General features: G+C 62.8%; 95 protein-coding genes, 2 tRNA genes and 1 pseudogene (2 of these 98 only partly in view). 48 read left to right on the forward strand and 50 right to left on the reverse strand.

Annotation, left to right across the window (positions count from 1 at the left end):
• From C163_RS01320 to C163_RS01335, 4 genes are all read right to left on the reverse strand, one after another.
• Positions 1 to 258, reverse strand: partial view of an integrase domain-containing protein gene (locus C163_RS01320; RefSeq protein ID WP_025337358.1) — the start only. 723 nt of this gene lie to the left of the window's left edge; only the first 258 of its 981 coding nucleotides appear in the window; its start codon is at positions 256 to 258; its stop codon lies beyond the left edge, outside the window.
• A gap of 928 nt (positions 259 to 1,186) precedes the next feature.
• Complete coding sequence (locus C163_RS01325) at positions 1,187 to 2,506, reverse strand: integrase arm-type DNA-binding domain-containing protein (RefSeq protein ID WP_025337359.1); 1,320 nt, start codon at positions 2,504 to 2,506, stop codon at positions 1,187 to 1,189.
• A gap of 162 nt (positions 2,507 to 2,668) precedes the next feature.
• Positions 2,669 to 2,744, reverse strand: a tRNA-Thr gene (locus C163_RS01330).
• Between the two features lie 98 nt (positions 2,745 to 2,842).
• A complete protein-coding gene (locus C163_RS01335) occupies positions 2,843 to 3,091 on the reverse strand; it encodes a hypothetical protein (protein WP_025337360.1) in 249 nt (82 codons plus the stop codon).
• A 567-nt stretch (positions 3,092 to 3,658) separates the two neighbouring features.
• On the opposite strand from C163_RS01335, the gene C163_RS01340 reads away from it, so the two are divergent.
• The gene (locus tag C163_RS01340) at positions 3,659 to 3,949 is read left to right on the forward strand and encodes a DUF3077 domain-containing protein (protein WP_025337361.1); all 291 of its coding nucleotides are present in this window, start codon (positions 3,659 to 3,661) and stop codon (positions 3,947 to 3,949) included.
• A gap of 388 nt (positions 3,950 to 4,337) precedes the next feature.
• Here the strand turns inward: C163_RS01340 and C163_RS01345 are convergent, their stop codons facing one another.
• The 5 genes from C163_RS01345 to C163_RS01365 form a co-directional block, all read right to left on the reverse strand.
• Entirely contained in the window at positions 4,338 to 5,543 is a 1,206-nt protein-coding gene (locus tag C163_RS01345; RefSeq protein WP_025337362.1) for a methyltransferase, read from the reverse strand.
• A gap of 123 nt (positions 5,544 to 5,666) precedes the next feature.
• Entirely contained in the window at positions 5,667 to 6,356 is a 690-nt protein-coding gene (locus C163_RS01350; RefSeq protein ID WP_015268628.1) for an ABC transporter permease, read from the reverse strand.
• On the reverse strand, positions 6,356 to 7,048 hold the full coding sequence (locus C163_RS01355) for an ABC transporter permease (RefSeq protein ID WP_025337363.1): 693 nt from the start codon (positions 7,046 to 7,048) through the stop codon (positions 6,356 to 6,358). The genes C163_RS01350 and C163_RS01355 overlap by 1 nt, the downstream gene beginning before the upstream one ends.
• Positions 7,049 to 7,102: 54 nt before the next feature.
• Complete coding sequence (locus C163_RS01360) at positions 7,103 to 7,855, reverse strand: ABC transporter substrate-binding protein (protein ID WP_013970486.1); 753 nt, start codon at positions 7,853 to 7,855, stop codon at positions 7,103 to 7,105.
• A gap of 11 nt (positions 7,856 to 7,866) precedes the next feature.
• Positions 7,867 to 8,640: an ABC transporter ATP-binding protein gene (locus C163_RS01365; RefSeq protein WP_003257472.1), complete on the reverse strand. Its 774-nt coding sequence runs from the start codon at positions 8,638 to 8,640 to the stop codon at positions 7,867 to 7,869.
• A gap of 664 nt (positions 8,641 to 9,304) precedes the next feature.
• Here C163_RS01365 and gabP point away from each other — a divergent pair.
• Positions 9,305 to 10,690, forward strand: coding sequence for a GABA permease (gene gabP, locus C163_RS01370; RefSeq protein ID WP_025337364.1), 1,386 nt, complete (start codon positions 9,305 to 9,307; stop codon positions 10,688 to 10,690).
• Between the two features lie 163 nt (positions 10,691 to 10,853).
• On the opposite strand, the gene C163_RS01375 is transcribed toward gabP, so the two are convergent.
• Positions 10,854 to 11,297, reverse strand: a complete 444-nt coding sequence (locus C163_RS01375) for a hypothetical protein (RefSeq protein WP_025337365.1) — start codon at positions 11,295 to 11,297, stop codon at positions 10,854 to 10,856.
• A 238-nt stretch (positions 11,298 to 11,535) separates the two neighbouring features.
• Here C163_RS01375 and C163_RS01380 point away from each other — a divergent pair, with 238 nt between their 5' ends.
• A complete protein-coding gene (locus C163_RS01380) occupies positions 11,536 to 11,805 on the forward strand; it encodes a hypothetical protein (RefSeq protein WP_025337366.1) in 270 nt (89 codons plus the stop codon).
• Between the two features lie 59 nt (positions 11,806 to 11,864).
• Here C163_RS01380 and ppk2 read toward each other — a convergent pair whose 3' ends face one another.
• From ppk2 to C163_RS01405, 5 genes are all read right to left on the reverse strand, one after another.
• Complete coding sequence (gene ppk2, locus C163_RS01385) at positions 11,865 to 12,839, reverse strand: polyphosphate kinase 2 (protein ID WP_025337367.1); 975 nt, start codon at positions 12,837 to 12,839, stop codon at positions 11,865 to 11,867.
• Between the two features lie 207 nt (positions 12,840 to 13,046).
• Positions 13,047 to 13,122: transfer RNA gene (locus C163_RS01390), tRNA-Phe, on the reverse strand.
• 90 nt (positions 13,123 to 13,212) lie between these two features.
• Complete coding sequence (locus tag C163_RS01395; RefSeq protein WP_025337368.1) at positions 13,213 to 13,485, reverse strand: oxidative damage protection protein; 273 nt, start codon at positions 13,483 to 13,485, stop codon at positions 13,213 to 13,215.
• A complete protein-coding gene (gene mutY / locus C163_RS01400) occupies positions 13,482 to 14,549 on the reverse strand; it encodes an A/G-specific adenine glycosylase (RefSeq protein ID WP_013970490.1) in 1,068 nt (355 codons plus the stop codon). Before mutY ends, C163_RS01395 begins: the two co-directional genes overlap by 4 nt.
• Entirely contained in the window at positions 14,546 to 16,792 is a 2,247-nt protein-coding gene (locus C163_RS01405; RefSeq protein WP_025337369.1) for an AsmA family protein, read from the reverse strand. Before C163_RS01405 ends, mutY begins: the two co-directional genes overlap by 4 nt.
• Positions 16,793 to 17,209: 417 nt before the next feature.
• Here C163_RS01405 and C163_RS01410 point away from each other — a divergent pair, with 417 nt between their 5' ends.
• The 6 genes from C163_RS01410 (at position 17,210) to hisF (ending at position 22,147) form a co-directional block, all read left to right on the forward strand.
• Positions 17,210 to 18,871: an OFA family MFS transporter gene (locus C163_RS01410; protein WP_025337370.1), complete on the forward strand. Its 1,662-nt coding sequence runs from the start codon at positions 17,210 to 17,212 to the stop codon at positions 18,869 to 18,871.
• Between the two features lie 236 nt (positions 18,872 to 19,107).
• Positions 19,108 to 19,701, forward strand: a complete 594-nt coding sequence (hisB, locus tag C163_RS01415) for an imidazoleglycerol-phosphate dehydratase HisB (protein ID WP_003255736.1) — start codon at positions 19,108 to 19,110, stop codon at positions 19,699 to 19,701.
• Entirely contained in the window at positions 19,702 to 20,340 is a 639-nt protein-coding gene (gene hisH, locus C163_RS01420; RefSeq protein ID WP_025337371.1) for an imidazole glycerol phosphate synthase subunit HisH, read from the forward strand.
• Positions 20,341 to 20,601: a DUF2164 domain-containing protein gene (locus C163_RS01425; protein ID WP_003257483.1), complete on the forward strand. Its 261-nt coding sequence runs from the start codon at positions 20,341 to 20,343 to the stop codon at positions 20,599 to 20,601.
• A gap of 27 nt (positions 20,602 to 20,628) precedes the next feature.
• The gene (hisA, locus tag C163_RS01430) at positions 20,629 to 21,366 is read left to right on the forward strand and encodes a 1-(5-phosphoribosyl)-5-[(5-phosphoribosylamino)methylideneamino]imidazole-4-carboxamide isomerase (protein ID WP_003257484.1); all 738 of its coding nucleotides are present in this window, start codon (positions 20,629 to 20,631) and stop codon (positions 21,364 to 21,366) included.
• A gap of 10 nt (positions 21,367 to 21,376) precedes the next feature.
• A complete protein-coding gene (hisF, locus tag C163_RS01435) occupies positions 21,377 to 22,147 on the forward strand; it encodes an imidazole glycerol phosphate synthase subunit HisF (RefSeq protein WP_025337372.1) in 771 nt (256 codons plus the stop codon).
• A 120-nt stretch (positions 22,148 to 22,267) separates the two neighbouring features.
• Here hisF and choV read toward each other — a convergent pair whose 3' ends face one another.
• The 3 genes from choV to choX (C163_RS01450) all read right to left on the reverse strand — a co-directional run bounded on the left by choV (position 22,268) and on the right by choX (C163_RS01450) (position 25,320).
• Positions 22,268 to 23,446 (reverse strand): choline ABC transporter ATP-binding protein, encoded by a 1,179-nt coding sequence (gene choV, locus C163_RS01440; RefSeq protein ID WP_025337373.1) that lies wholly within the window; start codon positions 23,444 to 23,446, stop codon positions 22,268 to 22,270.
• Positions 23,443 to 24,291 carry a choline ABC transporter permease subunit gene (gene choW, locus C163_RS01445; protein ID WP_169774667.1) on the reverse strand — a complete coding sequence of 283 codons (849 nt, stop codon included), beginning with the start codon at positions 24,289 to 24,291 and terminating at the stop codon, positions 23,443 to 23,445. The genes choV and choW overlap by 4 nt, the downstream gene beginning before the upstream one ends.
• 81 nt (positions 24,292 to 24,372) lie before the next feature.
• Positions 24,373 to 25,320 (reverse strand): choline ABC transporter substrate-binding protein, encoded by a 948-nt coding sequence (gene choX, locus C163_RS01450; protein ID WP_025337374.1) that lies wholly within the window; start codon positions 25,318 to 25,320, stop codon positions 24,373 to 24,375.
• A gap of 453 nt (positions 25,321 to 25,773) precedes the next feature.
• On the opposite strand from choX (C163_RS01450), the gene C163_RS01455 reads away from it, so the two are divergent.
• Together C163_RS01455 and C163_RS01460 are read left to right on the forward strand one after the other, a co-directional pair.
• The gene (locus C163_RS01455; RefSeq protein ID WP_025337375.1) at positions 25,774 to 27,150 is read left to right on the forward strand and encodes an L-serine ammonia-lyase; all 1,377 of its coding nucleotides are present in this window, start codon (positions 25,774 to 25,776) and stop codon (positions 27,148 to 27,150) included.
• A gap of 517 nt (positions 27,151 to 27,667) precedes the next feature.
• Positions 27,668 to 28,774 carry a GlxA family transcriptional regulator gene (locus C163_RS01460; protein WP_025337376.1) on the forward strand — a complete coding sequence of 369 codons (1,107 nt, stop codon included), beginning with the start codon at positions 27,668 to 27,670 and terminating at the stop codon, positions 28,772 to 28,774.
• A 120-nt stretch (positions 28,775 to 28,894) separates the two neighbouring features.
• Here the strand turns inward: C163_RS01460 and C163_RS01465 are convergent, their stop codons facing one another.
• The 5 genes from C163_RS01465 to choX (C163_RS01485) all read right to left on the reverse strand — a co-directional run bounded on the left by C163_RS01465 (position 28,895) and on the right by choX (C163_RS01485) (position 32,941).
• Positions 28,895 to 29,152: a hypothetical protein gene (locus C163_RS01465; protein ID WP_003257487.1), complete on the reverse strand. Its 258-nt coding sequence runs from the start codon at positions 29,150 to 29,152 to the stop codon at positions 28,895 to 28,897.
• A 367-nt stretch (positions 29,153 to 29,519) separates the two neighbouring features.
• Positions 29,520 to 29,996 carry a thioesterase family protein gene (locus tag C163_RS01470; RefSeq protein WP_025337377.1) on the reverse strand — a complete coding sequence of 159 codons (477 nt, stop codon included), beginning with the start codon at positions 29,994 to 29,996 and terminating at the stop codon, positions 29,520 to 29,522.
• 10 nt (positions 29,997 to 30,006) lie between these two features.
• Complete coding sequence (locus C163_RS01475; RefSeq protein ID WP_025337378.1) at positions 30,007 to 30,972, reverse strand: L-carnitine dehydrogenase; 966 nt, start codon at positions 30,970 to 30,972, stop codon at positions 30,007 to 30,009.
• An 18-nt stretch (positions 30,973 to 30,990) separates the two neighbouring features.
• Positions 30,991 to 31,875: a 3-keto-5-aminohexanoate cleavage protein gene (locus tag C163_RS01480; protein WP_025337379.1), complete on the reverse strand. Its 885-nt coding sequence runs from the start codon at positions 31,873 to 31,875 to the stop codon at positions 30,991 to 30,993.
• A 121-nt stretch (positions 31,876 to 31,996) separates the two neighbouring features.
• Positions 31,997 to 32,941 (reverse strand): choline ABC transporter substrate-binding protein, encoded by a 945-nt coding sequence (gene choX / locus C163_RS01485; RefSeq protein ID WP_025337380.1) that lies wholly within the window; start codon positions 32,939 to 32,941, stop codon positions 31,997 to 31,999.
• Between the two features lie 147 nt (positions 32,942 to 33,088).
• Between choX (C163_RS01485) and C163_RS01490 the strand changes: the two genes are divergently transcribed.
• Complete coding sequence (locus tag C163_RS01490; protein ID WP_025337381.1) at positions 33,089 to 34,033, forward strand: GlxA family transcriptional regulator; 945 nt, start codon at positions 33,089 to 33,091, stop codon at positions 34,031 to 34,033.
• A 117-nt stretch (positions 34,034 to 34,150) separates the two neighbouring features.
• Here C163_RS01490 and C163_RS01495 read toward each other — a convergent pair whose 3' ends face one another.
• Positions 34,151 to 34,552 carry a lysozyme inhibitor LprI family protein gene (locus tag C163_RS01495; RefSeq protein WP_025337382.1) on the reverse strand — a complete coding sequence of 134 codons (402 nt, stop codon included), beginning with the start codon at positions 34,550 to 34,552 and terminating at the stop codon, positions 34,151 to 34,153.
• Positions 34,553 to 34,838: 286 nt separating this feature from the next.
• Between C163_RS01495 and C163_RS01500 the strand changes: the two genes are divergently transcribed.
• The 7 genes from C163_RS01500 to C163_RS27605 all read left to right on the forward strand — a co-directional run bounded on the left by C163_RS01500 (position 34,839) and on the right by C163_RS27605 (position 44,128).
• On the forward strand, positions 34,839 to 35,816 hold the full coding sequence (locus C163_RS01500) for a dipeptidase (protein WP_003257506.1): 978 nt from the start codon (positions 34,839 to 34,841) through the stop codon (positions 35,814 to 35,816).
• 77 nt (positions 35,817 to 35,893) lie between these two features.
• A complete protein-coding gene (locus C163_RS01505) occupies positions 35,894 to 36,424 on the forward strand; it encodes a DUF5943 domain-containing protein (RefSeq protein ID WP_013970507.1) in 531 nt (176 codons plus the stop codon).
• A 15-nt stretch (positions 36,425 to 36,439) separates the two neighbouring features.
• Entirely contained in the window at positions 36,440 to 38,500 is a 2,061-nt protein-coding gene (dgcA, locus tag C163_RS01510) for a dimethylglycine demethylation protein DgcA (protein WP_025337383.1), read from the forward strand.
• Positions 38,501 to 38,706: 206 nt separating this feature from the next.
• Positions 38,707 to 40,659: a dimethylglycine demethylation protein DgcB gene (gene dgcB, locus C163_RS01515; RefSeq protein WP_025337384.1), complete on the forward strand. Its 1,953-nt coding sequence runs from the start codon at positions 38,707 to 38,709 to the stop codon at positions 40,657 to 40,659.
• The gene (locus C163_RS01520; protein WP_025337385.1) at positions 40,659 to 41,891 is read left to right on the forward strand and encodes an electron transfer flavoprotein subunit alpha/FixB family protein; all 1,233 of its coding nucleotides are present in this window, start codon (positions 40,659 to 40,661) and stop codon (positions 41,889 to 41,891) included. Before dgcB ends, C163_RS01520 begins: the two co-directional genes overlap by 1 nt.
• 10 nt (positions 41,892 to 41,901) lie before the next feature.
• Positions 41,902 to 42,672 (forward strand): electron transfer flavoprotein subunit beta, encoded by a 771-nt coding sequence (locus C163_RS01525; protein ID WP_025337386.1) that lies wholly within the window; start codon positions 41,902 to 41,904, stop codon positions 42,670 to 42,672.
• A gap of 676 nt (positions 42,673 to 43,348) precedes the next feature.
• Positions 43,349 to 44,128: an RHS repeat-associated core domain-containing protein gene (locus C163_RS27605; protein ID WP_081742216.1), complete on the forward strand. Its 780-nt coding sequence runs from the start codon at positions 43,349 to 43,351 to the stop codon at positions 44,126 to 44,128.
• Between the two features lie 46 nt (positions 44,129 to 44,174).
• Here C163_RS27605 and gbcA read toward each other — a convergent pair whose 3' ends face one another.
• On the reverse strand, positions 44,175 to 45,467 hold the full coding sequence (gene gbcA / locus C163_RS01530) for a glycine-betaine demethylase subunit GbcA (RefSeq protein WP_025337387.1): 1,293 nt from the start codon (positions 45,465 to 45,467) through the stop codon (positions 44,175 to 44,177).
• Between the two features lie 295 nt (positions 45,468 to 45,762).
• On the opposite strand from gbcA, the gene gbcB reads away from it, so the two are divergent.
• Positions 45,763 to 46,863 carry a glycine-betaine demethylase subunit GbcB gene (gbcB, locus tag C163_RS01535; RefSeq protein ID WP_025337388.1) on the forward strand — a complete coding sequence of 367 codons (1,101 nt, stop codon included), beginning with the start codon at positions 45,763 to 45,765 and terminating at the stop codon, positions 46,861 to 46,863.
• A 123-nt stretch (positions 46,864 to 46,986) separates the two neighbouring features.
• On the opposite strand, the gene C163_RS01540 is transcribed toward gbcB, so the two are convergent.
• Complete coding sequence (locus C163_RS01540; RefSeq protein WP_025337389.1) at positions 46,987 to 48,612, reverse strand: methyl-accepting chemotaxis protein; 1,626 nt, start codon at positions 48,610 to 48,612, stop codon at positions 46,987 to 46,989.
• 276 nt (positions 48,613 to 48,888) lie between these two features.
• Between C163_RS01540 and C163_RS01545 the strand changes: the two genes are divergently transcribed.
• From C163_RS01545 to C163_RS27615, 4 genes and pseudogenes are all read left to right on the forward strand, one after another.
• Positions 48,889 to 49,119, forward strand: coding sequence for a hypothetical protein (locus C163_RS01545; RefSeq protein WP_025337390.1), 231 nt, complete (start codon positions 48,889 to 48,891; stop codon positions 49,117 to 49,119).
• A complete protein-coding gene (locus C163_RS01550; RefSeq protein ID WP_025337391.1) occupies positions 49,116 to 49,418 on the forward strand; it encodes a cell division protein ZapA in 303 nt (100 codons plus the stop codon). The genes C163_RS01545 and C163_RS01550 overlap by 4 nt, the downstream gene beginning before the upstream one ends.
• Positions 49,419 to 49,641: 223 nt before the next feature.
• Positions 49,642 to 50,670: pseudogene (locus C163_RS27610) on the forward strand (cache domain-containing protein); the annotation flags it as partial.
• A gap of 135 nt (positions 50,671 to 50,805) precedes the next feature.
• Entirely contained in the window at positions 50,806 to 51,534 is a 729-nt protein-coding gene (locus C163_RS27615; protein ID WP_371257959.1) for a methyl-accepting chemotaxis protein, read from the forward strand.
• Positions 51,535 to 51,640: 106 nt separating this feature from the next.
• Here the strand turns inward: C163_RS27615 and C163_RS01560 are convergent, their stop codons facing one another.
• Complete coding sequence (locus C163_RS01560; protein WP_025337393.1) at positions 51,641 to 52,681, reverse strand: low specificity L-threonine aldolase; 1,041 nt, start codon at positions 52,679 to 52,681, stop codon at positions 51,641 to 51,643.
• A gap of 337 nt (positions 52,682 to 53,018) precedes the next feature.
• Between C163_RS01560 and C163_RS01565 the strand changes: the two genes are divergently transcribed.
• The 6 genes from C163_RS01565 (at position 53,019) to purU (ending at position 60,587) form a co-directional block, all read left to right on the forward strand.
• Positions 53,019 to 54,272, forward strand: coding sequence for a serine hydroxymethyltransferase (locus C163_RS01565; protein ID WP_025337394.1), 1,254 nt, complete (start codon positions 53,019 to 53,021; stop codon positions 54,270 to 54,272).
• 15 nt (positions 54,273 to 54,287) lie between these two features.
• Positions 54,288 to 55,538 carry a sarcosine oxidase subunit beta family protein gene (locus C163_RS01570; protein WP_003255680.1) on the forward strand — a complete coding sequence of 417 codons (1,251 nt, stop codon included), beginning with the start codon at positions 54,288 to 54,290 and terminating at the stop codon, positions 55,536 to 55,538.
• A gap of 14 nt (positions 55,539 to 55,552) precedes the next feature.
• Positions 55,553 to 55,888: a sarcosine oxidase subunit delta gene (locus C163_RS01575; protein ID WP_013970519.1), complete on the forward strand. Its 336-nt coding sequence runs from the start codon at positions 55,553 to 55,555 to the stop codon at positions 55,886 to 55,888.
• Positions 55,885 to 58,902 (forward strand): sarcosine oxidase subunit alpha, encoded by a 3,018-nt coding sequence (locus C163_RS01580; protein ID WP_025337395.1) that lies wholly within the window; start codon positions 55,885 to 55,887, stop codon positions 58,900 to 58,902. The genes C163_RS01575 and C163_RS01580 overlap by 4 nt, the downstream gene beginning before the upstream one ends.
• A 182-nt stretch (positions 58,903 to 59,084) precedes the next feature.
• Positions 59,085 to 59,717: a sarcosine oxidase subunit gamma gene (locus tag C163_RS01585; protein ID WP_025337396.1), complete on the forward strand. Its 633-nt coding sequence runs from the start codon at positions 59,085 to 59,087 to the stop codon at positions 59,715 to 59,717.
• Between the two features lie 12 nt (positions 59,718 to 59,729).
• Entirely contained in the window at positions 59,730 to 60,587 is an 858-nt protein-coding gene (gene purU, locus C163_RS01590) for a formyltetrahydrofolate deformylase (RefSeq protein WP_025337397.1), read from the forward strand.
• A gap of 6 nt (positions 60,588 to 60,593) precedes the next feature.
• On the opposite strand, the gene C163_RS01595 is transcribed toward purU, so the two are convergent.
• The gene (locus C163_RS01595) at positions 60,594 to 60,926 is read right to left on the reverse strand and encodes a hypothetical protein (protein ID WP_025337398.1); all 333 of its coding nucleotides are present in this window, start codon (positions 60,924 to 60,926) and stop codon (positions 60,594 to 60,596) included.
• A gap of 272 nt (positions 60,927 to 61,198) precedes the next feature.
• On the opposite strand from C163_RS01595, the gene fdhA reads away from it, so the two are divergent.
• Positions 61,199 to 62,398: a formaldehyde dehydrogenase, glutathione-independent gene (gene fdhA, locus C163_RS01600; protein ID WP_003255673.1), complete on the forward strand. Its 1,200-nt coding sequence runs from the start codon at positions 61,199 to 61,201 to the stop codon at positions 62,396 to 62,398.
• 432 nt (positions 62,399 to 62,830) lie between these two features.
• Here fdhA and C163_RS26095 read toward each other — a convergent pair whose 3' ends face one another.
• Entirely contained in the window at positions 62,831 to 63,772 is a 942-nt protein-coding gene (locus C163_RS26095) for an RHS repeat-associated core domain-containing protein (RefSeq protein WP_081742218.1), read from the reverse strand.
• 164 nt (positions 63,773 to 63,936) lie between these two features.
• Here C163_RS26095 and C163_RS01605 point away from each other — a divergent pair, with 164 nt between their 5' ends.
• The gene (locus C163_RS01605) at positions 63,937 to 64,512 is read left to right on the forward strand and encodes a DUF2780 domain-containing protein (RefSeq protein WP_025337399.1); all 576 of its coding nucleotides are present in this window, start codon (positions 63,937 to 63,939) and stop codon (positions 64,510 to 64,512) included.
• Between the two features lie 204 nt (positions 64,513 to 64,716).
• Here the strand turns inward: C163_RS01605 and C163_RS01610 are convergent, their stop codons facing one another.
• Positions 64,717 to 66,066 (reverse strand): APC family permease, encoded by a 1,350-nt coding sequence (locus C163_RS01610; RefSeq protein WP_025337400.1) that lies wholly within the window; start codon positions 66,064 to 66,066, stop codon positions 64,717 to 64,719.
• A 245-nt stretch (positions 66,067 to 66,311) separates the two neighbouring features.
• Positions 66,312 to 67,199 (reverse strand): acyltransferase, encoded by an 888-nt coding sequence (locus C163_RS01615; protein WP_025337401.1) that lies wholly within the window; start codon positions 67,197 to 67,199, stop codon positions 66,312 to 66,314.
• Between the two features lie 182 nt (positions 67,200 to 67,381).
• On the opposite strand from C163_RS01615, the gene C163_RS01620 reads away from it, so the two are divergent.
• From C163_RS01620 to creD, 4 genes are all read left to right on the forward strand, one after another.
• A complete protein-coding gene (locus C163_RS01620; protein WP_015268670.1) occupies positions 67,382 to 67,882 on the forward strand; it encodes an ATP-dependent zinc protease in 501 nt (166 codons plus the stop codon).
• 184 nt (positions 67,883 to 68,066) lie between these two features.
• On the forward strand, positions 68,067 to 68,747 hold the full coding sequence (gene creB / locus C163_RS01625) for a two-component system response regulator CreB (protein ID WP_025337402.1): 681 nt from the start codon (positions 68,067 to 68,069) through the stop codon (positions 68,745 to 68,747).
• On the forward strand, positions 68,747 to 70,183 hold the full coding sequence (gene creC / locus C163_RS01630; RefSeq protein ID WP_013970529.1) for a two-component system sensor histidine kinase CreC: 1,437 nt from the start codon (positions 68,747 to 68,749) through the stop codon (positions 70,181 to 70,183). Before creB ends, creC begins: the two co-directional genes overlap by 1 nt.
• Positions 70,184 to 70,373: 190 nt before the next feature.
• The gene (creD, locus tag C163_RS01635) at positions 70,374 to 71,702 is read left to right on the forward strand and encodes a cell envelope integrity protein CreD (RefSeq protein ID WP_025337403.1); all 1,329 of its coding nucleotides are present in this window, start codon (positions 70,374 to 70,376) and stop codon (positions 71,700 to 71,702) included.
• 149 nt (positions 71,703 to 71,851) lie between these two features.
• On the opposite strand, the gene C163_RS01640 is transcribed toward creD, so the two are convergent.
• From C163_RS01640 to aceE, 5 genes are all read right to left on the reverse strand, one after another.
• Entirely contained in the window at positions 71,852 to 72,475 is a 624-nt protein-coding gene (locus tag C163_RS01640) for a glutathione S-transferase (RefSeq protein ID WP_025337404.1), read from the reverse strand.
• A gap of 3 nt (positions 72,476 to 72,478) precedes the next feature.
• Positions 72,479 to 73,147 (reverse strand): peptide-methionine (S)-S-oxide reductase MsrA, encoded by a 669-nt coding sequence (gene msrA / locus C163_RS01645; RefSeq protein ID WP_025337405.1) that lies wholly within the window; start codon positions 73,145 to 73,147, stop codon positions 72,479 to 72,481.
• A 214-nt stretch (positions 73,148 to 73,361) separates the two neighbouring features.
• Positions 73,362 to 76,052, reverse strand: coding sequence for a bifunctional diguanylate cyclase/phosphodiesterase (locus C163_RS01650; protein WP_025337406.1), 2,691 nt, complete (start codon positions 76,050 to 76,052; stop codon positions 73,362 to 73,364).
• A 375-nt stretch (positions 76,053 to 76,427) separates the two neighbouring features.
• The gene (aceF, locus tag C163_RS01655) at positions 76,428 to 78,071 is read right to left on the reverse strand and encodes a dihydrolipoyllysine-residue acetyltransferase (protein ID WP_025337407.1); all 1,644 of its coding nucleotides are present in this window, start codon (positions 78,069 to 78,071) and stop codon (positions 76,428 to 76,430) included.
• Between the two features lie 13 nt (positions 78,072 to 78,084).
• A complete protein-coding gene (gene aceE / locus C163_RS01660; protein WP_025337408.1) occupies positions 78,085 to 80,730 on the reverse strand; it encodes a pyruvate dehydrogenase (acetyl-transferring), homodimeric type in 2,646 nt (881 codons plus the stop codon).
• A 383-nt stretch (positions 80,731 to 81,113) separates the two neighbouring features.
• Here aceE and glnE point away from each other — a divergent pair, with 383 nt between their 5' ends.
• The 8 genes from glnE (at position 81,114) to C163_RS01700 (ending at position 91,232) form a co-directional block, all read left to right on the forward strand.
• Positions 81,114 to 84,047, forward strand: a complete 2,934-nt coding sequence (gene glnE, locus C163_RS01665) for a bifunctional [glutamate--ammonia ligase]-adenylyl-L-tyrosine phosphorylase/[glutamate--ammonia-ligase] adenylyltransferase (protein WP_025337409.1) — start codon at positions 81,114 to 81,116, stop codon at positions 84,045 to 84,047.
• Positions 84,048 to 84,271: 224 nt separating this feature from the next.
• Positions 84,272 to 85,321, forward strand: a complete 1,050-nt coding sequence (waaF, locus tag C163_RS01670; protein WP_013970536.1) for a lipopolysaccharide heptosyltransferase II — start codon at positions 84,272 to 84,274, stop codon at positions 85,319 to 85,321.
• Positions 85,322 to 86,380 carry a lipopolysaccharide heptosyltransferase I gene (gene waaC, locus C163_RS01675; protein WP_015268679.1) on the forward strand — a complete coding sequence of 353 codons (1,059 nt, stop codon included), beginning with the start codon at positions 85,322 to 85,324 and terminating at the stop codon, positions 86,378 to 86,380. It abuts the gene before it with no gap.
• Positions 86,380 to 87,504, forward strand: coding sequence for a glycosyltransferase family 4 protein (locus C163_RS01680; protein WP_025337410.1), 1,125 nt, complete (start codon positions 86,380 to 86,382; stop codon positions 87,502 to 87,504). The genes waaC and C163_RS01680 overlap by 1 nt, the downstream gene beginning before the upstream one ends.
• Positions 87,501 to 88,307 carry a lipopolysaccharide core heptose(I) kinase RfaP gene (gene rfaP, locus C163_RS01685; protein ID WP_025337411.1) on the forward strand — a complete coding sequence of 269 codons (807 nt, stop codon included), beginning with the start codon at positions 87,501 to 87,503 and terminating at the stop codon, positions 88,305 to 88,307. Before C163_RS01680 ends, rfaP begins: the two co-directional genes overlap by 4 nt.
• Positions 88,307 to 89,041 carry a lipopolysaccharide kinase InaA family protein gene (locus tag C163_RS01690; protein WP_025337412.1) on the forward strand — a complete coding sequence of 245 codons (735 nt, stop codon included), beginning with the start codon at positions 88,307 to 88,309 and terminating at the stop codon, positions 89,039 to 89,041. The genes rfaP and C163_RS01690 overlap by 1 nt, the downstream gene beginning before the upstream one ends.
• Positions 89,038 to 89,790, forward strand: a complete 753-nt coding sequence (locus C163_RS01695; protein WP_025337413.1) for a lipopolysaccharide kinase InaA family protein — start codon at positions 89,038 to 89,040, stop codon at positions 89,788 to 89,790. The genes C163_RS01690 and C163_RS01695 overlap by 4 nt, the downstream gene beginning before the upstream one ends.
• Positions 89,790 to 91,232, forward strand: coding sequence for a lipopolysaccharide kinase InaA family protein (locus C163_RS01700; protein WP_025337414.1), 1,443 nt, complete (start codon positions 89,790 to 89,792; stop codon positions 91,230 to 91,232). The genes C163_RS01695 and C163_RS01700 overlap by 1 nt, the downstream gene beginning before the upstream one ends.
• On the opposite strand, the gene C163_RS01705 is transcribed toward C163_RS01700, so the two are convergent.
• From C163_RS01705 to C163_RS01740, 8 genes are all read right to left on the reverse strand, one after another.
• Positions 91,193 to 94,012, reverse strand: a complete 2,820-nt coding sequence (locus C163_RS01705; RefSeq protein ID WP_025337415.1) for a dermonecrotic toxin domain-containing protein — start codon at positions 94,010 to 94,012, stop codon at positions 91,193 to 91,195. The two genes, C163_RS01700 and C163_RS01705, sit on opposite strands and share 40 nt — an antisense overlap.
• A 66-nt stretch (positions 94,013 to 94,078) precedes the next feature.
• Positions 94,079 to 94,264 (reverse strand): hypothetical protein, encoded by a 186-nt coding sequence (locus C163_RS01710; RefSeq protein WP_025337416.1) that lies wholly within the window; start codon positions 94,262 to 94,264, stop codon positions 94,079 to 94,081.
• Entirely contained in the window at positions 94,261 to 95,373 is a 1,113-nt protein-coding gene (locus C163_RS01715) for a PepSY domain-containing protein (protein ID WP_025337417.1), read from the reverse strand. The genes C163_RS01710 and C163_RS01715 overlap by 4 nt, the downstream gene beginning before the upstream one ends.
• A 129-nt stretch (positions 95,374 to 95,502) precedes the next feature.
• The gene (locus tag C163_RS01720) at positions 95,503 to 97,938 is read right to left on the reverse strand and encodes a TonB-dependent siderophore receptor (protein ID WP_025337418.1); all 2,436 of its coding nucleotides are present in this window, start codon (positions 97,936 to 97,938) and stop codon (positions 95,503 to 95,505) included.
• A gap of 219 nt (positions 97,939 to 98,157) precedes the next feature.
• The gene (locus tag C163_RS01725) at positions 98,158 to 99,114 is read right to left on the reverse strand and encodes a FecR domain-containing protein (RefSeq protein ID WP_025337419.1); all 957 of its coding nucleotides are present in this window, start codon (positions 99,112 to 99,114) and stop codon (positions 98,158 to 98,160) included.
• The gene (locus tag C163_RS01730; protein ID WP_025337420.1) at positions 99,111 to 99,629 is read right to left on the reverse strand and encodes an RNA polymerase sigma factor; all 519 of its coding nucleotides are present in this window, start codon (positions 99,627 to 99,629) and stop codon (positions 99,111 to 99,113) included. The genes C163_RS01725 and C163_RS01730 overlap by 4 nt, the downstream gene beginning before the upstream one ends.
• A gap of 261 nt (positions 99,630 to 99,890) precedes the next feature.
• Entirely contained in the window at positions 99,891 to 100,601 is a 711-nt protein-coding gene (locus tag C163_RS01735) for a PolC-type DNA polymerase III (protein ID WP_025337421.1), read from the reverse strand.
• Positions 100,598 to 102,535: a DUF294 nucleotidyltransferase-like domain-containing protein gene (locus C163_RS01740; RefSeq protein WP_025337422.1), complete on the reverse strand. Its 1,938-nt coding sequence runs from the start codon at positions 102,533 to 102,535 to the stop codon at positions 100,598 to 100,600. Before C163_RS01740 ends, C163_RS01735 begins: the two co-directional genes overlap by 4 nt.
• A gap of 116 nt (positions 102,536 to 102,651) precedes the next feature.
• Here C163_RS01740 and C163_RS01745 point away from each other — a divergent pair, with 116 nt between their 5' ends.
• The gene (locus C163_RS01745; RefSeq protein ID WP_025337423.1) at positions 102,652 to 103,191 is read left to right on the forward strand and encodes a response regulator; all 540 of its coding nucleotides are present in this window, start codon (positions 102,652 to 102,654) and stop codon (positions 103,189 to 103,191) included.
• 147 nt (positions 103,192 to 103,338) lie between these two features.
• On the opposite strand, the gene C163_RS01750 is transcribed toward C163_RS01745, so the two are convergent.
• Positions 103,339 to 105,516, reverse strand: a complete 2,178-nt coding sequence (locus C163_RS01750; RefSeq protein ID WP_025337424.1) for a malate synthase G — start codon at positions 105,514 to 105,516, stop codon at positions 103,339 to 103,341.
• A 451-nt stretch (positions 105,517 to 105,967) separates the two neighbouring features.
• Here C163_RS01750 and C163_RS01755 point away from each other — a divergent pair, with 451 nt between their 5' ends.
• Entirely contained in the window at positions 105,968 to 106,486 is a 519-nt protein-coding gene (locus C163_RS01755; protein ID WP_025337425.1) for a glycine cleavage system protein R, read from the forward strand.
• Between the two features lie 331 nt (positions 106,487 to 106,817).
• Here C163_RS01755 and rarD read toward each other — a convergent pair whose 3' ends face one another.
• The 5 genes from rarD to C163_RS01780 all read right to left on the reverse strand — a co-directional run bounded on the left by rarD (position 106,818) and on the right by C163_RS01780 (position 113,358).
• Positions 106,818 to 107,705, reverse strand: coding sequence for an EamA family transporter RarD (gene rarD, locus C163_RS01760; protein ID WP_013970552.1), 888 nt, complete (start codon positions 107,703 to 107,705; stop codon positions 106,818 to 106,820).
• Between the two features lie 159 nt (positions 107,706 to 107,864).
• Positions 107,865 to 110,297 carry a hypothetical protein gene (locus tag C163_RS01765; RefSeq protein ID WP_025337426.1) on the reverse strand — a complete coding sequence of 811 codons (2,433 nt, stop codon included), beginning with the start codon at positions 110,295 to 110,297 and terminating at the stop codon, positions 107,865 to 107,867.
• A 306-nt stretch (positions 110,298 to 110,603) separates the two neighbouring features.
• A complete protein-coding gene (locus tag C163_RS01770) occupies positions 110,604 to 111,578 on the reverse strand; it encodes a serine/threonine protein kinase (protein WP_025337427.1) in 975 nt (324 codons plus the stop codon).
• A 111-nt stretch (positions 111,579 to 111,689) separates the two neighbouring features.
• Positions 111,690 to 112,454: a TOBE domain-containing protein gene (locus C163_RS01775; protein WP_025337428.1), complete on the reverse strand. Its 765-nt coding sequence runs from the start codon at positions 112,452 to 112,454 to the stop codon at positions 111,690 to 111,692.
• Between the two features lie 172 nt (positions 112,455 to 112,626).
• The gene (locus tag C163_RS01780) at positions 112,627 to 113,358 is read right to left on the reverse strand and encodes a ComF family protein (protein ID WP_025337429.1); all 732 of its coding nucleotides are present in this window, start codon (positions 113,356 to 113,358) and stop codon (positions 112,627 to 112,629) included.
• 89 nt (positions 113,359 to 113,447) lie between these two features.
• Here C163_RS01780 and bioB point away from each other — a divergent pair, with 89 nt between their 5' ends.
• Positions 113,448 to 114,506 (forward strand): biotin synthase BioB, encoded by a 1,059-nt coding sequence (gene bioB, locus C163_RS01785; protein WP_013970556.1) that lies wholly within the window; start codon positions 113,448 to 113,450, stop codon positions 114,504 to 114,506.
• A gap of 1 nt (position 114,507) precedes the next feature.
• Positions 114,508 to 115,343 carry the 5' portion of an 8-amino-7-oxononanoate synthase gene (bioF, locus tag C163_RS01790; protein WP_025337430.1) on the forward strand. Its footprint extends 337 nt past the window's final position, so 836 of the gene's 1,173 nt are visible here — the first part of the coding sequence; the start codon lies at positions 114,508 to 114,510; its stop codon lies off the right edge, out of view.

Consider the following 115,343-nt stretch of genomic DNA (forward strand, 5'->3'; position numbering starts at 1 on the left):
GTCGCCGCGCCTAACCACTTCGCGCAGATATGCTGCATAGTCCGCCAATACCTTCCGATCAATTTGCCGCGCATCATTGATACCAGGCCCCTGTTCAGATCGGCACCAATTCACGAATGCCAGCCACCGATCACAGTGCGCCTTGACCGTGCCGTAGTGACCGCCTCCGAACATGTCCTTCAGCGCCTGAGGTCCTGCGTAGCTCAACTGCCTGCCGTAGCCGAAATTGCGGCCATCCCGCCTACCTACCAATGCCATGTCGATCACCTCATTACCTGTTCTCCGATCCTCGCCCCACGTCATCCCGCCAAGAATGTTGAGTGTTATCAGGGATCAAGGCCCCTGCGACCTGTGGGGATGTCCTCTAACGCGGGACTGGCGGCTCTTTACGACCAAGAGCAAGGGCATCTCATGATCTGGCCTCCTGAACACCGTTACCGGTGGGCGGGTGGAGGCAGCACTGGCTGACGAGACCAGCGCCTGAAGATCCTGAGCCATGTGCAAGCAGCAATGCGATGACTGGGGCATACCTGACTGTCAGTCAGGTGCAGTCCATTCCTTGGTCTGCGGCACCATCATCTACAGCGCTGTTGCTGGTGACATCGGCGTTTGTCACGCCGATTGTCACGAGGGGGATTGCCGCAAAGCCATGTGCGATCAGGGCTGCAGCAGTGGTAGAAGTGCCCGTCTCTTTTCAGGAAAAGAGACGGGCACAGGTTGGCGCAGTATTCGGCCAAGCGGATAGGTTGCTGCAGGGCAGCGAGGTACGGAGCATCTGGCGCACGAGCGCTTTATGTGTAAGAGCATCCATCACATGGGTAGTGACCGGGCGAGCTGCCGGATGCGAATCGCCCTTGGGAAGAACCACCGCGGGAGCGGCGTGACCTTTAAGGTTCGGGTCACCTAGGGTGCTGTCATCGACAGCGCTTGCAACTCCCGGTCTACGCCTGTGGACAATGTTAGTCAAGCAAAGCGATTTCAAGGATTTAGCGCCTGTGGATAAAACTATCCCCCGGTGGACATCTGTGGTTTTCCACAGACGTACGCTGTGCCAGCGGTTTTTTTTCTTAGGTATGGTCCTTTCAAACGGGGCGGCTTTGCAGCCCCGTTTGAAAGGACCCGCGCGGAGGAGCTTCATGCGGTGCTGTGGGTAACTTCACAGCGAGTTGAGGTGGTGTGCGGCGGGTTACTCGGTCCTCTTGGCACCGCGAAGGCGCGTGACGTTCTCGCCCGTCTGCTTGGCAAACTCGTGCGGCGTCACATGGTCCTCGCGGTTCGCCTCCAGAAACCGGCTCCACCAGGTCATGATCATCCGGCGCTCTTCGAGGAACTCGGCCTTGTGGGTATAAGCGGCCCGTACGTTGTTGCGCTCTTTGTGACTCATCTGCCGCTCGATAGCCGTCTCCGACCACAGCCCGGACTCGACCAGCGCACTGCACGCCATGGCTCGGAACCCGTGGCCGCAGATATCCACCTTGGTGTCATAGCCCATCGTCCTTAGCGCGGCGTTCACCGTGTTCTCGGACATCGGCTTCCACGGTTTGGCATCCCCCGCGAACACCAGCTCGAACTTGCCGGTGATCGCGTGGATCTGCTCAAGCAAGGCCACTGCCTGCGGCGATAAGGGTACAACGTGGATATCCCCGGCCATTTTTGTACCCCTTGTGGAAAAGGGTACTCCGTCCAGCGCCGGGCGGGTGTCGGGGATCTCCCAGATGCCACGCTTGAGGTCAAACTCGTTCCAACGGGCGAAGCGCAGTTCACTGGAGCGCACGAACACGTGCAGCGATAGCATCACCGTGAGGCGCGTGAGCGGGCGACCTTTGTAGCCGTCGATACGCGCCTGTAGCTCAGGCAACCGCGATAAGGGTAGTGCGGGTCGATGTGTAACCCGTGGCGTTTTGATCGAGCCATCGAGGTCGTGAGCCGGGTTCGCCGTGATCAGTCGCAGCCGTTTGGCTTCGCGCATGATGCTTTGCAGGTAGTTCTTGATCCTGAGCGCCACGTCGATGGTGCCGCGCTTCGTCACGGCTTCCAGTGGCTGCATGAGGTCGTGGGTGTCGAGTTCAACGATTGCCCTGGCACCGAGCAAAGGGAATACGTGAGTCTTCAACCGGCTGAGCACAGTCTTGGCATGGCCTGGCGCCCACTTCGGCACCATCCCGGCATACCAATCGAGCGCAACGCTTTCGAAGGTGCGGCCATTGATCACGGCTTGCACCTTGGCCTGCTGCTTGGATTGTATAGGGTCAATGCCGTTGGCGAGCTGCTGTTTGAGCTCGAAGCGCTTGTGGCGAGCGTCAGCCAGCCCGACCACCGGGTAATTGCCGAGTGAGGTCAGGCCCTCGCGACCATCGGGCTTCACGTACCTGAGCCGCCAGCCTTTGCGACCGTTGGGCTTCACGAGCAGGTAAAGGCCATCGCCGTCAAAAAGCTTGTACTCACGTTCGCGAGCCTTTGCAGTGCGGCAGGCGTTGTCGGTAAGGGGAGCCGTTGTGCGAGCCATAAGGGTACTTTCCAATGTCGAATTGGTAGGTATCCTTAAAAGTACCCTTATTAGCGCTGGCTACCCTCGGAATCCGACGGAACGCCAAAACGAAAAAACCCGCCAGAAGGCGGGTTTTTCGGGGGTTCCAGAGATTTTGAAAGCTTTCTATGGAACCTTGAATGGTGCCGGCACCAGGAATCGAACCCGGGACCTACTGATTACAAGTCAGTTGCTCTACCATCTGAGCTATACCGGCAATGGGGCGTCATTATAACGATCGGTTGGCGCCTGTAAACCACTTCGTTGCGAATGTTCGCAAATGACCTAAGTCACCGACCTGAAAGAAGAATTTTCCTACCAGCCGCGATGGATAGTGGTGACGCTCGGCTCGGTTTTGCCCGGGTTGAAGAACAGCTTGTCGTTGTCGCAGCCGCGCTTGCGGCAGGGGCTTTCGGTGCGCAGGGGCAGGCCGTTGTCGCCGCCCAGCTGCATGCCGGGGTGGTTCCAGCCCAGGCTGCTGGTGGGGTGGGGAGCGGTGCCGCTGGCGCAGCCGGTCAGGGCCAGGGTGAGGGTCAGCAGGGCGAGGGGCTTGGCTTGGGTCACGATGGTCGGGTCCGTTAGTCCATTGTCGGTTCTGGCGCAACGCCAGAAGGTCGCGGGGCTGGCGGGCAGCGCGCGACGTCACTTTTTAATGATTTGGGGAGCGGATGATACACCGTTGCGGTGGTCGGGCATTAGCTTTGTGTTGCTTGTGATGGCCTATTCGCGGGCTTGCCCGCTCCCACAGGATCTCCACAAGCCTTGAAACTGTGTAGTACCTGTGGGAGCGGGCGCGCCCGCGAAAGGGCCATCAGCTGTACGAAGATTCTGAACTTTAGGGCTAACAACTTCAGGGTTTGGTGGCTTCGGAACTATCCTACGCGCGCCGCCGAAGTATCGCTGTTGTCGGGGAAATGGCTCACGGATACCGTTTTCGGGTCGCTCTGGCGACCGGGTGTGAGAACCCGATTTTGAACGTATCGGCTGCGTAATGGCGACCGTGCGCGGGCAGACCTTGGTCTGGCCGAGCTTCCTATGTTCACTCGGTTTCTCACCTCGTGCACGGTTGCCGCCTTTGTTCCGTGAGAAAGAATGAACACGGCAACTCCTTTGAACTAGGGAGTTTGAAAATTGAAAACGATTGATACTGAGCCCCGCAGCCCCAAGCCAATCACCACCGCAGGCGTGGAAACCTTCCTCGCAGCCGGTAACCCATCCCTCAATCTGCTACGCGTCGAGCCTGGCGTCCCCGTCGATGCTGCCTACGAACATGTCTCGATTCTGATGGGCTACATCAAGCATCTGGTGCGCGAGGGGGATATGGAGGATGACCATAAATTCCTGGGCGCCGCCGATTATCTGTGCGACATGGCCAAGGCGCTGATGAACGATATCGAGATTGCCAAGAATAAGGCGCATTGAAGGCTCACGCGGTCATTGTAGGAGCGGCCTTGTGTCGCGATGGGCCGCAAAGCGGCCCCCGTTTTTGGCGTATTTGCAGAGATCGCTGGGGCTGCGTTGCAGCCCTTTCGCGACACAAGGCCGCTCCTACAAGGGACCGCGTAAATCAGGCCATTCTGGGTAAGGCTTTAGACGCAGTCGCCAACCACAAGAAATGTTTATGCACAAGTGGCATCGGCGCCTTGCGCGAAAGGCATGCCGGATCGATACACCGCCGGTCTTTGCGCAAACGCCTGTTTTTACTGGCCTTGACGCGCAAGCTGGAATAAGCGAAACGCTTGAAATAGCGCTTGGATCCAACAGGTAATCACAAGCTTGTTCACAGAGTTATCCACAGGTTGTGCTGCGGCTAACGGTCGCGTTCGGCAAGAATTAGCAGGTTGCGCGGGGTGAGTGGGTAGTCGCAGAACAGGCCAAGGCGCACGTTGTAGCCTTGTTCTTCGAGGAACAGGGCGCGATCGAGTACCAGCCACAGCTCCAGCGGCCGGCGGAACAGGTTGCGCACGCGCTCCAGGTTGCGGACCTCGGCCAGGCGTTGCCAGCCTGCGGCTTCCAGGGCTGCCCAGTCCGGGTTGCCAGTCAGCTGCAATTGCTTGAGTTCGGCCAGGTCGCGGCAGTACTGCTCGAAGGGCTTCTCCAGCCAGGCCACGGGTAGCGACGGTGTTGGCAGGTACTCGTCGGTCTGGCGCTGCTGGCGTTGCAGCAGGTCGAAGCCCAGGCGCCGGGCCATCGAGGTGTCGCGCTGGCGTCGCACGCGGGCGCCGGCGGTAACGGTTTCGCTCAAGGGCAAGCCCAGGTCGTCCAGTGAAAGCCGCAGGCTGGAGGCTTGGGCGGCTGTGGATAACGCTTGGTACTGCTGCGCCGCGATGCGGTTGTAGCAGCAGGGGGCCACGGCCAGTTGCCGGCAACCTTGCTGGCTGGCCAGTTGCATCAGGCGCACATGCAGGTCGCCACAGGCGTGCAGGGCGACCACGCTTTTGTCGCCAGCCAGGTGGCGGGCGCTGTCGTTGGCCATCACATCCTGGTGCACATGCTGCGCCGGCAAGTGGTGGTGCGTGCTCAGGGCTTGGCCGGCAGCGACCAGTTCGGCGTCGTATTCCAGGCAGGTCAGGTGTTGGCCGGGTTGCAGCAGGCGGCGGCCCAGGTGGCCTTTGCCGGAGCACCAGTCCAGCCAGTGACGAGGCTGTTCGCGGAAGGCCAGGTGGCTGGCGAAGGCTTCGATCTGCTGCCATTTGCGGCCGGGGACGGCTACGTCGAGGCGGTGCGCGGCGGGGGGCAGGTCGGTTTCCGGGAGGTTGCCGAGTGCCGAAAGCTGTCGGGCTTGCTGGGCCAGTTGCGGGAACGGGGCGGGCAACGGGGCTGCGGTGGTGTCGGTTTCGGCGTCTGCCAGGGAGCATTGGCGCAGGTGGGCGGCAAGCTCGGGGTGGGCGGTTTCCCAGGCCAGCTGCAGGCTGGTGAAGGGGCGGGGTTTCCACAGCTGCTGGTGCTCGATCAGGAACTGGTCGAGGGCCTGGAAGCGGGTGCTTAGGTGGGGGCTGTGGAGGTGGTTGGGCATGGGATGTGTGTTGGTTTTCAGGGCCTCTTCGCGGGTGAACCCGCTCCCACAGGTATAGTGCACAGCTTGAGGGCTGCGGGACCCTGTGGGAGCGGGTTTACCCGCGAAGAAAGCTAAGTGATCTCAGCGGCCCTGGCACGCATCCACGCGCAACCAGCGCTCCAGCAGCTTGAAGCCCTGCACCAGCACGAACGAGATCACCAGGTAGAACACCCCGGCGGCAAAGAAGATCTCTACCGGCAGGTAGGTGCGGGCGATGATGGTACGGGCCATGCCGGTCAGTTCCAGCAGGGTCACGGTACTGGCCAGGGCGCTGGCCTTGAGCATCAGGATCACTTCGTTGCTGTACGCCGGCAGGCCGATGCGCGCGGCGCGTGGCAGCATGATGTAGAACAGTGTCTTGCCCCGCGACATGCCCAGCGCCCGCGCCGCCTCGATCTCCCCCTTGGGGATCGACTGCAGCGCGCCGCGCAGGATCTCGGCGATGTAGGCAGCAGTGTGCAGGGTCATGGTCAGCACGGTGCACCAGAACGGATCGCGCAGGTACGGCCACAGCGAACTCGAACGCACCGCGTCGAACTGCGCCAGGCCGTAGTAGACCAGGAACAGCTGCACCAGCAGCGGCGTGCCACGGAAGAAGAAGATGTAGCTGAACGGCACCGCGCGCACATACCAGTGGCGCGAGGAGCGGGCGATGCCCAGCGGGATGGCCAGGATCAATCCGGCAACCACTGCAATGGCTACCAGCTCCAGGGTCAGGGTCGCACCCTGGGCCAGGCGTGGCAGCCATTTGATGATGACTTCCCAATTCATTATTCGGCCCTCGCAAAGCCGCGAGCGGCGCGTTTTTCCATGAAGTGCATGCCGGTCATGGCAATGATGGTCAGGCTCAGGTAGATGCAGGCCGCAACCATGTAGAAGGTGAACGGCTCTTTGGTCACGGTCACGCCGATTTGTGCGTGGCGCATGATTTCTTCCAGGCCGATCACCGACACCAGGGCGGTGTCCTTCATCAGGATCATGAACAGGTTGCCAAGGCCGGGCAGGGCGATGCGCCACATCTGCGGCAGGATGATCCGCGACAGGATGCGGCCTTTGGACAGGCCAAGCGCCAGGCCGGCTTCACGGTGGCCCTTGGGGATCGCCAGGATGGCGCCACGGAACACTTCGGTGGCATAGGCGCCGAAGCACAGGCCCAGGGCGATCACGCCCGCCGCGAAGGCGCTGAGCTCCAGGCCCGGCATGTTCAGGGCTTCACCGAGGGCGTTCATCAAGCCGACGGTGCCGAAATAGATAAGCAGTACCCACAGCAGTTCGGGCACGCCGCGAACCAGGGTCGAATAGAAGCCACCAAGCCATTGCAGCGGCTTGATCGAGGAAGTCTTGGCCAGGGCGCCGAGCAGGCCCAGGACCAGGCCCAGCAGCAAGGCGCAAAGCGCCAGTTTTACGGTCATCAGGGTGCCGGCCATCATGGCCGGACCGAATCCGTGCAGGTCGATATTCATGGGCAGGTCATTCTAGGGACTGGCGCGCCGCAAGGGCGCGCCGGTCGGGGCGGATCATTCGATGCTGAACGGGAAGTACTTGTCGTTGATCTTCTTGTACGTGCCGTCGGCCTTGATTTCTGCCAGGGCCTTGTTCAGGTCGTCGCGCAGCTTGGTGTCACCCTTGCGCACGGCAATGCCGATCTTGTCGCTGTCCATCACCGGCTCGCCCTTGAACTCGAAGTTCGAGCCGTCTTTGCTCTTCAGCCACTCGTACTGCACGTACTTGTCGGCCAGGATGCCGTCGATGCGGCCGGAAACCAGGTCGAGGTAGGCGTTTTCCTGGGTGTCGTAGAGTTTGATCTCGACATCCGGGTAGTTGTCTTCAAGGTAGGTGCCAGCCAAGGTTGCGCGCTGGGTGCCAATGACCTTGCCCTTCAGCGAAGGTTTGTCAGTCTTGAAGTCGACGTTTTTCGGCGCGATGAACTGCAGCTTGTTGGAGTAGTACGGCTCGGTGAAGTCCACGGCCTGTTTGCGCTCGTCGGTGATCGACAGCGACGACACCAGGAAGTCGAACTTCTTGGCGTTCAGGGCCGGGATGATGCCGTCCCAGTCGGAGGTGACGACCGAACACTCGACTTTCATCTTGGCGCACAGGGCGTCGCCGATGTCTTTGTCGAAGCCGACCACGTTACCGCTGGCATCCTTGTTGTTGAACGGTGGGTAGGCGGCTTCGATACCCATGCGCAGTTTTTCTGCGGCCAGGGCGTTGGCCGACATCACCAGCGTGGCAGCAGCTGCCAGGAGGAACTTCTTGTAAGTGTGCATGTATTGCTCCGTTAGCGGTGGCTGGACATGAATTGCTTGCAACGCGCCGAGGTCGGGTTCTCGAAGACCTGCTGCGGCGATCCCTGCTCTTCGACCAGGCCCTGGTGCAGGAAGACGACTTCACTGGACACATGGCGGGCAAAGCTCATCTCGTGCGTCACCAGCAGCATGGTACGGCCTTCTTCGGCCAATGCGCGGATAACGTTTAGCACTTCCTGGACCATTTCCGGATCGAGCGCCGAAGTTGGCTCGTCGAACAGGATGACCTTGGGCTTCATGGCCAGGGTACGGGCAATGGCGGCGCGCTGTTGCTGGCCACCGGAAAGCTGGGCGGGATAGCTGTGACGCTTGTCGTAGATGCCCACCTTGTTCAGCAGGGCTTCGGCGGCTTCGATGGCCTCGGCCTTGCTCTGGCCGAGCACGCGGCGTGGCGCCTCGATGATGTTGTCGAGGATCGACATGTGCGGCCACAGGTTGAAGTTCTGGAAGACGAAACCGATCTCGCTGCGCAGGCGGTTGATCTGGCGGTTGTCGGCGGCGACCAGGTCGCCGTTCTTGGCGGCCTTGAGCTTGAGGGCTTCACCGGCAACCAGGATTTCGCCCTGGTGCGGGTTTTCGAGCAGGTTGATGCAGCGCAGCAGGGTGGACTTGCCGGAGCCGGACGACCCCAGGATGGAGATCACGTCACCGTCGCGTGCGGTCAGCGAAATGCCCTTGAGAATTTCCTGCTCGCCGTAGCGTTTGTGCAGATTGCGGATTTCCAGCGCGGGCGTGGCCTGAGCCATGTGCGGTCCTCATGTGTACGGGTGCGTTCCCAGCTGTTGGCGGCCTTCCTGGCGTGCGCCAAGCTAGCATAGCGGCATTATCACGGCCAACAGGGTCGCTGGGGACTCGGGGCGCTGGTGGGGCAGTTTGTCGCATCGTTGCAGCGCAACGTCGCGCGGATGTCCGCGAAGGTGTCGCCCAGCACCAGAGCCTTGATGAAAAAAGGCGCGATGGTGCCAGCTTTGGCCCGCTCATGGAAGCGGTTTTAGACCTTTCGCGGGCACACCCGCTCCCACAGGTTCTTTAAAAAGCTCAAATGGTTGCACCTGACCTGTGGGAGCGGGCATGCCCGCGAACGGGGGCGGTCAGGTCTTCAGGTTGTACCTCTAGGTTGCACTTTTTTGCATTGCAGCGGTGCACAGGTGTTACCGGGGAGCACCTTTGGTGCGTTTGTAAGTGGGTATTTCAGTAATCCGATGATTTGGCGGCCTTTCGGTCAGTCGTTGGCCGAAAGCCCTCCAAACCGCATGCTAAAAGGCCTGCCGACTTTTCTGACGAATGCATTCAGCACATGGCGCGCTTATTGCCAGTAGGAAACCGCCGATTGCAGCGACGCCCAGGTCAACCCCAGGCGCGCTCCGTAACCGCAGTCGGAGTGGTCCACTCCTTACAAAGGTAGTTTTAATGAGCGGTAACAATTCCAATGACCTCGCTCAGGGGCTCAAACAACGGCATGTGACCATGCTGTCCATCGCTGGCGTCATCGGTGCCGGCCTGTTCGTTGGCTCCGGCCACGCCATCGCTGCTGCCGGCCCAGCCGTGCTGCTGGCTTACGCTGCCGCCGGTACGCTGGTCGTGCTGGTGATGCGCATGTTGGGTGAAATGGCTGTCGCCTCGCCTGACACCGGTTCGTTCTCTACATATGCCGACCGCGCCATTGGGCGCTGGGCCGGTTTCACCATTGGCTGGCTGTACTGGTGGTTCTGGGTACTGGTAATTCCGCTGGAGGCCAACGCCGCCGCGGCCATCCTGCATGCCTGGTTCCCTGCGGTCGACCTGTGGGCGTTCTCCCTGGTCATCACCCTGGCGCTGACCCTGACCAACCTGTGCAGCGTGAAGAACTACGGCGAGTTCGAGTTCTGGTTCGCCCTGCTCAAGGTGCTGGCGATCATCGGCTTCATCGCTGTGGGTTGTGCTGCCATGTTCGGCTTTGTGCCGAGCAGCCAGGTAAGCGGTGCCAGCCACCTGTTCGACACCCAGGGCTTCATGCCTAACGGCCTGGGCGCGGTGCTGGCAGCCATGCTGACCACCATGTTCTCGTTCATGGGTACCGAAATCGTTACCATCGCCGCTGCCGAGTCGAAGGACCCGGGCAAGCAGATCAGCCGCGCCACCAACTCGGTGATCTGGCGTATCTGCCTGTTCTACCTGGTGTCGATCTTCCTGGTCGTGGCCCTGGTACCGTGGAACGACCCGGCCCTGGCCGAGACCGGTTCCTACCAGACCGTGCTGAGCCGCATCGGCGTGCCGAATGCCAAGCTGATCGTCGACATCGTCGTGCTGATCGCCGTGACCAGCTGCCTGAACTCGGCGCTGTACACCTCGTCGCGCATGCTGTTCTCGCTGAGCAAGCGTGGTGACGCCCCGGCCATTGCCCAGCGCACCACCAAGTCGGCTACCCCGCATGTGGCGGTTCTGCTGTCCACTGCAGCGGCGTTCCTCTGTGTGTTCGCCAACTTCGTGGCCCCGGCCCAGGTATTTGAGTTCCTGCTGGCCAGCTCTGGTGCCATTGCGCTGCTGGTTTACCTGGTGATTGCCGTGTCGCAGCTGCGCATGCGCGCCCAGCGTGAGGCCCGCGGCGAGAAGATCACTTTCAAGATGTGGCTGTTCCCGGGCCTGACCTGGGCGACCATTGCCTTCATCATTGCCATCCTGGTGGTAATGGCGCTGCGTGAGGACCACCGCGCCGAAATCATCGCGACCGCATTGCTGAGCATTGGTGTGGTGGCGGCTGGCTTGCTGGTGCACCGCAAGCGTGAAGCTGCCGGGCGGGTGGCGCTGGATAACTGATCCGCGCTGGCTGAAATGAAAAGGCCGCGTCCTGTGAAGGGCGCGGCCTTTTTTGTTGCCTGTTCCGGCCCTTTCGCGGGCTTGCCCGCTCCCACAGGGATATCACTGCAATTTGTGGGAGCGGGCTTACCCGCGAAGGGCCGGGGCAGGTCACATGGCCCTGTCAGCCAAACTGCTTCTGCTGCTGTTGCTGCTTGGCAACCAGCTCCGAAGCCGCCACATAGGCTGCCTGGAACTCATCGCTCTCCAGCCAGGCCATGGTGGCCTCTTCGTCGGCCCCGTCCAGCCATTTACGGTAGGCATTGAACACCAGCACGATGTAGTCGGTGGCGTGTTCTTCCTTGTGCCCCTTGAGCACCAGGGCCAGCAGCGGGTCTACCAGGAACACCGAAATCATCGGCACCAGGCCGCCTTCCTGGGCTTCCTTCATTTTCTTGAACAGCGGGTCGTAGCTGCCCGATTCCATGGCCTTGTTGTACACCTGCTCGATGCTGGCGCTGTCGCCTGCGTTGGCCTTGACTGCCTGGCCGCTGCGTACCATGCGGTTCTGCTTGGCCTTGCTGGCGGCGCGCTTGGCGCGTTTCTGTTGCTTGGTGGGGGTGGCCATGGGGAATCCTTGGGCGTGTCTGAAAAGTGCGCGTATTGAAGCGCAATTACCAGAGAAACCCAAGCTGTGCCCCTTTTCGGCATAGGCTGTCAGATGTACCAGGGATTCGTATCCCGATTATGGCGATTGCGCAACGTCAGTAGCTTCTCTCCTGCTGTCACTCACGCCAGGCGACAGCCAATTTCGATAATGGATCGGCGCTTTGAGCACGCGTAGGTCTGCGCAAAAGGAGAGAACAATGAAGCATTTCTATCTTGTCACCCTATACGGTTATACCAAAAAAGGTCGCCTTGTCTTTCCGAGCGGATTCGCCCCCTGCGATGGGCCGCGGATCACGAAGGAGGATCTCGGCGCAATTATGGCCGATCTTTATGAGAACGATAAACGTTTCAAGAGCGGCCTCGGTTTGCATAGTGTCTCCTACCTGGGCTACATGACCGAAGACGCCTTCGAACATCTTCGCTCCATGCCTGATGTGGGGGCAGACGAAGAAGCTGACGAGGACTAAGGTTCGATCCGCAGTCCTTCTTGGGTTGCGGATGGCTGGCGTTGGCGTGAACCTTCAGTCTATGGTTGCGCCAACCCATCTTCTTCGAACCCCCGCGAAGCCCGACCGACCAGCAACTCATCCGGCGCATGCGCCACACTGTGGTTCTTCCCCGGATAATCCAGCGAATGCAGAAAGTGCCGGATGCAATTGATCCGCGCACGCTTCTTGTCATCGGACTTGATCACGGTCCATGGCGCATCGGCAGTATCGGTATGGAAGAACATCGCCTCCTTGGCTGCCGTGTAGTCTTCCCACTTGTCCAGCGACTTGATGTCGATGGGTGACAGCTTCCAATGCTTTAGCGGGTCGTCCCGGCGCGAGATGAAGCGGCGCAGTTGCTCTTCGCGGTTCACCGAAAACCAGTACTTGAACAGCAGGATGCCGCTGTTGCACAACATCCGCTCCAGCTCCGGGGCCTGGCGCATGAATTCCAGGTATTGCAGCGGCGTGCAGAAGTCCATCACCTTTTCGACGCCGGCGCGGTTGTACCAGGATCGGTCGAAGAACACCATTTCCCCCGCAGTGGGCAGATGCTGGATGTAGCGCTGGAAGTACCACTGGCCTTTTTCCTGCTCGGAAGGCTTTTCCAGGGCAACGATGCGTGCACCACGAGGGTTGAGGTGCTCCATGAACCGCTTGATGGTGCCGCCCTTGCCTGCGGCATCGCGCCCTTCGAACAGGATCACCACGCGCTGGCCGGTTTCCTTCACCCAGCTTTGTACCTTCAGCAACTCGATCTGCAGTGCGTGCTTGGCCTTTTCGTAGTCCTGGCGGCGCAGGCGGGTGCGGTAGGGGTAGCTGGCCGGCAGGCGGGCCGAGGTGCTGTCTTCGTTGCTGCCCTTGGGGGCGGTGGCGACTTCCAGTGCAGCAGGTTGCTGGCTGATGCTGGTGATCGTCGGCTCCGGCTTGCGCTGGCGTGGGCGGCGCGTGCGGGCTGGGGTGATGGCGGGCTCGCTGGGGGCGGGGAGTAGGAGGGGGGATTCTTCGCTCATGGAGGTCCTTGCGGGTCGAGTCGGATGTCCGTCTTCGATTGTGAAGGTGAGCGAGTGATAGCTATTTGATGTCTATCAATGAGACGTGAGGGGATTTGAGGATTGAAGCTGTTGGATTATGAAAACTCACAGACAACAAAAAACCCGCACTAGGCGGGTTTCTTGTTGTCGCTTCGGGTAACTTTGCAACCACCAGAAGCTTGAAGGTGGTGCCCAGAGACGGAGTCGAACCGCCGACACGAGGATTTTCAATCCTCTGCTCTACCGACTGAGCTATCTGGGCGACGAGGTGAATTAAATAGACTTTCAGACCGCTCGTCAACGACTTTTTGAAAAAATTTTAAATTAATTCCGTCGCTTACGTTCCGTGGGGTCATTCCGAGGGTGGAACGTAGCCTTCCGCCTGGGCGTATTCTTCGCCGGCGAAAAACTTGTCCATCTCGCCCTGGAGGAATTTGCGGTCCTCGCCGTTCATCATGTTCAGGCGCTTTTCGTTGATCAGCATGGTCTGGTGCTTCTGCCAGTCGGCCCAGGCTTTCTGCGAGATGTGTTCGAAGATGTCCTGGCCCTTGGCGCCGGGGTAGGGCGGGCGCTCCAGGCCTGGCAGTTCTTCTTTGTACTTGCGGCACATCACGGTGCGGGTCATCGGGCGTCTCCTGCAATCAGTTCGTCGGCCGCGCGTTTGAGCAGCTTTTTCACCGGGGCGGCGAGGCCCAGGCGCGGTGGGGTGGCGAGGTTATACCAGAGCCAGTCGGCCTCGGCCACGTGCTGGCCGACCGGGTCGACGCGCACCAGCCAGGGCTCGATCGCCAGCTGGAAGTGGCTGAAGGTATGGGTCAGGCCGTCCATGGCGCGGCTGTCAGCCAGGCGCAGGCCGTGCTGGTAGGCCAGATCGTCGAGCTGGGCGATGTCGTCCAGCTCCGGCAGGCTCCACAAACCACCCCACAGGCCGCTGGACGGGCGGCGGTAAAGCAGGATGGCGCCTTCGTGGTTGGCCAGCAGTGGCATCAGTGTGCGGCGTTGCGGCAGTGCCTTGCGCGGCTTGGGTTCGGGGTAGCGGGTTTCTTCACCGTGCAGGTGCGCTTCGCAGCCGCGCTGCAGCGGGCAGATCAGGCAGCTGGGCTTGCTGCGGGTGCACAGCGTGGCGCCCATGTCCATCATCGCCTGGGTGTAGTGGTTGGCTCGCTGCTGCGGGGTAAAGCGTTCGGCCGTGGCCCACAGCTGGTTGGCTACCTTGGGTTCGCCGGGGTAGCCGGCCTGGGCGGTGTAGCGGGCCAGCACGCGCTTGACGTTGCCGTCGAGGATCGGTGCGCGGATGCCCATGCTTATGCTGGCGATGGCACCGGCGGTGGAGCGGCCGATGCCGGGCAGCTCGGTGAGCTGCTCGACACTGCGCGGGAATTCGCCGCCATGCTGTTCGACCACGATCTTCGCGGCCTTTTGCAGGTTGCGTGCCCGGGTGTAGTAGCCCAGGCCCGTCCACAGGTGCAGCACCTCGTCCTCCGGCGCCTCGGCCAGGGCCTGCACGGTCGGCAGGGCCTGCATGAAGCGGTCGAAGTAGTTGAGCACGGTGCTGACCTGGGTCTGCTGCAACATGATTTCCGACACCCACACCCGGTACGGGTTGATGCCCTGTTGCCAGGGCAGGTCGTGCCGGCCGTGTTCGTCATACCAATCCAGCACTGCGCTGGAGAACTGCTCGGGGCTCATCGCTTGAACAGCCCCTTGAGCGCGTCTTTCAGTTCCGGGCTCACTTTGTCTCCGAGTTTTTCATCGATCTTGTCCTGCAGGCGGTTGCCGGCCACCTTGGCGGCAACCTTGCCCAGGCCGTCCTGGTCCAGGCGGCAGGCTTTGGCGCCCAGCTCCAGCGGGCCGCGGCAGCGCAGCGGTATTTCGACACCCACATAGCGTTCGTTGACCTGGCAGGCCGGGTCCGGCATGGCGCGCCGGTCGCCTTCGACGACCACGCCAACGTTGTAGTCCATGCCCAGTACACGCAGGTCGAGGTCACCATGGCCATTGACGGTCAGGCCCGGAATGCGTGCCTTGAGGTCCGGGTTGTTGGCGACGCCATTGCGTACTACCAGGCTGCCACGCAGTTCCTGGAACGGGGTGTCCTTGCCGCGAGGCTCGCCGGTGAGCGATTTGCGGTTCAGCGTGGCGATGGCCTTGCACAGCTGCTGTTCCAGGTTGGCATTGACCAGCACGCCGTCGTTGATGACGAAGTTGGCGTTGCCGTTGAGGGTGTCGACCAGGGCCTTCTGGCTGTTGCCGGTGGCGGTCAGGTCGCTGGTCAGGGTCAGCAGGCCTTTGACCGGTGGCGTCTGTTCCTTGCCCTCGGTCTTGATGAAGTGTTCCACCGGCACCCGCTGGATGCTGGTGTTGACGCCCAGTTGCGGCACGGCAGGGCGCACGTCGACGGTGCCCTTGGCCTCGAAGGTGCCGTTGTACAGTTCACCGCGCAGGGTTTGCAGGGTCAGCAGGCCGTCCTGGCCGATAGCCTTGAGCTGGGCGTCTTCGATCGGCAGTTTGTCCAGGGTCAGCGAGCCGAAGGCCAGGTCGGCCTGCAAGTCGAGGGCGCGCAGGCGGTCGACCGGCAGCAGCTTGTCGTCGCTCCAGGCGACCTGGGTCGGGGCGTTGGGAAGTGGCGTGGTGCCAGGGCCGGCGACCGCGCTGGCTTCCTGTTGCTTGACCTCGGCCTGGCGCGCGGCGGTGGCGCCCTTGGCCTCTTCACTCTTGGCCGGCAGGTAGCGGTCGGCGTTGAAGGTGTCGCCCTTGAGCTGCAGGCGCAGGGCCTGTTTGGCGAAGTCTTCGACGGCCACGCGGCCACTGAAGGTGCTGTCGTCCAGCTTCACCGCCAGGTCTTCCAGGGCCAGGCTGTTCGGCGTGCCCTGCAGGCGGGTGACCAGTTCCAGCTTGGCGAAGGCCGCCGGGTCGTTGGTGGCCGGCAGCGGGCGGCCGATGCTGTCGAGGAAGGTGCGCAGGTCGAACTGGGCGATGGACAGGCCGCCGCTCAGCTGTGGCACCTTGTCCAGGTCTCGCAGGTTCAGCTCGCCCAGGGCGCGCAGCTGGTTGGCCGAGACTTTCAGGCCGTTCCACGAGGCGACATTGGCGGCCAGGTCGACCAGCAACTGGCCTTGGGCGGCGAAGGTCACGGTCTTGCCGCTGGTGGGCTCACCCGAGGTTTCGCCAGACAGGCGCATGTCTTCGAAGTTGTAGCGCTTGAGCTTGCGGTCGAAGCGCAGCTCGCCGGCCAGTTCGGTGCGGGCCTTGATGTTCGGCTGGCTGGCACTGAGGAAGGCGCTGGCCTTGAGCGGAATGTTCGCCCCTTCGTGGACCGGGCCGGTGCTCAGCTGGATGCTTTCGGCGCTGTAGCTCTGGCCGGTCTTGGCATCGGTGTACTGCACGCGGGCGTTGTTCACGGTCAGGCTGTCGATGTCCAGCTTGACGGCGCGTTCGTTGCTGGCGACCGGTGCCGACGCCTGTTCGGCCGTTGCCTGGGCCGGAGCACTGGCCTGCGCATCGGCGCTGGCGCCGTTCTGCGCGGGCAGCGGCTTGCCGATGTCTTCCCAGTTGCCATGGCCCTGTTCGTCACGGGCCAGGGTCAGGTTCAGGCCCTCGACGCGCACGTCGCTCATCTGCACTTCGCGGCGCAGCAGTGGCAGCACACGTACAGAAAGCCCGAGCATCTGCAGGTCGGCGAACGGCTCCTTGGGTTTGTTCAAGGTGGCAATGCTCGCTTCGTGCAACTCCAGGCCCAGCCACGGGAACAGGCTCCAGCCAATGTCACCGTTGAGGGTCAGCTCGACGTGAGCCTTGTCACGTGCCAGCTGGCGAATCTCGTCTTTGTAGTCGTTGGGATCGAAGAGGTGGGTCAGGGCGAAGCCCAGCGCCACGATGATCAGCAGCAACCCGAGAAGCCCTAGTCCCAGGATTTTGCCGAACGCTTTCATGGGCGAGTCCTTGTAGTCCGTTTTTGAAATTCAAGCGCCAGAGTATAGCGCCGCAGTGGTTGCCCCTGCGTATTCGACTAGAGATACAGGGCATTTCCTACGTGTATGGCAGATGGTACGGCTTTCGACCTTGATTTTTCAGCCCGCGATGAAATGCGGTCCGCTGTAGGAGCGGCCTTGTGTCGCGATGGGGCGCAAAGCGGCCCCGCACTTTCAGCTTCGCAGCAGGTAATGTCGGGGCTGCTGCGCAGCCCTTTCGCGACACAAGGCCGCTCCTACAGGGGGAGAGCAGGTTTTCAGAAAGAGGACCGTTTCAGCCGAGCAAAAATTAACGATATCAGATTGCTTTCACGCTACTTGATGCTGCTACCCTTGCGCCGCTTTGCCTGCACCCTACCTATAAGAAGGATCTGATCCATGAGCAGTACCGTCGCGGCGGGGACCTTGGCCAGTGCGCCAGGCTTCCTGTCGAAGGAGCGCATCATCGCCCGTCCGGGCTTCAACCGCTGGCTAGTCCCGCCGGCCGCCCTGGCCATCCACCTGTGCATCGGCATGGCCTATGGCTTCTCGGTGTTCTGGCTGCCGCTGTCGCAAGCCCTCGGCATCACCGCCCCGGTTGCCTGCGCAGCGGACATGGGCTTCATGGCCCGTATGTTCAGCGCCGAGTGCGATTGGCCGATTTCCATGCTGAGCTGGATCTACACCCTGTTCTTCGTCTTCCTCGGTTGCTCGGCGGCCGTGCTGGGTGGTTGGCTGGAACACGCCGGCCCGCGCAAGGCCGGCCTGGTGTCGGCGCTGTGCTGGTGCGGCGGCATGCTGATTTCGGCGATTGGCGTGAAAACCCATCAGCTGTGGCTGATGTGGCTGGGTTCCGGCGTAATCGGTGGTATTGGCCTGGGCCTGGGCTACATCTCGCCGGTGTCGACCCTGATCAAGTGGTTCCCGGACAAGCGCGGCATGGCCACCGGCATGGCGATCATGGGCTTTGGTGGCGGGGCCATGGTCGGTGCACCGCTGGCCACCGCGCTGATGGGCCATTTCGGCAATGCGCAGGAAGTGGGCGTGTGGCAGAGCTTCGTCGTCATGGCGGCGATCTACTTCGTGTTCATGACCGCCGGTGCCCTGGCGTATCGCATACCGCCGACCGGCTGGAAGCCAGAAGGCTGGAGCGCCCCGGTGAAGAAAGCTGGCAACGCCATGGTCACCGACCGCCACGTGCACGTCAGCATGGCCTGGAGGACCCCGCAGTTCGCGCTGATCTGGCTGGTGCTGTGCCTGAACGTGTCGGCGGGTATCGGCATCCTCGGCATGGCTTCGCCGTTGCTGCAGGAAGTGTTCGCCGGCAAGCTGCTGGGCAACGGGCTGAGCTTCAGCGAGCTGAACAGCGCCCAGCTGGCGCAGATTGCCGCGATTGCCGCCGGCTTCACCGGCCTGCTGAGCCTGTTCAACATCGGCGGGCGGTTCTTCTGGGCGTCGTTCTCGGACTACATTGGCCGCAAGAACACCTATTTCGCCTTCTTTGCCCTGGGCGTGGGCTTGTACAGCCTGGTGCCGAACATGGGGCACCTGGGTAACGTGGCGCTGTTCGTCGCGGCGTTCTGCATCATTCTGTCGATGTACGGTGGTGGTTTTGCCACGGTACCGGCCTACCTGGCCGACCTGTTCGGCACGCAGATGGTCGGCGCCATTCATGGCCGCCTGCTGACCGCCTGGGCGGCGGCGGGGGTGCTGGGACCGGTGCTTATCACCTACCTGCGCGAGTACCAGTTGGCGGCCGGGGTGGAGCGTGCGGCTGCTTATGACATGACCCTGTACATCCTCGCCGGCCTGCTGGTGCTGGGCTTTGTCTGCAACATGCTGGTGCGACCGGTGGCCGACAAGCATTTCATGAGCGATGCCGAACTGGCTGCCGAGCGGGCGTTGAGCCATGACAAGGGCGCCGACGGGGCGCGCTCGCTGGAGTGGAAGGCGGCACCGGGTAGCCTGCCGCTGGTGCTGTTGGCCTGGGCAGTGGTGGTCGTGCCGTTGGCCTGGGGCGTTTGGATTACCCTGCAGAAGACGGCTGTGCTGTTCCATTGATTGGGGCGCTTTGCGCCCCATCGCGACACAAGGCCGCTCCTACAGGGTTCACCTGTAGGAGCGGCCTTGTGTCGCGATGGGCTGCAAAGCAGCCCCAGGCCACCCGGTTGTATAGACCTGTACGGTATCCAGCCTGCGTAATTCCTCGTTCTGCCATATGTCATCCGCGTTTCAAGCCGGCGCGTTCTAGGCCTATAATGAAGCCCTTTTCGCCTAATGATTTTGCGGAGCTGGTGATGGTCGAACGTAAGGCTTCCGTCGAGCGCAATACCCTGGAAACCCAGGTCAAGTGCTCGATCAACCTCGATGGCAGTGGCAAGGCCCGATTCGATATCGGTGTGCCTTTCCTTGAACACATGCTGGACCAGATTGCCCGCCATGGGCTGATCGATCTGGATATCGAGTGCAAGGGTGACACGCATATCGACGATCACCATACCGTCGAAGACGTCGGCATCACCTTGGGCATGGCATTCGCCCAGGCCATCGGTGACAAGAAGGGCATCTTCCGCTACGGCCACGCCTATGTGCCGCTGGACGAAGCGCTGTCGCGCGTGGTCATCGACTTCTCCGGTCGCCCGGGCCTGCAGATGCACGTGCCGTACACCCGCGCCAGCGTCGGTGGCTTCGATGTCGACCTGTTCCAGGAGTTCTTCCAGGGCTTCGTCAACCACGCCCTGGTGACCCTGCACATCGACAACCTGCGTGGCCACAACACCCACCACCAGATCGAGACCGTGTTCAAGGCTTTCGGCCGCGCCCTGCGCATGGCCATTACCCTCGACGAGCGCATGGCCGGGCAGATGCCATCCACCAAAGGGTGCCTGTAAATGCAGACGGTAGCCGTAATCGACTATGGCATGGGCAACCTGCACTCGGTGGCCAAGGCGCTCGAGCATGTAGGGGCCGGTAAGGTGCTGGTCACCAGCGATGCCACGGTCATCCGCGAAGCCGACCGCGTGGTATTCCCGGGCGTGGGCGCGATTCGCGACTGCATGGCCGAAATCCGCCGCCTGGGCTTCGACAGCCTGGTGCGCGAAGTCAGCCAGGACCGCCCGTTCCTCGGCATTTGCGTGGGTATGCAGGCACTGCTCGACCACAGCGAAGAAAACGACGGTGTCGACTGCATCGGCATGTTCCCCGGCCAGGTGCGCTTCTTCGGCAAAGATCTGCAGGAAGACGGCGAGCATCTGAAGGTGCCGCACATGGGCTGGAACGAAGTCGGCCAGACCAACGACCACCCGCTGTGGCACGACATCCCCGATCGTGCGCGGTTCTACTTCGTGCACAGCTACTACATCAATGCCGGCAAGCCGGCCCAGGTGGTCGGCCGCGGCCATTACGGTGTCGATTTCGCCGCTGCGCTGGCGGATGGCTCGCGCTTTGCCGTGCAGTTCCACCCGGAGAAGAGCCATACCCATGGCCTGCAGCTGCTGCAGAACTTCGTCGCCTGGGACGGGCGCTGGTAAATGAGCAGGTCGAAGACCAAGGCCCCGGTCATCACCCTGGCCCCCGAGCAGGAGCGCGAAGCGCTGCATACGCTCAAGCGCTTCCTCGAAGACCGTTTCGAGCTGGAGCTGGGGTCGTTCGAAGTGGCCGAAGTCCTCGAGCTGTTCAGCAAAGAAATTGCACCCCTTTACTACAACAGGGCGATTGCCGATGTTCAGCTGCACCTCAAGGAGCGGTTCGAGAGCATCGAAAGCGATCTGTGGGCGCTCGAGAAGCCCTGAAAACCCAAGAACAGACAGGTTCCCAAGATGCTGATTATCCCCGCTATCGATCTGAAGGACGGTGCCTGCGTGCGCCTGCGCCAGGGCCGCATGGAAGACTCCACGGTATTTTCCGACGACCCGGTGAGCATGGCCGCCAAGTGGGTCGAGGGTGGCTGCCGCCGCCTGCACCTGGTCGACCTCAACGGCGCCTTCGAAGGCCAGCCGGTCAACGGTGAAGTGGTCACCGCCATTGCCAAGCGCTACCCGACCCTGCCGATCCAGATCGGCGGTGGCATCCGCTCGCTGGAAACCATCGAGCACTACGTCAAGGCTGGCGTCAGCTACGTGATCATCGGCACCAAGGCGGTCAAGCAGCCGGAGTTCGTCGCCGAAGCGTGCAAGGCCTTCCCGGGCAAGGTCATCGTTGGCCTGGACGCCAAGGATGGCTTCGTCGCCACCGACGGCTGGGCTGAGGTGAGCTCGGTGCAGGTCATCGACCTGGCCAAGCGTTTCGAGGCCGATGGCGTCTCGGCGATCGTCTACACCGACATCGCCAAGGACGGCATGATGCAAGGCTGCAACGTGCCGTTCACCAAGGCGCTGGCAGAAGCTACCTCGATCCCGGTGATCGCCTCGGGCGGCATCCACAACCTGGGCGACATCAAGGCCCTGCTGGACGCCAAGGCCCCGGGCATCATCGGCGCCATCACCGGCCGTGCCATCTACGAAGGCACCCTCGATGTCGCCGAGGCCCAGGCCTTCTGCGACAACTACCAAGGCTGAGGACTGAACCATGGCACTGGCCAAGCGCATCATCCCTTGCCTGGACGTGGACAACGGCCGGGTGGTCAAGGGCGTCAAGTTCGAGAACATCCGTGATGCCGGCGACCCGGTGGAAATCGCCCGTCGCTACGACGAGCAAGGTGCCGACGAAATCACCTTCCTCGACATCACCGCCAGCGTCGATGGCCGCGACACCACCCTGCATACCGTCGAGCGCATGGCCAGCCAGGTGTTCATCCCGCTGACCGTGGGCGGTGGCGTGCGCACCGTGCAGGACATCCGCAACCTGCTCAATGCTGGTGCCGACAAGGTCTCGATCAACACGGCCGCGGTGTTCAACCCGGAGTTTGTCGGCGAGGCAGCGGACCGTTTCGGTTCGCAGTGCATCGTAGTCGCCATCGACGCCAAGAAGGTGTCCGGGCCGGGTGAGCAGCCGCGCTGGGAGATTTTCACCCACGGCGGGCGCAAGCCGACCGGGCTGGATGCCGTTGAATGGGCGAAGAAGATGGAAGGCCTGGGGGCTGGCGAGATCCTGCTGACCAGCATGGACCAGGACGGCATGAAGAACGGCTTCGACCTGGGTGTTACCCGTGCGATCAGTGATGCGCTGGGTATTCCGGTGATTGCCTCGGGCGGGGTGGGTAACCTGCAGCACCTGGCTGACGGCATTCTGGAAGGGCATGCCAGTGCGGTGCTGGCGGCCAGTATCTTCCACTTTGGTGAGTACACGGTGCCGGAAGCCAAGGCCTACATGGCTTCGCGCGGGATCGTCGTTCGCTGACCCATTGTTGGGAGGGCTTTGCCCTCCTTTCGCGACACAAGGCCGCTCCTACAGGGATACGCGTTCCCCTGTAGGAGCGGCCTTGTGTCGCGAAAGGGCCGCAACGCGGCCCCAATGGCATCAACCGTGGTTCTTGCCGAGCAGCGCGTGATACAGCTCGCTGTCGCCCAGAATCCCCACCACCTTGTCATTTTCCTGCAGCACCAGCTTGTTCCCGGTCTGGTAACGAATCTGCAGCGCATCACGCATGCCGATATCCGCGTGCACCAGGGTCGGCCTGCGGCCCAGCCCTTCCACCGACTGCCCCGGCGCCCAGTTCTGCATCTCCAGCCCGTTCTGCCCCTGGCGTGCGCGCTTGATCGAGTTGCCTTCGCCCAGGTCCAGCCAAGAGTCGCCACCCGGGTCCAGGCACACCGAACCATTCACCCGCTTGCAGTTGTCCAGGCTGCGCATCAGGCTGCGCCCGCACAGCACGTTCAGTGGGTTGGTGTGGGCTACGAAGGTACGCACATACTCGTCGGCCGGGTTGAGCACGATCTCTTCCGGCTTGCTGTACTGAATGATCCGCCCGTCCTTCATGATGGCGATGCGGCTACCCAGCTTCAGCGCCTCGTCCAGGTCATGGCTGACGAACACGATGGTCTTGCTCAGCTTGGCCTGCAGGCCCAGCAACTCGTCTTGCAGGCCCTGGCGGATCAGCGGGTCCAGTGCCGAGAACGGTTCGTCCATCAGCAGGATGTCGGCATCCATCGCCAGCGCCCGGGCCAGGCCCACGCGCTGCTGCATGCCGCCAGACAGTTCGTCCGGCTTCTTGTTGCGCCACTGGGTCAGGCCCACCAGCTCGAGCTTCTCGTCGACCAGCTTGCGCCGTTCCTTCTCGGGGCGGCCCTGCATTTCCAGGCCAAAGCTGATGTTCTCGCGCACCGTCAGCCAGGGCATCAGGGCGAATTTCTGGAACACCATGGCAATGCGCTTGGTGCGCATCATCTTCAGCTCGGCGGGGGTGCAGTGGGCAATGTCGATGTGCTTGCCTTCATGCTCGACGAACAGCTTGCCGCGGCTGACGGTGTTCAGGCCGTTGATGCAGCGCAGCAAGCTCGACTTGCCAGAACCGGACAGGCCCATCAGCACGCAAATCTCGCCCTTCTGGATATCCAGGTTGGCTTTTTCGACACCCACCACCAGGCCGGTCTGCTTGAGGATCTGCTCGCGGGTCTGGCCCTGGTCGAGCAGGGCCAGCGCTTCGCGCGGCTTGTTGGAGAAGATGACGTCGACGTCTTCGAAACGAATGATGCTCATGCTTCACCCCTTACCGGCAGGTCCGGTTGCTTGCAGATACGGTCGAGCATGATCGCCAGCAGCACGATCGCCAGGCCCGCTTCGAAGCCCAGGGAAATATCGGCGGTGTTCAGTGCGTTGACCACAGGTTTGCCCAGGCCGTCAGCGCCGACCAGGGCGGCAATCACCACCATCGACAGCGACAGCATGATGCACTGGGTAACGCCGGCGGCGATGCTTGGCATCGCGTGCGGCAGTTCGATACGGGTGAGCAGCTGGCGCCGCGAGCAGCCAAAGGCCTTGCCGGCGTCCATCAGCTCCTGCGGGACGTCGCAGATGCCCAGATAGGTGAGGCGGATCGGCGCGGCGATGGCGAACACCACCGTCGAGATCAGCCCCGGCACCACACCCAGGCCGAACAGGGTCAGGGTGGGGATCAGGTAGACGAAGGTAGGTACCGTCTGCATCAGGTCGAGTACCGGGCGCATGGCGGTATAGAACATCGGTTTGTGTGCGGCGACGATGCCCAGTGGCACGCCGATGGCCACGCAAACCACTGTGGCGAAGGTGACCTGCGCCAGGGTTTCCATGGTTTCCTGCCAGTAACCCAGGTTGAGGATCAGCAGGAACGACAGGGCAACGAATGCGGTCAGCGCCCACTTGCGCTGGATGAAATGCGCCAGGGCGGCGAACAGAGCGATGAGCACGAACGGATTGAAGAAAGTCAGGGCGCTGGTGACGCCATGGATCATGAACTCCAGGCCTTGCGCGATGGCGTCGAAGTAATTCGCGCCGTTCTGGGTCAGCCACTCGACGAACGACGCGATGTACTGGCCCAGGGGTATTTTCTGATCGATAAGCATGATAGCGAGCTTCCACCTGCATAGATTGAAATCAACCCGGGGCAGGCACGGGCCTGCCCCGAGGTAGCGCTATTGCGTATTTCGTTATTGCGTCAGCTTGGCCTTGGCCGCCTCAAGGCCCGGTTTGCCATCCACGGTGGTTACGCCGGCCAGCCAGGCATCCAGTTTGCCAGGGTTGTCCTTGAGCCACTTCTTGGCCGCCGCCTCGGGTTTCATCTTGTCGTCCAGGACATAGCCCATCATGGTGCTTTCATCCTTGAGCTCGAACGACAGGTTCTTCAACAGCTGGCCAACGTTGCTGCATTCCTGCACATAGCCCTTGCGGGTGTTGGTCAATACGGTCGCCTTGCCGAAGTCGGGGCCGAAGAACTCGTCCCCGCCGGTCAGGTACTGCATCTTGAAGCGGGTGTTCATCGGGTGCGGTTCCCAGCCGAGGAACACCAGCGCATCGCCGCGTTTCTGCGCGCGGTCGACCTGCGACAGCATGCCGGCCTCGCTGGACTGGACGATCTTGAAGCCGGCGTCCTTCAGGCCGAAGGCGTTCTTGTCGATCATGCTCTGGATGGTGCGGTTGCCATCGTTGCCGGGCTCGATGCCGTAGATCTTGCCGTCGAGTTCTTTCTTGAACTTGGGAATGTCGCTGAAATCCTTCAGGCCCTTGTCATACAGCGCCTGGGGCACGGCCAGGGTGTACTTGGCGTTTTCCAGGTTGGCGCGCACTGTTTCTACAGTACCGGCGTCGCGGTACTGCTTGATGTCGTTCTCCATGGTCGGCATCCAGTTGCCGAGAAACACGTCCAGGTCCTTGCCGGTGGCCAGCGACTTGTAGGTCACCGGTACCGAGATCATGGTGGTGTGGGTCTTGTAACCCAGTGCTTCGAGCACAACGCTGGTGGTCGCGGTGGTTACCGTGATGTCGGTCCAGCCGACATCCGAGAACCGTACCGTCTGGCATTGCTCGGGTTCGGCGGCCTGGGCCAGCAAAGGCGCGGACAGCAACGCAACCAGCAACAGCGAGGGTGAACCTTTCATGGATGGACTCCTGTGATTTTGTCTTCGGGTTCGCGTGGGTCGCCGGGCTTTCTCAGGGTCCGGTCGACCAGGCCTGCAGAGGGCAGGATGCGTGGCCGTGCTTTACGAGTCGCTTTCGATAATCCTCCAGCGCTGGGCAATCGCCTACTGGTGGGGTCGTAACCAGTACGGAACGGGTCGTATCCAGTATGGGCGATGTCGCTTATGGATTTTTCCACCCCCTCAGCCGCATTTTTACGTCACCAGGCCGCCGGAAAGCGGCGTGGCGAGGGCAGCTCCCCGGTAAAAAACAGCGCGGCGCTGCTGGACAAAAGTACGTCGGTTGCAGACGGCGAGGGGGTTGGTAAAAGCCCGATGATGCGTGCATTCAAGGCGGCCCGCTGCTTCAGCCTAGCAGCTGTCCCGCCCTGCGCATGGCGCGCAGAGACAAGCCCAGCAAGAGGTGATTCGACAATGGCCATCAGCGTGTTCGACCTGTTCAAGATCGGTGTCGGGCCCTCCAGCTCCCACACCGTCGGCCCCATGCGTGCTGGCGCCCTGTTCGTCCAGGGTCTGCGCGAACGCGGCGAGCTGGAACGAGTGAAGCGGATCGAAGTGCGCCTGTATGGCTCGCTGTCGGCCACGGGTGTGGGGCATGGCACCGACAATGCCACCATCATGGGCCTGATGGGTGAATGGCCTGACGCCATCGACCCGACCCAGATCGCACCGCGTATCGCCGACCTGCGCGAAACCAACACCCTGCAGCTGGACAGCCGCCTGCCCATCGAATTCGTCTGGGCCCGAGACATGCTGCTGCTGGACGAGAACCTGCCGTACCACCCCAACGCGATGACCCTGATTGCCGAAGGCGAGCAGGGCGAGCTGCACCGCGACACCTACTACTCGGTGGGTGGCGGCTTCGTGGTCGATGCCGCCCAGGCCGCCAGCGGCGTGCTGGATGCCGACCAGACGGTGCTGCCGTACGACTTCAACAGCGCCGCCGAACTGCTGCGCCTGTGCAAGCAAAACGACCTCAGCGTGTCGCAATTGATGATGGCCAACGAGAAGGTCTGGCGCAGCGAGGAAGAGATCCGCGCCGGCCTGCACAAGCTCTGGGAAGCCATGCAGGAATGCGTCAACAACGGCCTGAAGTACGAAGGCACGCTGCCCGGCGGGTTGAACGTGCGCCGCCGCGCCGCCAAGCTGCACCGCAGCCTGCAGGAAATCGGCAAGCCCAACGTGATCGGCTCGACCATGAGCGCCATGGAGTGGGTCAACCTGTTCGCCCTGGCGGTCAACGAAGAGAACGCCGCCGGCGGGCGCATGGTTACCGCGCCGACCAACGGTGCGGCGGGCATCATCCCGGCAGTGTTGCACTATTACATGCGCTTCAGCGATGCGGTGGACGAGTCCAGCGTGGTTGATTTCTTCCTCGGTGCTGCCGCGGTGGGCATCCTGTGCAAGAAGAACGCGTCGATCTCCGGTGCCGAAGTGGGTTGCCAGGGTGAAGTCGGTTCGGCTTGCGCCATGGCCGCGGCGGGCCTTGCCGAAGTGCTGGGTGCGACCCCGCCACAGGTGGAGAACGCTGCCGAGATCGCCCTGGAGCACAACCTGGGCCTGACCTGCGACCCGGTCGGCGGGTTGGTGCAGGTGCCGTGCATCGAGCGCAACGCGATTGCCGCGGTAAAGGCCATCAACGCGGTGCAGATGGCCCTGCGTGGTGATGGCGAGCACTTCATTTCCCTCGACCAGGTGATCCGCACCATGCGCGATACCGGGGCCGACATGCACGACAAGTACAAAGAGACCTCGCGCGGTGGTTTGGCGGTCAGCGCAATCGAGTGCTGATAGCTTGATCTGACCTCAAGGGCCTCTTCGCGGGTGAACCCGCTCCCACAGGTACTGCGTTGCTCTCACTCGCGGTGCTGTACTTGTGGGAGCGGGTTTACCCGCGAAGAGGCCCTTGAGTTTGACGCAGGTGCAGCACAGTCCCCCAATGCCCCTTTATGGTGCATTACGACGCATACCGATCGTCGGGTGTCGTTATCAGTGTGGGCGTTGTCGGTGACACTCAAGAGTGTCGTTTCTGGGCATCCTACACTGCACATGTCACCAAATTGCTCAGCCGTTACACGCACAGCGCCTAGCACGCCAGTTCCACGAAGATTGGCCAACTCGATCAAAGCACCTGATTTGCCTGACAAAGGCGTCGTTTTCAGGTTTTTTTGGATAGCCGTTCAATTTCAGGCACGGCGTTTGCGTTGAGATTGGCACCAAGGCCCCTGCACATGAACCGGGGCCATACATAACAAGAAATCAGTGCTCGCCTGAGGCACACCCTGCATTTGTGTGAGGAGAAATCGCGATGACGTCGTACACCTCCGGGAACCCAACCCAGAACCGCACAGCCCCCCAGTCCATCGGGTTTCTCCTACTGGACAATTTCACCCTCATTTCCCTGGCATCGGCCGTCGAGCCGCTGCGCATGGCCAACCAGCTGTCCGGCCGCGAGCTGTACCGCTGGCACACCCTCACAGCCGATGGTGGACAGGTGTGGGCCAGCGATGGCTTGCAGATAACCCCTGACGCCGCCATGCACAGTGCGCCCCCCATCGATACCGTGATTGTCTGTGGCGGCGTGGGCATCCAGCGCAGCGTTACCCGCGAGCATGTCACCTGGTTGCAAACCCAGGCCCGTCAGTCGCGCCGTCTGGGCGCGGTATGTACCGGTAGCTGGGCCTTGGCCTGTGCCGGGCTGCTGGATGGTTTCGATTGCAGCGTGCACTGGGAATGCCTGGCGGCCATGCAGGAGGCCTACCCGCGGGTCAACATGAGCACCCGCCTGTTTACCCTCGACCGTAACCGCTTCACCAGCTCCGGCGGCACTGCGCCGCTGGACATGATGCTGCACCTGATCAGCCGCGACCACGGCCGTGAACTGTCGGCTGCGATTTCCGAAATGTTCGTCTACGAGCGCATCCGCAACGAGCAGGATCACCAGCGCGTGCCGCTCAAGCACATGCTTGGCACCAACCAGCCGAAGCTGCAGGAAATCGTCGCGCTGATGGAGGCCAACCTCGAAGAGCCGATCGACCTGGATGAACTGGCGGTATACGTGTCGGTATCGCGTCGGCAGCTCGAGCGCCTGTTCCAGAAGTACCTGCACTGTTCGCCGTCGCGTTACTACCTGAAGCTGCGCCTGATCCGCGCCCGGCAGCTGCTGAAGCAGACGCCGATGTCGATCATCGAAGTGGCGTCGGTGTGCGGCTTCGTGTCTACCCCGCACTTCTCCAAGTGCTACCGCGAGTATTTCGGCATTCCGCCGCGTGACGAACGCGTGGGCTCCAACACTGCGCAGCAGGTGGCGATGATGCCGATCCCGCAGGCCATGACCCTGTCACCGCACAGCGGCCCGATGGCGGCCCTGAGCCAAGCGCGCAACGAGTCGACCTTTGCCAGTGTAAGGCTCTGAAACGGAGCCGGCCTCTTCGCGGGCTTGCCCGCTCCCACAGGAGCTGCACAGTGTTTGAAATCTGTGCAATCCCTGTGGGAGCGGGCAAGCCCGCGAAGAGGCCGGTGCAGGAAAACTCTGTCAGCCGCGCTTGTTGAACTGCGCCAACGCCGGCAACAGCTGTTTGTCGATGGCCTGGCGCACCGCCGGCAGGATCGTCGCGCTACCGGTATACATCTGCTCCACCATTCCCTTCAGCGCCCGTGCATTGGGCTCGGTCAGCCCACGCACCACCGCTTCGCACGCCTGCTCGGCAGTAGCGCCGGCCGGAATCTCGAACCCGCGCGCGCGCAGGTGGCCTGCCAGATCGTCCTGGTCAATCAAATCCGCATGCATCATGGCTGTTGTCCCTTTTATCGCTAAGAGAGTGCTGCTGTGATTTACGACCGATTCTGTGACGCCGGCGACATGCCCGCAACAACAGAATGGCGCCATGGCTGCTTTGGCTAAGAACAGGTCGTTCCCGGCTAAATCCACCTGCCAGGAAGTGCGCAAACTCAAGCCATCTACCGCAACGGAGGGTTTGGTCACCCTCGTTCGTGCACAGTGGATGTTGCTCGCTCTTGGCCCCGGATGCTCACGGCTTTCCGGGGTTATTTTTTTCCTGAATACATGACCTGTGGGAGCGGGCGTGCCCGCGAATGCGGCGGTGAACCCACCATCGCATTCGCGGGCACGCCCGCTCCCACAGGTTATGTTTTGCTGCTCAGTTTGGCGTAGGCAGGGCTATCACCCGGCCGACGAACTCAGCCGGGGGCACATCCTGCTGCTCATCCACCAACCCTTGCAGCAACCCGAAACTACGCTCACTGAACGGCGCCGACTTCGGCCCTCCCAGGTCCACATGCAGCAGCATCTGCTCACTGGCCGCCAGCGCTTCGTCGAACCCTGCCCGGTGCAGGCTGTGGTAGACATGCAGGCGCTTGCGGTCGAAGCCGATGATCTGCGTCTGCACCCATACCTCGGTGCCCAGCTTCACTTCGTGCAGGTAGTTGATGTGCGCCTCCAGGGTGAACAGCGAGTTACCGCTCTGGCCGCGGCTGTCGGCATCCAGGCCGATGCGCTCCATCAGCGCGTCGGTGGCGTAGCTGAAGATCAGCAGGTAGAAGGCATCGCGCAGGTGCCCGTTGTAGTCGACCCAGTCCTCCTGGACTGGGGTGCGGTAGGTGATCAGTGCGGGCATCGCGGTCTCCTCAGTCGCCGAAAGCCATACCGTGCTTGGCCTTGCTGGTCTTCACCGCTTCCAGCACTGCCAACAGGGTGTCATCACGATAGCGCTCCAGCGCGGCGATGCTGCGGTCGCCCAGTTGCTCGGAGGTCCCTTCGACCACATCGTCGATCAGCTTGTCGGTCAGCTCTGGTGCCGGCAGGTAAGTCCACGGCAGTTGCAGCGCCGGGCCGAACTGGGCCATGAAGTGACGCATGCCTGCGTCACCACCGGCCAGGGTGTAGGTGAGGAACGTGCCCATGAACGACCAGCGCAGGCCGGCGCCGAAGCGGATGGCATCGTCGATCTCGCCGGTGCTGGCCACGCCGTCGTTGACCAGGTGCAGGGCCTCGCGCCACAGGGCTTCGAGCAGGCGGTCGGCGATGAACCCGGGCACTTCCTTGCGTACGTGCAGCGGGCGCATGCCCAGGTTGGTGTAGATGGCCCTGGCAGCTTCGATGGCCTCGGGGGCGGTGCGGTTGCCGCCGACGATTTCCACCAGCGGCAGCAGGTACACCGGGTTGAACGGGTGGCCGACCACGCAGCGCTCGGGGTGGGTGGCCGACTCGTAGAACTCGCTGGGCAGCAGGCCCGAGGTGCTGGAACCGATGATCGCGTCGGGTTTGGCGGCAGCGCTGATCTTTGCGTGCAGGTCGAGTTTCAGGTCCAGGCGTTCAGGGGCGCTTTCCTGGATGAAATCGGCATCGCGGACGCATTCCTCGATGGTGGGGACGAACTTCAGGCGGTCTTGTGAAGCGCCTGGTGCCAGGCCTTGCTTTTCCAATGCCGGCCAGGCGTTGGCGATGCGCTTGCGCAACGCCTGCTCGGCGCCTGGCGCCGGGTCCCAGGCGACCACGTCCAGCCCGTGGGCCAGGGCGCGCGCGACCCAGCCGCTGCCGATCACGCCACTACCCAGGGCGGCGAAGGTCTTGATCTTGGTGATGAAGGTCATGTTGGGCTCCTGAAAGTGTCAGCGGCGTTTGAGGTTCATCTTTTCCCGGCCTTCGGCCGGGGTCAGCACACGGGCGCCAAGGCGCGAAATGATCTCCACCGCGCGCTCGACCAACTGGCCGTTGCTGGCCAGCACGCCACGGTCCAGGTACAGGTTGTCCTCCAGGCCCACCCGCACGTTGCCGCCCAGCAGCACCGCCTGTGCGGCCATCGGCATCTGCATGCGGCCAATGCCGAACCCGGCCCAGGTGACGTTGGCCGGCAGGTTGTCGACCATCGCCTTCATGGTGGTGGTATCGGCCGGCGCGCCCCACGGGATGCCCAGGCAAAGCTGGAACAGCGGGTCGTCGAGCAGGCCTTCCTTCATCATCTGCTTGGCGAACCACAGGTGGCCGGTGTCGAAGATTTCCAGCTCGGCTTTTACCCCCAGCTCGGTGATGCGTTTGGCGCCGGCGCGCAGTTGTGCCGGGGTGGAGACGTAGATCGAGTTGCCGTCGCCGAAGTTGAGGGTGCCGCAGTCCAGGGTGCAGATTTCCGGCAACAACGCTTCGACGTGGGCCAGGCGCTCCAGCGGGCCGATCAGGTCGGTACCCGGGCCGAATTCCAGTGGTGATTCACCCGGGCCGATTTCCAGGTCGCCACCCATGCCCGCGGTAAGGTTGACGATGATGTCCACGTCGGCTTCACGGATGCGTTCCATGACTTCGCGATACAGCGCCACGTCACGGCTGAAGCGGCCGGTTTGCGGGTCGCGCACGTGGCAGTGGACCACGGTGGCGCCGGCTTTGGCGGCCTCTACGGCAGACTCGGCGATCTGCTTGGGGGTGACTGGAACAAGGTGGCTTTTCGAGGCGGTGTCGCCGGCGCCGGTGAGGGCGCAGGTGATGATGACGTCGTGGTTCATGGCGGGGTTCCTTGTGGTGTCTGGTGGCCTTTTCGCGGGTAAACCCGCTCCCACAGGGGACGATGTTGCCCCTGGCATGTGCATGACTTGTGGGAGCGGGTTTACCCGCGAATGGGCCGGATCAGTTGGCAGTGAGGTTGAGGTTGTCGGCAGCCGGCTTGCCATCGAAGGTGGTCACACCCTCCAGCCAGCGGGCCTTGTCCTCGGGGTGGTCCTTGAGCCACTGGCGGGCCGATTCCAGCGCATCCTTGTGGTCGAGCAGCGGCTGCATCATGCGGCTCTCGTCCTCGGCGCTGAAGTTCAGGTTGGCCAGCAGGCGGTGGGCGTTGGGGCAGCGTTCGGCGTAGTCCGGTGCGGTCACCGTCCACACTGTCGCGCGGCCTTCGTCAGGGCCCAGGGCGTCCTGGCTGTCGCCCAGGTAGACCATGTCGATATTCACGTTCATCGGGTGCGGTGCCCAGCCGAAGAACACCACGGCCTCGTTGCGCCGCACCGCGCGATCGACGGCCGCCAGCATGCCGGCCTCGCTGGACTCGACCAGCTGGAACTTGCCCAGGCCGAACTGGTTCTTGGCGATCATCGCCTTGATCTGGGTGTTGGCGCCGGAGCCCGGTTCGATGCCGTAGATTTTCCCGCCCAGTTCCTTTTCGAACTTGTGGATGTCGGCGAAGGTCTTCAGGCCCTTGTCGGCCAGGTACTTGGGTACCGCCAGGGTAGCGCGGGCGTCTTCCAGGCTGGGCTTGTCGAGCACCTTGACCTGCTTGGCGTCGACGAACGGGGTAATGGTCTGGGTCATGATCGGGTTCCAGTAACCCAGGAACATGTCCAGGCGCTTGTCGCGGATGCCGGCGAAGATGATTTGTTGCGAAGCGCTGGTCTGCTTGGTCTGGTAGCCCAGGCCGTCGAGCAGCACCTGGGCCATGGCGCTGGTGGCGATGACGTCGGTCCAGTTGACCACGCCCAGACGGACGTTCTTGCAGGCCGCAGGCTCGGCGGCGAATAGTGGGGAAGCGGCGATGCTGCTCAGGGCAAGGGTCAACAGGCTGCGGCGGATCAAGCGTTGCATGGTGGCTCTCCATCGGCAGTGCATATTGTTATTGGGGTTCGACCTCTCTGGGTCGTATGAAGAAGCTACGCTGCTGTCAGGGTGGAAAATCGCACCCTGGCGACCAACATTTGCACGGAGGCGACCACCTTTGCCGTGGAGCATGCAATGCCGCAAATCATTCACTTCCTGTTGTTGCCCGGGTTCTCGGCCATGGGTTTCATCAGTGCCCTGGAGCCACTGCGGGTGGCCAACCGCTTCAAGGGCCCGTTGTATCGCTGGCAGGTATTGAGCCTGGACGGTGGGGCGGTGCAGGCCAGCAATGGCATGTCGGTGAACGCCGATGCAGCGCTGGCGGCGGGCGAGCCTGGTGGCATCCTGCTGATCGTCGCCGGTTTCGAGCCATTGGCCTGTTACGGACCGGCGCTGCAGCAGGCGCTACGCCGCCTGGACCATGAGGGGGTGGTTCTAGGTGGCATCGATACCGGCGCGGTGGTGCTGGCCGAGGCCGGCCTGCTCGACGGCCACCGCGCCACCGTGCACTGGGAGGCGCTGGAGGCATTCAAGGAGAACTACCCGAGCCTGCAGGCCACCCAGGAACTGTTCGAAATTGACCGGCGGCGCATCACCTGTGCCGGTGGCACCGCTTCGATCGACCTGATGCTCGACCTGATTTCCCAGGCCCACGGCAGTGAACTGGCGGTGCAGGTGTCGGAGCAATTCGTGCTCGGACGTATCCGCCAGCGACAGGACCACCAGCGCATGCAGATTGCCAGCCGCTATGGCATTAGCAACAAGAAGCTGGTGAAGGTGATTGGTGAAATGGAGCGCAACACCGAGCAGCCGCTCAATACCCAGGTGCTGGCCGAAGCGGTGCAGGTGACCCGGCGGCAACTGGAGCGGTTGTTCCGCGTGCACCTGGACGACACGCCCAGTGGGTTCTATTTGCGACTGCGCCTGGACAAGGCTCGGCAGTTGTTGCGCCAGACCGACATGAGTGTGCTGGAGGTGGGGGTGGCGTGCGGGTTCGAGTCGGCTTCGTACTTTACCCGCTGCTATCGGGCACGGTACCAGCGTTGCCCGCGGGAGGACCGCTTGGCCCGGGTGGTTTGATTTCCTCCTGTACCGGCCTCTTCGCGGGCACGCCCGCTCCCACAGATACTCCACAGAATTCAAAACCTGTGCAGTACCTGTGGGAGCGGGCGTGCCCGCGAAGAGGCCGGTACAGGCTTACTGCTGGCCGATGGACTGCAGGTACTCCGAACGGTCATCACTGCGCTGCGCCACACAGGTATCCCACGCCGCCTGGAACGCCTTGCTGCCGGGCTTCTCGGCATAGGTCTCAACCTTGCAGTCGGCATCGCGCAGCTGTGCCCACAGCTTCTCGGCCGCGTCCATACGCCCGACCAGCGCAGTGGCCTTGTCGCCTTCATCGGCATACTGGTCGCGGATGCGCTGGATCAGTTCGTCATACGCCGCTTTCAGCTCGCGCTCGGCGGTCTGCTTGTTGAACGCAGCGCAGGCATAGGTCTGCTGGTCGGTCTCGACGTTGTCGCACGGGGTGCTTTCTTCCTCGCCGGCCTGGGCGCCCGATACGACAGCCAGCAGTACCAGCCATGCCATTGATTTCATCCGTTTTCTCCTCAACAGGCTGACGAATCGCTGGGATTCTCGCTCAGCCGAAGGCAAGGCGGTAGCTCCCTGACGAAATGTTCATAAAGCCGCCGGAAACGTCGTTATCGAGACTGTCTCTCATCGCCAGACGGCGCGCCAGAGGGCGCGATGTCGCGCATTGACGCTTTCGGCAAACCCCCTGTCGTTTTTGCATCGGGGCGCCTTTGGGCACAGGCATATGCTGGCCCCAAAGCGCCGGCAATAAGGTTTGGCGCAAACCCATTCAATAAAAGGGGACAGCCTGATGAGCCCAGCCGAACTTCACGCCGACAGCATCGTCATCGACGGCCTGATCATTGCCAAATGGAACCGCGAGCTGTTCGAGGACATGCGCAAAGGCGGGCTGACTGCGGCCAACTGCACGGTGTCGGTCTGGGAAGGCTTCAAGGCTACCGTCGACAACATCGCCGCCAGCCAGAAGCTGATCCGCGATAACAGCGACCTGGTGATGCCGGTACGCACCACCGCCGACATCCGCAAGGCCAAGGAACTGGGCAAGACCGGCATCCTCTTCGGCTTCCAGAACGCCCACGCCTTCGAAGACCAGATCGCCTACGTCGACGTGTTCAAGCAGCTGGGCGTGGGCATCGTGCAGATGTGCTACAACACCCAGAACCTGGTCGGCACCGGCTGCTACGAGCGTGACGGCGGCCTGTCGGGCTTCGGCCGCGAGATCGTTGCCGAAATGAACCGCGTCGGCATCATGTGCGACCTGTCCCACGTCGGCTCCAAGACCTCCGAAGAAGTCATCCTCGAGTCGAAAAAGCCGGTCTGCTACTCGCACTGCCTGCCTTCGGGCCTGAAGGAACATCCGCGCAACAAGTCGGACGAAGAGCTGAAGTTCATCGCCGACCACGGCGGTTTCGTCGGCGTGACCATGTTCGCGCCGTTCCTGGCCAAGGGCATCGACTCCACCATCGACGACTACGCCGAAGCCATCGAGTACACCATGAACATCGTCGGTGAAGACGCCATCGGTATCGGTACCGACTTCACCCAGGGCCACGGCCAGGACTTCTTCGAGTACCTGACCCACGACAAGGGTTACGCCCGTCGCCTGACCAACTTCGGCAAGATCATCAACCCGCTGGGCATCCGCACTGTGGGCGAATTCCCCAACCTCACCGAAACCTTGCTCAAGCGCGGCCACTCCGAGCGCGTGGTACGCAAGATCATGGGTGAGAACTGGGTCAACGTCCTCAAGGACGTGTGGGGCGAGTAAGCCGCTCTCCAAGCCTGAAAGCCCCTGCCAGCAACGCCGGGGCATCCCAATAAAAAATTTTATGGAGTTGAGTTTCCATGGCCAAGATCGCCCCGCAATTGCCAATCGAAGTAGACAGCGAGACCGGTGTCTGGACCAGCGACGCCTTGCCGATGCTGTATGTGCCGCGCCATTTCTTCGTCAACAACCACATGGGCATCGAAGAAGTCCTGGGCGCCGACAAGTACGCCGAGATCCTCTACAAGGCCGGCTACAAGTCCGCCTGGCACTGGTGTGAAAAAGAAGCCGAGTGCCATGGCCTGGAAGGCGTGGCGGTGTTCGAGCACTACATGAAGCGCCTGAGCCAGCGCGGCTGGGGTCTGTTCGAAATCCAGGACATCGACCTCGACAAGGGCACCTGCAGCGTCAAGCTCAAGCACTCCGCGTTCGTGTACGTCTATGGCAAGTGCGGCCGCAAGGTCGACTACATGTTCACCGGCTGGTTCGCCGGCGCCATGGACCAGATTCTCGCTGCCCGCGGCAGCTCGATCCGCACTGTGGCCGAACAGGTCTATGGCGGGTCGGAAGAAGGCCACGAAGATGGCCTGTTCGTTACAAAGCCGTTGTAAGCCGGAGATAGCGTCATGGCATTCGAAGCAATGTTCCAGCCGATCCAGATCGGCAAACTGACCATCCGCAACCGTGTGCTCAGCACCGCGCACGCCGAGGTCTACGCCACTGACGGCGGCATGACGACCGACCGCTACGTGAAGTACTACGAAGAGAAGGCCAAGGGCGGTATCGGCCTGGCGATCTGCGGCGGCTCGTCGGTGGTGGCCATCGACAGCCCGCAGGAGTGGTGGGCGTCGGTCAACCTGTCGACCGACCGCATCATCCCGCACTTCCAGAACCTGGCCGACGCCATGCACAAGCATGGCGCCAAGATCATGATCCAGATTACCCACATGGGCCGTCGCTCGCGCTGGGACGGCTTCAACTGGCCGACCCTGATGTCGCCGTCGGGTATCCGTGAACCCGTGCACCGCGCCACCTGCAAGACCATCGAGGTGGAAGAGATCTGGCGCGTGATCGGCAACTACGCGCAAGCTGCCCGCCGCGCCAAGGAAGGTGGCCTGGACGGCGTGGAACTGTCGGCCGTGCACCAGCACATGATCGACCAGTTCTGGAGCCCGCGGGTCAACAAGCGTACCGACGAATGGGGCGGTACCTTCGAAGGCCGCATGAAGTTCGGCCTGGAAGTACTGAAGGCCGTGCGTGCCGAAGTCGGTGACGACTTCTGCGTGGGCATGCGTATCTGTGGCGACGAGTTCCACCCCGATGGCCTCAGCCACGAGGACATGAAGCAGATCGCTGCCTACTACGACGCCACTGGCATGCTCGACTTCATCGGCGTGGTCGGTTCGGGTTGCGACACCCACAACACCCTGGCCAACGTCATCCCGAACATGAGCTACCCGCCGGAGCCGTTCCTGCACCTGGCGGCCGGCATCAAGGAAGTGGTCAAGGTCCCGGTGCTGCACGCGCAGAACATCAAGGACCCGAACCAGGCCACGCGTATCCTCGAAGGCGGCTACGTGGACATGGTCGGCATGACCCGTGCGCACATGGCTGACCCGCACCTGATCGCCAAGATCAAGATGGGCCAGATCGACCAGATCAAGCAGTGCGTCGGTGCCAACTACTGCATCGACCGCCAGTACCAGGGCCTGGATGTACTGTGCATCCAGAACGCCGCGACCTCCCGTGAATACATGGGCGTGCCGCACATCATCGAGAAGACCACCGGCGCCAAGCGCAAGGTGGTGGTGGTTGGCGCCGGCCCGGCCGGCATGGAAGCGGCCCGCGTGGCTGCCGAACGTGGCCACGATGTGACCCTGTTCGAGAAGAAGGAGCAGATCGGCGGGCAGATCACCATCGCCGCCAAGGCCCCGCAGCGCGACCAGATCGCCGGTATCACCCGCTGGTACCAGCTGGAGCTGGCGCGCCTGAAGGTCGATCTGCGCCTGGGCACCGCCGCCGATGTGGCTGCCATCCAGGACCTGCGCCCGGACATCATCGTGCTGGCGGTGGGTGGGCATTCCTTCCTGGAGCAGAACGAGCACTGGGGCGCCGCCGAAGGGCTGGTGGTCAGCAGCTGGGACGTGCTCGACGGCAAGGTTGCGCCGGGCAAGAACGTGCTGGTGTACGACACCATCTGCGAGTTCACCGGCATGTCGGTGGCTGACTTCATCGCCGACAAGGGCAGCCAGGTCGAGATCGTCACCGACGACATCAAGCCGGGTGTGGCCATGGGCGGTACTACCTTCCCGACCTACTACCGCAGCATGTATCCGAAAGAAGTGATCATGACCGGCGACATGATGCTGGAAAAGGTCTACCGCGAAGGCGACAAGCTGGTGGCGGTGCTGGAAAACGAATACACCGGCGCCAAGGAAGAGCGCGTGGTCGACCAGGTGGTGGTGGAGAACGGCGTGCGTCCTGACGAGCAGCTGTACTACGCACTGAAGGAAGGTTCGCGCAACAAAGGCCAGATCGACGTGGAGGCACTGTTCGCCATCAAGCCACAGCCGATCCTCAGCCAGCCGGGCGAAGGCTACCTGCTGTACCGCATCGGCGACTGCGTGGCCCAGCGCAACGTGCATGCGGCGATCTACGACGCCTTGCGCCTGTGCAAGGACTTCTGATCGCACCGCCTCTCTAGAGGCGGGACTGGCCCCCCTGTAGGAGCGGCCTTGTGTCGCGATGGGCTGCGCAGCAGCCCCAGGATTTGTGCAGCGCCGCTCACCCTGGGGCTGCTGCGCAGCCCATCGCGACACAAGGCCGCTCCTACAGGGGTCCGCGCCACCTCTTGATGTGTGGCGCAAGAATCCAGCTGTTGTGGGAGCCTCCCATGTTGAACACCCTTCTACCGATCCTGCTGTTCGCTGCCCTTGGCCTGGCAGTGCTCGGCGCCCTGCGCCGGGTGCGCATGTGGCGGCGTGGCCGGCCGTCCAAGGTCAACCTGATCGGCGGCCTGCTGGCCATGCCGCGCCGCTACCTGGTGGACCTGCACCATGTGGTCGAGCGCGACAAGTACATGTCCAAGACCCACGTGGCCACCGCTGGCGGCTTCGTGCTGTCGGCCGTGCTGGCGATCCTGGTGCACGGCTTCGGCCTGCAGAGCAAGATCCTCGGCTACGCGTTGCTGGTGGCTACTGTGATCATGTTCAGCGGCGCCATCTTCGTCTTCAAGCGCCGCCTCAACCCGCCTTCGCGCCTGTCCAAGGGCCCGTGGATGCGCCTGCCGAAGAGCCTGCTGGCGTTTGCCGTGAGCTTCTTCATCGCCACCTTGCCGGTCGCCGGCATCCTGCCGGCCAACACCGGTGGCTGGGTGATGGTGGGCATTCTCGGCCTGGGCGTGCTGTGGGGCGTGTCGGAGCTGTTCTTCGGCATGACCTGGGGCGGCCCGATGAAACACGCCTTCGCCGGTGCCCTGCACCTGGCCTGGCACCGCCGCGCCGAACGCTTCGGCGGCGGCCGTTCCACCGGCCTCAAGCCGCTGGACCTGGAAGACCCGAACGCGCCGCTGGGCGTGGAAAAGCCGGTGGACTTCACCTGGAACCAGCTGCTGGGCTTCGATGCCTGCGTGCAGTGCGGTAAATGCGAAGCCATGTGCCCGGCCTTTGCCGCCGGCCAGCCGCTGAACCCGAAAAAGCTCATCCAGGACATGGTCATCGGCCTGGCCGGTGGCACCGACGCGCAGTTCGCCGGCAGCCCATACCCGGGCAAACCGGTCGGTGAGCATGGCGGCCACCCGCACCAGCCGATCGTCAATGGCCTGGTCGACGCCGAAACGCTGTGGTCGTGCACCACCTGCCGTGCCTGCGTCGAGGAATGCCCGATGATGATCGAGCACGTCGATGCCATCGTCGACATGCGCCGTCACCTCACCCTGGAAAAAGGCGCCACCCCGAACAAGGGCGCCGAAGTGCTGGACAACCTGATCGCTACCGACAACCCAGGCGGCTTCGCCCCTGGCGGGCGCATGAACTGGGCCGCCGACCTCAACCTGCAACTGCTGTCGGAGGTGAAAACCACCGAGGTACTGTTCTGGGTCGGTGACGGCGCCTTCGACATGCGCAACCAGCGCACCCTGCGCTCGTTCGTCAAAGTGCTCAAGGCGTCGGGCGTGGACTTTGCCGTGCTCGGCCTGGAAGAGCGCGACAGTGGCGACGTGGCGCGCCGTCTGGGCGATGAAGCGACCTTCCAGCAACTGGCCAAACGCAATATCCAGACCCTGGCCAAGTACAAGTTCCAGCGCATCGTCACCTGCGACCCGCACAGCTTCCATGTGCTGAAGAACGAGTACGGCGCCCTGGGTGGCGACTATCAGGTGCAGCACCACAGCACCTACATCGCCGAACTGATCGCGGCCAACAAGCTCAACCTCGGCCAGCACAAGGGCGGCAGCGTCACCTACCACGACCCGTGCTACCTGGGCCGTTACAACGGTGAGTACGAAGCGCCGCGTGCCGTGCTCAAGGCCCTGGGTATCGAAGTGCGCGAGATGCAGCGCTCGGGCTTCCGTTCCCGTTGCTGCGGCGGTGGTGGCGGTGCGCCGATCACCGACATCCCTGGCAAGCAGCGTATCCCGGACATGCGCATGGACGACATCCGCGAGACCGAGGCCGAGCTGGTGGCCGTGGGTTGCCCACAGTGCACCGCCATGCTCGAAGGTGTCGTCGAACCGCGCCCGCAGATCAAGGACCTGGCCGAACTGGTGGCCGACGTGCTGATCGAAGAGGACGCACCCTCTGCCCCAAAGCCGCAAACGGCCAAACGTGAACCTGCGGAGGTGCACTGATGAGCGACATTATCCGCCGCGACCCACGCGCCGAGTGGATCGCCCGTAACCGTCTGCACCCGCTGCATGCAGCGATGCAGACGCAGCAGACCAGCTGGATGGGGCCCAACGGCCTCATCCGCAAGAACCCCCATGCGATTGCCGCAGGCTTCATCGGCCCGGCCGGCATCAAGCGCATCGACCGCAGCGGCGCCCAGCAGGGCACCGCCGTGGGCGGGCGACGCACGGCGGCGGCCGAGGTCAAGCTGCCGCTGCACCAGGTGCCGGCGCCGGCGTTCTACATCGCCGTGGTGCCGGACATGGTCGGTGGCCGCCTGAGCAGCCACGACCGCGACCTGCTCGGCCTGGCCCACAGCCTGGCCGGCAACGACGGTGCGGTGCTGGCAGTGGTGTTTGGCGAGCACAAGGAAAGCAACTTTTCCACAGCCGGGGTCGACCGCCTGCTGGTCATCGAAGGCGAGGCTTTCGAAGGTTATGCACCGGAGCAACTCGTTCAAGGCCTTCGGGCTGTGGATAACCAGTTCACCCCGCGCCATTGGCTGCTGCCCGACAGCCGCACCGGTGGTGGCGAACTGGGCCGGCGCCTGGGCGCGGCACTGGGCGAGCGCCCGGCGACGCGGGTATGGCAGGTCAAGGACGGCCAGTGCATCGGCCGTGCCGGTGCCGGCCAGCAAGACCTGCAGCGCGCCGTACCACGCTTGATCCTGGCGGCGGCCGAGTGCGCCGAGCCGGTCAGCGAAACCCGGCACGAAGCGCTGCCGGTGGAGTTGTCCACAAGCGTGGCGCGCAGCCTGTCGCGCATCGAAGACCTCGGCTCGGTGGCCGTGGACCCGGCCACCATTGCCATGGCCGAAGCCGAGTTCATCGTTTCGGGCGGCAACGGGGTCAAGGACTGGGACCTGTATCACAAGGCCACCGCGGCCCTTGGCGCCACCGAAGGCGCCTCGCGGGTGGCGGTGGACGACGGCTTCATGCCGCGTAACCGCCAGGTGGGTGCCACCGGTACCTGGGTTACCGCGCGGGTTTACGTGGCTGTGGGTATCTCGGGCGCGATCCAGCACCTGCAGGGCATCGGCGCCTGCGACAAGGTGGTGGCGATCAACATGGACCCGGGCTGCGACATGATCAAACGGGCCGACCTGTCGGTAATTGGCGACAGTTCGGCGATTCTCCAGGCACTGATCGAGGCTGTGGACAACTACCGCAGCGGCGGCCAGCGCGACGCGGCATAAGGGCACGAGCATGAGTACGAAAGTGATCAGCCTGGTTTCCATCGGTGCCCACCCCAGCTCCGGCCGCGCTCGCCGCGCCGAGCAGGATGCGCGCGCCGTGGAGCTGGGTTTGCAGCTGGCTGGGGATAACTTGCAGGTGGTGCATGCCGGCGACCCACGGGAAGAGGCGCTGCGCGCCTACCTGGGGATGGGGCTGGACCATCTGGATGTGCTGGAGCAGCCGGCCGGTGCCGACGTGCTGGGCGTGCTCGGGGATTACCTGCGCGATGCCGGGGCACAGCTGGTGCTGACCGGCAGCCAGGCCGAGACCGGCGAAGGGTCGGGCATGTTGCCGTTCCTGCTGGCCGAAAAGCTCGGCTGGCCGCTGATTGTGGGGTTGGCTGAAGTGGAGTCGATCGACAACGGCACCGCCCAGGTATTGCAGGCGCTGCCGCGTGGTCAGCGGCGTCGGCTGAAAGTGCGCCTGCCGCTGCTGGCGACTGTGGATAACGCAGCGCCCAAGCCGCGCCAGAGCGCTTTCGGGCCGGCGCGTCGGGGTGTACTGGCGGCGCGCAACGTGGCCATCGTCGAAGACGAACTGCTGGCCGAAGCCGAGCTGCAACCGGCCCGCCCACGGCCCAAGCGGCTGAAGGTGATCAAGGCCAAGAGCGGTGCCGACCGGATGAAGGCGGCGACGGCCAAGGCCAGTGGCGGCGGTGGCAAGGTGTTGAAAGACGTTTCTCCACGGGAAGGCGCCGAGGCCATCCTCAAGTTGCTGGTGGAAGAGGGCGTGTTGCGCTGAAACCTTACGCGGTCCCGGTGTAGGAGCGGCCTTGTGTCGCGATGGGCTGCGCAGCAACCCCGGCAATCTTGAGTCGTAGTCGAGATCCTGGGGCCGCACTGCGGCCCATCGCGACACAAGGCCGCTCCTACATTCAATACTCAGCACCGATCGAGCGCTTTTGCCCACCAAATCTGTTCGCCAAGGTGTGGATAAAGTGTTGGCGCATGGCTGCAGGCCTTATATTACGTGGCCTTCAAGATTTTGATCAAAAAACGTTCAGGCATTCTCCCAGCCTTTGCTGCGTGCGCATCAGCATCCTCCTAATTTTGCCCACAATCGCTGTTAGCCGGTCTGTGGATAATCTGTTCGGTATCTCGTGTAAGCCACGCAGTCAAAGGCCTTGAAAGATTTGATCAAAAAACGATCAATCCTGCCTGAATGCTGCTCGATCCTTGAAAATCCGGGCCTTGAGACGTTTATCCACAACCAGGTGGCAGAACATTCATCGGTTGCTCACAAACTCTGTTGGTGTCTCTGTGGACAAGGTGTATGAACTCTGCTGCAGCCCAGTGAACATGGGGTCCTGGCCCATATGATCAAATAGTGATCAGTAGCCTGCCTGACATTTTTGCCAGTACGCAAATTTCCAACCAGCCATTACCGTGTCTGCAACTCTTCATATTGTGGATAACTCATGGCAACACTTTTCGGGCCGCGTGCCTATTCGCCTTACGGCGCCATGAACGCAGCCCTCGCTCCTGGGCCGGCTTTTTGTGGGCAGTATCGGGATCCGTTGACTGGCAATTACCCGTTGGGAACCGGTCATCGCTTCTACAGCCCAACTCTGATGCGATTTCTGAGCCCTGATAGCCTCAGCCCATTTGGCCGCGGGGGCATCAATGTCTACGCATACTGTGGTGGTGAGCCAGTCAACCGGCACGATCCGACAGGCCGGTTTTTCGAAACGGCGGCCCTGACTTTACGAGGCTTGGGGATGGCATCGAATGCGCTGACCTTGGGGTACAACTTCCTGGGGCCTTCAGCTACCGATCGTTTTGGGCTTAACACTGCACGAACGAGTACATTCGGCTCATTCTTCAGCTTGGGAAGTGCTGCGGCACAATTCGCAGGCGTGGAGAGTGCAGTTTTCGGGACGAATGTCGGTACAGCGATAAGTCTGGCCGCAACCGCTGCACGCGCTATCAACGCTGCGGTCGGCCCTGGTAGCAGTCCCTTAAGGCAGGTAAAGAAGAACTTCGATTTACTGGCGGGGGGAATTCCGGCTGAGGTTGCTGCGGAAATCGCACTGGAAAGCGTGGAGACCCTACCTCAGCGTGGACTGCCGGTGCGGCAATCTGTAATCAACCGTCCTGCTTTGGAAGTCAACCGAGCAACTCCGATCGAGGGGGTTCAGGACTCATGGGCTTTTCAGAGCGATACGATGGGGGTTAGGCAACGACGGCATTCGAGGTGAATTGGAGGGGTCGTGTTTCAACCCCTCCACAGTTCAGTGCAATCGCTTACTGCGCCTGCACTTCCTTCAGATACGCCGCCGGCTCCGCCCCCAGGTTGTTCAGCAGCCGCTGGCTGTACCAGTCAATGAAGTTGACCACGCCAAACTCGTAGGTCTTCGAATACGGCCCTGGCTGGTAAGCGGTAGAGTTGATCCCACGCTGGTTCTCTTCCGCCAGGCGACGGTCCTGGTCGTTGGTGGCGTCCCACACCTTGCGCATGCGCTCCGGGTCGTAATCGACACCTTCCACGGCATCCTTGTGCACCAGCCACTTGGTGGTGACCATGGTTTCCTGGGCGCTGATCGGCCACACGGTGAACACGATCATGTGGTCGCCCATGCAGTGGTTCCACGAGTGCGGCAGGTGCAGGATGCGCATCGATCCCAGGTCCGGGTTCTTGATACGGCCCATCAGCTTCTGGCAGGCCTGCTTGCCGTCCATGGTCATCGACACGGTGCCCTTGAGCAGCGGCATGCGCACGATACGGTTACGCAGGCCATGGCTCTTGTGCAGGTACGGGATCTTCTCGGCTTCCCAGGCGGCAGCGGAGGCGGCCACGTGGTCCTTGAATTCCTGGCTGGCGCGTGGGTCGTTGGTGTCGTCCCATTCCAGCAGGGTTTGCAGCAGCTCCGGGTGCGAACCGTTGCAGTGGTAGCACTCGCGGTTGTTTTCCAGCACCAGCTTCCAGTTGGCCTTTTCCATCAAGGTGGTCTGTACCGCCACCTTGGTGTTTTCCATGTCGTACGGTTCCATGTAGTGGTCCAGGGTGGCCAGGAACTCGTCGATGGCAGGCGGGTTTTCCGCCAGGCTGATGAAGATGTAGCCGCCGGCGACCTTCACGTTCACAGGCTTCAGGCCATACTGGTTCATGTCGAAGTCGGCACCCATTTCGGTACCGGCGAACAGCAGGCGGCCGTCCAGTTCGTAGGTCCACTGGTGGTACGGGCAGACCAGCTTGGCCACCTTGCCCTTGTCGCTGACGCACAGGCGCGAACCGCGGTGGCGGCAGACGTTGTGGAAGGCGTGCACCTTACCTTCGGCGCCACGCACCACGATGATCGGGTTCTTGCCGATCTGCAGGGTGATGTAGTTGCCCTTGGCCGGGATCTCGCAGGTCATGCCAGCGATCAGCCACTCCTTGTGGAAGATCTCCTGCATGTCGATCTGGAACAGACGCTCGTCGGTGTAGAAAGGCTGGGGCAGCGAGTAGGTGCGCTCGCGGGTCTGCAGCATCTCGGCGGTGGCCTTGCGTGCAGGTTCCAGTGGATCGCCCAGGCTCAGGGTTGCGGTGACGTCCATCGTGTATTCCTCGGGGCCGTGTGCGGCCGGCAAAAGGTGGCTAATCGTTGTTGTGGTGCCGCAAGGCTGCTTATCAAGAAACAGCTGGTTGTTTTGCCGTGGAGTGTGCGTCCGAAGGCGTCATGAACCGTATCCATGGGCGACATGGCCGATTTGAATTACGACGCGCCAGCCCTTGCAGCGCGGGGCTGGTCGCGATAAGCACGCCGATGTCGCTGGCAGGAATGTACGTCGTCTTCAGCTTGCGCATTATCCAAGCCATAAAAAGGCCAATAGTCGGCTGCTGGAGATGAACATGTCCGATACCTTCCTCAATCCGGTCACTACCCAGACCTGGGCCAACGGCCGCCACATCGTGCGCTGCGTCAAGGTCATCCAGGAGACCTGGGACGTGCGCACGTTCTGCTTCATGGCCGATCAGCCGATCATGTTCTTCTTCAAGCCGGGGCAGTTCGTCACCCTGGAGCTGGAGATCGAAGGCAAGCCGGTGATGCGTTCCTACACCATCTCCAGTTCACCGTCGGTGCCCTACAGCTTCTCGATCACCGTCAAGCGTGTACCGGGCGGCCTGGTGTCCAACTTCCTCCACGACACCATGCACGAAGGCGCCGAGCTGCCGGTGCACGGCCCGGTGGGGCTGTTCAACGCCATCGACTTCCCGGCGCAGAAGGTGCTGTACCTCTCGGGCGGTGTCGGGATCACCCCGGTCATGTCGATGGCGCGCTGGTTCTACGACACCAACGGCAATGTCGACATGGTGTTCGTGCACAGCGCCCGTTCGCCGAAGGACATCATCTACCACCGCGAGCTGGAGCAGATGGCCTCGCGCATCCCCAATTTCAGCCTGCACATCATTTGTGAAAAGCATGGCCTGGGTGAGCCGTGGGCGGGTTATCGCGGTTACCTCAACCAGCGCCTGATGGAGCTGATCGCGCCGGACTACATGGACCGCGTGGTGTTCTGCTGCGGCCCGACGCCATACATGACTGCGGTCAAGCGCATGCTCGAAGCGGTCGGCTTCGACATGAAGAACTATCACGAGGAATCGTTCGGCGCGACGCCGCCCGAGGCCAAGGCCGATGCGGTGGAGCATGCCGAGCAGGCTGCCGACGCGCCGGAACTGGATGTGGCCGACCTCAACCTGGTGGAGTTCATCGGCAGCGAGAAGAGCATCCGCATCGCCCCGGGCGAGACCGTGCACGCGGCGGCTGCCAAGGTTGGCCTGATGATCCCGAAAGCCTGCGGCATGGGCATTTGCGGCACCTGCAAGGTGCTCAAGCTGGGCGGCGAAGTGGAGATGGAACACAACGGCGGCATTACCGAAGAGGACGAAGCCGAGGGCTACATCCTGTCGTGCTGCAGCGTGCCGAAAGGGGATGTGCGGATCGATTACTGATCTGAAATTGCAGGGGGCTGCTTTGCAGCCCATCGCGACACAAGGCCGCTCCTACAGGGGATCGCGTACTTCCTGTAGGAGCGGCCTTGTGTCGCGATGGGCCGCAAAGCGGCCCCAGGTTTTTCAAGTACGGAACCGCGCCACCAACCCATTTAGATCCACGGCCAACCGCGACAACTCCGCACTCGCCGCACTGGTCTGATGCGCCCCGGTAGCACTCTGCACCGACAGGTCATTGATGTTCACCAGGTTGCGATCCACTTCCCGCGCCACCTGCGCCTGCTCTTCCGCCGCGCTGGCAATCACCAGGTTACGCTCGTTGATCTGCGCCACCGCCCCAGCGATGGTGTCCAGCGCCATGCCTGCGCCACGGGCAATGTTCAGGGTGGATTCGGCACGCTCGGTGCTGGTGCGCATCGATTCCACCGCTTCTTCCGTACCGCCCTGAATACTGCCGATCATCCGCTCGATCTCGCTGGTCGACTGCTGGGTACGATGAGCCAGCGCCCGCACCTCATCAGCCACCACGGCAAAGCCACGGCCTGCCTCACCGGCACGTGCCGCCTCGATCGCGGCGTTCAGCGCCAGCAGGTTGGTCTGGTCGGCCAGGCCACGGATCACGTCCAGCACCTTGCCGATATCGCGCGACTGTTCGGCCAGGTGAGTGATCAGTTTGGCAGTGGCCTGCACATCGCCACTCATGCGCTCGATGGCACCCACGGTCTCCATCACCAGGTCACGTCCATCACCGGTAGAGCGGCTGGCTTCACTGGACGCTTCCGAGGTGCTCACGGCATTGCGCGCCACTTCTTCCACGGCGCTGGTCATTTCAGTTACCGCAGTGGCAGCCTGCTCGATCTCGTTGTTCTGCTGCTGCAGGCCACGGGCACTTTCGTCGGTGACGGCATTCAACTCTTCGGCCGCCGAGGCCAGCTGGGTGGCGGAGCCGGCGATCTGTTGCAGGGTATCGCGCAGCTTGTCCTGCATGCGGGCCATGGCACGCAGCAGGCGGGCGGCTTCGTCGGTGCCTTCGGCGCGGATGACGTGGGTCAGGTCTCCGTCGGCGACCTGTTCGGCGCTTTTGAGTGCTTCTTCGATCGGCTTGACGATACTGCGGGTCAGCAGCAAGGCGCAGACGAACGTCAGCACGGTGGCGGCGACCAGCAGGCCGATCACCAGGGCGAAGGCAGCGTCGTACTGGTTGGCGGCCTTCTCGTTGGTGGCGCGGGTCTGGTCCGTGTTGATGCGCACCAGGGTGTCCATGACCTTGTTGATCTGTTCGGAGTTGGCGAGCAGGTCGCGGTTGAGCAGGTCGCGCAGTTCGTCGACGCGGTCGGCCTGGCTCAGGCTGCGCATGCGCGACTCAAGTTGGCGGTACTGGTTGAGCAACTGGCCGTACTGGTCGAACGCAGCCTGTTCGTCGGCGGCGCCGATCAACGGCAGGTAGGCCTGGCGTGCACGGTCGATCTGGCTGTTGCGCTCGTCCAGCAGGCTCAGGGTCTCGCGCTGGGTCGCCGGCTCGCGGTTTAGCAGCAGGCGGTAGGAGAGGGTGCGCATGCGCAGGTTCAGGGCGGTGAGTTCGTCGAGGATCTTGATGCTGGGCACGCTGACCTGTTCGATGACGACGCCGGCCTGGCGGATGTTGCCCATCTGGATGAGGGAGAAGATGCCGAGGCCAAGCATCAGCAGGCCGATGAGCGCGAAGCCGAGCAGCGCGCGCAGGGCGATGTTCATATTACGTAGAGACATGGAGAGGATGATCCAGGCAAGGGAAAAAGGGTGCGCAAAGTGCGACAGAACATGACTTGCCGGGCTATCGGTTGTGACTGCTCAGTCTTGAGTGCCGTTGGCAAAAATTGTGAGGTTGCTAACCTTTTCCTGACCGGCGGTTGACCCATGTCGGAACAAGGGGGTGGTTCCTCTGTCAATCTGCGGGTTAGACACCTTGTGAATCCGATATTTAATGGCGATGGGCCGCACTTTTCTTTATCGTGTGCGCCCCTCGCAACAACCTGAGATAGACCCATGCTGGAAGCTTCCCTGAACCAAATCGAGCAACTGGTCAGCGACCTGATGCAGAAGAACGCTCAACTCACCGAGCAGAACACCGCCCTCGGCCAGGAACTGGCCCAGGCCAAGGAAGAGAACGAAACCCTGCAGCTGTCGCTGATGGAGCAGGAAGAGAAGAACGGCAGCACCGCCGCACGTCTGCAGGCCCTGCTCGAGCGCGCCAACGCCGGCGTCGTAGGCGCATGACACTGCGAGCGCAGCCGATCAATGTCGTGTCGATCCTCGGCAACGACTATTCGATCAAGGCGCCTGAAGGCCAGGAAGCGACCCTGGCCCAGGCGGTGCAGATGCTCAACACCGCCCTGGCCCAGACCAAGCGTCAGTACCCGACCCTGATCGGCGACAAGCTGCTGGTGCTGGCCGCGCTGAACCTGTGTTCGCGGCAGATCGAGCAGCAGGATGAGCACCGCAAGACGCTGGAGCGTACCCAGGCGCAGATCGACGCCACGGTGGACGCCATCGTGCGGACCATAGCCGAACAATAAGGCCTTGCATCGACCTCTGTGGGAGCGGGTTCACCTGCGAATGCGTCAGTGCATTCAGCATCGCATTCGCGGGTAAACCCGCTCCCACAGGGCATATGATTGCTTCAGATCACTGGATTAACTGGATACGCAAGTGTATACACTTTCCGCAAAACAATAATTATGCGGGGAGTAGGGCATGCGTATCTGGCGCAAGAGCATCCAGTGGCAGTTGATCACCAGCATGGGCGCCGCCCTGCTGGCGAGCATCCTGGTGGTGGTCATCATTTTCACGGTGGCGCTAAACCGCCTCACCGAACGCTACCTGGTCGATACTGCGCTGCCCGCCAGCATCGAGGCCATCCGCAACGACATCGAGCGCATGCTCGGCCAGCCGCTGGTGGCGGCGGCGGATATTGCCGGCAACACCCTGCTGCGCGACTGGCTTGCCGCCGGTGAAGACCCCGCCCAGGCCGCTCCATTCATCGAATACCTGACCGCCGCCAAGCAGCGCAACCAGGCCTTCACCACCTTGTTCGTCTCGACCGAAACCGGCCACTACTACAACGAGAATGGACTGGACCGCACCCTCAGCCGCAGCAACCCCAAGGACAAATGGTTCTACGGCTACATCGACAGCGGTGCCGAACGCCTGATCAACATCGACATCGACGGTGCCACCGGCGAGCTCGCGCTGTTCATCGACTATCGCGTGGAAAAGAACGGCCAACTGGTCGGTGTGGCTGGCATGGGCCTGCGCATGACCGAACTGTCGAAGCTGATTCATGACTTCAAATTTGGCGAGCACGGCAAGGTGTTCCTGGTGCGTAACGATGGCCTGATCCAGGTTCATCCGGACGCTGCCTTCAGCGGCAAACGCCAGCTCACCGAACAGCTCGGCGCGGATGCCGCCAAGGCGCTGATGACCGGCGGCGAAGTCCTGCGCAGCAGCCGCTTCAGCCGTGACGGCGAAAGCTACCTGGCGCTCGGCCTGCCCCTGCGCGACCTCAACTGGACCTTGGTGGCCGAGGTGCCCGAGGAGGAAATCTACGCGCAAATGCATCAGGCGGTATGGCTGACAAGTCTGATCGGTGGTGCCGTGGCCCTGGTGTCGCTGCTGCTGGTGGTGCTGCTGGCGCGTGGCCTGGTGCGGCCGATCCGCCGCGTCACAGCGGCGCTGGTGCAGATTGGCAGCGGCGCGGGTGACCTCAGCCACCGGCTGGACGATTCACGCCAGGACGAACTGGGCGACCTGGCGCGTGGCTTCAACCGCTTCCTCGACAGCCAGCGCCGGTTGATCGGCGAGGTATTGCACACTTCCGAGCGGCTGCACCTGGCGGTCGAGCAGGTGACACAGGTGGTGGACAACACCGCCGAGCGTTCCGGGCGCCAGCAGGAAATGACCGAAATGGTCGCTACCGCCGTGCACGAAATGGGTTTGACCGTGCAGGACATTGCCCGCAATGCCGGCGATGCGGCCCAGGCCTCGCAGTCGGCGAGGGACGAAGCCCTGCAGGCGCGTGAAGTGGTGCAACGCTCGATCCGTGGTATCGAGGGGATGTCGGGTGATATCGGCAAGGCGGCCGATGCAGTCAGCCAGCTGGCCGATGAAGTGGCCTCGATCGACGAAGTTCTGGCGGTTATTCGTAGCATTTCCGAGCAAACCAACCTGCTGGCGCTGAATGCCGCCATCGAAGCGGCCAGGGCAGGGGAGATGGGCCGTGGGTTTGCCGTGGTGGCCGATGAGGTGCGTACTTTGGCCCGGCGCACGCAGCTGTCCACCGACGAAGTGCAGCAGATGATCCAGCGCTTGAAGCAGGGCGCGGGTTCGGCGGTGAGTTCGATGCAGGCGGGGCAGCAGGCGACGGGTAGCGGGGTGGAGTCGAGCCAGCGCACCGGGGCGTCATTGGGGGCGATCACTGACCAGGTGGAGCACATCAGCGACATGAACCATCAGGTGGCTACTGCGACCGAAGAGCAGTCGGCGGTGACCGAGGAGATCAACCGTACAGTGCAGGGGATTTCCGACCTGGCGCGGGAGACTGCGGCAGAGGTGCAAGGGTGCCGTGAGGAATGCCAGGCGTTGCGTGGCTTGGCGGATGACCTGGCGCGGCAGATGGGTGGGTTCAGGCTTTAGATCAGTGTTGGCTTCTTCGCGGGCTTGCCCGCTCCCACAGGTACTGCACAGCTCTCGACGGCTGCGATATTCCTGTGGGAGCGGGCATGCCCGCGAATGCGGCCTGTCAGGCGCCGATGATGGCGCGGATATCCGCCGCCAGCTCGCGCACCCGCTCTTCCTCGGTATCCCACGAGCACATGAACCGCGCCCCGCCGCTACCAATGAAGGTATAGAACCGCCATCCCCTGCCGCGCAGTGCCTCGATCGCGTGTTCCGGCATCTGCAGGAACACCCCGTTGGCTTCAACCGGGAACATCAGCTCCACCCCCGGCAAGTCACTCACCAGCGAGGCGAGCAACTGTGCGCAGTGGTTGGCATGCGCGCCATGGCGCAGCCAGGCGCCATCTTCCAGCAGGCCCACCCAAGGCGCCGACAGGAAGCGCATCTTCGATGCCAGCTGCCCGGCCTGCTTGCAGCGGTAGTCGAAGTCCTCGGCCAGTTGGCGGTTGAAGAACAGGATCGCCTCACCCACTGCCATGCCGTTCTTGGTGCCGCCAAAGCACAGTACATCGACACCGGCCTTCCAGGTCAGCTCTGCCGGGCTGCAGCCCAGGAACGAGCAGGCATTGCTGAAACGTGCGCCGTCCATGTGCAGGTTCAGCCCCAGCTCCTTGCAGGTGGCGCTGATCGCCTTCAGCTCGTCGGGGCGATAGACGGTGCCCACCTCGGTGGCCTGGGTAATGGTCACCACCCGTGGCTTGGGGTAGTGGATGTCCTGGCGCTTCAGCGCCACTTCGCGGATCGACTGTGGTGTCAGCTTGCCGTTGACGCTGGGCGCGGTCAGCAGCTTGGAGCCGTTGGAGAAGAACTCCGGCGCACCGCACTCGTCGGTTTCGACGTGGGCGGTCTCGGAGCAGATCACGCTGTGGTAGCTCTGGCACAGCGAGGCCAGGGCCAGGGAGTTGGCGGCGGTGCCGTTGAAGGCGAAGAACACCTCGCAGTCGGTTTCGAACAGCTTGCGGAAGTATTCCGCGGCGCGTTCGGTCCACTGGTCGTCGCCATAGGCGCGGTCGTGGCCATGGTTGGCCTTTTCCATCGCTGCCCAGGCTTCGGGGCAGATGCCGGAATAGTTGTCGCTGGCGAATTGTTGGCTCTTATCTGTCATGACACTGTCCTGTGAACGACGCAGAACAGCACTCTAAACCATCGATTCAGCAGATGCCTATACAAGCTGTGCATGGGCTGATGGCTGTGTTGTCTGTGCCGGCCTCTTCGCGGGCACGCCCGCTCCCACAAGGACCGCGCAGGCCAGGAACCATGGGCCTGCGCAGATCCCTGTGGGAGCGGGCGTGCCCGCGAAGAAGCCAACACCGCAACGAATGTCGTAAACGCGCCATTGCAAGGCGTGCGCAGGCATCTGACCCGCCCCGGCCAGTCATAACATCGCCACAAAGGGCCACAGTGCCCCACGACAAAAAATGATCGCTGCCGGGAGATACACGATGTTCAGCAAGCAAGACCAGATCCAGGGTTACGACGATGCACTGCTGGCGGCGATGAATGCCGAAGAACAGCGCCAGGAAGACCACATCGAGCTGATCGCCTCGGAAAACTACACCTCCAAGCGCGTGATGCAGGCCCAAGGCAGCGGCCTGACCAACAAGTACGCCGAAGGCTACCCGGGCAAGCGCTACTACGGTGGCTGCGAGCACGTGGACAAGGTAGAAGCCCTGGCCATCGAGCGCGCCAAGCAGCTGTTCGGTGCCGACTACGCCAACGTCCAGCCGCACTCCGGCTCCTCGGCCAACGGTGCCGTCTACCTGGCCCTGCTGCAGGCTGGTGACACCATCCTCGGCATGAGCCTGGCCCACGGCGGCCACCTGACCCACGGCGCCAAGGTGTCGTCCTCGGGCAAGCTGTACAATGCTGTGCAATACGGCATCGACACCAACACCGGCCTGATCGACTACGACGAAGTCGAGCGCCTGGCTGTCGAGCACAAGCCGAAAATGATCGTTGCCGGCTTCTCGGCCTACTCCAAGACCCTCGACTTCCCGCGCTTCCGCGCCATCGCCGACAAGGTCGGTGCGCTGCTGTTCGTCGACATGGCCCACGTAGCCGGCCTGGTTGCCGCTGGCCTGTACCCGAACCCGATCCCGTTCGCCGATGTGGTTACCACCACCACCCACAAGACTCTGCGCGGCCCACGCGGCGGCCTGATCCTGGCCAAGTCGAACGAAGAGATCGAGAAAAAACTGAACGCCGCAGTGTTCCCTGGCGCCCAGGGCGGCCCGTTGATGCACGTTATCGCCGCCAAGGCCGTGTGCTTCAAGGAAGCGCTGGAGCCTGAATTCAAGGCCTACCAGCAACAAGTGATCGAAAACGCCCAGGCCATGGCCCAGGTGTTCATCGACCGCGGCTACGACGTGGTTTCCGGTGGCACCGACAACCACCTGTTCCTGGTCAGCCTGATCCGCCAGGGCCTCACCGGCAAAGATGCCGACGCCGCCCTGGGCCGCGCGCACATCACCGTCAACAAGAACGCCGTGCCGAATGACCCGCAGTCGCCATTCGTCACCTCGGGCCTGCGCATCGGCACCCCGGCCGTCACCACCCGCGGCTTCAAGGTCGCTCAGTGCGTGGCCCTGGCCGGCTGGATCTGCGACATCCTCGACAACCTCGGTGACGCAGACGTCGAAGCCGATGTGGCGAAGAACGTCGCGGCCCTGTGCGCAGATTTCCCTGTTTACCGCTGAGTGGAGTCACACACCATGCAACGTTACTCGGGCTTCGGCCTTTTCAAGCACTCCCTCAGCCACCACGAGAACTGGCAGCGCATGTGGCGCACGCCAACCCCTAAAAAGGTCTACGACGTGGTTATCGTCGGCGGTGGCGGCCATGGCCTGGCCACGGCCTACTACCTGGCCAAGGAACACGGCATCACCAACGTTGCCGTGATCGAGAAGGGTTACCTGGGCGGCGGCAACACCGCCCGTAACACCACCATCGTGCGTTCCAACTACCTGTGGGACGAGTCGGCGCACCTGTACGAGCACGCCATGAAGCTGTGGGAGGGCCTGTCCCAGGACCTCAACTACAACGTGATGTTCTCCCAGCGCGGCGTGTACAACCTGTGCCACACCCTGCAGGACATGCGTGACTCCGAGCGCCGGGTCAGCGCCAACCGCCTGAACGGCGTGGATGGCGAGCTGCTCAACACCGCCCAGGTCGCGGCCGAGATCCCGTACCTGGATTGCTCGAAGAACACCCGCTACCCGATCCTCGGTGCCACCGTGCAGCGCCGTGGCGGCGTGGCGCGTCACGACGCCGTGGCCTGGGGCTTCGCCCGTGCCGCCGACGCCCTGGGCGTGGACCTGATCCAGCAGACCGAAGTGATCGGCTTCCGCAAGGAAAACGGCGCGGTCATCGGTGTGGAAACCAACAAAGGCTTCATCGGCGCCAAGCGCGTCGGCGTGGTCACCGCCGGTAACTCCGGGCACATGGCCAAGCTGGCCGGCTTCCGCCTGCCGCTGGAATCGCACCCGCTGCAAGCACTGGTATCCGAGCCGATCAAGCCGATCATCGACAGCGTGATCATGTCCAACGCCGTGCACGGCTACATCAGCCAGTCCGACAAGGGCGACCTGGTGATCGGTGCCGGTATCGACGGCTGGGTCGGCTACGGCCAGCGCGGTTCGTACCCGGTGATCGAGCACACCCTGCAGGCCATCGTCGAGATGTTCCCCAACCTCTCGCGCGTGCGCATGAACCGCCAGTGGGGCGGCATCGTCGATACCTCGCCGGACGCTTGCCCGATCATCACCAAGACCCCGGTCAAGAACATGTTCTTCAACTGCGGTTGGGGTACTGGCGGCTTCAAGGCGACCCCGGGTTCGGGCAACGTCTTCGCCGCGAGCCTGGCCAAGGGCGAAATGCACCCACTGGCCGCGCCGTTCTCCATGGACCGTTTCTACAACGGCGCACTGATCGACGAACACGGCGCCGCCGCCGTCGCCCACTAACCGGAGACACCGTCATGTTGCATATTTTCTGTCCCCACTGCGGCGAGCTGCGCTCCGAAGAAGAGTTCCACGCCTCTGGCCAGGCGCACATCGCCCGCCCGCTGGACCCTAACGCCTGCTCCGACGAGGAATGGGGTACCTACATGTTCTACCGTGACAACCCACGCGGTATTCACCACGAACTGTGGGACCACGTTGCCGGCTGCCGCCAGTACTTCAACGTCACCCGCGACACCGTGACCTACGAGATTCTGGAAACCTACAAGATTGGCGAGAAGCCGCAAGTGACCGCCAGCGGCAAGCAGAACAGCGCCGCGTCGACCGTCAAAGGCCAAGGGGAAAAAGTATGAGCCAGACCTATCGCCTCGCCAGCGGCGGCCGTATCGACCGCAGCAAGGTCCTGAACTTCACTTTCAACGGCAAGACCTACCAGGGTTATGCCGGTGACAGCCTGGCCGCCGCATTGCTGGCCAACGGCGTCGACATCGTCGGCCGCAGCTTCAAGTATTCGCGCCCACGCGGCATCATCGCCGCTGGTACCGAAGAGCCGAACGCCATCCTGCAGATCGGCTCCAGCGAAGCCACCCAGATCCCCAACGTGCGTGCCACCCAGCAGGCGCTGTACGCAGGTCTTGTAGCTACCAGCACCAACGGCTGGCCGAACGTCAACAACGACGTCATGGGCATCCTGGGCAAGGTGGGCGGCAGCATGATGCCGCCGGGCTTCTACTACAAAACCTTCATGTACCCGAAATCGTTCTGGATGACTTACGAGAAGTACATCCGCAAAGCCGCAGGCCTTGGCCGCGCGCCGCTGCAGAACGACCCGGACAGCTACGACTACATGAACCAGCACTGCGACGTGCTGATCGTCGGCGCTGGCCCTGCCGGCCTGGCCGCAGCCTTGGCCGCTGCCCGCAGCGGTGCCCGCGTGATCCTGGCTGACGAGCAGGAAGAGTTCGGCGGCAGCCTGCTCGACACCCGCGAAACCCTCGACGGCAAGCCTGCTGCCGATTGGGTCAGCGCCGTGGTGAAGGAGCTGGAAAGCCTGCCGGAAGTGACCTTGCTGCCACGTGCCACGGTCAACGGCTACCACGACCATAACTTCCTGACCATCCACGAGCGCCTCACCGACCACCTCGGCGACCGCGCCCCGATCGGCCAGGTACGCCACCGCGTGCACCGCGTCCGCGCCAAGCGCGTGGTGCTGGCTGCCGGCGCCCACGAGCGCCCGCTGGTGTACGGCAACAACGACCTGCCGGGCAACATGCTGGCCGGTGCCGTGTCCACCTACGTACGCCGCTACGGCGTGGCCCCGGGCCGCAAGCTGGTGCTGTCGACCAACAACGACCACGCCTACCGCGCCGCGCTGGACTGGCACGACGCCGGCCTGCAAGTGGTCGCCATTGCCGATGCCCGCCACAACCCACGTGGCTCGCTGGTTGAAGAAGCACGTGCCAAAGGCATCCGCATCCTCACCTCCAGCGCCGTGATCGAGGCCAAGGGCAGCAAGCACGTCACCGGCGCACGCGTGGCCGCCATCGATGTGCAGGCACACAAGGTCACCAGCCCTGGCGAAACCCTCGAGTGCGACCTGATCGCCACCTCCGGCGGCTACAGCCCGATCGTGCACCTGGCTTCGCACCTGGGCGGTCGCCCGGTATGGCGTGAAGACATCCTCGGCTTCGTGCCGGGCGATGCCCCGCAGAAACGCGAATGCGTGGGTGGCATCAACGGCGTCTACGCCCTGGGTGACGTGATTGCCGATGGCTTCGAAGGCGGCGTTCGCGCAGCCACCGAAGCGGGCTTCAAGGCCACCGTCGGCAGCCTGCCGAAAACCGTTGCGCGCAAGGAAGAGGCCACCGTGGCGCTGTTCCAGGTGCCGCACGACAAGGGCACTGCCCGTGCACCCAAGCAGTTCGTCGACCAGCAGAACGACGTCACCGCGGCCGCCATCGAACTGGCCACCCGCGAAGGCTTCGAGTCGGTCGAGCACGTGAAACGCTACACCGCGCTGGGCTTCGGTACCGACCAGGGCAAGCTGGGCAACATCAACGGCCTGGCCATTGCCGCCCGTTCGATCGGCATTACCATCCCGGAAATGGGCACCACCATGTTCCGCCCCAACTACACGCCGGTTACCTTCGGTGCAGTAGCGGGCCGTCACTGTGGCCACCTGTTCGAGCCCGTGCGCTTCACCGCCCTGCATGCCTGGCACGTGAAGAACGGCGCCGAGTTCGAAGACGTCGGCCAGTGGAAGCGCCCGTGGTACTTCCCGAAAGCCGGTGAAGACATCCACGCCGCCGTGACCCGTGAATGCAAGGCCGTACGCGACAGCGTGGGCCTGCTGGACGCCTCGACCCTGGGCAAGATCGACATCCAGGGCCCGGATGCGCGTGAGTTCCTCAACCGCATCTACACCAACGCCTGGACCAAGCTCGACGTGGGCAAGGCCCGCTATGGCCTGATGTGCAAGGAAGACGGCATGGTGTTCGACGACGGCGTGACCGCCTGCGTCGGCGACAACCATTTCATCATGACCACCACCACTGGCGGCGCCGCCCGCGTGCTGCAGTGGATGGAGCTGTACCACCAGACCGAATGGCCGGAACTGAAGGTGTACTTCACCTCGGTCACCGACCACTGGGCCACCATGACACTGTCCGGCCCCAACAGCCGCAAGCTGCTGAGCGAGCTGACCGACATCGACATGGACAAGGAAGCCTTCCCGTTCATGACCTGGAAGGAAGGCAACGTCGGCGGCGTACCGGCCCGGGTGTTCCGTATCTCGTTCACCGGCGAGCTGTCGTACGAAGTCAACGTGCAGGCCAACTACGCCATGGGCGTGCTGGAACAGATCATCGAGGCAGGCAAGAAGTACAACCTGACCCCGTACGGTACCGAGACCATGCACGTACTGCGTGCCGAGAAGGGCTTCATCATCGTTGGCCAGGACACCGATGGCTCGATGAACCCGGACGACCTGAACATGAGCTGGTGCGTGGGCCGTAACAAGCCGTTCTCGTGGATCGGCCTGCGTGGCATGAACCGCGAAGACTGCCTGCGCGACAACCGCAAGCAACTGGTAGGCCTGAAGCCGGTCGACCCGAACCAGTGGCTGCCGGAAGGCGCCCAGCTGGTGTTCGACCCGAAACAGCCGATCCCGATGGATATGGTTGGCCACGTCACCTCCAGCTACGCGTCCAACTCCCTGGGCTACTCGTTCGCCATGGGCGTGGTCAAAGGCGGCCTCAAGCGCATGGGCGAGCGCGTCTACTCGCCGCAGGCGGATGGCAGCGTGATCGAGGCGGAGATCGTGTCTTCGGTGTTCTTCGATCCGAAGGGTGAGCGGCAGAACGTTTGAGGCTTCACCGGTAGCTCTGATTGGAATGCGACCTCTGTGGGAGCGGGTTCACCCGCGAATGCGATGGTGGATTCACCGCCCTCTTCGCGGGTAAACCCGCTCCCACACTGGGTCTCCTCAGTCTGTGACTACAGGTTCTACCTCAGGTCTTCGCGATCAACAGAATTCAAGGCAGGTAAGAAATGAGCGCTATCAACGTCTTCCAGCAAAACCCCGGCGCCGAGGCCAAGGCCCAGTCGCCACTGCACCACGCCGACCTGGCCAGCCTGGTTGGCAAAGGCCGCAAGAACGCAGGCGTGACCCTGCGTGAACGCAAGTTCCTCGGCCACCTGACCATCCGTGGCGACGGCCACAACCCGGAATTCGCCGCCGGCGTGCACAAGGCCCTGGGCCTGGAGCTGCCAGTGGCCCTGACCGTGGTCGCCAACAACGAAATGTCGCTGCAATGGGTCGGCCCCGACGAGTGGCTGCTGATCGTGCCAGGCGGCCAGGAACTGGCGGTCGAGCAGAAACTGCGCGCAGCCCTCGAAGGCCAGCACATCCAGGTAGTCAACGTCAGCGGCGGGCAGAGCCTGCTGGAACTGCGCGGCCCGAATGTGCGCGAAGTGCTGATGAAGTCCACCAGCTATGATGTTCACCCGAACAACTTCCCGGTGGGCAAGGCAGTCGGCACCGTGTTCGCCAAGTCGCAACTGGTGATCCGCCGCACAGCCGAAGACACCTGGGAACTGGTGATTCGCCGCAGCTTCGCCGACTACTGGTGGCTGTGGCTGCAGGACGCTTCGGCCGAGTACGGCCTGAGCATCGAGGCTTAAGGAGAACAGAGCATGAGTCGGGCACCGGATACCTGGATTCTCACCGCCGACTGCCCGAGCATGCTCGGCACCGTCGACGTGGTGACGCGTTACCTCTTCGAGCAGCGCTGCTACGTGACGGAGCACCACTCCTTCGATGACCGGCAGTCGGGGCGTTTCTTCATTCGCGTGGAGTTCCGCCAGCCGGACGATTTCGATGAAGCCGGCTTCCGCGCCGGCCTTGCCGAGCGCAGCGAGGCGTTCGGCATGGCGTTCGAGCTGACCGCACCGAATCACCGCCCCAAAGTGGTGATCATGGTGTCCAAGGCCGACCACTGCCTTAACGACCTGCTGTATCGCCAGCGTATCGGTCAGCTGGCCATGGACGTGGTCGCGGTGGTGTCCAACCACCCCGATCTCGAACCCCTGGCGCACTGGCACAAGATCCCTTACTACCACTTTGCCCTCGACCCCAAGGACAAGCCTGGGCAAGAGCGCAAGGTACTTCAGGTGATCGAGGAAACCGGCGCCGAGCTGGTGATTCTTGCGCGCTACATGCAGGTACTTTCGCCAGAGCTGTGCCGGCGCCTGGATGGCTGGGCGATCAACATTCACCACTCGTTGCTGCCAGGGTTCAAAGGCGCCAAGCCTTACCACCAGGCGTACAACAAGGGCGTGAAGATGGTTGGCGCTACGGCGCACTACATCAACAACGACCTGGACGAAGGCCCGATCATCGCCCAGGGCGTGGAGGTGGTCGACCACAGCCATTATCCTGAAGACCTGATTGCCAAAGGGCGCGACATCGAGTGCCTGACCTTGGCGCGCGCGGTGGGGTATCACATCGAGCGACGAGTGTTCCTCAATGCGAACAGGACTGTGGTGCTCTGACCGCGTCTAACTTTTATCGCGGGCATGGGCTTTCAGGGTTTCGCGGACGGCTGTAATGAACTTCTGGCGCATGTCCGCCCCCAGGTTTTTACCTGCAATTGGATCGCCTTCGTAGGACAGCTCTTTGAACTCGTGAAGATCAAAGTTTACGGCTTCTTTGTCGATGTCGTAGCTGGACCCATAAGCCGCGTAATAGAAGATCGTATCGAGGCCCAGGTAGAAGTATTCCTCTGTATTTAGGAACAATGCTGCTTCGATCTCTGGGTCGAGGCCCTGCTGCCTGGCAGCCTCGTCCCAGTAGGGCCAGAAGGCATCTTCAGGGCGTTCAATATCTGTCATGGTGGAACTCCAGTTCGATAGGTGATTGGGTTACTGCATCCCTATCGAAACACTCGGTCGCCGACGTATTGCGGTAGATATTGATCGTCCTGGGCATGCACACGGCCACCACCTGGCCGATTGCCGTTCAGAGGCATTTGCCTGTCGTTTCCAGTCAGCGCATCCGGCCCCATCAGGCCCACAATTCCCTGCATTCCAGTAACACATGCCGCCCACGGATGGCGGCGCGTTCAACCACCGCTGCATAAATAAAAATCAAGCGAGGTAAGAGCATGTCTGGCAATCGTGGAGTGGTATATCTCGGCGCCGGCAAGGTCGAGGTGCAGAAGATCGACTACCCGAAAATGCAGGACCCACGCGGCAAGAAGATCGAGCACGGCGTGATCCTGAAGGTGGTCTCCACCAACATCTGCGGCTCCGACCAGCACATGGTCCGCGGCCGCACCACTGCCCAGGTCGGCCTGGTCCTGGGCCACGAAATCACCGGCGAGATCGTCGAGAAGGGCCGTGACGTCGAGCGCATGCAGATTGGCGACCTGGTCTCGGTGCCATTCAACGTCGCCTGTGGCCGCTGCCGCTCCTGCAAGGAAATGCATACCGGTGTCTGCCTCACCGTCAACCCTGCCCGCGCTGGCGGTGCCTATGGTTACGTCGACATGGGCGACTGGACCGGCGGCCAGGCCGAGTACGTGCTGGTGCCGTACGCCGACTTCAACCTGCTGAAACTGCCCGAGCGCGACAAGGCCATGGAAAAGATCCGTGACCTGACCTGCCTGTCCGACATCCTGCCAACCGGCTACCACGGTGCCGTGACTGCCGGTGTTGGCCCAGGCAGCACCGTCTACGTTGCTGGCGCCGGCCCGGTCGGTCTGGCTGCCGCTGCCTCGGCACGTCTGCTGGGCGCTGCCTGCGTCATCGTCGGCGACCTCAACCCAGCCCGCCTGGCCCACGCCAAGTCCCAAGGCTTCGAAGTGGTCGACCTGTCCAAGGACACCCCGCTGCACGAGCAGATCGTCGACATTCTCGGTGAGCCGGAAGTGGACTGCGCCGTTGACGCGGTCGGCTTCGAAGCCCGCGGCCATGGTCACGAAGGTGCCAAGCATGAAGCGCCGGCTACCGTGCTGAACTCGCTGATGCAGGTTACCCGCGTTGCCGGCAATATCGGTATCCCGGGCCTGTACGTGACCGAAGACCCGGGCGCGGTCGATGCTGCTGCCAAGATCGGCGCGCTAAGCATCCGCTTTGGCCTGGGCTGGGCCAAGTCGCACAGCTTCCACACCGGCCAGACCCCGACCATGAAGTACAACCGCCAGCTGATGCAGGCGATCATGTGGGACCGTATCAACATTGCCGAAGTGGTGGGTGTGCAGGTGATCAACCTGGACCAAGCGCCGGAAGGGTATGGCGAGTTCGATGCGGGTGTGCCGAAGAAGTTCGTGATTGACCCGCACAAGATGTGGGGGGCGGCGTAATCAGCGCCGATTAACAAGAGCCCCTCGAGTCGAGGGGCTTTTTCGTGGCCGATCCCAGAGCCTGCACTGCGTCCCTGTTAGGAGCTGCCTTGCGCTGCGAAAGGGCCGGTAAGCCGAAACTCATCTCTGGCATCACTGGCCCCTTCGCAGCACACGGCGGCTCCTACAGGGAGCCGAGCCAGCCTGGGAAATTGACGCCGAACCTCTTGGAAGCGTGCTCGCCCGCGAAGATGTTTGAATTGCCATTCCACTACTTAGCGCATCATCCCAACTCAATATCATTCGTCAACGGCTTGGCCAACGCACTCAGGTAATACGAAGCACAAAACAACTGTGGCTTGCTGTCCAACAGGTCATCTGTAATTATGTTCTACACATACTCAGTGAGCTCCGAAGGCTGGTTGGTTTATTTTTCATTCTCGCATAAAGTCGTCAATTTCCCAGCCTGATGAAGTCTCTAAGTTTTTTAATTTCTTCGTTGGTTTTCTCTAGTTTGATATATTGCTTCGTTATATTTAATGATAGAAATTTTTCATTATTAAGTGCAAGTAAGTATCTGGACCTCACCTCTTGGCGCTCGCGTATCAAGTAAGCATTCATAGCTCTAATTCGTCTCTTGTCGGCCCATTCATTAGGGTCCGGGCGTAGTGGCTCAAAATCGCGCCCTGCTTTAGTCGCTGCCTGCTCCAGACTGGGTAGCTCTCTTCTCTGGTTGACTAAAGATGTTGAGTCTCGTTTTATTCCTTTGGTTAATTGGCGCTGTTTGGATAGTAATTCCGACTTTTTATCGTATAACTTTAGATGGTGGACGTCCTTTATGAAGGTTTTAGGGTTTTCGCGCGATTTTATGGCTAGCTTTACTCCGCCTAGACCAAGCCTGGCATGGCCTGATGGGTCACTAAAATTGATTGGGTCACCTTCGCAATATGTATAAGAATTGAGCCCGCCCCTATCATTAGGGCTTAGATCATCAGGGCTGTTGAAGCGCTGGCATGCAGGACTATAAATCCTATATCCGTTACCAAGTGCATACACTTGGAGCAAGGAATCGAGCCATTGTCCGTTGAATGCGATGAGCGCTGAAGTTTTTTCCGAATTCAGGTAGCCATAAGGCGAATATGCAGCGGAATCAAATTGCAGGCCGAGGACAGTGTTGGCGCGGTCAGTTTTCAGCATTTTGACGGCCTGCGCCTCTTCTAGTTGAGCCGTCGGTGTCTCTTGGGCCCATAGGATGCGGCGGCTGCCCTGCGAGGATATCTGGGTAGAGAGGTGATCATTTTGATAAAAGTGTATGGCACAGTGGCTAGGCGGGCTTCTCTGTTCCTGCAAAGCGGCAAATTTTGGTCCGTTGCGGCTTTCAATCTTGTTCGTCATGGTTCGGCGCCTCAGAGAATTTGTGTTGACAACTTACTCTGAGCGGCCTTTTAGTTGGCATCAACTAGCAGTTTTGCTAGGTAACGAACGGTCGGAACAAACCCCCAAACTCCGAGTCAAACCCCTCGTTTCCCAGGCCATCCCGGCCCACGAGGTCCTTCCCGATGAAAGCATTCACCTTGGCAACCCTGATGACCCTGGCAACAAGCCCGGTGTTCGCCTTCAACCTCAGCGACGCCGCCAATGCCGTGTCTGCCATGCAGAACCAGCAACAGCAGGGCCAGGTGCAGGCGCCCGAGGCGCAAGCCAACCTGCTCAACACCTTGGGCAGCCAATTGAATATCACCCCCGAACAGGCCGTGGGTGGGGCAGGGGCGATGTTGGGGCTGGCGCGCAATAATCTGAGTTCTGACGACTACGGCCAGCTGACCAAGGCCGTGCCAGGGCTGGACCTGCTTGCTGGGGCCAATGCATTGGGTGGCTTGAGTGGGTTGGGTGAACTACTGGGCAAGAACAGCGGGAGCCAGTCGGCCTTGAGCAATGCGCTGGGCAACAATGTGGAAAACCGCAGCGACCTGGACAATGCGTTCAAGGCGCTGGGCATGGATACCGGGATGATCGGGCAGTTTGCGCCGTTGCTGCTGCAATACCTGGGGCAGCAGGGGATTGCCGGGTCGTTGTTGCAGAATTTGGGGAGTTTGTGGACCACTCCTGCTCCGTTGACCGGGCCTTCGGTCTGAGGATTTCGCCAGCATCACAGCCTTGAAGGCTGACGCCGTACCTGTAGGAGCGGCCTTGTGTCGCGAGAGGGCCGCAAAGCGGCCCCACTATTTCAGCGTCGATGCAGATATAGCCGGGGCTGCTCTGCAGCCCTTTCGCGACACAAGGCCGCTCCTACAAAGGCCAGCGCAGGCCATGAGATTGGTGTATCCCGCAAAGGCGAGTCAGGTCGCTTCGGTGAAGTCCACCAGCCGCACCGGGCGGCGGAAGCCGGCGGTCAGTACTGCCAGGTATGCAAGACCCAGCGCAAACCAGCACAGGCCGATCACCAGTGTCAGCGCCGACAGGCTGGTCCACAGCCACAAGGTCAACCCCAACCCCACCAGCGGCACCGCGCCATAACACAGCAGCCCTTTGACGCTACGCTGGCTGGCTTCGTCCACCAGATGGGTTTTAACCACCGCCAGGTTCACCGCCGAAAACGCCACCAGCGCACCAAAGCTGATCAGCGAGGCAAGGGTCGCCAGGTCGATCACCAACGCCAGCAACGAGAACGCCGAAACCAGCAGAATGGCGAACACCGGCGTGCCGAAGCGCGGTGACAGGTAGCCGAACGTTCGCTGCGGCAGCACCTTGTCACGGCCCATGGTGAACAGAATGCGCGACACCGCCGCCTGCGAGGCCAGCGCCGAGCCCAGGCTGCCGGCCACATAGGCCGCAGTGAAGAAGTTGGCCAGGAACTGCCCGCCCGCCTTGAACATCACCTCATTGGCCGCCGCATCGGCATTGGCAAAAGTGGTGCCCGGCAGTACCAGTTGGCTGACATAGGCCAGCACGGTGAACAGCACGCCGGCGAACAGGGTGGTGAGGATGATTGCCCGTGGCACATCGCGGCGGGCATCGCGGCATTCTTCGGCCAAGGTCGAGACAGCGTCAAAGCCGAGGAACGACAGGCACAGCACCGCCGCACCAGCCATCAGCGCGCCGAAGCCCGGCTGCGAACCGTCGCCCAGCAGTGGCGAAAGCAGGTCGAGCGGCTGGCCAGCCAGGGACTGGCAGGACAGGGCGACGAACACCACGATGAAGACGATCTGTGCACCGACGATCAGGTTGCTGGTCTTGGCCACAGAGTGAATGCCGACCACGTTGAGCACCGTGACCAGGGCAATAGAGGCCAGCGCGATCGACCATGCGGGGATGGCCGGGAAGGCGATGTTGAGGAACAGGCCGATCAGAAGGTAATTGATCATCGGCAGGAACAGGTAGTCGAGCAGCAGCGACCAGCCGGCCAGGAAGCCCACGTTCGGGCCGAAGGCCATGTTGGTGTAGGAGTACGCCGAGCCCGCGACCGGGAAGCGTTTGACCATGAAGCTGTAGGAGGTGGCGGTGAACAGCATGGCCACCAGGGTGACGATATAGGCGCCGGCCGTGCGGCCACCAGTAAGTTCGGTGACGATGCCGTAAGTGGTGAAGATGGTCAGCGGGACCATGTACACCAGGCCGAAGAACACCAGGGCGGGCAGGCCGAGGACACGGCGGAGCTGGACGGGGGTGGAGCTGGGTGGGTTGGCCATCGTTCGATCCAGAGCATTTTTGTAGTTGTGCTTTGGTCGATTTTTATCCACTTAGGTGGGGTGTGACAAAGAAGTAATCCTAATGCTGATTATTAGCCAGGTTTTTAATCGGGTTCTTGTAATGCCTGTACCGGCCTCTTCGCGGGCTCGCCCGCTCCCACAGGACCTGCACAGAATTCGAAAACTGTGGAGATCCTGTGGGAGCGGGCATGCCCGCGAAGAGGCCGGATCAGGCAGTAAAGATCTCAGCCCATCTCCACCCGCAGCTGCTCGATCCTCAAGTCCTTCTCCACCCACAACTGGTTCACCCAGGCCTGCACGGTCTGCCTGAACTCAGCATCATTCTCGTAATCCCCCGCCCACAGCATTGGGTCCAGTTCACGCACACGAATGTCGATAATCACCCGGCTGATGCTGCCATTGAGCAAATCCCAGAAACCCGGCGCCTTGTTGCCGGGGTAGACGATGGTCACGTCCAGCAAGGCATCCAGTTGCTCGCCCAATGCCGCCAGCACGAACGCCACGCCACCAGCCTTGGGCTTGAGCAGGTAGCGATACGGCGATTGCTGCTGCTGACGCTTGGCTTCGGTGAAGCGTGTGCCTTCCAGGTAGTTCACCACGGTCACCGGCTGGCGCTTGAACAGTTCACAAGCAGCCTTGGTGATTTCCAGGTCCTTGCCTTTCAGCTCGGGGTGCTTTTCCAGAAACGCCTTGCTGTAGCGCTTCATGAACGGGTAATCCAGCCCCCACCAGGCCAGGCCCAGCAGTGGTACCCAGATCAGCTCCTTTTTCAGGAAGAACTTGAAGAACGGTGTACGGCGGTTGAGGCTCTCGATCAGCGCTGGAATATCGACCCAGGTCTGGTGGTTGCTGACGGCCAGGTACGAAGTGTCCTTGCGCAGGTTCTCGACGCCGCGGATATCCCACTGGGTAGGAATGCACAGGGCAAAGATGGCCTTGTCGATCTCCGACCAGGTCTCGGCCACCCACATCACCGCCCACGAGGCATAGTCACGCCCACGCCCCGGCAGCACCAGTTTGAGCAGGGCGAAGACCAGCAGCGGGCAGATCAACACCAGGGTGTTGAGCAGCAGCAGGGTGGTAGTGAGGATGCCGGTCAGCAGGCGACGCATAAAGAGACTCTTGTTGTGGGAGATAAACGGTTGGCAATGATAAGCAGGGCAGTGGCCTACGCCAAATTTCCAGTGCCCTGCGGCGAGGACAAATGTTTCACATTATGTTGGTTAGGCTTGTGACAGCGAACCTATCCTGCCAGTGCAGTCTAAGCACTGTCCCTCCTCAAGGAAGCTTGCCTGTGAAACCTCTGCTTGCCCTGTTGTCGTTGTTGGCGCTGCCGGTCATGGCCGCCGAGCCCACAATCTATGGCCGTTACGAGAACATAGCCCTGCCCGAACTGGGCGAAACCCTGAAAGCCAAGATGGATACCGGTGCCTTCACCGCGTCGCTGTCGGCCAAGGACATCGAGCTGTTCACCCGTGATGGCGACGAGTGGGTGCGCTTCCGCCTGGCCACCAAGGACTCGGACGGCAAGGTGTACGAGCACAAGGTCTCGCGCATCAGCAAGATCAAGGGCCGTGCCGATGAAGAGGAGGAAGGCGATGCGCCGGAAATTTCCAAGCGCCCGGTGGTCGACCTGGAGCTGTGCCTGGGGGACGTGAAGCGCACCGTCGAGGTCAACCTGGTGGACCGCAGCAGCTTCAACTACCCGCTGCTGGTGGGCTCCAAGGCTTTGCGCGAGTTCAAGGCGGCGGTCAACCCGGCCAAGAAGTTCACCGCTGGCAAGCCAGGCTGCTGATTCGAAACCGCATTGGTCCCTCCATTGTAGGAGCGGCCTTGTGTCGCGATCGGGCCGCAAAGCGGCCCCACGATTCCAGCGTTGATGCAGACATTGTCGGGGCCGCTCTGCGGCCCTTTCGCGACACAAGGCCGCTCCTACACAATAGTGCGTCGCCATAGATATCTGCACAGGCCCGGACGCCATGCCCCACATCCTCATCGTCGAAGACGAAGCTGCCATCGCCGACACCCTGGTCTACGCCCTGCAGGCCGACGGCCATAGCACCGAATGGGTAACCTTGGGCAGCGCCGCCCTCGACCAGCAGCGCCAGCGCCCGGCCGACTTGGTCATCCTCGATATCGGCCTGCCTGATATCAGTGGCTTCGAAACCTGCCGCCAGCTGCGCCGCTTCAGCGAAGTACCGGTAATGTTCCTCAGCGCCCGCGATGGCGAAATCGACCGGGTGGTGGGCCTGGAAATCGGTGCAGACGACTATGTGGTCAAACCCTTCAGCCCGCGTGAAGTGGCGGCGCGGGTACGGGCGATTCTCAAGCGCATGGGCCCCAGGGTCGAGCCCGCTGTCGAGGCCACGCTGTTCCAGCTCGACACCTTGCGCATGCAGATTACCTACCGCGGCCAGCCACTCCCCCTTACCCGTCACGAATTCCGCCTGCTGCAATGCCTGCTCGAGCAACCGCACCGGGTATTCAGCCGCGAACAGCTGCTGGACGCCGTGGGCGTGGCCTCTGACGTCGGCTACGAGCGCAACATCGACAGCCATATCAAGAGCCTGCGCGCCAAGCTGCGCCAGGTGGCCAGCGATGCCGAACCGATCCAGACCCACCGTGGCCTCGGCTACAGCTACAGCCCGGACCATGCCTGATGCGCCTGGGCATCCGGATCTTCCTGGTGTACTTCCTGTTCGTCGGGCTGGCGGGCTACTTTCTGCTCAACACGGTGCGCGAACAGATTCGTCCGGTGGTGCGCCAGTCCTCTGAAGAAACGCTGGTAGACACCGCGAACCTGCTGGCCGAGATCCTGCACGATGACGTCAAGGCCGGCACCCTGAACCAGAGCCGCTTGCCCGAAGTGCTCAAGGCCTATGGCTCGCGCAGCCCGGGTGCGCAGATCTGGGGCCTGGCCAAGAACCAGGTCAGCCACCGCATCTATGTCACCGATGCCAAGGGCACCGTGCTGCTGGACTCCAGCGGCGAGGACCTGGGCAAGGACTACTCGAAGTGGAATGACGTGTACCTGACCTTGCGTGGCCAGTACGGCGCCCGCTCCACCCGCAGCGACCCCGACGATGAAAGCACCTCGGTGATGCACGTGGGCGCGCCGATCATCGACGATGGCAAGATCATCGGCGTGGTCACCGTGGCCAAGCCCAACAGCTCGCTGCAACCGTACATCGACCGCTCCGAACGGCGCCTGCTTACCCTGGGCCTGGGGCTGATCGGCCTGGGCCTGCTGATCGGTGCCGCGTTGTCGTGGTGGCTGGCGCGCTCGCTGCGCCGGCTGGCCCGCTACGCCCAGGCGGTCAGCGAGGGCGAGCGCGCCGCCCTGCCGCACTACAAGGGTGGCGAACTGGCGCACCTGGCCCAGGCGGTCGAGCGCATGCGCACGCAATTGGAGGGCAAGGCCTATGTCGAGCGGTATGTGCATACCCTGACACACGAGCTGAAAAGCCCGCTGGCGGCCATTCGTGGCGCTTCCGAGCTGTTGCAGGGCGATGACATGCCGGCTGACCAGCGGGCGCGCTTTGCCGGCAACATCGAGCGCGAGAGCGAGCGTTTGCAGCAGATGATCGAACGCCTGCTCAACCTGGCCCGGGTCGAGCAGATGCAGGCGCTGGAGGATGAGCAGCAGGTGGCGCTGGCGGCGTTGGTGGACGAGTTGCTGTTGGCCCATGCGGCGCGTATCGAAGGTGCCGATTTGCAGGTGCGCCAGCGGGTGCCGGCTGGTTTGCGCTTGTTGTGTGACCCATTCCTGATGCGCCAGGCGCTGGCCAACCTGCTCGACAACGCGTTGGACTTCACCCCGGAGGGAGGCGCGCTGTTGTTCGACCTGGAGCGCGATGGCGAACGGGTGGCGCTGAGTGTGTTCAACCAGGGGCAGGCGATACCGGCCTACGCCATTGGGCGGGTGAGCGAGCGGTTCTACTCGCTGCCGCGGCCGGGGAGCGGGCGCAAGAGCACCGGGTTGGGGCTTAATTTTGTGGCCGAGGTGATGCAGCTGCATGGCGGGGCGTTGGCTGTGGATAACGTCGATGGAGGGGTGCGGGTGAGGTTGTGGCTGCCGGTGCGGCGTATCAGCTGACATTGCCGGGGCTGCTGCGCAGCCCATCGCGACACAAGGCCGCTCCTACAAGAGCGCGCGTCCTCCTGTAGGAGCGGCCTTGTGTCGCGATGGGCCGCAAAGCGGCCCCAAAAACACACAATCTCCACACCATCTCCCCGAAGCCTCCACGCAAGGCGCAGACACTGCGCCCACTGCCACAGGAGGCCCCATGAACAAGACCCTCGGTTTCAAACTCGGCATGATCGCCGTATTGATCTTGCTGCTGCTCGTCCCGCTACTGCTGATCAGCGGCCTGATCGGTGAACGCCAGGCCCTGCGCGACAGTGTGCTGCGCGATATCGCCCAGAGCGCCAGCTTCGACCAGCAACTCAGCGGCCCGCTGCTGGTGGTGCCCTACCGCAAGTACCAGCGCCGCTGGATCGAAAAGGACGGCGAGCGCACCCAGGAAACCAGCACCATTGCCGGCCACCTGTACTTCCTGCCGGAAACCTTCCACGCCGACCTGGGCGTGGACACCGAACTGCGCGCCCGTGGCATCTACCAGGCCCGGCTGTTCCACGCCAAGGGCCGTATCAGTGGCCGCTTCAAGCTCCCGGAACGTTGGGGCATCGACAAGGACTTCGACGACTACCGTTTCGACAAGCCGTTCCTGGTGGTGGGCATCAGCGATATCCGCGGCATCGAGAACGGCCTGGAGCTGAGCATGGGCGAGCAGAAAGTGCCGTTCGAAGCCGGTACCCGGCTCGACTGGATGCGTGGTGGCGTGCACGCCAGCCTGCCGGGGCTGGACGGCCTGCAGGCGCGTGAATTCAGCTACGGTTTCGATCTTGCACTGCAAGGCACCGGCCAGCTGCACGTGGTGCCGGTGGGCCGCACCAGTGCCGTGGACCTGCGCGCCAACTGGCCGCACCCGAGCTTCGTCGGCAACTACCTGCCCAGTCGTCGCGACATCGACGCCCAGGGCTTCACTGCCCACTGGCAGACCTCGTTCTTTGCCACCAACCTCGAAGACGCCCTGCGTCAGTGCGCCACCGCCGGGCAGTGTGCGGACTTCAGCGAGCGCAGCTTCGGTGTCAGCTTCGTCGACCCGGTGGACCAGTACCTGAAGAGCGAGCGGGCAATCAAGTACGCCTTGCTGTTCATCGCCCTGACCTTCGCCGGCTTCTTCCTGTTCGAAGTGCTGAAGAACCTCAGCGTGCACCCGGTGCAGTACATCCTGGTGGGGGTGGCGCTGGCGTTCTTCTACCTGCTGTTGCTGTCGTTGTCCGAGCACATCGGCTTTGGTTTGGCGTATGGGCTGTCAGCTTCGGCATGTGTGCTGCTGATCGGCTTCTACCTGAGCCATGTGTTACGCAGCCTGGGGCGTGGAGTGGGCTTTGCGGTGGGGTTGGCGGCGTTGTATGCGCTGCTCTACGGGCTGCTGAGTGCCGAGGACTATGCGCTGTTGATGGGCTCGTTGCTGTGCTTCGGCCTGCTGGGGGTATTCATGGTGCTGACCCGGCGGCTGGATTGGGCCCGGGTGGGGAGGGCGGCATGAGGGAGGACAGAGAGATCGGGCGGTGGCTGGCCCTCAGGATCGGGCAGCTGTTTCCTGTGATACCGAGGTGAGGCATTCGCAGCACAAGGCTGCTCCTACAGGGGAGCACGAGTGCCTGTAGGAGCAGCCTTGTGCTGCGAATGGGCCTGTCAGGCTGCCGGTGCTGTTGCCACCATCGACGGCCGCTTGGCCACCTCGGCATACCACGCCGCCAATCCAGGCTGGTGTTCCCGCCAGCCAAACTCGGGCTGGCGCAAATCCAGATACCCCAGTGCACAGGCCACACCGATCGCTGCCAGGTCGAACCCGGACATCAACTCGGGCAAATGCTCCTGCTCCAGATTGGCCAGGCTACGGCGGATCTTGTCGCCCTGTGCCTGCAGCCAACCATCCCAGCGCTTGTCTTCAGGGCGCAGGAAGCTCTCATAGCGGCTCGACACCGCCGCCTCCATGATGGCATCGGCCTGCGACACCAGCGTCATGCGCCGCCAGCGCGCCGAGCCTTCGCGCGGCAGCAGCGGCAGGCCGACGTGCTGCAGGTCGAGGTACTCGCAGATCACCCTGCTGTCATGCAGCACGGTGCCGTCTTCCAGGCGCAGGGCCGGGATCTTGCCGATCGGGTTGTCCTGGTTGAGCTGTGGGTCACCGCTGACCGGGCTGATGTTCACCGGCTGCAGCTGCACGCGCGCAAGCTGGCCGGTCTCGTGCAACACCACCATGACCTTGCGCACGAAAGGCGACAACGGCGAGTGGAACAGAGTCATCGTGCTCATGCTTCAGTTACCCTGCAGGCTCGGTGGCAGGCACACGCCGGTACCGCCGATACCGCAGTAGCCGTCCGGGTTCTTGGCCAGGTACTGCTGGTGGTAGGCCTCGGCGAAGTACACGGTCGGTGCCTGGTCGATTTCGGTGGTGATCTCGCCGAAACCGGCCTTGCTCAGTTCGGCCTGGAAGGCGTCGCGGCTGGCCTTGGCCTGTTCCAGCTGTTCAGGGCTGGTGCAGTAGATGGCCGAGCGGTACTGGGTGCCGATGTCGTTGCCCTGGCGCATGCCCTGGGTCGGGTTGTGCAGCTCCCAGAACATCGCCAGCAGCTCGCGGTAGCTGACCTTGTCCTTGTCGAACACCACCAGCACCACTTCGGTGTGGCCGGTCAGGCCCGAGCAGACTTCTTCGTAGGTGGGGTGGGGGGTGAAGCCGCCGGCGTAGCCGACCACTGTGCTGACCACGCCTTCACGCTGCCAGAAGCGGCGCTCGGCGCCCCAGAAGCAACCCAGGCCGAAGATGGCGAAGTCGATGGCACCTTCGAAGAAGGGGCCGAGCAGTGGAGTGCCTTCGAACACATAGTGGAACTCGGGCAGGCTCATTGGCGTTTCGCGGCCAGGCAGGGCCTGTTCCGCGGTTGGCATGACGTTTTTGTTCACCAGGATTTCCGAACGCAGGACCATGGCCGTTCCTCTGTATGTCAGGTAGATAGGTGCTGGGGCATTCGCGGGCATGCCCGCTCCCACAGGTACAACACAGGTTTCAAGGTTTGTGGTGACCACTGTGGGAGCCACAGGTACAACACCGGTTTGAAAGGTTGTGGTGTCCCTGTGGGAGCGGGCGTGCCCGCGAAGGGGCCCGTATGGGCTCTTATAGTGCCCGAGGTTTGCGCGGCTGTCAGGCCACCGGGCCACGCGGATAGCGCTTCAGCCGTTCAGCCAGCTCGCGCCCTGGAATCGGCCGGTCGAACAGGTAGCCCTGGCCCACGTCGCAGCGGTGCCGGCGCAGGAACGCCAGCTGCTCCGGCGTCTCGATACCCTCGGCCACCACCTTCAGCTTGAGGTTGTGAGCCATGGCCACCACCGCCGAGGTGATTTCCATGTCGTCCTGGTTGTCCGGGATCTCGTTGATGAAGCTGCGGTCGATCTTGAGGATGTCGATCGGAAACTTCTTCAGGTAGCTCAGCGACGAATAACCGGTGCCGAAATCGTCCATGGCCAGGGTCAGGCCCAGTGCCTTCAGCTCATCCAGCTGGCGGTGGGTGTCTTCGGTGGCCTCCAGCAGCAGGCCTTCGGTCAGCTCCAGCTCCAGCAGGTGCGGGGGCAGGGCCTCTTCCTCGAGGATGGTGCTGATCGACGCCACCAGGTCCGGGTCGGAGAACTGCTTGGGCGACAGGTTGATGGCCACATGCAAGTTGCCCATGCCGGCCTCGCGCAGTTGCTGGCTCATGCGGCACGACTGGCGCACCACCCATTTGCCGATGGGGATGATCAGGCCGGTTTCTTCCGCCACGCTGATGAACTGGTCCGGGCGGATCATGCCGCGTTCGGGGTGGTTCCAGCGCAGCAGTGCTTCCAGCCCCAGCAGGCGGCCGCTGCGCAGGCACAGCTTGGGCTGGTAGAACACCTCCAGCTCGTTCTGGGTCAGGGCGCGACGCAGGTTGTTCTCGACGAACAGCTTGTAGCTGGCTTCGGCATTGAGCACTTCGGTAAACACCTGCACCTGGTGCTTGCCGTTGGCCTTGGCCTTGTGCAGCGCCAGGCCGGCGTTCTTCATCAGGCTGGCCGGGTCGGCACCATGCAGTGGCGCGCAGGCCAGGCCCACCGAGGCGGTGACGTTGATCAGCTGATTGTCGACGAACATCGGCTTGTCGAGGGTGCGCAGCAGTTGCTGGGCGACGCCCTGGCCATCTTCCAGGCTGGTGTCGTCCAGCAGCACGGCGAACTCGTTACTGGCAAAGCGCGCCAGGATACCGCCGGTGTGCAGGCTGTTGCGCAGGCGCCGGGCCAGGCTGATCAGCAGCTTGTCGCCGGTCTGGTGGCCGAGGCTGTCGTTGATGCGTTTGAAGTTGTCGATGTCCACCAGCAGCAGGCACATCGAGTACTCGCCATCGCGGGCAAAGCGCTCGTCCAGGCTGCGGATGAACGCCGGGCGGTTGCCCAGGTTGGTCAGGTTGTCGGTGTAGGCCAGGCGCTCGATGCGCTGCTGGGCCAGCTTGGTCTGGGTGACGTCTTCGTAGATGCCGATGTAGTGGGTCAGCTCACGGTTGTCGCCGTATACCTTGGAAATCGACAGCTGGCCCCAGTAGGGCTCGAGGTTCTTGCGCCGGCTCTTGAACTCGCCCTGCCAGCTGTTGCCCATGGCCAGGCTCGACGGCGAGTCGAACAGCAGCTCGCTCAGGTTCTCCAGCGCCGGCAGCTCGCCCAGGTGGCGGCCTTGCACTTCCTCGGTGCTGTACTGGGTGATGGCGGTAAAGCTGGGGTTGACGTACTCCACCACACCGTCGCGGTTGACCAGCAGGAAGGCGTTGGCGCTCTGCTCGACCGCACGCTGGAACAGGTGCAGGGCGCTGGCGGCGGTGCGCCGGTTGTGGTTGGTGATGACCTGGGCGAACTGGTCGGCCAGTTCGCCGGCAAAGGCGATTTCGTCCGACTGCCAGGCCCGTGTCTGGCCGGTCTGTTCCAGGCACAGCACGCCGACTACCTGGCCATCGACACGGATACTGGCATCGAGCATGGCCTTGTTTTCCGGGCACATACTTTGCGCCAGGGCGCGGGTGCGCGGGTCGTGGCCGGCATTGTGGGCGTCGATGGCGCGGCTGGCGTGCAGCGCGTCGAGATAATCGGGGAAGTGGCTGGCATCGATTGCTTCGGGCTGGCGGTGCTCTTGCGCGTCCCGGTACCACGCGATGATCGGCTCCAGACGCTGGTCTTCCAGGTGCCAGATGCTGGCGCAGTCCACCTTGTAGATCTCGCAGGCGCTCTGGGTTATCAGCTGGGCGGCTTCCCGCAGCGAGTTCCCGGCGCTGTAGCGCTGGCGGGCCAGGCGCAGGATCAGGTCCTGCTGGCCGCGTACCCGGTCCAGATGCTCGAGTTGTTCCTGCTGCGCGCGCTGGTTCAGTTGCAGGGCCAGTTGCAGGCGGTTGTTGCGCGATTCCAGGTCGCTGGCACCGGCCTCGCCGGTATCTTCAGCCAGGTCGTCGAGCACGCTCAGGTAGCCGCGCAACAGGTGGCGGTTGTGCTGCTTGTAGGCTTCCCCAGCCTCCAGCAGGCGTAACGATGCAGTTGGCGTGTGCAAGGTGTAGCGCACGCGGTAGTAGCCGCGCTGGGCCAGTTGCAGTTGGATCTCGTCGTGCAGCCGGTAGCGGGCTTCGGGTTCCATCAGGCTGGCATAGGGTGCGTCTACCAAGGCGCACAGGTCGCCGGCGTGCAGGCCGAACTGGCGCTCGCAGGCCGGGTCGAGGTAGAGCATGGTCCAGCTGGCTTCGTTGAGCCTTTCGAAACGCAGCATGCCGAGCCGCGAGGGCACGGGTAACTGCGTGACGACCTCGGCCGCCACACGGCTGGCGGCATCGGGTTGGCTTTTCATCGAAGACTCGCTTGAAGAGGAAACGCGGCCTTGGGGGCGGCAGGTCTGGCAAGGTTGCATCATGTCCCGGGGGCTGGCAAGCAGCCATGCGTGATGCTGTGGACGGGTTATCGGCTGGTGGGTGGGAATCTGTAGTCTGGCTGATAGTTCCGGGGCCGCTTTGCGGCCTGTGGGAGCGGGTTTACCCGCGAAGAATCCAACACAGTACATGGCACCGGCTGCGCCGGTGTTCGCGGGTGAACCCGCTCCCACAGAGGGTGCAGCCCTCCCGGAAAATCCGGGCAAAAAAAAGCCCCGCCAATCGACGGGGTTGAGGTACGAGCGTGGCAGCTCGAAAAGGGTACTGCCCCTCGCGGGGAGGGGCAGTGGGCTGCCTTACAGCAGCATGGTGCGGATATCGCCCAGCACGTCGCCCAGGCGCTTGGTGAAGCGCGCGGCGGCAGCACCGTTGATCACACGGTGATCGTAGGACAGCGACAGCGGCAGCATCAGCTTCGGCTGGAATGCCTTGCCATCCCAGACCGGCTGCATGGTCGCCTTGGAGACGCCCAGGATAGCCACTTCCGGCGCGTTGACGATCGGCGTGAAGCCGGTGCCGCCAATGTGGCCGAGGCTGGAGATGGTGAAGCAAGCGCCTTGCATCTCGTCGGCCGACAGCTTCTTGGTGCGGGCTTTTTCGGCCAGCGCAGCCGCTTCGGCAGCCAGTTGCAGCAGGCTCTTCTGGTCGACGTTCTTGATCACAGGGACCAGCAGGCCGTCCGGGGTGTCCACGGCAAAGCCGATGTGCACGTACTTCTTGCGGATGATGGCCTTGCCGCTTGGCGCCAGCGAGCTGTTGAAGTCCGGCAGTTCCTTGAGCAGGAAGGCGCAGGCCTTGAGCAGCAGTGGCAGCACGGTCAGCTTCACGCCAGCCTTCTCGGCCACGGCCTTCTGCGCAACGCGGAAGGCTTCCAGCTCGGTGATGTCGGCGGAGTCGAACTGGGTCACGTGCGGCACGTTCAGCCAGCTGCGGTGCAGGTTGGCAGCACCGACCTGCATCAGGCGGGTCAGGGCCACTTCTTCCACTTCACCGAACTTGCTGAAGTCCACGGCAGGGATCGGCGGGATGCCGGCGCCACCGGTTGCGCCAGCGGCTGCCGGTGCTTCCTTGGCCTTCTGCATCATCGCCTTGACGTAGACCTGCACGTCTTCTTTCAGGATGCGGCCGTGCGGACCGGTCGCGGCAACCGCGCCCAGGTCGACGCCGAATTCACGGGCCAGCTGGCGAACCGCCGGGCCTGCGTGAACCTTGGCGTTGCTGCCGGCAGCCGGTGCGGTAGCAACCGGTGCAGGGGCAGCAGCCGGGGCAGCAGCGGCAGGTGCAGCGGCCGGAGCCGCCTCAGCCTTGGCCGGGGCGGCAGCAGCGGCAGGTGCCGGAGCTGCAGCCGGGGCAGCGCCCGCGACTTTCAGCTTGAAGATCAGGTCGCCAGTGCCGACTTCGTCTTCCAGCTTGCACAGGACTTCTTCGACCACGCCGGCAGCCGGCGAAGGGATTTCCATGGAGGCCTTGTCGGACTCCAGGGTAATCAGCGACTGGTCGGCTTCGACGGTGTCGCCGACCTTGACCAGCACTTCGATGATCTTGGCCTTGCCCGACGAGCCGATGTCCGGCACGTGGATGTCCTGCACGCTGGCGGCAGCCGGGGCTGCTGCCGGAGCTGGGGCAGGGGCGGCTTCGGCGGCCGGAGCCGGCGCAGCAGTCTGGGCCGGGGCTGCGGCCGGGGCCTCAGGGGCCGCAGCAGCGGCGCCCTCGGCTTCCAGGACCAGCAGCTCATCGCCTTCTTTCAGGCGGTCGCCCAGCTTGACCTTCAGTTCCTTGATGACGCCGGCTTTCGGGGCCGGGATCTCCATGGAGGCCTTGTCGGACTCCAGAGTCAGCAGGCTCTGGTCAGCCTCGATACGATCACCGACCTTGACGAACAGCTCGATGATTTCACCTTCACCGCTGCCGATGTCAGGTACGCGAATGAGTTCGCTCACTTAAAAATACTCCTCAGCAGTCCAGTGGGTTGCGCTTGTCCGGGTCGATACCGAACTTGACGATAGCGTCTGCAACAACCTTTGGTTCGATCTCGCCACGGTCAGCCAGGGCTTCCAGGGCAGCCAGCACCACGAAGTGGCGGTCGACTTCGAAGAAGTGACGCAGCTTCTTGCGGCTGTCGCTGCGACCGTAACCGTCGGTACCCAGGACCTTGAACTCTTTGCTCGGTACCCACTGGCGAATCTGCTCGGCGAACAGCTTCATGTAGTCGGTGGAGGCGATGACCGGGCCCTTGCGACCGTTCAGGCACTGCTCGACGTAAGTCTGCTGTGGCTTCTGGCCAGGCTTCAGGCGGTTGGCGCGTTCCACGGCCAGGCCGTCGCGACGCAGTTCGTTGAAGCTGGTGACGCTCCACACGTCGGCACCGACGTTGAACTCTTCACGCAGGATCTTCGCTGCTTCGCGGACTTCGCGCAGGATGGTGCCGGAGCCCATCAGCTGTACGTGGTGCGCGGCTTCGCGAGTGTCTTCTTCCAGCAGGTACATGCCCTTGATGATGCCTTCCTCGACACCGGCCGGCATGGCTGGCTGCTGGTAGGATTCGTTCATCACGGTGATGTAGTAGAAGATGTCCTGTTGCTCTTCGGTCATCTTCTTCATGCCGTCCTGGATGATCACCGCCAGCTCGTAGCCGTAGGTCGGATCGTAGGTGCGGCAGTTCGGGATGGTGCCCGCCATCATGTGGCTGTGACCGTCTTCGTGCTGCAGGCCTTCACCGTTCAGGGTGGTACGGCCGGCGGTACCGCCGATCAGGAAGCCACGGGTGCGGCTGTCGCCAGCGGCCCAGGCCAGGTCGCCAATACGCTGGAAGCCGAACATCGAGTAGAAGATGTAGAACGGCAGCATCGGCTGGTTGTGGCAGCTGTACGAGGTACCGGCAGCAATGAACGACGACATGGCGCCGGCTTCGTTGATGCCTTCCTCGAGGATCTGGCCCTTCTTGTCTTCGCGGTAGAACATCACCTGGTCTTTATCGACTGGCTCGTAGAGCTGGCCGACAGACGAGTAGATGCCCAACTGGCGGAACATGCCTTCCATACCGAAGGTACGGGCTTCGTCCGGGATGATCGGGACGATGCGCTGGCCGATTTCCTTGTCCTTGACCAGCTGCGCCAGAATACGCACGAAGGCCATGGTGGTGGAGATTTCGCGGTCGCCCGAGCCGTCCAGGATCGCTTTCAGCGTTTCCAGTGGCGGGGTCGGTACGCTGAAGCTCTTGGCGCGGCGCTGTGGCACGAAACCGCCCAGGGCAGCACGGCGCTCGGCCAGGTACTTGGCTTCGGCAGAACCTTCTTCCGGCTTGAAGAACGGCAGGTTCTCCAGGTCGGCATCCTTGACCGGGATGTCGAAGCGGTCACGGAAGTGACGCAGGCTGTCGACGTCGACCTTCTTGGTGTTGTGCGCGGTGTTCTTGGCTTCGCCGGCACCGGTACCGTAACCCTTGATGGTCTTGGCCAGGATGACGGTAGGCTGGTCCTTGTGGTTGACCGCCTGGTGGTACGCCGCGTAGACCTTGTACGGGTCGTGGCCGCCACGGTTGAGCTTCCAGATCTCTTCGTCGGACAGGTCTTCGACCATGGCCTTGAGCTCTGGGGTGTTGAAGAAGTTCTCACGAACGTACGCGCCGTCTTTGGCTTTGTAGTTCTGGTACTCGCCGTCGATGACTTCGTCCATGCGGCGCTGCAGGGCACCGTTGGTGTCCTTGGCGAACAGTGGGTCCCAGAAACGGCCCCAGACGACCTTGTTGACGTTCCAGCCACCGCCACGGAACACGCCTTCGAGTTCCTGGATGATCTTGCCGTTGCCGCGAACCGGGCCGTCGAGGCGCTGCAGGTTGCAGTTGATGACGAAGATCAGGTTGTCCAGCTTCTCGCGGCCGGCCAGGGCGATTGCGCCCAGGGATTCCGGCTCGTCGCACTCGCCGTCGCCCATGAAGCACCAGACCTTCTGCTTGCCGGCCGGGATGAAGCCACGGGCTTCCAGGTACTTCATGAAACGTGCCTGGTAGATGGCCTGGATCGGGCCCAGACCCATCGAAACGGTCGGGAACTGCCAGAAGTCAGGCATCAGCCATGGGTGCGGGTACGAAGACAGGCCGTTGCCGTCCACTTCCTGACGGAAGTTGTTCATCTGGTCTTCGTTGATGCGGCCTTCCATGAACGCACGGGCGTAGACGCCTGGCGAAGCATGGCCCTGGAAGAAGATCAGGTCGCCGCCGTGTTCTTCGGTCGGGGCCTGGAAGAAGTAGTTGAAGCCGATGTCGTACAGGGTGGCGCTGGAGGCGAAGCTGGAGATGTGTCCGCCCAGGTCCGAGTCTTTCAGGTTGGTACGCATGACCATGGCCAGGGCGTTCCAACGCACCATCGAGCGAATGCGGCGTTCCATGAACAGGTCGCCAGGCATGCGTGCTTCGTGGGTGACAGGGATGGTGTTGCGGTATGGCGTGGTGATCGCATACGGCAGCTGGGAGCCACTACGGGTGGCCAGCTCGCCCATACGGGTCATCAGGTAATGAGCGCGGTCTTCGCCTTCTTTGTCGAGGACCGACTCCAGGGCATCCAGCCATTCCTGGGTTTCGATTGGATCGAGGTCTTGCATGGCTTGCTCCAGGGCGGAAAGGCAACCAGAATCGATTGCCTGAGATTGCGACTGGCCTTATGGGCAGACGTCGTGAATTCTTGGATTACCGGGGTGTCCTCCGGCGCCGTGTAGTTTTACTACATTTGCTTTCGCATTTCATGCTTTTACACGACACGAGTAGTAGTAAAACTACATTTGTGCGACGTTTCGTCGCATGTTGGCTTGTGAGGAAAAACGTTCATGTTGGTTGGCATTGTGTCGCGAACGGGTAATTCTTGATGTTTGTTGCCATTTTTTCGCTTCTTTCAGCTATTTCCAACTTTTGTACGACAGTCCAACCGTGGTCCGGCTTCCCCTTGGCCGCTTCTTCCCCTCTATTTCACGCCGATCAAGGATAGACCATGCGCCTACCTTTGCCGTCCGATCTGCCCGCTACCCTGCAGCCGCTGGTCGCGCGCAACCAGCAATTCATCAGCGATGCGGTGGCTGCCCACCCGGAACTCGATCTCCAGGCCTGGAGCCCGCTGCACCGGCAACAGTTCGACCAGGTAGCCGCCGCCAGCGACTTCGTGCTCGGCCTGGTCCGGCGCGAGCCGGCCATGCTGTTCGGCCTGCTGGCCAGTGGCGAGCTGGATCGACGTTACGCCGCGGGTGAACTGCGCGGGCACATTGCTGCAGCCGCCCAGGCGGCGCAGAGCGAGGACGAGCTGGCGCGCAACCTGCGCCGCGAGCGCAACCGCCAACAACTGCGCATCATCTGGCGCGACATCACCCGCCAGGCCGCGCTGGGCGAAACCTGCCGCGACCTGTCCGACCTGGCCGACGCCGCCATCGACGAAGCCTACCAATGGCTGTACCCGCGCCACTGCCAGCAGTTCGGCACGCCTGTCGGCAGCCGCAGCGGCCAGCCGCAGCACATGGTGGTGCTGGGCATGGGCAAACTGGGCGCGGTGGAGCTGAACCTGTCGTCGGACATCGACCTGATCTTCGCCTTCCCCGAAGGCGGCGAAACCGAAGGGGTGAAGCGCTCGCTGGACAACCAGGAGTTCTTCACCCGCCTGGGCCAGCGCCTGATCAAGGCGCTGGACCCGGTCACCGTCGACGGTTTCGTGTTCCGCGTCGACATGCGCCTGCGCCCGTATGGCTCGGCCGGCGCGCTGGTGCTCAGCTTCAATGCCCTGGAGCAGTACTACCAGGACCAGGGCCGTGACTGGGAACGCTACGCGATGATCAAGGCGCGGGTGGTGGCCGGTGACCAGGCGGCCGGCGCGCAGCTGCAGGAGATGCTGCGGCCGTTCGTGTACCGCCGCTACCTGGACTTTTCCGCGATCGAAGCGCTGCGCACCATGAAGCAGCTGATCCAGCAGGAAGTGCGGCGCAAGGGCATGGCCGACAACATCAAGCTGGGTGCCGGTGGCATTCGCGAGGTGGAATTCATCGCCCAGGCCTTCCAGCTGATCCACGGCGGGCGCGACCTCAGCCTGCAACAGCGGCCGCTGCTGAAAGTGCTGGCCACCCTCGAGGGCCAGGGCTACCTGCCGCCAGCCGTGGTCGCCGAGCTGCGCGAGGGTTATGAGTTCCTGCGCTATACCGAACACGCCATCCAGGCCATCGCCGACCGCCAGACGCAGATGCTGCCGGACAGCGAGACCGATAAGGCGCGGGTGGCCTACATGCTCGGTTATGCCGACTGGCAAAGCTTCCATGACCAGCTGACGCACTGGCGTGGCCGGATTGACTGGCACTTCCGCCAGGTGATCGCCGACCCGGATGACGAAGACGGCGAGGGCGAGCTGGTGGTGGGTGGCGAATGGTCGCCGCTGTGGGAGCAGGCGCAGGATGAAGATGCCGCTGGCCGTCAGTTGCAGGAGGCCGGTTTCCAGCAGCCCGCCGAAGCCCTGCGGCGCCTGGCCGCGCTGCGCTCCAGCCCGCAGCTGCGTTCGATGCAGCGGATTGGCCGTGAGCGCCTGGACGCCTTCATCCCGCGGTTGCTGGCCCAGGCTGTGGAACATGACAACCCCGACCTGGTGCTCGAGCGCGTGCTGCCGCTGGTCGAGGCCGTGGCACGCCGTTCTGCCTACCTGGTGCTGCTGACCGAAAACCCCGGCGCCTTGCGCCGCCTGCTGACCCTGTGCGCCGCCAGCCCGTGGATTGCCGAGCAGATTGCCCGCTACCCGCTGCTGCTCGACGAACTGCTCAATGAAGGCCGCCTGTTCAGCCCGCCACTGGCGCCGGAGCTGGCCAGCGAACTGCGCGAACGCCTGACGCGCATTCCCGAGGACGACCTGGAACAGCAAATGGAGGCGCTGCGCCACTTCAAGCTGGCCCACAGCCTGCGCGTGGCCGCCTCGGAAATCAGCGGCAACCTGCCGCTGATGAAAGTCAGCGACTACCTGACCTGGCTGGCCGAGGCCATCCTCGACCAGGTACTGGCCCTGGCCTGGCGCCAGACCGTGGCTCGCCACGGCCAGCCCAAGCGCAGCGACGGCAGCCTGTGCGACCCGGGCTTCATCATCATCGGCTACGGCAAGGTAGGTGGCCTGGAACTGGGCCACGGTTCGGACCTGGACCTGGTATTCATCCATGACGGCGACCCGCAGGCGGAAACCGACGGCGCCAAGCCGATCGACAGTGCGCAGTTCTTCACCCGCCTGGGCCAGCGCATCATTCACCTGCTGACCACCCAGACCAACTCGGGCCAGCTGTATGACGTGGACATGCGCCTGCGCCCGTCGGGGGCCTCGGGCCTGCTGGTGAGTTCGCTGGGAGCGTTCGAGCGCTACCAGCAGAACGAGGCCTGGACCTGGGAGCATCAGGCCCTGGTGCGGGCCCGGGTGCTGGTGGGCTGCAAGCAGGTGGGCACGGCGTTCGAAGGCGTGCGCGCCAAGGTGCTGGGCCAGGCCCGCGACCTGGAAAAACTGCGCAGCGAAGTGAGCGAAATGCGCGCCAAGATGCGCGACAACCTCGGCACCAAGGCCACCGCAGCCGGTACCGCGGCAAACGCCTTCGAGGCCGGTGTGCCGTTCGATATCAAGCAGGATGCCGGCGGTATCGTCGATATCGAATTTATGGTGCAATACGCCGCTTTGGCCTGGTCCCACGACCACCCGGCCATACTCCGATGGACCGATAACATCCGCATTCTGGAAGAGCTGGAGCAGGCGGGTTTGATGCCGGCCAGTGACGCGGTGCTGTTGCGTGAAGTGTACAAGGCGTTCCGCTCGGCCTCGCACCGCCAGGCCCTGCAGAAGCAGGCCGGGGTTATCGATGCGGCGCAGTTTGCCGATGAACGCCGTGAGGTGCGGCGGATCTGGGGTGAATTGGGTTTGACTTGAGATTGCTGGGGCCGCTTTGCGGCCCATCGCGACACAAGGCCGCTCCTACAGGAGATCGCATTCCCTTGTAGGAGCGGCCTTGTGTCGCGATGGGCTGCAAAGCAGCCCCAAAGGCTCATGCCTCACCACCGGTGGTACACTGTCCGCCACATAGCCTGAATATAAAGAGGGGAGGCCAGGCTGTACCGCAGCCTGTAGCCTCCCCGAGCGTTTCTGGACTAAGCATGAGAATACTGATCATTGGCCCCAGCTGGGTCGGCGACATGGTGATGGCGCAGACCCTGTTCCAGTGCCTGAAACAGCAGCACCCCGACTGCGTGATCGATGTGCTGGCCCCCGAGTGGAGCCGGCCGATCCTCGAACGCATGCCCGAGGTCCGTCAGGCCCTGAGCTTCCCGCTCGGCCACGGCGCACTGGAACTGGCCACGCGGCGACGCATCGGCAAGTCCTTGGCCGGTCAGTACGACCAGGCCATCCTGCTGCCCAACTCGCTCAAGTCGGCGCTGGTGCCGTTCTTTGCCGGTATCCCCAAGCGCACCGGCTGGCGTGGCGAAATGCGCTTCGGCCTGCTCAACGACGTGCGCAAGCTGGACAAGGCCCGCTACCCGCTGATGATCGAGCGCTTCATGGCCCTGGCCTACGCGCCCGGCGCCGAGCTGCCGCAACCGTACCCGCGCCCCAGCCTGCAGATCGAAGCGCAAAGCCGCGACGCCGCCCTGGCCAAGTTCGGCCTGGAGCTGGACCGCCCGGTGCTGGCGCTGTGCCCCGGTGCCGAGTTCGGCGAGGCCAAGCGCTGGCCGGCCGAGCACTACGCCACCGTGGCCGATGCGATGATCCGCCAGGGCTGGCAGGTGTGGCTGTTCGGCTCGAAGAACGATCACCCGGTCGGTGAGCAGATCCGCGACCGGCTGATCCCGGGCTTGCGTGAAGAATCGTCCAACCTGGCCGGCGAAACCTCGCTGGCCGAGGCCATCGACTTGATGTCCTGCGCCCATGCCGTGGTGTCCAACGACTCGGGCCTGATGCACGTGGCCGCCGCGCTGAACCGCCCGCTGGTGGCGGTGTACGGCTCGACCTCGCCAGGCTTCACCCCGCCGCTGGCCGAGCACGTGGAAGTGGTGCGCACCGGCATCGAGTGCAGCCCGTGCTTCGACCGCACCTGCCGCTTCGGCCACTACAACTGCCTGCGCTTGCTGGAACCGGGCAAAGTCATTGCTGCCCTGCACAGCCTGACCGGGCCGGACCTGATCGATACCGTGGCCGAGGTCGACTAAGTGCGGGTACTGATCATCAAGACTTCGTCGCTGGGTGATGTGATCCACACCTTGCCGGCGCTTACCGATGCCGCCCACGCCATCCCTGGCATCCGCTTCGACTGGGTGGTGGAAGAAGGCTTCGCCGAAATCCCCAGCTGGCACCCGGCGGTCGACCAGGTGATCCCGGTGGCCATTCGCCGCTGGCGCAAGAACCTCTGGCAAACCATCAAGAGCGGCGAGTGGAAGGCGTTCAAGCAACGTGTACGCGAGCGCAAGTACGACCTGGTGATCGACGCCCAGGGCCTGGTCAAATCGGCCTGGCTGACCCGCTACGTGAAGGCGCCGGTGGCTGGCCTGGACCGCTACTCGGCCCGCGAAGGCTGGGCCAGCCGCTTCTATGACCGGCGCCTGTCGGTTGCCACCGGCCAGCACGCGGTGGAGCGGGTGCGCCAGCTGTTCGCCATGGCCCTGGCCTACGACCTGCCGGAAGGCATCGGCAACTACGGCCTCGACCTCGAGCGCCTGCAACTGCCGCCGGCCGCCCCCTATGTAGTGTTCCTGCATGGCACCACCTGGGCGACCAAGCACTGGCCCGAAGCCTACTGGCGCGAACTGGCCGAGCGCATGGGCCGGCGCAAGCTGGAAGTGCGCCTGCCGTGGGGCAACCCGGCCGAGAAGGCGCGGGCCGAGCGCATCGCCCAGGGCTTGAACAACTGCCAGGTGCTCCCCAAATTGAACCTTGCCGGCGTCGCACGCGTGTTGGCGGCGGCAAAAGCCTGCGTGGCGGTCGATACCGGCCTCGGCCATCTGGCGGCGGCACTCGATGTGCCCACCATTTCGCTGTTCGGCCCGACCAACCCGGGCCTGACCGGCGCCTACGGACGGACCCAGATTCACCAGGCCAGTGACTGGCCCTGCGCGCCCTGCCTGCAGAAGAAGTGCACCTACAAACCGAGCGCCGACGACCTGCGCCGGTTCGATCTGAAACGCGAGTGGCCATTGTGCTTCACTCGCCTGAATCCCGAGCATGTGGCGAGCCGCTTGAGCGCGTTGCTGCTGGCTGAGGATGTCCGTTGATGCAACTGGCTTTCGTGCTTTACAAATATTTCCCCTTCGGCGGGCTGCAGCGCGACTTCATGCGCATTGCCCTGGAATGCCAGAAGCGGGGCCACCAGATCCGTGTGTACACGTTGATCTGGGAGGGTGACATTCCGCCGGGCTTCGAAGTGCTGGTGGCGCCGGTGAAGGCGATTTTCAACCACCGCCGCAACGAGAAGCTCAGCGCCTGGATGGCCGCCGACCTGGCCAAGCGCCCGGTCGACCGCCTGATCGGCTTCAACAAGATGCCTGGGCTGGACGTGTACTACGCCGCCGACGGCTGCTTCGAGGACAAGGCGCAGACCCTGCGTGGCGGCCTGTACCGCCGCTGGGGCCGCTACCGGCACTTTGCCGAGTACGAACGTGCGGTGTTCGCCAAGGACGCCCATACCGAAGTGCTGATGATTTCCGAAGTGCAGCAGCCGCTGTTCATCAAGCACTACGGCACCCCGGTGGAGCGTTTCCACCTGCTGCCGCCGGGCATTTCCCAGGACCGCCGCGCGCCGGCCAATGCCGACGAAATCCGCGCCGATTTCCGCAAGGAATTCAACCTGGGCGATGACGACCTGCTGCTGGTGCAGATTGGCTCGGGCTTCAAGACCAAGGGCGTTGACCGCAGCCTCAAGGCCCTGGCCGCACTGCCGTCGGCCCTGCGCAAGCGCACCAGGCTGATGGTAATCGGCCAGGATGACCCCAAGGTATTCCAGCTGCAAAGCGCTACCTTGGGCCTGGGCGAGCAGGTGCAGTTCCTCAAGGGCCGCAGCGACATCCCGCGTTTCCTGCTGGGCGCCGACCTGCTGATCCACCCGGCGTATAACGAGAACACTGGCACGGTGCTGCTCGAGGCGCTGGTGGCCGGCCTGCCGGTGCTGGTCTCCAAGGTGTGCGGCTACGCCCACTACATTGCCGAGGCCGAAAGCGGCCTGGTGCTGGACGAGCCGTTCGAGCAGGAACAGCTCAATGGCTACCTGCAGCGCATGCTCGAAGACCAACAGGCCCGCGCCAGCTGGTCGCGCAACGGCCTGGCGTTTGCTGAAACCGCCGATCTGTACAGCATGCCGCAGCATGCCGCCGACGTGATCCTGGGGCAGGAGTCCGCATGAAGCTGATACTGGCCGAACCGTTCAAGCGCCTGTGGGCCGGGCGTGATGCCTTCGATGCCGTGGAGGCGCTGCAAGGCGAGGTCTATCGCGAACTGGAAGGGCGCCGCACGCTGCGCACCGAGGTCGCTGGCGAGGGCTTCTTCGTCAAGATTCACCGCGGCATTGGCTGGGGCGAGATCTTCAAGAACCTGCTTACCGCCAAGCTGCCGGTGCTTGGCGCCGGCCAGGAATGGCAGGCCATCCAGCGCCTGCACCAGGTTGGCGTGCCGACCATGACTGCCGTCGCCTATGGCGAGCGTGGCAGCAACCCGGCCGCGCAGCACTCGTTCATCATCACCGAAGAACTGGCGCCGACCATCAGCCTGGAAGACTTCAGCATCGACTGGGTCAGGCAGCCGCCCGAGCCGCGCCTGAAGCGCGCGCTGATCGCCGAAGTGGCGAAGATGACCGGCGGCATGCACCGCGCGGGGGTCAACCACCGCGACTGCTACATCTGCCACTTCCTGCTGCACACCGACCGCCCGGTGACGGCGGATGACTTCAAACTGTCGGTGATCGACCTGCACCGCGCGCAGACCCGGGCGAAAATCAGCCGCCGCTGGCGTGACAAGGACCTGGCCGCGCTGTACTTCTCGGCGCTGGACATCGGCCTGACCCAGCGCGACAAGCTGCGCTTCCTGCGCGGTTACTTCCAGCGCCCGCTGCGGCAGGTCCTGAAGGATGAAGCCGCGCTGCTCGCCTGGCTGGAGCGCAAGGCGCAGAAACTCTACGACCGCAAGCAACGTTATGGGGATGCACTCTGATGGCGGGGTGGACACTGGCGCCGGGCTACGAACACCTGGCGGCGGACTTCGGCAGCCTGGAAGCGGTATTTGCCCTGCAAGGCGAGCGCCTGACCCGCGACCCGATCAGCGAGGTGGTGCGTATCGAGCGTGACGGGGTCAATTACTACGTCAAGCGCTACACCGGGGCCGGCAAGCACATGCGCCGTTACCTGGGCCGGCCGCGGATCAAGGCCGAATGGCAGAACCTGAAGCAGTTCGACAAGTGGGGCATCCCCACTGCCGAAGTGGTGGCCTGGGGCCTGGAGCGCAATGGCCTGGCCTTTGGCCGGGGGGCCATGATCACCCGCGAACTGCCGCGCACCGAAGACCTGTCGGCGCTGGCCGAGCGCAACGATGCACGCCTGGCCGATCGCGCCTGGGTCGGGCATGTCAGCAGCCAGCTGGCGCGCCACACCCGGGTCATGCACCAGCACCACTTCGCCCACAACGACCTGAAATGGCGCAACCTGCTGGTCGACGACCAGGGCACGCTATTCTTCATCGACTGCCCCACCGGCGATTTCTGGCGCGGCTTCATGTGGCGGCACCGGATGATCAAGGACCTGGCGTGCCTGGACAAAGTGGCCAAATACCACCTGTCGGCAACCCAGCGCCTGCGTTTCTACCTGCAATACCGTGGCCGCGACCGGCTGAATGTGCGTGACAAGAAGCGCATTCGCCAGGTGGTGAGCTTTTTCGAGGGAAGGGAATGACCGATTACCTGGCCAGCGCGGACCTCGCGCTGCTCAAACGCCATGGCCTGGACGACTTCGAGGCGCTGTGGGCGCTGCAACTGGATGCCGTGGACGAACCGAACACCGGCCGCGGTGGCTGGAGCAGCGTGTTCCGCCTGGAGCTCGAAGGCAAGGGCTACTACCTCAAGCGCCAGAGCGACTACCTGACCCGTACCCTGCACCGGCCATTCGGCGAGCCGACCTTCGCCCGCGAATTCCGCAACATCAGCCGTTACCAGAAGCTGCAGATTCCGGCCTTGCAGGCGGTGTTCTATGGCGAGCGCAAGAAAGGCGGCACCCACCGGGCGATCCTGATGACTCGCGCCCTGGACGAATGGGCCGACCTCGACAGCCTGCTGGCCCAGTGGCCACAACTGAGCGATGCTGAACGCAATGGCGTCCTGCAGGCCTGCGGCCAGCTGGCGCGCACCCTGCACAGCGCCGGCCAGGTGCATGGCTGCTTCTACCCCAAGCACATCTTCCTGCGCCAGCGCCGCGAAGGCTGGGACGCGCAACTGATCGACCTGGAGAAGACCCGCCCCCTGCTGTTCGGCATGCGTGACCGTCTCAAGGACCTGGAGCCGCTGCTGCGTCGCGCCCCGGTCTGGAGCGAGCGTGATGTACGTACCTTGCTGGCCAGCTACCTGGCGCAGCCTGCCGATGGCACGCTGGTCGATACCTGGCTGCAACGCCTGACGCAACGCCGTCGTGAAAAAGAGGCCCGCTGATGCGTTTGTCTGAATTGAAAGAGGCCGGGCGCAGCCCCTCGTTGCCCCTGAGCATCACCCTCGCCGATGCTGCCGGCACGGCCGACCTGCAATTGCTCAGCCTGCTGCGCGTGCTGCCGGGCCAGCGCTATGTAGGCGCCGGCGTGTGGCGCGGTACCCCGGTGCTGGCCAAGCTGCTGGTCGGTGGTAACGCTGCACGGCATTTCCAACGCGAACTGCAAGGCGTGAAGCTGCTGGCCGAGCAGGGCCTGACCACGCCGAAGCTGCTGGCCGACGGCCTCAAGGAAGGCGAGGGCGGCTGGCTGCTGTTCGAATTCCTCGACGGCGCCGAAAGCCTGGCCGATGCTTGGGCGGCCGTGGAGAGCTTGCCGGTACTGGCCGACGAGCAGCACCTGGTGCTGGGCGAGGCGCTCACCGCAGTGGCGCACATGCACGCCCGGGGCCTGTGGCAGGAAGACCTGCACCTGGACAACCTGCTGCGCCACGGCGGCAAGCTGTACCTGATCGACGGCGCCGGCATCAAGGCCGAAACGCCTGGCCAGCAGCTGTCGCGCCCACGTGTGCTGGAAAACCTGGGGGTATTCTTCGCCCAGCTACCCAAGCGCCTGGAGCCGTTCATCGAAGAACTGCTGGTGCACTACCTGCTGGCCAACGCCGAGCATGCGCTGCCGCTGGAAGCCTTGCAGAAGCAGGTGGACAAGGTGCGCAGCTGGCGCCAGAAGGATTACCTGGAAAAGGCTGGTCGTGAATGCAGCCTGTTCAGTGTCGAGCGCAGCCTTTCGGGCTTGCGGGCAGTCCGCCGCGACGAGGTCGAAGCCATGTTGCCGGTGCTGGAGCAGGCCGACGCGTTGATCGACCAGGGCCACCTGTACAAGACCGGTGGTGCGGCCAGTGTGGCGCGCATCGAGGTTGGCGGCCGCACGCTGGTGCTCAAACGCTACAACATCAAGAACACCGCGCACTGGTTCAAGCGCTTCTGGCGCCCGAGCCGGGCCTGGCATTCCTGGATCGAAGGCCACCGCCTGGAATTCCTCGACATTGCCACGCCGCGTCCACTCGCGGTGCTGGAGCAGCGGGTGATGGGGTTGCGAAGCCGTGCCTACCTGGTCACCGAGTATGTCGATGGCCCGGACCTGGCCGAATGCTTCGCGCCCTACGTGGATAACGGCGATGCGCCCGAGGAGCAGGTGGATGCCCTGGTGCATGTGATGCAGCAACTGATTCGCGAGCGCATCAGCCACGGCGACTTCAAGGGCCACAACCTGTTCTGGCACAACGGCCAGTGGTCGCTGATCGACCTCGACGCCATGTGCCAGCACGCCACCCAGCTCAGCTTCGCCCCGGCCTACGCCCGTGATCGGGCGCGGCTGCTGCGCAACTGGCCGAGTGGCAGTGCCTTGCATCAGCGGCTGGACCGGCTGCTGCCCAAGCTGGCCGAGTAATCCGCCGGCAGTGCCAGCCAGTCGCTGCTGCGGCCTGGCTGGCGCACGCGAATGCGCCATTGGCCGCCCTGTTGGCGCAGTACTGCCCAGGCGTGGACTGCGCCCAGTGCCTTCTCGGGCAGCAGCAGATGGTAATGCCCGGCGAGCAGGTGCCGACGAACCGGCAACTGCTGTTCACCCAGCTGCAGATAGAGTTGCCCCCCGGCGTCGTGCAGGTCGGCTTCCCCTGCCACCGGTTCGCCCTCGAGCGGCGGTTGCAGACGTACCTCTTCCAACAGCTGGGCTACGTCAGGCAACCCGTCATGCCAAAGCACGGTGGAATCGACCACCCAATTGCCATTGCGCAGCCGTTTGATCGGCAGCTGCGCGTAGGCATCCGGCTGCCTGGGGTCGAGCACCCGCCAGCGATAGCCGTCGAAGTGGACGTTGTACAACCGCCCCTGGCTGTCCTTGACGAAGTAACGGTCCGGGCCTGGCACGCTGTTGATCTGTTCGTACACTTCCTCGCCATGAACCCCATCGATCCGGTAGCGCAGCTTGCTCACGTCCACGGCCGCTTCGTGGGTTTTCGGCAGTGGGCGCGGGGGTTGCGGTGGCAGGCCGCGCATCGCCCGGCGCATGAGGGGCGAGCCAGCGAAACTGGACAACCCGTCGGCGCTGTGGCTCAAAGCGGCCATGGCGTGGTGGAAGGTTGCTGCGTAATCCTCTTTTTCCAGGGCTTCGAAGCCGTCCCACAGCGAAATCGACATACGGCCGAAGGCCAGGGCTGACATTGTCGGGGCCGGTAGCACGAGGCTGATCATGTCGAGAACCAGGCGCAGCGTCGACAGCCCGTACTCGCCGAGCAGCTCGCGGTTGCTGCGGCTGTTGGTATCGGCCTCGGCGATCATGGCGTGGACCTGGGCCTTGTAAAGGGCATCGAAGAGGTTGCCGTTGATCATCGGCTTTTGCACATATGGCCCGAGGCGGCCCTTGCGCACCAATTTGTCGAGCCGCTTGCCATCAGCCAGAGGCGCGCGCTGGATCAGGTATTTTCGCAAGGCAGGCGTGCTGCGAAGGGTTCTGAGCAGCGCCCGGGTATCGGGGTATTCACGCCATGCGCGCCGGTCGGGAGCGTCCGGTGTATACAGCACCAGCGACGGCTGGTTGTCGCTCTCGGCATTGAGCAGCAGTACCCCTTGCAGCGTGTGCCCGTCGATGATCAGTTGGCGCACCGCGATACGATGCTCGTCGATGGTAGGGCGCCAATTGTTGTCGGGGTGGTCGGTGACGGCTTTGACCCAGCGATAGCCTCGCTCGTGGGTATCGTTCAGAAAGTGCCTGGCATAGCGGGCCTTGGCCGCCTCGGCGCGCATGCGGGCGCGGTTCATGTTGCCGTGGCATTGCATGCGCCAGCGCGCACCTGGAGACTCCAGCAGGTGGGTTCGCAGGTAGCGGATGTAACCACTGCCGGCGTCAAGCTCGCGCACCAGGCGCTTTACCCCTTCTGCGGATATTGACTCCAGCGTGGAACCGTCTTCGTGGTGTATTCGGGCAGTCAGCCAGTAATCGACGTCGAACCAGCCGATGTTCAGCAGGGCCAGCTCGTCCAGGCGGTAGGTGGTGGTTACCAGTTCGATGGTGCCACCGACATGGCGACGGTTGGCAACGGCCACGTAACCCGAAGGTGCCAGCGGGTTGATCAGCGGGCCGGTGCGGTGTGCAAGCGTGACGGTTATGCAGACTTTTTCGGCAGGCAAGTCGATGGAGAATTCGCGCCGCAGCGCCTTGCCAAGGCGTTCGCGCACCCATGCCAACAGGTGATGCCGATTGCCGAACGCCTCCAGGGTCAAAAGGCCGGGTGCAGCAGCCTGGGTGATGGCCCCGGCGAGCTCCTGGATCGTTTGCATGATGTGCGTCAGGCTTTGCGTGGAGCTCTGGCGCAGCCAGGCGGGCAGGTGTTTTTCCAGCAATAGCGCATAACGGGTGGACAACGCATATTGGCTGCCCATGAGAGCGGTCAGTGACTGCTGTTTGGCCAGGATGCTTTTCAGTGCCGGCAGATCCGGGTTCTGGTCAAGCGCCCAGGCGGCGTGCCAGGCGATGGTGAGCCGTTGATGCTGCGCGTCGATCACGTCAGTGGCCTGTTGTTCGACCAGGTCGCCGGTAAACCACTCGTAGCGCAGCCGGTCGGCACACCGGACCAGTTCCTGGTCCTGCAGGCGGGGTAGCAGTTGCAGCATTGGCCGGCTTTGCATGGGGTCGTCCAGGCGCTCGCACAGCTCCCTGTGCAGTTCGGCCAGGTTGGCGAAGCCTTCAACGCCATGAGACACGCTGCACAGCAGTGCCTGGCCTGTGGCTGTTGCAGGCTCGGCAACGGCCCCTTCCGGTGCTTCTGCCACCAATACCAGCACGCCGGGTAACGGCAACCGGCCATGGGGGCTTGAACGGTTGAATACCGGCCGATAAACCTGCGCCCGGTGGGTGTCTGGCAGGTGGTTGCGCTGCCAGGGGAGCGGCAGCTCCAGGGAGGTGCGCAGCAGGCTGATGTGGCTGTAGTCCAGGGTCTGGTCGGCGAGGCGCAGTTCCAGTTCGGCCAGAAGTTGCTCATGACGCAGTTCGCGCAGTTGCCGGACGCGGCTGTGGCCTGTTTCGACAGGGTCGTTCCAGAACGCTGCCAGGTCACCAAAAAAACGCTGGCGCAGGGCGGCCGGTTCCGTTTCGCCCGCCAGTTCGGGTTTGCCTTGCTCAAGGGCGATGAGTTGTTGATCGAGCGCTTCGAGGCGCTGCAAAGGTGTCATGGTATGGCTCCTTGGAAAATGGCAGCCAACCATGTCGCGGCAAAAGAGGGTGCGGGTATTACCCGGTTACTGCCGTGGACGAGCGTAGAAACCTTGCAGGCCGAGAGCCGCCGACACCCCCAGGCCGAGCCAGGCCAGGCTGTCCCAGACCCCGTCCCCCAGCAAGGCGGCAAACAGCCCCACGGCAGTGAGCAAGGCCACGACCATCGGCCAGATGAAGATGCGCCAGGTCGGCTGTGACTTGTGGCTCATGCCCGCGCCTCCCGCTTCGTGCGTTGTTTGCCCCACCACAGGTACAAGCCGCTGCCGAGGACGATGATGGTCAGCACATCGAGTAGCGCCCACAGGATTTGCATTGGCCGGCCGCCGTAGTCGCCGAAGTGCAGTGGTTGCGACAGGCCCATGGCATCCATGTACCAGGGGCGTTCGCCGACGGCGGTCACCGCCAGTGTTCGCGCATCGATCAGCACGGGCGTGAGCAAGTGCGAGGTCAGGTGCGTGGCGCCCTTCATGAACACCGCATAGTGGTGCTCGCTGGAAAAGCGTGTGCCGGGGAAGGCGATGAAGTCCGGGCGCATGCCGGGGGCGGCCTGTTCGGCGATGGTCAGCAGGTGGGTGGCCGGGGCGCGTTCGGTGAGCGGTGGGGCATCACGGTATGGGGCAACCATGGCGGCCAGGCTGTCGTTGCGCCAGGCGGCGATGACCAGGTCCGACAGCGCGCTGATGACACCGGTCACGCCTACCGTCAGAGCCCAGGCCAAGGTGACCACGCCGATCAGGTTGTGCAGGTCGAGCCAGCGCAGGCGACGGGATTTGCCGTGGCGCACCGTGCCGAAGTCCAGGCGGCGCATGAACGGTGCATAGAGCACGGTGCCAGAGATGATCGCCACGACGAACAGCACGCCCATGAAGGCCAGCAGCAGCTTGCCGGGCAGGCCGGCGAACATGTCCACGTGCAGGCGCAGCATGGTCATCATGAAGCCGCCGTTGGCTGCCGGCATGGCCACGGCTTCACCGGTGCGGGCGTCGAGCATGAAGGTGTGCGACGAATTGGGCTCGGTGCCGGCGGTGGCGGCGGTTATGGCCACTACGCCATTGGCTTCGTCCTCGTCGTAGCCGAAGTACTGCATGACCTCGCCGGGGCGGTGCTGCTCGGCCTTGATTACCAACTGCTGCAGGTCGAGGTGTGGTGTATCGGCCGGCATTTCCTGCAGTTCGGGGGCGTCGCCGAGCAGGTGTTCGAGTTCGTGGTGGAAGATCAGCGGCAGGCCGGTGACTGCCAGCAACAGCAGGAACAGGGTGCAGACCAGGCTGCTCCAGGTGTGGATCACCGACCAGCGGCGGATGGTTGGGCTTTTCATCACGGTACCGATTTTTGCCTGTTGGAAGCTGGGGCTGCTGCGCAGCCCTTTCGCGACACAAGGCCGCTCCTACAGGGACCGCGTTGGCCTTTGTAGGAGCAGCCTTGTGCTGCGAATGGCCCGGCTCACTCAGAACTTGTAATTGACACTGGCCACCACGTTGCGCTCGTCGCCGTAGTAGCAGTAGTACCCGTCACAGGTAGACAAGTAGTCCTTGTTGAACAGGTTCTTCGCATCCACGGCTACGGTCACCCCCTTGAGGGTGCTGTTCAGGCGGCCCAGGTCGTAGTGCACCGAAGCGTCGTACACGGTGTAGGACCCAACATGCCCCCAATCGGTGTTAGTGGTATTACCGTAGGTGTCGCCCACGTAGCGCACGCCAACGCCGACCCCAAACCCATCCAGTGGTCCGCTGTGCCAGGTGTAGTCAGCCCAGGCAGTAGCCTGGTTGCGCGGCACCTGCGCCATGCGCTTGCCTTTCTCGTCACTGGTGCCTTTGATGATTTCGCTGTCGTTGTAGGTGTACGAGCCCACCAGTTTGAGGTTCTCGGTCACATCCGAGGTAGCCTCCAACTCCAGGCCTTTTACGCGCACTTCGCCTACCTGGCGGGTGACACCTCCCTCGGTCACCGACATGTTCTCCTGTGTCAGGTCGAACACAGCAGCGGTGAACAGGCTATTGCTGCCTGGAGGCTGGTACTTGATGCCCAGTTCGTATTGCTTGCCTTCGGTTGGTTTGAAGGCATCGGTGCTGTTGACGGTGGAGCCGGTGGCGGCCTGGAACGACTCGGCATAGGAGATGTAAGGCGTCAGGCCGTTATCGAATACATAGCTGAGTGCTGCGTTACCACTGAATTTCTTGTCGCGTTGGGTGTTGGTGGCGTCGCCTTTGTTGTGGAAGGTGGTGCCGGTGTGCACCCAGTCCTCACGGCCACCAAGGGTCAGGCGCCAGTTGTCCAGAGCCATCTGATCCTGGATATACAGGCCGGTCTGCTGGGTTTTCTGGTCGTAGTCGTACATGTCGAAGTACTGAACGTTCGAGAAATCCTGACCGTAGATTGGGTTGTGGATATTGCTCGGTGGCACACCCGCCGAGCCCCAGCGCCAGCGGGCATTGCTGTCCGAGCGCTGGTGGTCGAGACCCAGCAGCAGGGTATGGGCAACCTGGCCGGTCTGGAAGTCGGCCTGGAAGTTGTTGTCCAGGGCGAACTGGGAGATGTCCTCCTCGACGATACCGGCGGTGCGTTGCACGGTGCCATCGGCGCTGACAGCTTCGTCCGGGCCGGCTGGCCAGATCGAACCACCGGCGGTAATGCCCTTGAAGTCCAGTTCGTTACGCGCGTAGCGCAGGTTCTGACGGAACTGCCAGGTATCGTTCAGGCGGGTCTCGAACGCATAGCCCAGGTGGTAGTAGGTGCGGTCGTAGGACTCCCAATCCGGGTCGCCCAGGTTCTTGTGGTGCGAAATCTTGCCTGCGGGGCTATCCAGCTTGGTGCCTTGCAGTGGCAGGAACTGGCCGGTGATGCCGGTGTCATCGCGGGTGTACTGGCTGATGAACGTCAGCTTGGTATCGTCGTTGATGTTCCAGGTCAGGCTGGGCGCGATGTTGTAGCGCTTGTCCGGGATGTGGTCTACCGGCGCACCGCTGTCACGCACGGTGCCGCTCACTCGGTACAGGAACTGGCCTGCATCGTCGAGCTTGCCGGTGCTGTCGAAGTTGATCTGCTTGTGGTTGTTGCTGCCAACCTGGGCTTCGATTTCGTGGCTGCTTTCCAATTGCGGCCGACGGCTGGTCATGTCCAGCAGGCCGCCTGGTGGAGTCTGGCCGTAGACCGAAGAAGCCGGGCCGCGCAGCACGGCGATGCGCTCCAAGTTCCAGGGTTCGATCTTTGGGGTGGCGTAGTTGCCCTTGGGCAATGGCAGGCCATCGAGGAACTGGGTAGGCTCAAAACCACGTACCAGCAACCAGTCGCTGCGCGAGTCGGAGCCATAGCCGCTGCTTTGCACGCCAGCGGTGTAGCGAAGGGCATCGTTCAGGCTGAGCACCGGCCGGTCTTCCATCTGCTGGCGGGTGATCACGCTTACCGAGCGGGGGAGTTCGGCGATGGCGGTGTCGGTCTTGGTGCCAGCCGCTGTCCGGGTCGCGGTGTAACCCTCTACCGGCCCCCAGGCGCTTTCATAGTTGGAAGTCGCATTGATCGCAGTCTCCGGCAACGCCAGTGTCCCTTCCGGCGTAGCCACCAGGCTGTAGCTGCCCACGCTGCTTTGCTGCAGCTGCAGGCCGGTGCCGCGCAGGGCGGCCTGCAGGGCACCAAGGCCATCGTACTGCCCGCTCACCGGGGCCGAGGTGCGGCCGCTGACCAGTGCCGGGTCGATGGCCAGGGTGATGCCGGCCTGGCTGGCGATCTGGTTGAGAGTGGTGGCCAGCGGGGCGCTGGGCAGGTCGTAGGCGCGCTGAGCGGATTGCTCGGCGGCGAACAGGGCAGGGCTGGCCAATGGCGCGGCCACGGCGATGGCCAGGGCCATCAGGCTGGGGCGCAGGATACGATCAACAGCACGGGACATGCAGCGGCTCCTCGACGGATAAGTGCTTTCTGCTTCCTTGCCGAGCGAGATTTGAAAAGTGACAGGGCGAATCTGAAATAAATTGAGAATTATTTGAAATTGGTTTTTGCCTGTACCGGCCCTTTCGCGGGTAAACCCGCTCCCACAGGGATCGCGGGGGCTTTGAGGCTGGTGCAATCCTGTGGGAGCGGGTTTACCCGCGAAGAGGCCGGTGCAGGCCTACTTGGGAACGACGGTCACCCACCACGGCGTATGCCGCTCGACCTTCACCGGCAGTGCCGGCACCAGCGACGACAGCGCCAGGTCGGTGTCGGTCAGCGGGAAGCTGCCGGTCACACGCAGGTCGGCGACTTGGTCGTCCACCCCGAGGTAACCGCTGCGGTACTGGCCGAGCGCGGCCAGCAGGTCAGCCAGGCGCACGTTGTCCACCACCAGCATGCCGCGGGTCCAGGCGTCGGCACCGGCTGGCACCGTGCCGATCCGGCCAAGGCCGTTGGCGTTCATCAGCACCTGCTGGCCTTCGCGCAGCACCTGTTCGTCGCCGCTGTTCAGCGGCATGGCGGCGACCGAGGCCTGCAACACCTCCAGGCGCGTGCCGTCGTCCTCGCGGCGTACCAGGAAGCGCGTACCCAATGGGCGCAGGCGGCCATCGTCGGTGCGCACCAGCAGCGGGCGCGGGTCCTGGTGGCCGGTTTCGACCGAAATCTCGCCCTGGTGCAGCACGATCACCCGTTGCTCGCCGGCGTAGTCGATATCCACGGCAGTGTGGCTGTTCAGGCTCAGCAAGGTGCCGTCTTCCAGGCGCAGGGTACGCAGTTCGCCGGTGGCGGTACGCTGGTCGGCCAGCCAGTAGCTCGGTGCCAGCGATGGTGCGCCGACCCAGGCCAGCAGCGAGCCCAAAAGAAACATGCCGGCCAGCCCGCCGCCGACCTTGCCGATGCGTCGGCGCAGGCCGGCGCGCGATTGCAGCAGGGCCTGGCGTGCCGGGCCGGCAGCGGCGCTCACGCGCTGGTCCATGGCGCCGAGCTGGCGCCAGGCGCGGGCGTGCTCCTCGCTGGCGGCATGCCAGCGCATGAATTCGCTGCGCTCGTCGGGTGTGCCGCTGCCGTTGTCGAGGCTGAGTTTCCAGGCAATGGCGGCTTCCAGCACCCGGGACGAAACCGGTGCACTGCTCACGTCGGCTCCCCGTACAGGGCCACGTAGCACTGGCGCATGCCCTGGGCGATGTACTGGCGCACCCGCGACACCGAAACCCCCATGCGCTCGGCGATTTCGGCATGGCTCATACCGTCCAGGCGATTGTGCAGGAATGCTGCGCGGGCCTTGCTCGACAGCTTGCCGAGCAGGCGGTCGATGGCCTTGAGGTCCTCGAGGATCAGGTGCTGCACTTCCGGGGAAGGTTGTTCGGCTTCCGGCATCAGGGCCAGTTCGGCCAGGTAGGCCTGTTCCAGCGCGGCGCGGCGGAAGTGGTCGAACATCAGGCCCTTGGCCACGGCGGCCAGGAACGCGCGGGGTTCGCGGGGCGTATCCAGTTGCTCACGGCCGAGCAGGCGCACGAAGGTGTCCTGGCTCAGGTCTTCGGCACGTTGGCGGCAGGCCATGCTGCGTTGCAGCCAGGCGAGCAGCCAGCCGCGGTGGTCGCGGTACAGCGCACCGACCAGATCGGCGTGTGGGCTCTGTGCAGAAGACAAGCAGCGTCCCCCCGGAACGAATGCATTAACTAACGATAATTATTCGCGATTGTTGCAGAGGGGAGGGGGTGGGTGCAATGGACGCTTATCGGATGGCCATCATGGAAACGGCAGGTGGCCGTTCAGCAACTCGGTCGTTGTAGGAGCGGCCTTGCGTCGCGAAAGGGCTGCATGGCAGCCCCGGCCATATCTGCGGCGAAGCTGAAAATGTGGGGCCGCTGCGCGCCCCTTTCGCGACACAAGGCCGCTCCTACAGGATCTTCACAGGCCGTGATTGTGCGCTTTCCGCCGCCGCCAGCCGCGCAGCCGCTGCTCCAGCTGCAGCGGGCTGTCCAGCTGCTGGCGCCGGGCCTGGCTGAACAGGATCAGCGCCAGCTCGGCGGTCACCAAGGCATCGGCGCTGGCATGATGGCGCTCCTCTACCTGCAGGCCAAACCGCGCCACCCAGTCATCCAGCCCGGCCTCGCGCAGCACTGTGTCGGGGTTGAGCATCGGTGCCAGTTCGGCAACATCCAGGAAGGGCGAGTGCAAGCGATAGCCCAGGCTTTCCTTCAGTGCACGGGCCAGCATGCGCTGGTCGAACGGCGCGTGGAATGCCAGCACCGGGCTATTGCCAATGAAGTCGAGCAGGTCGAGCAACGCCTCGGCCGGGTCGCAACCGGCAGCCAGGGCACTCGGGCCCAGGCCATGGATCAGCACGCTGGCGTTGGTCTTCTGCAAAGGCCGGTGCAGGGTGCGTTCGAATTGCTGGGCAAAGTCGATGGCGCCATCTTCGATGGCCACGGCGCCAACCGACAGCACCTGGTCACGGTTGGGGTTCAGGCCGCTGGTCTCCAGGTCGAGCACCACCCAGCGCTGCTCGCGCAGGGTACACACCCCCAGGGGCGCGGCCTTGGGCAGCCGGGCCAGGCGCTGGCGCGTGGCATGGTCCAGTTCGGGCGCACTGGGGCGCAGCCAGGCGAACAGGCTCATAGCTGGTACCGCAAGGCCAGGCTGCTTTGCAGGCGCTGGGCCTGGCGCAGGGACTCGCGCAGGATGCGCCGGTCCAGGTGGTTGAGGCTGTCCGGGTCCAGGCGGTTGGAATAGGGCAGGTTGTCGCGGGTCTGGCGCTGGTGCTGCTGCATGCGGGTTTGCTGGATGAAGTGGTAGGCCTCTTCATACGCTGCGCCGTCCAGTGCTTCGATTACGCCCTTGGCCACCAGCTGGCGCAGGCGTTCCAGGGTATTGCAGGCACCGATGCCGTTGGCCAGGGCCAGCAGCCGGGCACCATCGACGAAGGGCGTCAGGCCCTGGACCTTGAGGTCGAGGGTGGCGGCCTTGTCGTTGCCCTGGCGGGTCAGCACGAACTCGCGCAGGCGGCCCACCGGCGGGCGCTGGCGCAGGGCGTTGTCAGCCATCATGCGCTGGAAGATGCGGTTGTCGGCCACCTGGTCCAGCAGGCCCTGGCGCAGCTGCTCGCAACCTTGCTCGTCTCCCCACACTACGCGCAGGTCGAAATAGATGCTCGAACCCAGCAGGTTCTCCGGGCTGGCTTCGCGGACAAAACCGGCAAAACGCCGCGCCCACTCACTGCGCGACAGGCACAGCTCGGGGTTGCCGGCCATGACGTTGCCCTTGCACAGGGTGAAGCCACACTGGGCCAGGCACTGGTTGATGTATTGCGCCAGCGGCAGCAGGCGGGCGCGGATGGCGTCGGCTTCGGCGCCGTCGGCGGCTTCGAAGAGGATGCCGTTGTCCTGGTCGGTGTGCAGGGTTTGTTCACGTCGCCCTTCGCTGCCAAAGCACAGCCAGCTGAACGGCACGCCCGGGTCACCGCGCTCGGCCAGCGCCAGTTCGATCACCCGGCACACGGTGTGGTCGTTGAGCAGGGTGATGATCTGGGTGATCTGCGTGGAGGACGCGCCATGGGCCAGCATGCGCTCGACCAGTTGGCTGATTTCGCCGCGCAGCGAGACCAGGGTATCCAGGCGTGGCGCATGGCGGATGGTGCGCGCAAGGTGCACCAGGTCGACCCGTTGCAGGGAAAACAGGTCGCGCTCCGAAACCACACCGCACAGGCGTCGGTTTTCCACCAGGCATACGTGGGCGATATGCCGCTCGGTCATGGCCATGGCTGCGTCGAAGGCGCTGGCCTGGGGGCTGAGGTAGAACGGCTGGGCGGTCATGTGCCGCGCGATGGGCGCGCCCAGGTCGGCATCGGCCGCCGCCACCACCTGGCGCAGGTCGCGCAGGGTGAAGATACCGGTGGGGTAGCGCTGCGGGTCGACCACCACGATGCTGCCGACCTGCTGCTCGTGCATCAGCCGCACGGCGTCGCGCAGGGGCGTGTCGGGGCTGCACACCACCGGGTGGCGCATGGCCAGTTCACCCAGTGGCGTGTTCAGCGAATACTGGGTGCCGAGGGTTTCCACCGCGCGCTGGCGTACCTGCTGATTGACCTGGTCGAGCAGGCTGCTGACCCCGCGCAGGGCAAAATCCCGAAACACTTCCGACATCGAGAACACGCGGATGAACGCGGCCTTGTTCAGCTGCAGGCAGAAGGTGTCCTCACCGGCCAGGTGCTCGGTACGGGTCGCTCGCTCGCCGAGCAGGGCAGCCAGCGGGAAGCATTCGCCGCTGGTGATTTCGAAGGTGGTCTCCACACCAGGCTTGACCAGGTGCTGGCGCTCACCCACCACGCGGCCCTGCTTGACGATGTAGAAGTGCTCGACCGGCCCGTCGGCAGGTTTGACGATGCTTTCGCCGCTGGCATAGAAGCGCAGCTGGCACTGTTCGACCAGGTAGGCCATGTGGCTGTGTTCCATCTGGTTGAACGGCGGAAAACGCTGCAGGAACTGCAGGGTGCCCTGGATGTTCTGCAGCACTGCTGTCCTGCCCGCCTGGCTGTAGGCGTCCTTTTTGCTCATGAAACTGACCGTATCGCTATGCCGAACTATATATATCTATATATAGGTGCCGGCCATGTTGTTCTCTGCCTCCATGGTCGGCTTGCGGCGGGGTGGTGCCCATTGGACGTAAGTCTATGAGCGCCCCTGTCAAAGACCCGACGAAAGGCCAGCCGGGTTACGCAAGTTCTGCGGTCCTAATGCTGAAGCGGAATTTTTTTGACGAGATGAGCATGCCTGAGCAACACGACATCCTGAGCGACGCCGAGCGCGAGGCATTGGCAGTCGTAAGTGCGCCTGTGGCTGCCAAGCCGTTGGTGCTGGTGGTGGATGACAATGCAGTGAACCGTGAGGCGCTGATCCTGTACCTGAAAAGCCGGGGGATCGACTGTGTCGGAGCGGATGGGGCCGAGGAAGCCAGGCTATACCTGCACTACCAGCAACGAATCGGCTTGATGATCACGGATTTGCGCATGCAGCCCGAGGATGGCCTGGACCTGATCCGGCAGATTCGCGAGTCGGAACGGGCGGCGTTGTCGATCATCGTGGTGTCGGGTGACACCGATGTGAAAGAGGCGGTGGACGTGATGCACCTGGGGGTTGTGGATTTTCTGCTGAAGCCGGTTGATCTGGACAGGCTGCTGGAGCTGGTGAAGAAAGAACTGAAGATCGAGTAGTGCAGGAGTGGGGCTGCTTTGCAGCCCTTTCGCGACACAAGGCCGCTCCTACAAGTACTGCGCCAGACCTCAGCCTTGCGCGGTACCTGTAGGAGCGGCCTTGTGTCGCGAAAGGGCCGCAAAGCGGCCCCCTGTCGCAGATGTCGCTTACAACCCGTTACGCGCCTTGAACTCGCGGCGACGGCGGTGCAGTACCGGCTCGGTATAGCCGTTCGGCTGCTTGCCACCTTCCACCACCAGCTCTACCGCAGCCTGGAACGCGACGTTGTCGTCGAAGTGCGGTGCCATCGGGCGATACAGGGCGTCGCCGGCGTTCTGCTGGTCGACCACCACGGCCATGCGCTTGAGGCTTTCCAGCACCTGCTCCTGGCTGACCACGCCATGGCGCAGCCAGTTGGCCAGCAGCTGGGCCGAGATGCGCAGGGTGGCGCGGTCTTCCATCAGGCCGACGTTGTTGATGTCCGGCACCTTCGAGCAACCCACACCCTGGTCGATCCAGCGCACCACGTAGCCGAGGATGCCCTGGGCGTTGTTGTCCAGTTCGTTGCGGATCTCTTCGGCCGACCAGTTGGTGTCGGCGGCCAGCGGGATGGCCAGGATGTCGTCCACCGACGCCGGGGTACGCGAAGCCAGTTCACGCTGACGCGCCTGTACGTCCACCTTGTGGTAGTGCAGCGCATGCAGGGTGGCGGCGGTCGGCGACGGCACCCAGGCGGTGTTGGCACCGGCCAGCGGGTGGGCGATCTTCTGCTCGAGCATGGCCGCCATCAGGTCGGGCATGGCCCACATGCCTTTGCCGATCTGCGCACGGCCTTGCAGGCCGGTGGCCAGGCCAACGTCGACGTTGTTGTTCTCGTAGGCACCGATCCACTTCTCGTTCTTCATGGCGCCCTTGCGCACCACGGCGCCGGCTTCCATCGAGGTGTGGATTTCATCGCCGGTGCGGTCAAGGAAGCCGGTGTTGATGAACACCACGCGCTCGGCTGCGGCCTTGATGCACGACTTGAGGTTGACCGTGGTACGGCGCTCCTCGTCCATGATGCCGACCTTGACGGTGTTGCGCTTCATGCCCAGCAGGTCTTCGACCTGGCTGAAGATCTCGGCGGCGAAGGCTACTTCCTCCGGGCCGTGCATCTTCGGCTTGACGATGTACACGCTGCCGCTGCGGGTGTTCTTGCGGCTGGTGTTGCCATTGAGGTTGTGCAGGGCGATCAGGTTGGTGAACAGGCCGTCCTGGATGCCTTCGGGGATTTCGTTGCCTTGGGCGTCGAGGATCGCCGGGTTGGTCATCAGGTGGCCAACGTTGCGCACGAACAGCAGCGAACGACCGTGCAGGGTCACGCTGCCGCCGTTGGGCGCGGCGTACTCGCGGTCCGGGTTCATGGTGCGGGTGAAGGTCTTGCCACCTTTGCTCACGCTTTCGGCCAGGTCGCCTTTCATCAGGCCCAGCCAGTTGCGGTAGACGATCACCTTGTCGTCGGCGTCGACGGCGGCAACCGAGTCTTCGCAGTCCATGATGGTGGTCAGCGCCGATTCCATCAGGATGTCTTTCACGCCGGCGGCGTCGGTGCTGCCGACCGGGGTGCTGGCGTCGACCTGGATTTCGAAGTGCAGGCCGTTGTGCTTGAGCAGCACGGCAGTCGGCGCGGCGGCATCGCCATGGAAGCCGATCAGCTGGGCGTCGTCACGCAGGCCGCTGTTGCTGCCACCTTTCAGGGCAACTACCAGCTTGCCGCCTTCGATGCGGTAGCCAATGGAGTCGACGTGCGAGCCGGCCGCCAGTGGCGCGGCTTCGTCGAGGAAGGCGCGGGCGAAGGCGATGACCTTGTCGCCACGTACCTTGTTGTAGCCTTGGCCTTTCTCGGCGCCGCCTTCATCGCTGATGGCATCGGTGCCATACAGCGCGTCGTACAGCGAACCCCAACGGGCGTTGGCGGCGTTCAGGGCGAAGCGGGCGTTCATCACCGGTACGACCAGCTGTGGGCCGGCCATGTGGGCGATTTCTTCGTCCACGTTCTGGGTGGTGGCCTGGAAATCGCCGGCTTGTGGCAGCAGGTAGCCGATTTCCTGGAGGAATGCTTTGTAGGCTACGGCGTCGTGGGCCTGGCCTTTGCGTGCCTGGTGCCAGGCGTCGATCTTGGCTTGCAGCTCGTCGCGCTTGGCGAGCAGGGCTTTGTTCTTTGGAGCGAGGTCATTGATGATCTTCTCTGCACCCGCCCAGAACTGCTCGGCGACGATGCCGGTCCCTGGGATGGCTTCGTTGTTCACGAAGTCGTACAGGACCTTGGCGACCTGAAGGCCACCGACTTGAACGTATCCAGTCATTGCTTGCCTCACTCTGCTCAGCTATTTCGCTCTTCTGTATTAAGCCTGTAGCGCTTCTCTAAACACGGCACCAGTGCATGCCCCCGAGTAAAGCCCCGAGCGCGGCTGGGTGCGGCCTGCCAGACCGGCTGGCAGACAGTGTGCGTATTTTCACAGGCGCCTTGGCAGACATCCAAACGACGTTTTGTAGTCCGCGCCACGGGATACTACATGAAGCAGTAGGCGGGGCAAAATCAGACTAAAAGCGCCGTTATGCGACCCGTTGGTCGCGTATGGTCACGCTGGGAGTGAGTATGTTCGCAAAAAACAGGTGGATTGTTCCAGATAAATCTTGAAACAGTACACGATTCGTTATGCGGATTGCCCTGCGGCAGGTTGCCGCGCCTTGCCTATACTGAGTCGATCCCCCGATTTTCTGCCGCACGGCGCGGTCCGACACGAGGAAGGGCTTGTGGATCATCTTGTACTGACTGTGATTGCCCCTGACAAGGCCGGCCAGGTCGAGCGCATTGCCCAGTGCATCGCCGACCACAGTGGCAACTGGCTGGAAAGCCGCATGTCGCGCATGGCCGGGCAGTTTGCCGGCATCCTGCGGGTGGCGGTGCCGGCGGAAAACTACGACGAGCTGGTGGCTTCGCTGCAGGGGTTGGTCCGCTATGACATTCGCGTGCTGATTGCCGAGAGCGGAATCGAGCCGTCGTGCACCTGGAAGCCGATTGCCATGGAGCTGGTAGGTAATGACCGGCCGGGGATCGTGCGTGATATCACCCGCCTGCTGGCTGAATTGCAGGTGAACGTCGAGCGGTTTTCAACAGAAGTGCGGCCGGCGCCGATGAGCAGCGAGCCGTTGTTTCATGCAGATGCGTTGTTGGCTTTGCCGTTGACTCTGCCGCTCGAAGAACTACAGCAGCGACTGGAGAGCCTGGCGGATGACCTGATGGTTGAGTTGCAACTGCGAGCGGAGGATTGATCCGAGATTGCCGGGGCCGCTTCGCGGCCCATCGCGACACAAGGCCGCTCCTACAAGGTTACGCGTTCCCCTGTAGGAGCGGCCTTGTGTCGCGATGGGCTGCAAAGCAGCCCCCTACGGTTATCCCGATATCACGGGGAAGGCCCTGTGGATAACCTGGGGGTTCCCCTCTCCAGCCCAGGCCGCGCGCGCCTTACAAGGCTTTGATCAAAAAACACCCAAAAATCAGCAGCTTGTGCACAAAGCACGGGGACGAGGATGTGGATAACCTTTGGAGATGTGTCTGCAGGCCACGAATTACAAGGCCTGCAGAATTCTGATCATTTTTTGATCAGCTGCGCTTGCGCAAACTGACCCACGCATCGACGCTGTAAATCGCCAAACCCGCCCAGATGAACATGAACGCCACCAAGTTGCTCGACGACAAGTGCTCATCGAACAGCAGCACCGCCTGCAGCAGCACCAAGGTCGGCGCCAGGTACTGCAGGAAGCCCAGCGTGGTGTACGGCAAGTGCCGCGCGGCAGCGTTGAAGCACACCAGCGGCACCAGTGTCACCGGCCCCGCAGCCATCAGCCACAACGCTTCGCTGCTGGTGTAGAACGCGCCCTGGGCACTTGTCGCCGCCGGGTGCAGCAACAGCCAGCCAAGGGCCAGCGGTACCAGCATCCAGGTTTCCACCACCAGGCCCGGCAGTGCCGCGACCGGTGCCTGTTTGCGAATCAGCCCATAGAAGCCGAAGCTCAGCGCCAGCACCAGCGACACCCACGGCAGGCTGCCCACCTGCCACACCTGCTGGGCCACACCCACGGCGGCCATGGCCACGGCCAGCCACTGCAGGCGCCGCAGGCGCTCGCCGAGAATCAGCATCCCCAGCAGCACATTGATCAGCGGGTTGATGTAGTAACCCAGGCTGGCCTCGAGCATGCGCCCGTTGTTCACCGACCATACGTAGGTCAGCCAGTTGCCGGCGATCAGCGCCCCGCTCAGGGCCAGAATGCCCAGCCGGCGCGGGTTGTCACGCAGTTCACGCCACCAGCCTGGGTGTTTCCACACCAGTAGCAACAACGAGCCGAACAAAGCCGACCAGAGCACCCGGTGGACAATGATCTCCACCGCCGGGACGCTCTGGATTGCCTTGAAGTACAGGGGGAACAGCCCCCAGATGATGTAGGCGCTGAGGCCCAGTAGGTACCCGCGACGCGGGTTTGCGGCGTGCATGCAGAATCCTTGCTTAGGTAGCTAAATGAAGCGCTGGGCTATTTCAGCACACGTTGGCGAGTTGTGCAGGCACTTATGAAACGCGAAAACCAGGGCATGGCCCTGGTTTTCGGCGTCAACGGCATGGAGAATCTGGCCGTCAAATGCACGCCCAACCGATCACTTCCGGTTGATGCGCGCCCTACGCGAATTGTCACTAGCTTCAACAGACGCATAAAGCGCCAGGAATTTTTCAGCACTAACAAAGGGAATGGGCACAATCATACTGGCGTATAGATCGATGATTTGGTCCTCGTGGATCGCCACGATGACAATGTACTCACCATCCGGCTTGGAAGGGTGTGGCGTGTAAACACCGTCGTCGATTGTGCCATTGCCGACACGCACATGCCATGAGGTTTCTTCCTTTGCTACTTGCTCTTCCGGCTTGCCTGAGGGTTTCCTCCAGAACTCAAACTCCACACCCGCTTGTCCCTGCTTCGGCTTCAGCCAATAAGGGCCATCCATTGCAACAGGCAGGAGTATATGGACGGTATTGGTGGCAGTCCCACTGCTGACCACTACTTTATCAAGACGCAGTACCTTATCAACTTTGGGCATGCCTTCTTCCCATTCTGGCACCTGCTTGGGGGCGACGTACGTTTTGGTTACCTGCGCCAGAGGGTCGGGTTTGGAGGAGTCGGCGAAATCACCGAGCCCTTCGACTTTCATGCTGATGTCTTTTCCATTTATTTCGCCAGCAATTATATCGGCATAGGACCCTATGTTTACGCTAGCGATGGAGGGGTACACATGGATAGTGGTTCGCAAAACGCTCACGAGAACATGAGAAATGTGAGTGCCTTTTTGAGCGCTAACCATGACCTTGATGTGGCTACCTTTGAATTTATCGGCAGCAGGTGCGGTGTATACGCCCGTGTTTTCGTTGATTTCCCCTTTGAGGTCATCACCGGTGTAATCAGGGAGGTGACGTACGCTCCATTTGACGTCCTGGAGGTAGGGTTTAGTTTTGAAGAATATTTTCTCGTTGGCCAGTACGCTTATTTCACCATTTTCGCTTGGCGTGATAGAGAATTTGTTTAGGTCTTCAGCCAATTGGCCTAGGGTGATAAAATCATTTGGCTGGTGCAGGGAATCAATAGCGATCTGCGAATTGCGGAACAGTAGCGATGACATGATGAAGGTTTCGACCTCTAAATGGAGGTTCGTGAGGGTGTGGCGCAATGTGGAGAATGGGCCATGGAAATAAGATAGATATTGCTTTTCTACTTGTTCTGTCGAAATTAAAAATACATCGAAAGCGGCTTCTATTTCCCGGGACCATTCATAATTCAGATTAAATTCTACATCGTGGTCGCTATCATCGATAAGTACCATTTTGCGGTTGCCGTCGACCTCGGCAAGTTCAACTTTGTATTTGGTGAGCATACGCCATTTGAGTGTAACGGTGCCCCGTATCCAGTCCCTATCCTTAGGCTTCACTCTGACATCTGCCTGCATGTGTCCAGTGAAATTTAAAGTGAGCCTATTATTTATGAACTCTAAAGTGAGTCCATTATTTGCGTCATGTTCTTCTGGTGCAATCCACTTGACTTCGTTGATGTAAAGCTGAGAGCCGGGTTGGTGCAGTGGCGCCTCTTGAAATATTATTGTCCCCTCTGCTCGATACTTAAGTTTTTCAGCATTCTCCAGTTTGAGCTTCAGTTGAAACCTGTTCTCCGGAAGTGCTTCTATTTGGGCGGCGATAATGTTCAGTGCGAGGAAGTCGGTGTTGACAAGCACATTGGCGCTATATCCGTTCGGTAAAAGATAAGGAAGCTTTGTGTTTTCGTCTGGCGGGGCAGCATTTTCACTGTTGAATCCTTCTAGCTCGACGAATAAAACGACTGCGCCGTCGCCAGAGTGTATTGTGTTTTTGGATGCGCTGTGGGTGCGAATCGCAAATTTGTTTGGCTTCAGTGGCGAACCCTGCACGTGAGCAATTTGGCCCAAGGTGTATTCGATGATATCTCTGTCTCCAGGGGTTTCATCGTAGCCTTCAAAGTATTGCTTGAAATGGTCACCAAGTTTGTCCAGTTCAAACTGTGTTGATCCGCCATAGAAAGCATAATTCTTGCCTGCTGCAAGGTTGAAATAAACCTGGCCTTCCTGCGAAACCTCCCCCTTCAGACTATTCAACTCAATATCGTATACCAGGGATGGGCCATTGACAGGCGTCGCCTCTGCCAACCGAGTGACCCGCCTGCGTGTGCTGCCTATCGGTTGGCTTAACTGAATCTGTTTGCCTCGCACGGCCCGCATCATCAGCACGGCTTTAGAGCCGCTGAGGTCTGCATTCTCAAAGGATAGCCGGGGCTCATCCAGGCAAAAATCCTCAAGCTGGTGATAGGAAACACCTGCTTCAATATCAATTTCACTGTTCATTGGGTCTATGAATAGCCCGCCGGAGTAGCGCTCAATAAACTCTTGTTTTAATACATTGTTTGAAGTTTTTCTATCGAAAGCCACGATTACGGGGTATCCAAAGTTTTTCCGTGCCGTACCCAGTTCTTCCAGGAGCTTTTCGAGCGATTGGTTAGTCGAGTTATTCATAAATTTATCGCCTTGAGCCGGTTTTGTAAGGTATGTATCTGCGTGAGCTTATGCCCCTAAGTTGGCCGCTTCGACAAAGGGGACTTGGCCGGACGCTGCGTCTGCTCAGCAAATGCCCAGTTTGTTTGACCTACTGCTAATAGTCCCACGCTGACCTAAGATTTTTTACACTCAGCCTCCCACCTTGCCTACTGGCAAAAATACTAGGTCCAGCATCTAAGGAAGTTGCAGGGCAGCATGCCGCCATCCCGGATGCCGGCTTGCGTGATACGGCGTTTGCTAGCTAAATCTTTTTTGATGCAAGTTCTAGAACAACCTCAGCGGCTGTTCATCCAATGCGGCCATTTGCTCGCGCAGGGCGAGGATCTGGTCTCCCCAATAGCGTGGCTGGCCGAACCAGGGGAAGCTGGGCGGGAACGCCGGGTCGTCCCAGCGCCGCGCCAGCCAGGCGCTGTAGTGCAGCTGGCGCAGGGCGCGCAGGGGCTCGATCAGGGCCAGCTCGCGCGGGTCGAAGTCGTGGAACTCGTTATAGCCGTCGATCAGTTCGGCCAGTTGCCCCAGGCGTTCCTCGCGGCTGCCGGCCAGCATCATCCACAGGTCCTGCACCGCCGGGCCCATGCGGCAGTCGTCGAGGTCGACCACGTGGTACACCTCGTCGCGGTGCATCAGGTTGCCGGGGTGCAGGTCGCCATGCAGGCGGATGAGCTGGTGCGGCGTGCGGGCATAGATGTCCTCCACCCGCTTGAGCAGGTCGCGCGCCACCGATTCGAACGCCGGCAGCAGTTCGCGGGGGACGAAGTCGCCTTCCAGCAGGGTATTCAGCGAGGCATGGCCGAAGTTGTCCACAGCCAGCGCTTCGCGGTGCTCGAACGGTTTGCTGGCGCCCACGGCGTGCAGGCGGCCGAGCAACTGGCCGAGGCGGTAGAGCTGGTCGAGGTTGCCCGGCTCTGGCGCGTGGCCGCCGCGGCGGGGGAACAGGGTGAAGCGGAAGCCCTGGTGTTCGAACAGGGTGCGGCCGTCGTGCTGCAGCGGGGCGACCACCGGCACTTCGCAGTCGGCCAGTTCGGCGGTGAAGCTGTGCTCTTCGAGGATGGCCGCGTCGCTCCAGCGGCCTGGGCGGTAGAACTTGGCGACTAGCGGTTGCGCGCCCTCGATGCCCACCTGGTAGACGCGGTTTTCGTAGCTGTTCAGCGCCAGCACCCGGGCATCGCTGAGAAAGCCCAGGCTTTCCACGGCGTCCAGGACCAGGTCGGGGGTGAGGGTGTCGAAGGGGTGGGACATGGTGGCTCCGGGGGTAGGCGGCGTGGGGGCCATGGTAGCGCGTTATGCCTGTACCGGCCTCTTCGCGGGTAAACCCGCTCCCACAGGTGCATCGTTTCCCTGGCGGCCAGGCTATGCAGGAATCCCAAGCAATACATAAGAGGGATGAAATTGAACCCGCACCGAACTGCCTGCTGCCACCCGCTGGCCAGCCAACCAATCCGTCTCGGCAAACGCACACAACGTCTGCCCATTCCCCAACGCCAACCGGACCTCACCAGGCCCATCAGCCTCCACCAGTACCTCCTCCACTGTCGCCCGCAGGCAGTTACTCCCCGCTTCGGCCTGTTCGTCGTCGGCCAGCAACCTCACCCACCCTGCCTTGAGCAGCGCCACTACCGTCGTCCCCAGCGTCAGCTCCAGCCGTGCGGTGCTGTCGTGGGTGATCAGCGCCTCGATCTCCAACCCTCCGCCCAACGCCAGGCTGACGCGATCATGCCGTCCCTCGCGGCGCAGGCCACTGACCTGGCCCTGCAACTGGTTGCGCGCGCTGGTGCGTAGCATCAGCCGGCCGAGCAGGTCCAGGTCACTGGACTCTTCGGCTGCTTCAAGGATTTGCGCCTGCAGTGTCTGCAGCCTCTGATACAGGCGCAGCACCCGCTCGCCTTCCGTCGATAAACGCGCACCGCCACCGCCACGGCCACCGGTGCTGCGCTCGACCAAGGGCTGGCTGGCCAGGTTGTTGAGTTCGTCGATTGCATCCCAGGCGGCCTTGTAGCTGATGCCCGCGGCCTTGGCGGCGCGGGTGATCGAACCTTCTTCGGCAATGTGCTGCAGCAGCGCGATGCGCTGGGGGCGGCGGGCGATGTGCTGGGTGAGGTGGGGGGGCAGGGACATGGGCATTCGGTCTTGTGGGGGCCTGAGGGTGGATAGTTTGTAGGAGCGGCCTTGTGTCGCGAAAGGGGCGCGAAGCGGCCCCACGATTCATGCCTTGGCAAATATCGCTGGGGCTGCTGCGCAGCCCGATCGCGACACAAGGCCGCTCCTACACCGGGCGATCCGCGCTTGCTCATACATACCCCGGCTTGGGCGTGCGCGCCAGGCAATACACATCCACCCGCCGTGCACCGGCCTTGCGCAGCACTTGGGCAACCGCCTGCGCGGTAGCACCGGTGGTCAACACGTCATCGACAATGGCGACGTGCTTGCCCGTCAGCTTGCCCGTGACGGTAAACGCCTGGCGCAAGTTGCGTCGCCTGGCCTTGGCGTCCAGTTGTTGCTGCGCAGGTGTCTCCCGTGTGCGCAGCAGCAACCGCTCGTCGCAACGTACCCCCACGTGCGACGAAAGCCAGCGCCCGAGCATCCCTGCCTGGTTGAAACCCCGCTCCCGTAGTCGACGTTTGGCCAAGGGTACAGGCAACAACAGGTCGGGGCGCGGCAGCCCTTCGGTAAAGCAGTGCAGCAGCCCATGCGCGAGCAATTCGGCCATCAGGTGCCCCAAGGGCCACTGGCGGTTGTGCTTGAAACGGCTGATCAGCGTGTCCACCGGAAAGCCGAAATGCCACAGTGCAAGCACCTGCTCGAAGGCCGGTGCGCGGCGCTGGCACTGAGCGCAAGTCAGGCCGGCCATGGGCAACGGCAGGGCGCAGCGCAGGCAATGATCGCCCAGCCAGGGCAGTTCCTGCTCGCAGGCGACGCACAGCGGGTAGGCCTGCTCGGCAGGTTCATCGCACAGTAAACACGATTGGTTAATAAGTGAGCACTTGTAAACCAGTCTTTTCCAGTGTGGTTGACAGTTCATAGGCCTTCCATGACTATGCGAGCTATCCGTGATGCGCTGGCGGGCTTTCCTGTCCCGGCGCCTGCTTCAGCCTAAACAAGGAAACGCCAATGAGCGCCAGCACAACTGCAACAACACGTCACGACTGGTCCCTGGCCGAGGTCAAGGCGCTGTTCCAGCAACCGTTCAATGACCTGCTGTTCCAGGCGCAGACCGTGCACCGCGCGCATTTCGACCCGAACCGCGTGCAGGTTTCGACCCTGCTGTCGATCAAGACCGGCGCCTGCCCGGAAGATTGCAAATATTGTCCACAGTCCGGCCACTACAACACCGGGCTGGAAAAACAGAAGCTGATGGAAGTGCAGAAGGTGCTGGAAGAAGCCGCCCGCGCCAAAGCCATCGGTTCTACCCGCTTCTGCATGGGCGCGGCGTGGAAGCACCCGTCGGCCAAAGACATGCCCTACGTGCTGGAGATGGTCAAAGGCGTCAAGGCCATGGGCCTGGAAACCTGCATGACCCTCGGCAAGCTCGACCAGGAGCAGACCAAGGCCCTGGCCCAGGCCGGCCTGGACTACTACAACCACAACCTCGACACCTCGCCGGAGTTCTACGGCAGCATCATCACCACCCGCACCTACAGCGAGCGCCTGCAGACCCTGGCCTACGTGCGCGATGCCGGGATGAAGATCTGCTCCGGCGGCATCCTCGGCATGGGCGAGTCGCTGGACGACCGCGCCGGCCTGCTGATCCAGCTGGCCAACCTGCCCGAGCACCCGGAATCGGTGCCGATCAACATGCTGGTCAAGGTGGCCGGCACGCCGCTGGCCGAGGAAGAAGACGTCGACCCGTTCGACTTCATCCGCATGCTGGCCGTGGCCCGTATCCTCATGCCCAAGTCGCACGTGCGCCTGTCCGCCGGCCGCGAGCAGATGAACGAGCAGATGCAGGCCCTGGCCTTCATGGCCGGCGCCAACTCGATCTTCTACGGCGAAAAACTGCTGACCACCGCCAACCCGCAGGCCGACAAGGACATGCAGCTGTTCGCACGCCTGGGCATCAAGCCCGAAGCGCGTGAAGAGCACGCCGACGAAGTGCACCAGGCGGCCATCGAGCAGGCGCTGGTCGAGCAGCGCAGCAGCGAGATGTTCTACAACGCCGCGACAGCCTGAAATGGCCTTCGACCTGGCGGCGCGCCTGGCCGAACGGCGCGCCGCAGACCTGTATCGGCAGCGGCCACTGCTGGAAAGCCCGCAGGGGCCGGAAGTGGTGGTCGATGGTCAGCGTTTGCTGGCCTTCTGCAGCAATGACTACCTGGGCCTGGCCAACCACCCCGAGGTGATTGCCGCCTGGCAGGCCGGCGCCGAGCGCTGGGGTGTCGGTGGCGGTGCCTCGCACCTGGTGATCGGCCACAGTACGCCGCACCACCAGGTGGAAGAGGCCTTGGCCGAACTCACCGGGCGCCCGCGCGCGCTGCTGTTCTCCACCGGCTACATGGCCAACCTGGGCGCCATCACCGCGCTTGTGGGGCAGGGTGACACGGTGCTGCAGGACCGCCTGAACCACGCTTCGCTGCTGGATGGCGGGTTGCTCAGCGGCGCCCGTTTCAACCGCTACCTGCACAACGACCCGGCCAGCCTGGCCAGCCGCCTGGACAAGGCCGTCGGCAATACCCTGGTAGTGACCGATGGCGTGTTCAGCATGGACGGCGACCTGGCCGAACTGCCGGCGCTGGCCGATGTCGCCCGCGCCCGCGGTGCCTGGCTGATGGTCGATGATGCCCATGGCCTGGGCACCCTCGGCACCCAGGGTGGCGGTATCGTCGAGCACTTCGGCCTGGGCGTTGAAGATGTGCCGGTGTTGATCGGTACGCTGGGCAAGGCCTGTGGTACCGCTGGTGCCTTTGTGGCCGGCAGCGAAGAGCTGATCGAGGCGCTGGTGCAGTTCGCCCGCCCGTACATCTACACCACCAGCCAGCCACCGGCGCTGGCCTGCGCCACCCTCAAGAG

This window comes from Pseudomonas sp. FGI182 (assembly GCF_000511325.1).
Taxonomy (GTDB): domain Bacteria; phylum Pseudomonadota; class Gammaproteobacteria; order Pseudomonadales; family Pseudomonadaceae; genus Aquipseudomonas; species Aquipseudomonas putida_Z.

Excerpts from the sequence above, each read along its gene's own strand:
- C163_RS01325 (WP_025337359.1), bottom strand. The coding sequence starts at position 2,506 with ATGGCTCGCACAACGGCTCCCCTTACCGACAACGCCTGCCGCACTGCA.
- C163_RS01345 (WP_025337362.1), bottom strand. The coding sequence starts at position 5,543 with ATGCCCAACCACCTCCACAGCCCCCACCTAAGCACCCGCTTCCAGGCC.
- C163_RS01350 (WP_015268628.1), bottom strand. The coding sequence starts at position 6,356 with ATGAATTGGGAAGTCATCATCAAATGGCTGCCACGCCTGGCCCAGGGT.
- C163_RS01355 (WP_025337363.1), bottom strand. The coding sequence starts at position 7,048 with ATGAATATCGACCTGCACGGATTCGGTCCGGCCATGATGGCCGGCACC.
- C163_RS01360 (WP_013970486.1), bottom strand. The coding sequence starts at position 7,855 with ATGCACACTTACAAGAAGTTCCTCCTGGCAGCTGCTGCCACGCTGGTG.
- C163_RS01365 (WP_003257472.1), bottom strand. The coding sequence starts at position 8,640 with ATGGCTCAGGCCACGCCCGCGCTGGAAATCCGCAATCTGCACAAACGC.
- gabP (WP_025337364.1), top strand. The coding sequence starts at position 9,305 with ATGAGCGGTAACAATTCCAATGACCTCGCTCAGGGGCTCAAACAACGG.
- C163_RS01375 (WP_025337365.1), bottom strand. The coding sequence starts at position 11,297 with ATGGCCACCCCCACCAAGCAACAGAAACGCGCCAAGCGCGCCGCCAGC.
- C163_RS01380 (WP_025337366.1), top strand. The coding sequence starts at position 11,536 with ATGAAGCATTTCTATCTTGTCACCCTATACGGTTATACCAAAAAAGGT.
- ppk2 (WP_025337367.1), bottom strand. The coding sequence starts at position 12,839 with ATGAGCGAAGAATCCCCCCTCCTACTCCCCGCCCCCAGCGAGCCCGCC.
- C163_RS01395 (WP_025337368.1), bottom strand. The coding sequence starts at position 13,485 with ATGACCCGCACCGTGATGTGCCGCAAGTACAAAGAAGAACTGCCAGGC.
- mutY (WP_013970490.1), bottom strand. The coding sequence starts at position 14,549 with ATGAGCCCCGAGCAGTTCTCCAGCGCAGTGCTGGATTGGTATGACGAA.
- C163_RS01405 (WP_025337369.1), bottom strand. The coding sequence starts at position 16,792 with ATGAAAGCGTTCGGCAAAATCCTGGGACTAGGGCTTCTCGGGTTGCTG.
- C163_RS01410 (WP_025337370.1), top strand. The coding sequence starts at position 17,210 with ATGAGCAGTACCGTCGCGGCGGGGACCTTGGCCAGTGCGCCAGGCTTC.
- hisB (WP_003255736.1), top strand. The coding sequence starts at position 19,108 with ATGGTCGAACGTAAGGCTTCCGTCGAGCGCAATACCCTGGAAACCCAG.
- hisH (WP_025337371.1), top strand. The coding sequence starts at position 19,702 with ATGCAGACGGTAGCCGTAATCGACTATGGCATGGGCAACCTGCACTCG.
- C163_RS01425 (WP_003257483.1), top strand. The coding sequence starts at position 20,341 with ATGAGCAGGTCGAAGACCAAGGCCCCGGTCATCACCCTGGCCCCCGAG.
- hisA (WP_003257484.1), top strand. The coding sequence starts at position 20,629 with ATGCTGATTATCCCCGCTATCGATCTGAAGGACGGTGCCTGCGTGCGC.
- hisF (WP_025337372.1), top strand. The coding sequence starts at position 21,377 with ATGGCACTGGCCAAGCGCATCATCCCTTGCCTGGACGTGGACAACGGC.
- choV (WP_025337373.1), bottom strand. The coding sequence starts at position 23,446 with ATGAGCATCATTCGTTTCGAAGACGTCGACGTCATCTTCTCCAACAAG.
- choX (WP_025337374.1), bottom strand. The coding sequence starts at position 25,320 with ATGAAAGGTTCACCCTCGCTGTTGCTGGTTGCGTTGCTGTCCGCGCCT.
- C163_RS01455 (WP_025337375.1), top strand. The coding sequence starts at position 25,774 with ATGGCCATCAGCGTGTTCGACCTGTTCAAGATCGGTGTCGGGCCCTCC.
- C163_RS01460 (WP_025337376.1), top strand. The coding sequence starts at position 27,668 with ATGACGTCGTACACCTCCGGGAACCCAACCCAGAACCGCACAGCCCCC.
- C163_RS01465 (WP_003257487.1), bottom strand. The coding sequence starts at position 29,152 with ATGATGCATGCGGATTTGATTGACCAGGACGATCTGGCAGGCCACCTG.
- C163_RS01470 (WP_025337377.1), bottom strand. The coding sequence starts at position 29,996 with ATGCCCGCACTGATCACCTACCGCACCCCAGTCCAGGAGGACTGGGTC.
- C163_RS01475 (WP_025337378.1), bottom strand. The coding sequence starts at position 30,972 with ATGACCTTCATCACCAAGATCAAGACCTTCGCCGCCCTGGGTAGTGGC.
- C163_RS01480 (WP_025337379.1), bottom strand. The coding sequence starts at position 31,875 with ATGAACCACGACGTCATCATCACCTGCGCCCTCACCGGCGCCGGCGAC.
- choX (WP_025337380.1), bottom strand. The coding sequence starts at position 32,941 with ATGCAACGCTTGATCCGCCGCAGCCTGTTGACCCTTGCCCTGAGCAGC.
- C163_RS01490 (WP_025337381.1), top strand. The coding sequence starts at position 33,089 with ATGCCGCAAATCATTCACTTCCTGTTGTTGCCCGGGTTCTCGGCCATG.
- C163_RS01495 (WP_025337382.1), bottom strand. The coding sequence starts at position 34,552 with ATGAAATCAATGGCATGGCTGGTACTGCTGGCTGTCGTATCGGGCGCC.
- C163_RS01500 (WP_003257506.1), top strand. The coding sequence starts at position 34,839 with ATGAGCCCAGCCGAACTTCACGCCGACAGCATCGTCATCGACGGCCTG.
- C163_RS01505 (WP_013970507.1), top strand. The coding sequence starts at position 35,894 with ATGGCCAAGATCGCCCCGCAATTGCCAATCGAAGTAGACAGCGAGACC.
- dgcA (WP_025337383.1), top strand. The coding sequence starts at position 36,440 with ATGGCATTCGAAGCAATGTTCCAGCCGATCCAGATCGGCAAACTGACC.
- dgcB (WP_025337384.1), top strand. The coding sequence starts at position 38,707 with ATGTTGAACACCCTTCTACCGATCCTGCTGTTCGCTGCCCTTGGCCTG.
- C163_RS01520 (WP_025337385.1), top strand. The coding sequence starts at position 40,659 with ATGAGCGACATTATCCGCCGCGACCCACGCGCCGAGTGGATCGCCCGT.
- C163_RS01525 (WP_025337386.1), top strand. The coding sequence starts at position 41,902 with ATGAGTACGAAAGTGATCAGCCTGGTTTCCATCGGTGCCCACCCCAGC.
- C163_RS27605 (WP_081742216.1), top strand. The coding sequence starts at position 43,349 with ATGGCAACACTTTTCGGGCCGCGTGCCTATTCGCCTTACGGCGCCATG.
- gbcA (WP_025337387.1), bottom strand. The coding sequence starts at position 45,467 with ATGGACGTCACCGCAACCCTGAGCCTGGGCGATCCACTGGAACCTGCA.
- gbcB (WP_025337388.1), top strand. The coding sequence starts at position 45,763 with ATGTCCGATACCTTCCTCAATCCGGTCACTACCCAGACCTGGGCCAAC.
- C163_RS01540 (WP_025337389.1), bottom strand. The coding sequence starts at position 48,612 with ATGTCTCTACGTAATATGAACATCGCCCTGCGCGCGCTGCTCGGCTTC.
- C163_RS01545 (WP_025337390.1), top strand. The coding sequence starts at position 48,889 with ATGCTGGAAGCTTCCCTGAACCAAATCGAGCAACTGGTCAGCGACCTG.
- C163_RS01550 (WP_025337391.1), top strand. The coding sequence starts at position 49,116 with ATGACACTGCGAGCGCAGCCGATCAATGTCGTGTCGATCCTCGGCAAC.
- C163_RS27615 (WP_371257959.1), top strand. The coding sequence starts at position 50,806 with ATGGTCGCTACCGCCGTGCACGAAATGGGTTTGACCGTGCAGGACATT.
- C163_RS01560 (WP_025337393.1), bottom strand. The coding sequence starts at position 52,681 with ATGACAGATAAGAGCCAACAATTCGCCAGCGACAACTATTCCGGCATC.
- C163_RS01565 (WP_025337394.1), top strand. The coding sequence starts at position 53,019 with ATGTTCAGCAAGCAAGACCAGATCCAGGGTTACGACGATGCACTGCTG.
- C163_RS01570 (WP_003255680.1), top strand. The coding sequence starts at position 54,288 with ATGCAACGTTACTCGGGCTTCGGCCTTTTCAAGCACTCCCTCAGCCAC.
- C163_RS01575 (WP_013970519.1), top strand. The coding sequence starts at position 55,553 with ATGTTGCATATTTTCTGTCCCCACTGCGGCGAGCTGCGCTCCGAAGAA.
- C163_RS01580 (WP_025337395.1), top strand. The coding sequence starts at position 55,885 with ATGAGCCAGACCTATCGCCTCGCCAGCGGCGGCCGTATCGACCGCAGC.
- C163_RS01585 (WP_025337396.1), top strand. The coding sequence starts at position 59,085 with ATGAGCGCTATCAACGTCTTCCAGCAAAACCCCGGCGCCGAGGCCAAG.
- purU (WP_025337397.1), top strand. The coding sequence starts at position 59,730 with ATGAGTCGGGCACCGGATACCTGGATTCTCACCGCCGACTGCCCGAGC.
- C163_RS01595 (WP_025337398.1), bottom strand. The coding sequence starts at position 60,926 with ATGACAGATATTGAACGCCCTGAAGATGCCTTCTGGCCCTACTGGGAC.
- fdhA (WP_003255673.1), top strand. The coding sequence starts at position 61,199 with ATGTCTGGCAATCGTGGAGTGGTATATCTCGGCGCCGGCAAGGTCGAG.
- C163_RS26095 (WP_081742218.1), bottom strand. The coding sequence starts at position 63,772 with ATGACGAACAAGATTGAAAGCCGCAACGGACCAAAATTTGCCGCTTTG.
- C163_RS01605 (WP_025337399.1), top strand. The coding sequence starts at position 63,937 with ATGAAAGCATTCACCTTGGCAACCCTGATGACCCTGGCAACAAGCCCG.
- C163_RS01610 (WP_025337400.1), bottom strand. The coding sequence starts at position 66,066 with ATGGCCAACCCACCCAGCTCCACCCCCGTCCAGCTCCGCCGTGTCCTC.
- C163_RS01615 (WP_025337401.1), bottom strand. The coding sequence starts at position 67,199 with ATGCGTCGCCTGCTGACCGGCATCCTCACTACCACCCTGCTGCTGCTC.
- creB (WP_025337402.1), top strand. The coding sequence starts at position 68,067 with ATGCCCCACATCCTCATCGTCGAAGACGAAGCTGCCATCGCCGACACC.
- creC (WP_013970529.1), top strand. The coding sequence starts at position 68,747 with ATGCGCCTGGGCATCCGGATCTTCCTGGTGTACTTCCTGTTCGTCGGG.
- creD (WP_025337403.1), top strand. The coding sequence starts at position 70,374 with ATGAACAAGACCCTCGGTTTCAAACTCGGCATGATCGCCGTATTGATC.
- C163_RS01640 (WP_025337404.1), bottom strand. The coding sequence starts at position 72,475 with ATGAGCACGATGACTCTGTTCCACTCGCCGTTGTCGCCTTTCGTGCGC.
- msrA (WP_025337405.1), bottom strand. The coding sequence starts at position 73,147 with ATGGTCCTGCGTTCGGAAATCCTGGTGAACAAAAACGTCATGCCAACC.
- C163_RS01650 (WP_025337406.1), bottom strand. The coding sequence starts at position 76,052 with ATGAAAAGCCAACCCGATGCCGCCAGCCGTGTGGCGGCCGAGGTCGTC.
- aceE (WP_025337408.1), bottom strand. The coding sequence starts at position 80,730 with ATGCAAGACCTCGATCCAATCGAAACCCAGGAATGGCTGGATGCCCTG.
- glnE (WP_025337409.1), top strand. The coding sequence starts at position 81,114 with ATGCGCCTACCTTTGCCGTCCGATCTGCCCGCTACCCTGCAGCCGCTG.
- waaF (WP_013970536.1), top strand. The coding sequence starts at position 84,272 with ATGAGAATACTGATCATTGGCCCCAGCTGGGTCGGCGACATGGTGATG.
- C163_RS01680 (WP_025337410.1), top strand. The coding sequence starts at position 86,380 with ATGCAACTGGCTTTCGTGCTTTACAAATATTTCCCCTTCGGCGGGCTG.
- rfaP (WP_025337411.1), top strand. The coding sequence starts at position 87,501 with ATGAAGCTGATACTGGCCGAACCGTTCAAGCGCCTGTGGGCCGGGCGT.
- C163_RS01690 (WP_025337412.1), top strand. The coding sequence starts at position 88,307 with ATGGCGGGGTGGACACTGGCGCCGGGCTACGAACACCTGGCGGCGGAC.
- C163_RS01695 (WP_025337413.1), top strand. The coding sequence starts at position 89,038 with ATGACCGATTACCTGGCCAGCGCGGACCTCGCGCTGCTCAAACGCCAT.
- C163_RS01700 (WP_025337414.1), top strand. The coding sequence starts at position 89,790 with ATGCGTTTGTCTGAATTGAAAGAGGCCGGGCGCAGCCCCTCGTTGCCC.
- C163_RS01705 (WP_025337415.1), bottom strand. The coding sequence starts at position 94,012 with ATGACACCTTTGCAGCGCCTCGAAGCGCTCGATCAACAACTCATCGCC.
- C163_RS01710 (WP_025337416.1), bottom strand. The coding sequence starts at position 94,264 with ATGAGCCACAAGTCACAGCCGACCTGGCGCATCTTCATCTGGCCGATG.
- C163_RS01715 (WP_025337417.1), bottom strand. The coding sequence starts at position 95,373 with ATGAAAAGCCCAACCATCCGCCGCTGGTCGGTGATCCACACCTGGAGC.
- C163_RS01720 (WP_025337418.1), bottom strand. The coding sequence starts at position 97,938 with ATGTCCCGTGCTGTTGATCGTATCCTGCGCCCCAGCCTGATGGCCCTG.
- C163_RS01735 (WP_025337421.1), bottom strand. The coding sequence starts at position 100,601 with ATGAGCCTGTTCGCCTGGCTGCGCCCCAGTGCGCCCGAACTGGACCAT.
- C163_RS01740 (WP_025337422.1), bottom strand. The coding sequence starts at position 102,535 with ATGAGCAAAAAGGACGCCTACAGCCAGGCGGGCAGGACAGCAGTGCTG.
- C163_RS01745 (WP_025337423.1), top strand. The coding sequence starts at position 102,652 with ATGAGCGCCCCTGTCAAAGACCCGACGAAAGGCCAGCCGGGTTACGCA.
- C163_RS01750 (WP_025337424.1), bottom strand. The coding sequence starts at position 105,516 with ATGACTGGATACGTTCAAGTCGGTGGCCTTCAGGTCGCCAAGGTCCTG.
- rarD (WP_013970552.1), bottom strand. The coding sequence starts at position 107,705 with ATGCACGCCGCAAACCCGCGTCGCGGGTACCTACTGGGCCTCAGCGCC.
- C163_RS01765 (WP_025337426.1), bottom strand. The coding sequence starts at position 110,297 with ATGAATAACTCGACTAACCAATCGCTCGAAAAGCTCCTGGAAGAACTG.
- C163_RS01770 (WP_025337427.1), bottom strand. The coding sequence starts at position 111,578 with ATGTCCCACCCCTTCGACACCCTCACCCCCGACCTGGTCCTGGACGCC.
- C163_RS01775 (WP_025337428.1), bottom strand. The coding sequence starts at position 112,454 with ATGTCCCTGCCCCCCCACCTCACCCAGCACATCGCCCGCCGCCCCCAG.
- C163_RS01780 (WP_025337429.1), bottom strand. The coding sequence starts at position 113,358 with ATGAACTGTCAACCACACTGGAAAAGACTGGTTTACAAGTGCTCACTT.
- bioB (WP_013970556.1), top strand. The coding sequence starts at position 113,448 with ATGAGCGCCAGCACAACTGCAACAACACGTCACGACTGGTCCCTGGCC.